The sequence below is a fragment of the Luteolibacter flavescens genome (assembly GCF_025950085.1).
GTDB lineage: Bacteria > Verrucomicrobiota > Verrucomicrobiia > Verrucomicrobiales > Akkermansiaceae > Haloferula > Haloferula flavescens.
Genome location: NZ_JAPDDS010000011.1, coordinates 112,851 through 216,771, shown reverse-complemented (window position 1 = coordinate 216,771; position 103,921 = coordinate 112,851). Strand labels below are relative to the sequence as shown.

Annotated in this window: 76 protein-coding genes and 1 tRNA gene (1 of these 77 running past the window's edge); 33 read left to right on the top strand and 44 right to left on the bottom strand. The window is 61.5% G+C overall.

Features of this window, described 5'->3' with window-relative positions; translation table 11 throughout:
• Positions 1-266: 266 nt before the first annotated feature.
• The 16 genes from OKA04_RS18505 (at position 267) to OKA04_RS18430 (ending at position 23,932) form a co-directional block, all read left to right on the top strand.
• Positions 267-749, top strand: coding sequence for a hypothetical protein (locus OKA04_RS18505; RefSeq protein ID WP_264502690.1), 483 nt, complete (start codon positions 267-269; stop codon positions 747-749).
• Positions 750-1,291: 542 nt separating this feature from the next.
• Positions 1,292-1,687 carry a preQ(1) synthase gene (gene queF, locus OKA04_RS18500; RefSeq protein WP_264502689.1) on the top strand — a complete coding sequence of 132 codons (396 nt, stop codon included), beginning with the start codon at positions 1,292-1,294 and terminating at the stop codon, positions 1,685-1,687.
• A 60-nt stretch (positions 1,688-1,747) separates the two neighbouring features.
• Entirely contained in the window at positions 1,748-2,452 is a 705-nt protein-coding gene (gene queC / locus OKA04_RS18495) for a 7-cyano-7-deazaguanine synthase QueC (protein WP_264502688.1), read from the top strand.
• Between the two features lie 7 nt (positions 2,453-2,459).
• The gene (locus OKA04_RS18490; protein ID WP_264502687.1) at positions 2,460-3,155 is read left to right on the top strand and encodes a 7-carboxy-7-deazaguanine synthase QueE; all 696 of its coding nucleotides are present in this window, start codon (positions 2,460-2,462) and stop codon (positions 3,153-3,155) included.
• Between the two features lie 43 nt (positions 3,156-3,198).
• Positions 3,199-3,654, top strand: coding sequence for a 6-pyruvoyl trahydropterin synthase family protein (locus tag OKA04_RS18485; RefSeq protein WP_264502686.1), 456 nt, complete (start codon positions 3,199-3,201; stop codon positions 3,652-3,654).
• Positions 3,655-3,659: 5 nt separating this feature from the next.
• Complete coding sequence (gene folE2 / locus OKA04_RS18480; protein ID WP_264502685.1) at positions 3,660-4,469, top strand: GTP cyclohydrolase FolE2; 810 nt, start codon at positions 3,660-3,662, stop codon at positions 4,467-4,469.
• A 10-nt stretch (positions 4,470-4,479) separates the two neighbouring features.
• Positions 4,480-10,089: a protein NO VEIN domain-containing protein gene (locus OKA04_RS18475; protein WP_264502684.1), complete on the top strand. Its 5,610-nt coding sequence runs from the start codon at positions 4,480-4,482 to the stop codon at positions 10,087-10,089.
• A 346-nt stretch (positions 10,090-10,435) separates the two neighbouring features.
• A complete protein-coding gene (gene dpdA, locus OKA04_RS18470; protein WP_264502683.1) occupies positions 10,436-12,223 on the top strand; it encodes a tRNA-guanine transglycosylase DpdA in 1,788 nt (595 codons plus the stop codon).
• Positions 12,224-12,225: 2 nt separating this feature from the next.
• On the top strand, positions 12,226-13,431 hold the full coding sequence (locus OKA04_RS18465) for a hypothetical protein (protein ID WP_264502682.1): 1,206 nt from the start codon (positions 12,226-12,228) through the stop codon (positions 13,429-13,431).
• Complete coding sequence (locus OKA04_RS18460; RefSeq protein ID WP_264502681.1) at positions 13,424-15,253, top strand: ATP-binding protein; 1,830 nt, start codon at positions 13,424-13,426, stop codon at positions 15,251-15,253. The genes OKA04_RS18465 and OKA04_RS18460 overlap by 8 nt, the downstream gene beginning before the upstream one ends.
• Positions 15,254-15,256: 3 nt before the next feature.
• The gene (locus tag OKA04_RS18455; protein ID WP_264502680.1) at positions 15,257-17,089 is read left to right on the top strand and encodes a hypothetical protein; all 1,833 of its coding nucleotides are present in this window, start codon (positions 15,257-15,259) and stop codon (positions 17,087-17,089) included.
• 5 nt (positions 17,090-17,094) lie between these two features.
• Positions 17,095-18,804, top strand: a complete 1,710-nt coding sequence (locus tag OKA04_RS18450) for a DUF262 domain-containing protein (RefSeq protein WP_264502679.1) — start codon at positions 17,095-17,097, stop codon at positions 18,802-18,804.
• 18 nt (positions 18,805-18,822) lie between these two features.
• A complete protein-coding gene (locus tag OKA04_RS18445) occupies positions 18,823-21,210 on the top strand; it encodes a DEAD/DEAH box helicase (RefSeq protein WP_264502678.1) in 2,388 nt (795 codons plus the stop codon).
• 3 nt (positions 21,211-21,213) lie between these two features.
• Positions 21,214-21,684, top strand: coding sequence for a hypothetical protein (locus tag OKA04_RS18440; protein ID WP_264502677.1), 471 nt, complete (start codon positions 21,214-21,216; stop codon positions 21,682-21,684).
• Positions 21,685-21,691: 7 nt separating this feature from the next.
• Positions 21,692-22,852, top strand: a complete 1,161-nt coding sequence (locus OKA04_RS18435; protein WP_264502676.1) for a PD-(D/E)XK nuclease family protein — start codon at positions 21,692-21,694, stop codon at positions 22,850-22,852.
• 387 nt (positions 22,853-23,239) lie between these two features.
• On the top strand, positions 23,240-23,932 hold the full coding sequence (locus OKA04_RS18430) for a hypothetical protein (protein ID WP_264502675.1): 693 nt from the start codon (positions 23,240-23,242) through the stop codon (positions 23,930-23,932).
• A gap of 59 nt (positions 23,933-23,991) precedes the next feature.
• On the opposite strand, the gene OKA04_RS18425 is transcribed toward OKA04_RS18430, so the two are convergent.
• The 6 genes from OKA04_RS18425 to OKA04_RS18400 form a co-directional block, all read right to left on the bottom strand.
• Positions 23,992-25,575 (bottom strand): hypothetical protein, encoded by a 1,584-nt coding sequence (locus tag OKA04_RS18425; protein WP_264502674.1) that lies wholly within the window; start codon positions 25,573-25,575, stop codon positions 23,992-23,994.
• 6 nt (positions 25,576-25,581) lie between these two features.
• On the bottom strand, positions 25,582-28,080 hold the full coding sequence (locus OKA04_RS18420; protein WP_264502673.1) for a phospholipase D family protein: 2,499 nt from the start codon (positions 28,078-28,080) through the stop codon (positions 25,582-25,584).
• Between the two features lie 88 nt (positions 28,081-28,168).
• A complete protein-coding gene (locus OKA04_RS18415) occupies positions 28,169-28,744 on the bottom strand; it encodes a hypothetical protein (RefSeq protein WP_264502672.1) in 576 nt (191 codons plus the stop codon).
• 20 nt (positions 28,745-28,764) lie between these two features.
• A complete protein-coding gene (locus OKA04_RS18410) occupies positions 28,765-29,907 on the bottom strand; it encodes an ImmA/IrrE family metallo-endopeptidase (protein WP_264502671.1) in 1,143 nt (380 codons plus the stop codon).
• A gap of 71 nt (positions 29,908-29,978) precedes the next feature.
• Complete coding sequence (locus OKA04_RS18405) at positions 29,979-30,860, bottom strand: tRNA-guanine transglycosylase (protein ID WP_264502670.1); 882 nt, start codon at positions 30,858-30,860, stop codon at positions 29,979-29,981.
• Complete coding sequence (locus tag OKA04_RS18400) at positions 30,857-33,217, bottom strand: DEAD/DEAH box helicase (protein WP_264502669.1); 2,361 nt, start codon at positions 33,215-33,217, stop codon at positions 30,857-30,859. Before OKA04_RS18400 ends, OKA04_RS18405 begins: the two co-directional genes overlap by 4 nt.
• A 136-nt stretch (positions 33,218-33,353) precedes the next feature.
• Between OKA04_RS18400 and OKA04_RS18395 the strand changes: the two genes are divergently transcribed.
• From OKA04_RS18395 to OKA04_RS18385, 3 genes are read left to right on the top strand one after another with little or no spacing between them, the layout of a single operon-like run.
• Entirely contained in the window at positions 33,354-33,887 is a 534-nt protein-coding gene (locus OKA04_RS18395; protein ID WP_264502668.1) for a hypothetical protein, read from the top strand.
• Positions 33,880-36,222 (top strand): DEAD/DEAH box helicase, encoded by a 2,343-nt coding sequence (locus tag OKA04_RS18390; protein WP_264502667.1) that lies wholly within the window; start codon positions 33,880-33,882, stop codon positions 36,220-36,222. Before OKA04_RS18395 ends, OKA04_RS18390 begins: the two co-directional genes overlap by 8 nt.
• 45 nt (positions 36,223-36,267) lie before the next feature.
• Entirely contained in the window at positions 36,268-37,023 is a 756-nt protein-coding gene (locus tag OKA04_RS18385) for a metallophosphoesterase (RefSeq protein WP_264502666.1), read from the top strand.
• A gap of 5 nt (positions 37,024-37,028) precedes the next feature.
• On the opposite strand, the gene OKA04_RS24820 is transcribed toward OKA04_RS18385, so the two are convergent.
• On the bottom strand, positions 37,029-37,265 hold the full coding sequence (locus tag OKA04_RS24820; RefSeq protein ID WP_484522149.1) for a helix-turn-helix domain-containing protein: 237 nt from the start codon (positions 37,263-37,265) through the stop codon (positions 37,029-37,031).
• A 727-nt stretch (positions 37,266-37,992) separates the two neighbouring features.
• Between OKA04_RS24820 and OKA04_RS18380 the strand changes: the two genes are divergently transcribed.
• The 4 genes from OKA04_RS18380 (at position 37,993) to OKA04_RS18365 (ending at position 41,857) form a co-directional block, all read left to right on the top strand.
• Complete coding sequence (locus OKA04_RS18380) at positions 37,993-39,642, top strand: serine/threonine protein kinase (protein ID WP_264502665.1); 1,650 nt, start codon at positions 37,993-37,995, stop codon at positions 39,640-39,642.
• Positions 39,643-40,185: 543 nt separating this feature from the next.
• Complete coding sequence (locus tag OKA04_RS18375) at positions 40,186-40,812, top strand: sigma-70 family RNA polymerase sigma factor (RefSeq protein ID WP_264502664.1); 627 nt, start codon at positions 40,186-40,188, stop codon at positions 40,810-40,812.
• Positions 40,809-41,009 carry a hypothetical protein gene (locus OKA04_RS18370; protein ID WP_264502663.1) on the top strand — a complete coding sequence of 67 codons (201 nt, stop codon included), beginning with the start codon at positions 40,809-40,811 and terminating at the stop codon, positions 41,007-41,009. Before OKA04_RS18375 ends, OKA04_RS18370 begins: the two co-directional genes overlap by 4 nt.
• A gap of 26 nt (positions 41,010-41,035) precedes the next feature.
• Complete coding sequence (locus tag OKA04_RS18365) at positions 41,036-41,857, top strand: DUF5131 family protein (RefSeq protein WP_264502662.1); 822 nt, start codon at positions 41,036-41,038, stop codon at positions 41,855-41,857.
• 88 nt (positions 41,858-41,945) lie between these two features.
• Here OKA04_RS18365 and OKA04_RS24685 read toward each other — a convergent pair whose 3' ends face one another.
• Entirely contained in the window at positions 41,946-42,212 is a 267-nt protein-coding gene (locus tag OKA04_RS24685) for a helix-turn-helix domain-containing protein (RefSeq protein WP_343226904.1), read from the bottom strand.
• A gap of 151 nt (positions 42,213-42,363) precedes the next feature.
• On the opposite strand from OKA04_RS24685, the gene OKA04_RS18360 reads away from it, so the two are divergent.
• The 3 genes from OKA04_RS18360 to OKA04_RS18350 all read left to right on the top strand — a co-directional run bounded on the left by OKA04_RS18360 (position 42,364) and on the right by OKA04_RS18350 (position 45,166).
• Positions 42,364-43,011, top strand: coding sequence for a hypothetical protein (locus tag OKA04_RS18360; protein ID WP_264502661.1), 648 nt, complete (start codon positions 42,364-42,366; stop codon positions 43,009-43,011).
• 113 nt (positions 43,012-43,124) lie between these two features.
• Positions 43,125-43,958, top strand: a complete 834-nt coding sequence (locus OKA04_RS18355) for a hypothetical protein (protein WP_264502660.1) — start codon at positions 43,125-43,127, stop codon at positions 43,956-43,958.
• Positions 43,955-45,166, top strand: a complete 1,212-nt coding sequence (locus OKA04_RS18350; protein WP_264502659.1) for a PrsW family glutamic-type intramembrane protease — start codon at positions 43,955-43,957, stop codon at positions 45,164-45,166. Before OKA04_RS18355 ends, OKA04_RS18350 begins: the two co-directional genes overlap by 4 nt.
• Positions 45,167-45,553: 387 nt before the next feature.
• Here OKA04_RS18350 and OKA04_RS18345 read toward each other — a convergent pair whose 3' ends face one another.
• The gene (locus OKA04_RS18345) at positions 45,554-46,612 is read right to left on the bottom strand and encodes a WGR domain-containing protein (RefSeq protein ID WP_264502658.1); all 1,059 of its coding nucleotides are present in this window, start codon (positions 46,610-46,612) and stop codon (positions 45,554-45,556) included.
• A gap of 131 nt (positions 46,613-46,743) precedes the next feature.
• On the opposite strand from OKA04_RS18345, the gene OKA04_RS18340 reads away from it, so the two are divergent.
• Positions 46,744-47,037: a hypothetical protein gene (locus tag OKA04_RS18340; protein WP_264502657.1), complete on the top strand. Its 294-nt coding sequence runs from the start codon at positions 46,744-46,746 to the stop codon at positions 47,035-47,037.
• A gap of 11 nt (positions 47,038-47,048) precedes the next feature.
• On the opposite strand, the gene OKA04_RS18335 is transcribed toward OKA04_RS18340, so the two are convergent.
• On the bottom strand, positions 47,049-47,996 hold the full coding sequence (locus OKA04_RS18335; protein WP_264502656.1) for a Fic family protein: 948 nt from the start codon (positions 47,994-47,996) through the stop codon (positions 47,049-47,051).
• Positions 47,997-48,355: 359 nt separating this feature from the next.
• Here OKA04_RS18335 and OKA04_RS18330 point away from each other — a divergent pair, with 359 nt between their 5' ends.
• Together OKA04_RS18330 and OKA04_RS18325 are read left to right on the top strand one after the other, a co-directional pair.
• Entirely contained in the window at positions 48,356-48,946 is a 591-nt protein-coding gene (locus OKA04_RS18330; RefSeq protein ID WP_264502655.1) for a type IV toxin-antitoxin system AbiEi family antitoxin domain-containing protein, read from the top strand.
• Positions 48,943-49,788 (top strand): nucleotidyl transferase AbiEii/AbiGii toxin family protein, encoded by an 846-nt coding sequence (locus OKA04_RS18325; protein ID WP_264502654.1) that lies wholly within the window; start codon positions 48,943-48,945, stop codon positions 49,786-49,788. Before OKA04_RS18330 ends, OKA04_RS18325 begins: the two co-directional genes overlap by 4 nt.
• A 1,384-nt stretch (positions 49,789-51,172) precedes the next feature.
• Here the strand turns inward: OKA04_RS18325 and OKA04_RS18320 are convergent.
• The 25 genes from OKA04_RS18320 to OKA04_RS18200 all read right to left on the bottom strand — a co-directional run bounded on the left by OKA04_RS18320 (position 51,173) and on the right by OKA04_RS18200 (position 84,481).
• A complete protein-coding gene (locus OKA04_RS18320) occupies positions 51,173-52,696 on the bottom strand; it encodes an AAA family ATPase (protein WP_264502653.1) in 1,524 nt (507 codons plus the stop codon).
• Between the two features lie 79 nt (positions 52,697-52,775).
• Positions 52,776-53,411, bottom strand: coding sequence for a hypothetical protein (locus tag OKA04_RS18315; RefSeq protein ID WP_264502652.1), 636 nt, complete (start codon positions 53,409-53,411; stop codon positions 52,776-52,778).
• The gene (locus OKA04_RS18310) at positions 53,408-53,584 is read right to left on the bottom strand and encodes a DUF2997 domain-containing protein (RefSeq protein ID WP_264502651.1); all 177 of its coding nucleotides are present in this window, start codon (positions 53,582-53,584) and stop codon (positions 53,408-53,410) included. Before OKA04_RS18310 ends, OKA04_RS18315 begins: the two co-directional genes overlap by 4 nt.
• A 20-nt stretch (positions 53,585-53,604) precedes the next feature.
• Positions 53,605-53,991: a DUF1257 domain-containing protein gene (locus tag OKA04_RS18305; RefSeq protein WP_264502650.1), complete on the bottom strand. Its 387-nt coding sequence runs from the start codon at positions 53,989-53,991 to the stop codon at positions 53,605-53,607.
• 286 nt (positions 53,992-54,277) lie between these two features.
• Positions 54,278-54,850: a hypothetical protein gene (locus OKA04_RS18300; RefSeq protein WP_264502649.1), complete on the bottom strand. Its 573-nt coding sequence runs from the start codon at positions 54,848-54,850 to the stop codon at positions 54,278-54,280.
• A gap of 15 nt (positions 54,851-54,865) precedes the next feature.
• Positions 54,866-55,420 carry a hypothetical protein gene (locus tag OKA04_RS18295; RefSeq protein WP_264502648.1) on the bottom strand — a complete coding sequence of 185 codons (555 nt, stop codon included), beginning with the start codon at positions 55,418-55,420 and terminating at the stop codon, positions 54,866-54,868.
• Between the two features lie 70 nt (positions 55,421-55,490).
• Positions 55,491-56,510 carry a DUF3150 domain-containing protein gene (locus tag OKA04_RS18290; protein ID WP_264502647.1) on the bottom strand — a complete coding sequence of 340 codons (1,020 nt, stop codon included), beginning with the start codon at positions 56,508-56,510 and terminating at the stop codon, positions 55,491-55,493.
• 93 nt (positions 56,511-56,603) lie between these two features.
• Positions 56,604-56,741 carry a hypothetical protein gene (locus OKA04_RS18285; protein WP_264502646.1) on the bottom strand — a complete coding sequence of 46 codons (138 nt, stop codon included), beginning with the start codon at positions 56,739-56,741 and terminating at the stop codon, positions 56,604-56,606.
• A gap of 12 nt (positions 56,742-56,753) precedes the next feature.
• A complete protein-coding gene (locus OKA04_RS18280; protein ID WP_264502645.1) occupies positions 56,754-56,945 on the bottom strand; it encodes a hypothetical protein in 192 nt (63 codons plus the stop codon).
• On the bottom strand, positions 56,942-57,766 hold the full coding sequence (locus OKA04_RS18275) for a RecB family exonuclease (protein WP_264502644.1): 825 nt from the start codon (positions 57,764-57,766) through the stop codon (positions 56,942-56,944). The genes OKA04_RS18280 and OKA04_RS18275 overlap by 4 nt, the downstream gene beginning before the upstream one ends.
• Positions 57,763-58,290 carry a hypothetical protein gene (locus OKA04_RS18270; RefSeq protein ID WP_264502643.1) on the bottom strand — a complete coding sequence of 176 codons (528 nt, stop codon included), beginning with the start codon at positions 58,288-58,290 and terminating at the stop codon, positions 57,763-57,765. The genes OKA04_RS18275 and OKA04_RS18270 overlap by 4 nt, the downstream gene beginning before the upstream one ends.
• A gap of 112 nt (positions 58,291-58,402) precedes the next feature.
• Entirely contained in the window at positions 58,403-58,600 is a 198-nt protein-coding gene (locus tag OKA04_RS18265; RefSeq protein ID WP_264502642.1) for a hypothetical protein, read from the bottom strand.
• Between the two features lie 368 nt (positions 58,601-58,968).
• Complete coding sequence (locus tag OKA04_RS18260) at positions 58,969-59,547, bottom strand: hypothetical protein (protein WP_264502641.1); 579 nt, start codon at positions 59,545-59,547, stop codon at positions 58,969-58,971.
• 16 nt (positions 59,548-59,563) lie between these two features.
• On the bottom strand, positions 59,564-60,379 hold the full coding sequence (locus tag OKA04_RS18255) for a hypothetical protein (protein ID WP_264502640.1): 816 nt from the start codon (positions 60,377-60,379) through the stop codon (positions 59,564-59,566).
• 40 nt (positions 60,380-60,419) lie between these two features.
• Positions 60,420-61,856, bottom strand: a complete 1,437-nt coding sequence (locus tag OKA04_RS18250; protein ID WP_264502639.1) for a hypothetical protein — start codon at positions 61,854-61,856, stop codon at positions 60,420-60,422.
• 116 nt (positions 61,857-61,972) lie between these two features.
• A complete protein-coding gene (locus tag OKA04_RS18245; RefSeq protein ID WP_264502638.1) occupies positions 61,973-63,127 on the bottom strand; it encodes a hypothetical protein in 1,155 nt (384 codons plus the stop codon).
• Between the two features lie 342 nt (positions 63,128-63,469).
• Entirely contained in the window at positions 63,470-64,873 is a 1,404-nt protein-coding gene (locus OKA04_RS18240; protein WP_264502637.1) for a hypothetical protein, read from the bottom strand.
• 447 nt (positions 64,874-65,320) lie between these two features.
• Positions 65,321-70,942, bottom strand: coding sequence for a family 20 glycosylhydrolase (locus OKA04_RS18235; RefSeq protein ID WP_264502636.1), 5,622 nt, complete (start codon positions 70,940-70,942; stop codon positions 65,321-65,323).
• A gap of 129 nt (positions 70,943-71,071) precedes the next feature.
• Positions 71,072-72,217: a substrate-binding domain-containing protein gene (locus tag OKA04_RS18230; RefSeq protein ID WP_264502635.1), complete on the bottom strand. Its 1,146-nt coding sequence runs from the start codon at positions 72,215-72,217 to the stop codon at positions 71,072-71,074.
• A gap of 35 nt (positions 72,218-72,252) precedes the next feature.
• On the bottom strand, positions 72,253-73,488 hold the full coding sequence (locus OKA04_RS18225; RefSeq protein ID WP_264502634.1) for an amylo-alpha-1,6-glucosidase: 1,236 nt from the start codon (positions 73,486-73,488) through the stop codon (positions 72,253-72,255).
• Between the two features lie 37 nt (positions 73,489-73,525).
• The gene (locus tag OKA04_RS18220; RefSeq protein ID WP_264502633.1) at positions 73,526-76,783 is read right to left on the bottom strand and encodes a pilus assembly PilX N-terminal domain-containing protein; all 3,258 of its coding nucleotides are present in this window, start codon (positions 76,781-76,783) and stop codon (positions 73,526-73,528) included.
• Positions 76,784-76,828: 45 nt separating this feature from the next.
• Positions 76,829-77,998, bottom strand: a complete 1,170-nt coding sequence (locus OKA04_RS18215) for a M60 family metallopeptidase (RefSeq protein ID WP_264502632.1) — start codon at positions 77,996-77,998, stop codon at positions 76,829-76,831.
• A 24-nt stretch (positions 77,999-78,022) separates the two neighbouring features.
• Complete coding sequence (locus OKA04_RS18210) at positions 78,023-79,840, bottom strand: family 20 glycosylhydrolase (RefSeq protein WP_264502631.1); 1,818 nt, start codon at positions 79,838-79,840, stop codon at positions 78,023-78,025.
• A gap of 105 nt (positions 79,841-79,945) precedes the next feature.
• Entirely contained in the window at positions 79,946-83,758 is a 3,813-nt protein-coding gene (locus OKA04_RS18205; protein WP_264502630.1) for a hypothetical protein, read from the bottom strand.
• A 54-nt stretch (positions 83,759-83,812) separates the two neighbouring features.
• Positions 83,813-84,481, bottom strand: coding sequence for a hypothetical protein (locus OKA04_RS18200; RefSeq protein ID WP_264502629.1), 669 nt, complete (start codon positions 84,479-84,481; stop codon positions 83,813-83,815).
• A gap of 539 nt (positions 84,482-85,020) precedes the next feature.
• On the opposite strand from OKA04_RS18200, the gene OKA04_RS18195 reads away from it, so the two are divergent.
• The 3 genes from OKA04_RS18195 to OKA04_RS24785 all read left to right on the top strand — a co-directional run bounded on the left by OKA04_RS18195 (position 85,021) and on the right by OKA04_RS24785 (position 92,106).
• The gene (locus tag OKA04_RS18195) at positions 85,021-90,525 is read left to right on the top strand and encodes a beta strand repeat-containing protein (RefSeq protein ID WP_264502628.1); all 5,505 of its coding nucleotides are present in this window, start codon (positions 85,021-85,023) and stop codon (positions 90,523-90,525) included.
• A 445-nt stretch (positions 90,526-90,970) separates the two neighbouring features.
• Positions 90,971-91,900, top strand: coding sequence for a hypothetical protein (locus tag OKA04_RS18190; RefSeq protein WP_264502627.1), 930 nt, complete (start codon positions 90,971-90,973; stop codon positions 91,898-91,900).
• Entirely contained in the window at positions 91,897-92,106 is a 210-nt protein-coding gene (locus OKA04_RS24785) for a hypothetical protein (protein WP_425503696.1), read from the top strand. The genes OKA04_RS18190 and OKA04_RS24785 overlap by 4 nt, the downstream gene beginning before the upstream one ends.
• Here OKA04_RS24785 and OKA04_RS18185 read toward each other — a convergent pair.
• From OKA04_RS18185 to OKA04_RS18145, 9 genes are all read right to left on the bottom strand, one after another.
• Positions 92,103-92,249, bottom strand: a complete 147-nt coding sequence (locus tag OKA04_RS18185) for a hypothetical protein (protein ID WP_264502626.1) — start codon at positions 92,247-92,249, stop codon at positions 92,103-92,105. The genes OKA04_RS24785 and OKA04_RS18185 overlap by 4 nt on opposite strands.
• A gap of 70 nt (positions 92,250-92,319) precedes the next feature.
• Complete coding sequence (locus OKA04_RS18180; RefSeq protein WP_264502625.1) at positions 92,320-92,955, bottom strand: hypothetical protein; 636 nt, start codon at positions 92,953-92,955, stop codon at positions 92,320-92,322.
• A 212-nt stretch (positions 92,956-93,167) separates the two neighbouring features.
• Entirely contained in the window at positions 93,168-94,148 is a 981-nt protein-coding gene (locus OKA04_RS18175) for an IS630 family transposase (RefSeq protein WP_264502624.1), read from the bottom strand.
• A gap of 191 nt (positions 94,149-94,339) precedes the next feature.
• A complete protein-coding gene (locus OKA04_RS18170) occupies positions 94,340-95,338 on the bottom strand; it encodes an IS1595 family transposase (RefSeq protein ID WP_264502623.1) in 999 nt (332 codons plus the stop codon).
• 588 nt (positions 95,339-95,926) lie between these two features.
• Positions 95,927-100,597 carry a GDSL-type esterase/lipase family protein gene (locus tag OKA04_RS18165; RefSeq protein WP_264502622.1) on the bottom strand — a complete coding sequence of 1,557 codons (4,671 nt, stop codon included), beginning with the start codon at positions 100,595-100,597 and terminating at the stop codon, positions 95,927-95,929.
• Positions 100,598-100,626: 29 nt separating this feature from the next.
• The gene (locus OKA04_RS18160) at positions 100,627-101,700 is read right to left on the bottom strand and encodes a glycoside hydrolase family 130 protein (RefSeq protein ID WP_264502621.1); all 1,074 of its coding nucleotides are present in this window, start codon (positions 101,698-101,700) and stop codon (positions 100,627-100,629) included.
• Positions 101,701-102,030: 330 nt separating this feature from the next.
• Positions 102,031-102,636, bottom strand: a complete 606-nt coding sequence (locus OKA04_RS18155; protein ID WP_264502620.1) for a hypothetical protein — start codon at positions 102,634-102,636, stop codon at positions 102,031-102,033.
• Between the two features lie 166 nt (positions 102,637-102,802).
• Positions 102,803-102,877, bottom strand: a tRNA-Val gene (locus OKA04_RS18150).
• A gap of 111 nt (positions 102,878-102,988) precedes the next feature.
• On the bottom strand, positions 102,989-103,609 hold the full coding sequence (locus tag OKA04_RS18145; RefSeq protein ID WP_264502619.1) for a hypothetical protein: 621 nt from the start codon (positions 103,607-103,609) through the stop codon (positions 102,989-102,991).
• A gap of 287 nt (positions 103,610-103,896) precedes the next feature.
• Between OKA04_RS18145 and OKA04_RS18140 the strand changes: the two genes are divergently transcribed.
• Positions 103,897-103,921 carry the 5' portion of a WYL domain-containing protein gene (locus OKA04_RS18140; protein ID WP_264502618.1) on the top strand. The gene runs 311 nt beyond the window's last position, so 25 of the gene's 336 nt are visible here — the first part of the coding sequence; it begins with the start codon at positions 103,897-103,899; the stop codon falls past the right edge of the window.

Sequence of the window (103,921 nt, the reverse complement as noted above, 5' to 3'; positions counted from 1 at the left end):
AAGATCCCGGCTCACGCAAGAGCAGCTAACGTATCCTGATTGTTAATTCAACCGAATCTTGTGACGACGCAGTCTAGGGGCTTTTTTGTTGCCCGGATGTTTCGGTAAAGTCCGCCTAGGTCCGCCGAAATCCGGCACTTTGGCCGGAAACGGTGCAAAATTGGCAACCGCTTTGGCAACCGTCTAAGATTTCTTAACTATCCCCAATGGGAAGCTTCCGGAGCAATAATCGTGATCTCTGTCTGTGGATGGCAGATGTTTGCGTCGTGGCCGCCAAGTCTTCCGTTCCTGCCTTGCCTCCCGGCACTCCCGAGTTTGCCGTGGACCGGGATACGCTCATCGGGTTCTTCCATCCGCCCATCGGCAAGAGCACTTTCCACGATCTGGTAGGGAAGGGGCTCATCCTGCCGGTGAAAGGGCTCCGCGGGTTTTACCGGCTGAACGAATCCCTCGTCCGCCTAGGGCTGCGGCCCGTGGCCAGCATGCCCAAGGACACCGCCCGTTCCGGCGAGGATCTCATGCGGTGGGCGTTCACGATGGTCGACCCGATCCTGTTTCCGTCGCCCTCCTGGATGCTGAGGGATCAGCCCACCGATTTGGAGCGCCAAACGGCGCAGCTCATCGCCTCAGTGCATCGCTTGCACGTCGAGGCTTTTGAATCCGTGGAGGAGAAGCTCGCTTACGCTGCTGGGGCGCTCGATGCTCAGAATCTTTTGGATCGTCAGTCCAACGAGGCCGGGTCCCGTTGAAGTCCCAAGCTCTCGCTGTACGGGTTTCCCTTTCGACAGAGCGGTGTGCGACTCGTGGCTGCAGAGGTGCGTTCCCAAGATGACGGTGCAGTGAAGCATGTCCACGCTTCCGCGCTGGCCATACAGAGGTCGAGCATTGGACTGACCGCGCAGGCTTGAGCGACATCGGACGCGGTGACGAGCGGATGAGTGCCCGGCTCCATGGCTGGCTATGGTTGAGAACACGGTACGCGGATGAGCCTGAATTCTTCCGGCCGATTATTCCGGTACCGGGAGATCTGGAACCATTGGCGTGTGCAATCGTATGCAGATTCGGACACGAAGTGTCCGTATTTGCGTTCGTCAGCACACGGGCGAGCTGGGTCGTAAACCCCAGATTGCCAGGATCCCCGATTGATGTCGCGGTGACCTTTGATGGTTGAGGGGGCCGCGATAGGGAATCCAGTTTCGCAGAGAGTGTCGCCGGAGGGGAGGGTGAGCAGCGCCCAGCGGGCTGCCGATCAGGCTCGCCAGCCCAAGATCGCGGCGGGTAGCCTCTAGCCATGAGCCAGATGGACGAGTCCAAGCCCACCCTGTTTGTCCTGCCGACCTCCCCGGAGATCTCGCGGCTTCGGACCTACCCGGCTTGTGAATCGGATCTCTCCGATGAAGTCAGACTTCGTTTCGAGGGTATCGGCTCCCTGTGTCCGATTACCGGCCAGCCTGACACCGCGACGGTTTCGGTAGCCTATGTTCCCGACAATCTGAGCCTCGATGAGGATTCGGTTTGGGCCTACCTCTGCACCTTCCGGAACTTCCCCGCGTTCAATGAGGAGATCGTGAACCGGATTCTCGATGACCTGGTCGAGGTCACAAAGCCCAGGGAAATGACGGTCATTGGGAGCTTTGCCACAAGGGGAGGGATCAGTCTTACAGCCGAGGCGTCTTTCCCGGGCTGAATCGGTGGATTGGCCGGCTTCCCGGCTGGACCGGTTGGTTCCGTTTTCGTCTAGTTCGGCATGCCTGAAAAGATGAAGGTCGTGGTCCTGCTGAGTGGCGGAATGGACTCGGTGACGGTTCTGTATGACGTCGCTGAAAAGCATCAGGTTGTGGGTACGCTGGGGTTTGAATACGGCTCCAAGCACAACCCGCGCGAGCTTCCGATGGCTGCCTGGCATGCCGCGCGTCTCGGGGTGCCTCACCAAGTGATCCCGCTCGGCTTCGTGAACGAGCTATTCGCGTCGGACCTCCTCCAATCGGGCGGCCAGATCCCGGAAGGCCACTACGAGGAATCCAACATGAAAGCCACCGTGGTGCCCTTCCGGAACGGCATCATGCTCTCGATCGCCGCCGGCTATGCCGAAAGCCGGGGTGCCGATGCCTTGGTCATCGCAGCGCACTCCGGGGATCACGCGGTTTACCCGGACTGCCGTGAGGATTTCATGCAGTCCATGGGCGACGCCATCCGCCTCGGGACCTACGCCGGGATTCAGGTGTTGCGACCCTTCATCGCAATGAGGAAGGAGGATATCGCCAGTCGAGGGGCGGAACTCGGGATCGACTACTCCAAGACTTGGTCCTGCTACAAAGGCGGCGAAATCCACTGCGGGAAGTGCGGCACCTGTGTCGAGCGTCGGGAAGCGTTTCTGATCTCCGGGGTTCCTGACCCGACCGAGTATCTCGAAACCGGTCCGCTTCCCGCGAAGCCGGTAGCCACCCGCTGAGCTTGCCATGCGGATTTCCGAGATATTCTACTCCGTGCAAGGGGAGGGGACTCTGACCGGAGTGCCTTCGGTGTTCATCCGGACCTCGGGCTGCAATCTTCGCTGCTCTTGGTGCGACACTCCCTACGCGTCATGGAATCCCGAAGGTCGTGACTGGACCACGGAGGAGATCCTCAGGGAGGTCGCGAAGCACCCGGCAGGGCACGTTGTTCTCACCGGTGGAGAGCCGATGGTCGCCGGCGGAATTCACGACCTGGCCGGCACCCTGAGGGCCACAGGGAAGCACATCACCATCGAAACCGCCGGCACGGTCGCCCCCGCCGGCATCGCCTGCGACTTGGCATCACTCAGCCCCAAGCTCCGGAACTCGACCCCGACCGAAGAGAAGGCGGGCAAGGCGTGGGCAGGGCGGCACGAAAAGACGAGGTTCCAGCCCGAGGTGCTCGCGTCCTGGGTCCGCGATTACGACTGCCAGATGAAATTCGTGGTGTCCGATCCCTCAGACGTGGTCGAGATCGATCAGGTCATCCAGCAGGTCGGCAACGGGATCCCGCCGTGGAAGATCCAGTTGATGCCGGAGGGAATCGACCCCGGGACCCTGAACTCCCGTCGCGACTGGATCCTTGGCCTTTGCCTCAAGCGGGGATTCCGCTTTTGTCAGCGCCTCCATATCGAACTTTTCGGCAATACCCGCGGCACCTGACCCCGCGCTTGTCCCAGCCCACCGCCCTCAATTTCCCCAAGCAATGCCCTACCGAATCTGCAAGACCCTCGACATCGAGAATGGCCACATGCTCTCGAAGCACCCGGACAAGTGCCAATTCCCTCACGGGCACACCCGAAAGGTCGAGTTCGTGATCGAAGCGGATGACCTCGATGCGAACGACATGGTTTGCGACTTCAAGATCATCAAGACGGCCCTCGGCGAGTGGTTGGATTCCTTCGACCACGCGATGTGCATGAACACCGCGGATCCAGCCTACGCCGAGTTCAAGGCACGCTACGGCGACCGGGTGATCGGCTTCGAGAACCAGGACCCGACTACCGAAGTGCTGGCCAAGACCATCTTCGATCATGCCCGGTCGGCACTGGCGGGTTACGCGGCTCAACCCGACGCCCGCTACCCGCTCCGCGCCGGCGTCCGCCTGGTTTCCATACGCGTCTGGGAAACGGCGACATCCTGGGCTGAATACTCTCTCTGACTGCCATGAAATCCTCTTCCCTCCCCGACATTCAGGCGACTCCCGACGAGCGTGGCATCGCCATCGATCAGGTCGGCATCACCGATCTCCGCTACCCGATCCAGATCCTCGACCGGGACGGAAAGCCCTTCCCGACCGTGGCGAACATCACGATGTCCGTCCACCTCCCGCACCACTTCAAGGGAACCCACATGAGCCGGTTCCTCGAAGTGCTCGCCCGCCATGAAGGCGAGGTCACCATGCGGACCCTCCCGGACATTCTTCACGACCTGAAGAAGCGTCTCGATGCTGAGGAGGCCCACATCGAGGTCGGCTTCACCTATTTCGTGACGAAGGTGGCCCCTGTCAGCGAGCTCCCGGCCAAGGTTGGCTGTGACTGCACGTTCCTCGGCACCTCGAATGGCACCCACGACGATTTCGCGCTCCGGGTCGTCGTGCCGGTAACCACTCTCTGCCCTTGCAGCAAGGAGATCAGCGAATACGGCGCCCACAACCAACGTGGCTACGTCACCTTGGAAATCCGCCCGCGCCAGCAGGAGGACGGCGGCTGGGATCTCATCTGGATCGAGGAGTTGATCGCTATCGCGGAGAAGTCGGGTTCGGCTCCGCTGTATGCCCTGCTCAAGCGTTCCGACGAGCGCTTCGTGACCATGCAGGCGTACGAGAACCCGGTCTTCGTGGAGGACGTGGTTCGGAATGTTGCCGCGCAGCTCAAGGCGGATGCGAGGGTGGCATCGTTCACGGTAAAAGCGGTGAACCACGAGAGCATTCACGACCACAATGCCTTCGCAGTGGTGGTTTCCGGAACGAACTGAAGAAGCCGCCATGGAAAGCTTCGACTTCGGGCAAAAACAGCCCATCCACATTGCGATTCGTCAGCTGATTCACGACTATCCTCAGGACGAAGGGATCCTCAAGGAGCTGATTCAAAACGCCGACGATGGCGGCGCTTCCGAGATCCGATTCATTCTGGATCGTCGGGCGTCACTCAACCTTGAAGGCCCGCTTCCGGATTGGTCCAACTTCGCAGGGGCGGCCTTGATCGTCACGAATGATCGTCCGTTCGACGACGACGACCTCGAGAACATCCAGCACATCAGCGATAGCGACAAGATCAGCCGCCCTGGTCAGACCGGTCGCTACGGGCGCGGCTTCAATGCCGTCTACAACCTCACCGATACACCGCTCCTTCTTACCGGCTCGAAGCTCCTGCTCTTCGATCCCTGTGGTTTCCATGTCTCGAAGGGTGAATCGGGGAAAGGATGGCAGCTCTCGGACCAGGCATGGTTCACCTCTTTCCCGGATGCGCTCACGATTTTCGAAGGCGGCGGGTACCGTACGGGGAGCAAGTTCCACGAAGGGAGCATCTTCCGCTTCCCACTCCGCCAGCAACTGAAGGGATCGAACAAGAAGGATCGCATCACCGATCAGAAGTTTGCTCCGGAGACGTTCTCGAAGCTGGTCGATGGGCTGGAGAAATTGGCCGACCAGATCCTGCTCTACCTGAGAAACATCAAGTTCATCGGGTGCTACGAGATCGGCCCCGATGGGAAGAATCTGTCGACCCTGCTCGAAATCGCCACCACCAACCCCGATGAAGTGGAGGCTGGCCGCGCTCCGATCAATTCGTTTGTGGCCGAATCCGGCGGCGTGGACGAGCTTTTGGAGGCGATCGCTGAATTGGATGACGGATGTCATGAAACGGTTTTCCGGCATGAGGTGGCAGTTCGGCGGAAGAATCAGGAGGATCGCCTGGCATGGTGCGTTTGCTCCGGAGTTTACGCCGGGGACTCGGGCGAGCTGGTGGATTGCGCCAGACGCCTCAATGAATCGGGTAACAAAGCCGTCCCCTTTTCAGGTGCGGCAATCTGCCTGGAGAAAAACGGCAGCCGTCTGCCCCTTGTCGAAGGCCGCGTGAGCTGCTTCCTGCCATTGTCCGGGGTGCTGGGCGGCACCGGCATCCGATTCAGCATCAATGGAGCCTTTGATTTGGACGGGTCACGCACCGGAATCACCAAAGAGCGGGAGGGATCTTTCGGCGCAACTACGAGCAGGGCGGAATGGAACGAGCTGCTCGTTACCCATGCGATCGCGCCCGCCTTGGCCATGGCCATGGCGTCGGTCGAAACTCCCGATGTCGGGAGCATGAACTCGCTTTACCGGCTATTTCCTCTGGCTGACGCGACTTTCTTGAAGCCGTTCGAGGGCTTGGCTGCCAGCTTCCTGCGTTTGATCGCGGACCAATCGGTTTTCAGGATTGCCGATGGAAGCTGCGTGCCGTTGGAGGAGGTCCGTCTCATTGACGACGATCCTCAGCTTCACGAGGCGCTTTGCCTCGAAGGCCTACCCATCCCTGAACCCCGGTTGCCGGACGAACTCGTCAGGAGTTTTGAAGCGACGGGAGTCGAGCTGAATGAGCTGGAGGACATCGACGTTTACACGGCGTTCATTTGCTCGGAGCCGGTGGAAAGCCTGCCGGAGGAATTCGAGAAGGAATCACTTCGTGCTCCAGAGCGTGTCGCTGCGGTTGCCCGCTTTTTGGTGCGGAAGGAGTGGTCGGATTTGAGGATGCTTCCATTGGCGCTTTGCCTGGACGGCTACCTTCGCACCTTTCCGTCGGAGGAGAACACGGACATCTTCATTGGGACGGATCGGCATCATCGGATCTTCGATTGGTTCCCGGAGTGGTTTCTCGATCCAGACTTTGCTGATGCTTCCGACATCCGGCACCTGGATGCTGACGGGTGCAAGGTCATGGATGTGACGGATGTCCTGGCTGGAATTCCTCGGGTTCTCTTCGACAAGGAGACCGGGACTTCCTGTTGGGATCCGGACGGCACCGAATCTCCCAACAGCGACTGGCTCATCGATGTGATGGAAGAGCTGTTCGACGATACGGCTTACGCAAAGTCGGAAGGGGGGAGGCGCTTGCTTGAAAAGACCCCACTGATTCCTGCCGATGACGGTGAACTTCATCCGCCGGGATTTCCTTCCACGCCTCTCTTGGTCGCGAACACCGAGGCCTCTCTCGCGGACCTGTTGGGTGCCTTGGGGGTTCGGCATTTCGTCCTCCGGCCACAGAGTCCTCTTACTCGACCGCTCTGTCGCTTTCGGGACGAAGTCGGGCTGGTTTGGCCCCTGAGCCCGTGCGACCTCATCGATAGCCTCGGCGACCGGCTCGATGACATGCCTGCCGACGCGAGCACTTGGAAAAGCGAGAGGACGGTTTCTCGCCTGATCGAGTTTCTTTCGAAAGCCGAGCTTGAAGCGGATGAGAGTCGCCGGAAGCTCCGGGAGGACGTGCTCCGGTCCTTGCCGATTTGGAAAGACGCTTCGGGCACCATGGGTCCCCTTGATGCTCGGTGCTACCTGCAGGGTCGATTCACGGCACCATCGCTGAAAAGCTCGGTCAGAATCATGGTCGGCGGAGAGCAGCTCGTGCTGCTCCGCAAACTCGGAGTCGCTCACATCAGTCGTTGGAGTCTTCTCTCGAATCACTACCTCCCTGAGATCGGCACCTTCTCTCCCGGCGACCTGTTCGTGATCGCGAACTGGATGCGTCACGAGTGGGCGTACCTCGCGGAAGAGCACCCGGGGCAGGAGCAAGGATTGCTTTCAGCTCTCCGCGATCTGCAGATCCTCCTCGATGAGCAGGATCGGCCGGCCCGGCCGCAGGATCTCTACCTGCCGGAGGCCGCCAATCTGGCGAAGGAGGTGCTGGGGACGAATGTTCGCCGTCCTTCGCCCGAGCGCTACAAGGACAACCCGGAGCTTTGGGCCGAGTTCTTTTCAAGGCTCGGGGTGCTTTCTTCCCCTTCTTCGCAGCACCTGGTGGATTTCATCGAGCAAGTCTCCGGTGCCGGTGAGGGGCAACTGCCCGATCCCGCGAACCAGCAGAGTCTCACCAGGATTCTACGGCACGTCCGGGACCACTGGGACGAGCTGCACGACGATGAAGTGGACACTCAGGAGTTTGGGGAATGTCCCTTTCATGAGTTTCTCGCGGAAACGCATTGGGTGCCGGCATACCGGGAAGAGGATGCGGCGGATCGGTTCGGAGCTTGGCAGGAGCCCGAAGCTCGATTGTTTCAGCCTCGCGAACTCGTGCCGTTCGCTCTCGCCGCGCGTGCCGCATCGGTTCGCCCGATCGCGCCAAGGAATGTGGCCGAGTTTTCTGCGGAAGCTCAAGAACTGCTGGGTATAGTTCGCTTGCCCCAGGCAAACGAGGTCTGCGTCCACCTCCGCAATGTCGCTGCCCGCTTCGGCACCGGGCCATTGGCTCCGGATAGTTTCGAGCGGCTCTCGAAAGTTCTTCAGGAAGTCTTCCGTGGCCTCGGAGCGCTGGAGATAGAAGCCGAGAGCGAGCCGGACGGCGCGCGGATGCGCATCCTCGTGGAGAGTTGCGGCGAGCTTTGTGACGTCGCCTGCCTTCCGGATCAGAAGCTTCAATGCTTGAGGATTCCGAGGGATGTTTATCAAGGCGATGCGAAGGGGATGTCTCCCGTCAAAGCCACCCTTGTCGGAAAGACCGACGAGATCGAGCGCGGCATGAAGCTCTTGGGCCGCTTGGATCGGCCCGGCATCGATGACCTCGCGGATGCAATGGTCCGACTCCGCGATCGGGCTACTCCATTGTCGGAAGTGGAGTTGAAGGCCGTTCTGGCATGCCTCCGGCGCTTGGCTACCCTCGTCGCGGAGAACCCACCGACGGAGCCGGTGATTGTGGCCTTACCGAATTCCGAAGGTCTCATGCTCGATCCGGAGGATCTCCTCTGGGTAAACGATCCGGTACTGGGCGACCAGCTCAGCATCGCCGGAGACGTCCGGCTTCACCCGGATGTTCCCGATAGCCTGCTTGCCTGCATTCCTGTCCCCTCCTTGAACCAAGCCGAGGCTGTCGTTCACGGGGAGCTGGTCGCCTCCTCCGATCCACTCCTGGTCAAGCGCTGCGGCGAGATCGGCACTCTCCTTCGGTCTCCGCAGTTTCTCGATGGGCTCGACCGGGTGTTGAAGACCGAGCAAAGGCTGCTCTCTAAGGTCAACTTGGCGTGGCTTGAAGAAGTCCAAGTGGATGCCTGCCAATGGGTCGAGTGTGCCTACAAGGTGAGAATGCCTTCCGGCAGGCAGCTCCATATCGGGACCGCGAAAACGGAAGTCGCTTATGTTCCGATGGGGGCCGGTGGGCGATTCTTCGTTTCGGAATCCGCCCTGCATGCCGAACTGCTCGAAGTTCATTTTGCCCAGGAACTCAAGCGGCAACTGGACTCGGAAGCTCCGAGAAGCGACAAGGGCATCTCGGCAATTCAACCGATGCTGGGTCAGTCTCCCGAGTCGCTCGCCCTGGTCCTCGACAAGCTTCGCTTCTTGCGGCTGGGGGATGCCGAGCCGGAGCCCGAGGAAGAGGAGACCGATGAGTCCAGCCACTACTTCGGGGATGAGGAACATGATCCCGATGGCGGCATGTTCACCAGGGGGGAATCGGACGAGGATTCCGAGTGGGAAGACGAGATTGAAGAGGACGACGAAGGCGAAGTTCCCCGTGACGAAACAATTCCCGGGGAGGAATTTGCGGCCGGATCAACCCGGGGTTCCGGGCAAAACCGGAGGCGGAGTCAGAGCAGCCGATCAGGTTCCGGCAGGACTCAGACCACCTCCAACGGACGACGTCCTGGTGGTGAAGGGGGCGACACTGGCGAAACCAAAGTCCGCGAGCACACCCGGATGATTGCGGGTAGCTCGGACACCACAACCAATGCATTCGCCGGAAACGGGAATCGCCGGCAGCAGGACGGATTCTTGATCTCTCGCCCGAAGACGGAGCAGCAGGAAGAAGAGGAGCGCAGGCGTGGCGACGACCACGACGACGAGCACGGACATAACGTGTCCCTCGGAAAGCTGGCCGTGGGATGGGTCCTGCAGTTCGAGCTGAGCCAAGGTCGCAAGCCCATGAGCATGGCCCATGCGAACCCGGGCTACGACGTGGAATCCCGGCGCGGACGAAACCCTGACCCGGAGCGCTACATCGAGGTCAAAGGGATCAACGGCGATTGGGGTCAGAACGGGGTTCCGCTTTCCTCGATCCAGTTCGACCGCGCCCGGAAGGAAGGTGACAAATTCTGGCTCTACGTCGTGGAGAACGCGGGGGATCCGGAAAAGGTGCGCATCCACATGATTCAGAATCCCGCCGGCAAGGCGACTCAGTTCCGTTTCGATCACGGGTGGCGGCAAGCGGGCCAGACGGCCGCGGGCTTCAAGGCTCGCGTTCCGAAAAAGGCCCAGAGACTTCGTACCATCCTGGACGAGACGGGCTACGAGGAGGGGGAGATCCAGCGCGTGGACCAGTCGGGGAATACCTGGATGCTCGCGGTGAAATACGACTCGGGACCGGCGAAGACCGTGGTCTACGATCCCACTCGCCATGTCGTGGTCGAGTAATTAGGAATCCCCAAGCATTTCTTAAGCCCTTCCCTTGAAGTTCCTCATCCTCACCTCGTGCACCGGCGAAAAGGCCGTCCATCACCCGGAACAGCTCACCCTGGAGGATTTCCAGAAAGGCTCGGGCCACCTCGGGAGGCGCGAGCTGGGCTTGCAGTCCCTGCTCCGGACGGCGGGGGAGATCTACACTGGAGAGCAGCACCTCCGGCTGATGAGGGGTGTCGGGGCGTTTCGAGAAGCGACTGGCGGCAATGGCGGAGAGCTTGAGCTTCACGTCCTCTCGGCCGGCTATGGTGTCATCCCGGAAGGCCGAAAGGTCGCTCCCTACGAAGTCACCTTCGCCACCATGAAGTCGAAGGAACTTCGGGGATGGGCGGATGCCTTGAGCGTGCCAGCGGACTTCCGGAGGACCGTCGCCGGGAAGTATGACCTCGGCCTGATCCTGTTGGGGGACAATTACCTTCAGGCCTGCGCGCTTGACGATTCGGTCGATTTTAGAGGACCGACGGTCCTTTTCTGCGGGACCGGAATGGCGAAGAAGCTGCCGGCCGTGAAGCGTGTCAGGGTCGTGCCGATCTCGAACCCGGAGGCGAAGCGGTTTTCCTGCGGTTTGGTCGGGCTGAAAGGCGAACTGGCAGCCCGTCTCCTGCGCGGAATCACCGCTGATCCGGAGGTCCTGAAACGAATTCTCGATCCCAAGTTCGACCTGCTCGACTGGCTGGAAAAGCAGCCCGGGGCCGGCAAGGATTCGGAGAAGGGTTCCTCCAAGCCGGCAAAGGCAAAGACTCCCGTGTCGAAAGACGCGGGTTCTCAAGAAAAGAAGCCCCCTATGCGGGCGAACCCTGCGGTCGACAAGGTCATTCAGATTCCGACGTCATGGTGGGACAAACCGCACCGGCAAAGACTCCGCTACTTCATCCCCGAGTGGGATGATCTGGTAGACCCCGACTACGATTTCCTTTCCGACACGCACTCGGGACCGAACTGCGGTTGGGAACACGCTACCTATGCGCATCAGATGTTCCCGGAGCCGAACTACGATGGGCTGCTCATGTCCCGAGCCGTGGCGGAGAAGAGCAAAGCGAAGAAAGAGCGGATCAACGCCATGGGGGTGCACCGCATGCTGCGGGTTCCTCGCAATTTCCCGGTCATGGGCGACTGCGGAGCCTTCGACTACATCATGGAGGAAGTGCCGCCCTACACGACCGACGATGTCCTCGACTACTATACCCGCTTGGATTTCGACTTCGGGGTCTCGGTCGATCATCTCATTGTTTCAGCCACCGAAAAGCAGAAGCGGTTCCGCTACGACCTCACGATTGAGAACGCTGCGGACTTCTTCCGGGAGCACAAGAAGGCAGGCCTGAAGTGGCAGCCTATCGGCGCCGTGCAAGGTTGGGATCCGGTCAGCTACGCCAAGGCCGCCGAGAAATACGTCAAGATGGGCTATCGCTATTTGGGGCTCGGGGGACTGGTGCGCAGCACCACCACGGACATTCTTAATATCGTCCTCAAGGTCCGGGAGCGGATACCCAAGGACGTCTCGATCCACCTCTTCGGCATCGCTCGACTCGATTGGATGGACACGTTTGCAAAGGCTGGCGTGCAGTCCGTGGATAGCGCCAGCTACCTTCGTCAAGCGTGGATGCGTCTTCACCAGAGCTACGCTTCCATGGATGGTCCATACGCTGCGCTCCGCATCCCCGAGGCGGGCAAGAGCTTTCGCGCGAAGCATATGCGAGATCACCCCGAGCTGAGTGACGACAAAATCCTCGCCATGGAGCAACGGGCGCTCAAAGCGGTAAGGGAATACGGGCAACACAAGTTGCCCCTTCGGGATGCGCTCGGTGCCCTGTTGGACTACGACCAGTTCGTCACGAAGGAGCGCGTAAGCATGGAGCCGGCCTATCGTCGCACCTTGGAGGACCGTCCGTGGGAGCGCTGCGAGTGCGACATTTGCCGGCGTGACGGAATCGAAGTCGCCATTTTTCGGGGCAACAACCGGAACCGCCGGCGGGGCTTCCACAACACGTGGGTCTTCTACCGGGCTCTCCAGAAAGTTCTCGCCGGAGAGAACGTCCCTTTCCTCAAGGACGTCTCGAATACTTCACAAATGGAGATGACTCTTACCTGATCATGTCGACCTCCCTCCAGCACCGACACGAGTTCAAGGCCAAGCTGACCAAGCTGGTGGCGGACATGAGTGCGTGGGAGGGAAAAGCGCGCATCGACGAGGACGAAGCGGCGAAAATCGCCTCCAGCATCACGGCATTCAGCCACACCACCGCGATCGAGGAACCATTCCTGATAGGCGGAGTGGATGGCAGCGGAGACTATCCCAGCCTTTCCTACAGCGACTCCTTTGTCTCCATTGCGAATGCCAGTGGCACGGTCTACCGCACGGATTCGATACACGGACTCTGCGAAGTCGCCTCCGTTGCCGATCCAAATTTGGAACTCGTCTGGTTGCCAGAGGACCGGGACGCCGCGAAGCCGTTCTGGTTCGAAGCCTTCGCTAACCTTACAGGGATTTCCGTCGATGCCGTCATCGCCCAGTCCGACTACCAGGACCTGAAGAATTCCAGCTCCAGTCACAGCCATGGGATCGCTGAGTTGGAAGAAAACCTCATTCTGCCTACGGCTTCCGACACCTCGAATGTAGCCATCCAGCTTCGCTCAGTCGCGGAACTCGGTGCGGCTTATCGGTTGATCTGCCACTCGGCTAGCTGTCGCTACGTGCTGATGGACACCACGCTCAGCCTACCCATGGTCACCCGGAAGCAGCTCAGTCTCTTCTACGAACACCTGAAGCGTCTCTGCTGTGTCGAGGCTCGCGACCGGGGCACGGTTTTCATGACCATCAGCAAGTCCCATGGTCTTCCCTGCATCGACATCATTGAGCAGCTCGCAGCCAACGCCTCCGGCACCGGCGACAAGATTGCCGAGCACTGGTTCCTGCGCTTGCCCGTTCCTGGACACGACGACTGGCAGATTTCCCTCGTCGAAAATCGGACCATTCCACCCGTTGGCGCAGTTAGCTACCTCGTCCGCTTCCACCGCAACACGCCTGTCGTTCGCATGGATATCGACCGGCGCTACTGGGAGACGAACCTCAGGGACGACGCTGCCGCCGAGCTGCGGCTCTTCGGTGAACTTGACTACGCAAGCCATGACCAGCGGGCCTTCGGCTACCCCTATCCCATCAAGGCATGCCACGACCGGGTCCGGCTTTCGATGAACGAGCGGTCCGCCCTCAAGAAGCAGATCATTGAGGCTGCCGTCGCCCAAGGCATGAAGCGCTCCCTCTTCCGTGATGTCTCATCTGCCACCGGCCATGTCTGAAACCTCCCCCCATCCGCCGTCGCTCGAAACACTCAAGACTGCCCTGGGTGAGCGCTTCGGCGTGCTCGCCGAAAGCAACACCCACCAGCTCACGGTGATCGCCCGGAACACCGACGTGGCGGTCGGCGACCTCTTCCTGCTTCCATGCAAACGCGGCCCCGAACGCTTCTACGTCTTCCGTACTACCCAATACGCCAACGTCATGAACCGGACGCTGGACATGAACGACGTGGCGAGGAACAAGCTCACTATGCTAGGGTCTTATCTCTCGCAGGATCTGGCCGAGGAGAACCTCATCGAGCTAAAAGGCATCGTCCTCGGTTTCGCGCAGAGAGACGACGATGTCTGGACCTTCCATCGCCCCCGTCGACTCCCTGAGCACCTCACCGAAGTCTATCGTGTTGACGCCGGAGATCCCGCGGTCGCCGATGTAGTGCGAACCCTGATGGAAAGCCAGCTCGGGTCCGATGGTCTCTACATCGGTGATGTCCTTGCCGGGGAAACTCCACTTGCCGGAGTGAGGGTCCAACTCCCGGCCTACGCCCTCAGCCACCATCTGGGGATCTTCGGTCGCACCGGCTGCGGCAAGAGCAACACCATGATGGTATTTCTTTCCTCCATCATGGATCACAATCGCCTCGTTGCGACGGGAGAGCGTCAGGACCGGCGTTGTTCCATCCTGGCCATCGACCCTCACGACGAATTTCAGACCTGGCACCACCGCATCGGCGGGAGGGATGGCATCCGCGGCATCGTGCATGGCTACACTACCGGGCAGCGGGAAAACTTGGTCGATCCCTTCTACTACCTGACTGGCCGCCAGCCCGCGACGCCAGGTCTTGAGCGGCCGTTGGAGCTCTCTTGGGCGGACATCACTCCGCAGGACCTCGCCAGCGTCATCGAAATGACCGACCAGCAGTTGTCGTTCTCCAACCGCTTCTTCAGCCAGCCCGATGCATCGGGGCAGGCAAGCGGAGACCGCTGGATCCGCGACCTTTTTGACCTGACCAAGGAGGCCGCCGAAAACGATTCTCGCAGTTCCGACGTCCACCCCGGAACCATCGATGGGGTCAAGCGGCGCCTCGGCTTCCTCCAGGCCGGGAACAACCGCATCTTCACCGAATACTCGCCCCACGACGGCAAGCCCTATGACTCCATCCTACCCGACGTCATCGTCGCCATGGAACGGGGTCGGGTAGTCATCGTGGACACAACGCTCGTCTCGGAGGTGGAGCAGTTCATGTTCAGCACTGTGGTCGCACGGGTGCTCTTCCTGCTGCGCAAAGCTCTGCGTAGCTCGGACGATCCCGCTCGCCTCGAAACCGAGATTCGCAGCGCTCTCGGCAACGACGACGATTCCGGCAACACGGGGATGCAGGCTCTCGCGGACGAGCTGTGGAGTCGGGTCGAGGCCGGTGCCTTGCCGTATCTGGTCGGGGATCGAGTCGTTTCCACCGACGACCTGCCTTACGTCAACGTGGTGATCGAAGAGGCCCCCAGTGTGCTCAATCCCGAGCGCATTCGCTTTGGCAGCGTATTCCGCGACATCAGTCGCCAGGGGCGGAAGTTTGGCATCGGCCTGACCGTGATTAGCCAGCAGGTTACGGCAATCGATCAAGGAATCCTCACCCAGATTAACACCGAGCTGACCATGGCGCTTGGCAACGAGGAGGAACGCCGCGCCGCCGTCCGCAATGCCTCGGCGGATCTGACCGGATTCGAGCGTGAACTGCAAGTGATGGGCAAAGGGCAGGCTCTTGCCACGGCTTCCTATCGCGATATCCCTTTGCCTACTCAAGCGCCCAATTTCGACACCCTCTGAACCATGGCCGGCGAACAAAAAGGCAAAGCCTACGAAGCACTCGCGAAACTGGCGCTGGAAGACCTCAAGACGGCGGAAAAACTCAAAGGACGGATATTCTGGGATGAGAGACCGGAAACGATGACGATCACGCCTGATCTGACGATCGGTCGCAGCGCCAACGCGCCCGAAATCTGCATCCTCATTACCCACAGCGGATCAGCCAAGGAATCGGAAAAGAAGCTCTGGCGAAATATGGGGGAGCTGGTGGAAGCAAAAGTCTTCCTGCCATCCCCGGCCAAAGTCTTCAACCTAGCCTTCGACTCCGTCATCAAAGAGAACCTCAAGAAGGTTCAGGAGGCGAGTTTCGATGGGCAGCTTCTCGTGGGTGATCGGGCTTACGGTGACGACCTCCAGGCGTGGATCGATGCGAACTTGAAAGGTTTTCCCAAGGACAAGGAGGAGAAAGTCGAGCACCTGCGGGAGCTGACGAAGACGGACAAGGAGCTGAAGCGGCTTGTCGGATTATTCGCGAAGGACCTGGAAGCGCTTCTCAAAAAGAAATCGCCCAAAGAGCTGGATGAAATTTGGGAGATGGAGCGAAAGCGGACGAGGGGAAAAGCACCCGTGGCTCGCGACACGTTTCTTCGGCGAGGAATGTCGAAGCTGATGGTCGTTCCGGATCTTGGCTTCATTGATCCTAAGAAGCTGTCGCTCTCGAGGAATGCTCCGGCGGGCCTGGCTGAACTTCTGAACGAGCTGAAGATCGTTTCCGCAACTGTCGCGGGAGTTCGGATTTCGGATCCTGAGGCTGCCTGGCCGTTGCAGCATCTGTCATTTGAGGATTTACGAGCTCTGCACGAGGTGCGCCAGCACGAGAAGATCGCTGATTGGATTGACGTCTTGGAAACTCTGCCAAGCTTGGAAATACAGCTCGACTACGTGATCAAAAACTGGAGCCGGATGATTTCGGCCAAGTCGTTGTACTCTGAGTTAAAGGCGTGCAAAGCCAATCCATCTGAAATTTCGCCAGCCCTTGTGACCAAGGGGAGCAAACGGGTTTGGCTTTTCCATTTGCTCGTCGAGCTGATCAAAAATTTTGGAGCATCTCGAACCTCTTACGGTCTTGCGAAGATCATGGATGATCTCGATCGTTGGAAGAGTGATCCAACTCATCGAGCAAGCGTCGAGACCGTGAGAGGTGGGAGGATTCGGTGGGTGTCGCGCGAGACTATTGGTTTGGGGATCCGGGATTGGCACAGCCGTCCCTCGAAGCAAAACTTCGCCTTTTCGGATGACGATCTCGCTCGCCTGGCCTCGGTACTTTCAACTCGGCTTGGCAAGATTCAGTGTCCCGACCCGAAGACTTTTGGCCGGGAGCTTCGAGAGTCCATCGTTCAGACATTGTTTCAGGCAAAGCTCCTGACTTACCGTGGTTTCGCACCCCACGAGTTCCTGATCGAGAAGCAACTTGGGAGCGCAGGAGTTAAGGTCCGGCGAATCGTCGCGGCTAGGTCATGCTTCGCACATCGGGCCGAGGCCGAGGGCGTTCGACTCGATCCCAGGTCTGGTGGGACAACCGTGCTGATCGCCAATTCTACTCTCATTAACTGGCAATCCTGCTCCGACGCTGGTCGGGAACACAAAAAAAAGGAGCTCTGCGGCCGTGCCGTCGCTCTGCGCTACAGTTGGGACTCGAAATCGAAGAAGTTCATCCCCCGTCCGGGCGTGAAAAAGCTGATCCTCGTAGTCGACGGGACGTGGCGACAATCCGATTTGGACGCGCTAGTTCGCTCGGGGTGGGACGAGATTTTCTACCCGGACGAAATGGGGAAACTGGCGAAGGCCATTGTTTGAGAGTCATGAGCATAATTGGAACCCTTAATCAGATTAAAAGCGGCGAGGTGGTACTGCCTGCGATCCAGCGTGAGTTCGTGTGGACCGAAGACCAGATCAAGGGACTGCTCGATTCTATCCTCCGGGGATATCCCGTTGGCATTGCTTTGCTTTGGGAAACCTACGAGGCCTCGCCATACCGCGAGTTCATCCGCGACTACCAAGGCGGCATGCGGCCGGTATTCAAGGACAGTGCGCCGGGTCAGCGGCTCCAACTGGTGCTGGACGGTCAGCAGCGTCTTCAATCGCTGTACGTGGCCATCTTCGGCAGCCTGGATGGCAGGCAGCTTTGTTTCGATGTCCTGAGTGGACGCGATAGTGACGATACTTCCGAGCACAAGTTCGTCTTCGACTTCGCAAAAGGCGACGAATTGAAGGAATGGAACGGGCATTCGAAGTCCGAGATGGAGGAGCCGGCGGATCAACGGGAGGAGGGCTTCGTCCCCTACCATGGCGTGAAGGTTTCAGAGCTGTTTGCGATGGGACCTAAGTCGCGCGAGGCGTTTATTGGTAAGCTTTGTGGAGACTTGACTCTGTCGACAGAAGACCAGATGCGAGTTCGGGTGAATCTCGCCACCTTCGATCAAATGCTGACGAAGGATACCAGTGTGATGAAGCTCTCGATCATCGACGAGAACCTTCCCCACGACAGCGAGGAACGGAAGACCTACATGGACGTGTTGGAGATCTTCGTTCGCGTGAACACTGGGGGAACCCGTCTCAATCGATCCGATTTAATTTTCAGCATGCTAAAGCTGAACTGGAAGGAGTCGGCGGAGGAGCTTCCCGAATTCGTCGATCGCATCAACGCCGGAAATTCGCTTGGCATCACCACGGACTTCGTCATCAGGTGTCTATTCGCGGTCTCAGATCTCGGAGCCAGGTTCGAGTTGGATTTGCTTCGTAAGAAGTCCAACGTCGAGAAGCTGCGGGAGAACTTTGAGAGCTGTTGCCAGGCGATCGAAGCGATGGTGGATTTTGTCACCGCTCATTGTTGGGTTCAGTCGAGCCGCCTCATGGGTGGTTCCTGGCCGCTGGTGCCTTTGGCTTACTACTTCTTCCGTTTGGATAGGCACCGAATTCCGAACAGTGAAATAGCAAAGGTTCGCCGGTCGTTCTTCCAGCTAGCCTTCTCCGGGGTGCTCTCACGCTGGGCAGAGAGTCGGATTAGCACCCTAATTCGGCAGGACCTGAAGCCGCTTGCCGATCAAGGTGCGAACTCGTTTCCCGAAGACCGAATCTCGGCGAGAGTTCATCAGTGGCATGGTCACAGCGAGATCGACCAGCATCTAGTTTGGTCCAACGTCGCTCTGGCGCTTCACTTGGTCCAAGGCTTGAACGGCGGAGCAGTGAAGCATGACGACAATCTTCCGGAAGTGGATCACATTTTCCCCCGGGCGACTCTTCGAGACGAAGGCGTTGAGGAGGAGATGGTAAACCACTTCGCGAACTTCTGGATCCTCGCCCGTGGCAAGAACCGAAACAAAAGTGACAAGAACCCTTCAGATTATTTCGCCGATGTACCAGACAGCGAGATGGGTCGCGCCCTGATTCCAAGGGAGCTGTTGGATTTCGCGAAGTACGGCGATTTCATTGAACGGCGATCGAACGCACTCGTCGACGCGATCCGAACGAAACTGGCCTGTCCACCCTTGGCGAACGGACGCGCCAACTGATCGATAACGATAGAGAACATGCTGTCTTTTTCGGGATTTCTGAAGGCGCTGAACGAGGTCGGTCGAAAACCGAACCCAAACCAGCAACTTGCCGTGGAAGCGGCGAAAGACGCTCCGCTTTTTGTCGTAGCAGGCCCGGGAACCGGCAAGACGGCGACACTGACGATGCGGATGCTGAAGCTGGTGTTCGTGGACCAGGTGGAACCGAAGGGCATTCTGGCGACGACCTTCACCAAGAAGGCGGCGGCCGAACTAAGGTCGCGGGTGCTCGGCTGGGGCTATGGCGTGCAGGAGTGGTTGCTAGAGCATGGCGGCCTGAGCCGGATGGACCGAATGTGGGTAGAGAGGGTCGATATCAACCAGATCCGAACCGGAACGATCGACAGCATCTGCGAGGAGCTTCTGCGGGACTTCCGCGACCCGGGGACCGACCCGCCGATTCTTGCCGACGAGTTCGTCGCCGAAACCCTGATGCTGAGGCACGGGATGTTCGGTGCCAGCGGCCAACGGAGGTATCAGGACCCGGACCTCGATGAGTTTCTCTGCTCCGCCCGCGGCACCGGCCGATACGGATGGCACGTCGGGAGCAAGACCGAGCTGGTCCGAACCATGTGGGACCGTCGCCACCACGACCAACTGGATTGGATGGCTTGGGTGAAGTCCGGCTCCACGAAGGAAGAAGTGGCCGCGAGAAAGGTGCTGGACGAAGCGCTCGACGATTACGCGGTAGAGCTTTCCAAGAGACTGATGGTGGACTTTTCCCAGTTGGAGCAGACGGTGCTCGATCGCTTGAGAGCCGGAGGCTTCAAGGAGTTCACCGACGAACTCCAGGTAGTGCTGGTCGACGAGTATCAGGACACGAACCTGCTTCAAGAGAGCCTCTATTTCGAGCTAGCCAAGCGCTGCGATGGAGCGCTGACCGTGGTGGGTGACGACGACCAGAGTCTTTATCGGTTCCGCGGCGCGACCGTGGACCTGTTCAGCAACTTTGCGAGCCGCTACCAGTCGGTCGGCGGCTTCGCCAAAGTCCCGACCCCGGTGTTCCTCAACGCCAACTACCGGTCCACCAGCACGATCATCGGCTTCGTCAATGACTACGCGAGGCTTGACCGTGAGTATCAGGCGGTCCGGGTGGCCGGAAAGCCGAAGTTGAAGAATCCGAAAGCGGGTGAGGAGGAGGACTTCCCCATTCTCGGGATGTTCCGCCGAACCCTTGATGAGCTTGCGGAGGATCTGGCATCATTCATCCATAAGGTAACGCGAGGTGGGGGCTATAAGCTGCCGGATGGGAAGGTCATCCAGGTGGACCGGAAGAACGGCGGAGACGTCGGGGATCTCGCGCTGCTGTGCAGTTCTCCTCGCGAAGTGAATGCCGCCGGCGATTCGCGCCTTCCCATGGTGCTGAAGGACGAGCTCCTCGCGCAGAAGGAACCGATTCCGACATTCAACCCTCGCGGGCAGGACTTCGCGTCCATTGGGATCGTGCAACTGCTCGGAGGACTGCTGCTCTGTTGCCTGGATCGGGATGGGGATGCGGAGGATGCGGCCGGGAAAGGCTTGGGACGCGAGACCCGCTCGACGTTTGGACAATGGGCGACGCTCGCCGAAGACTGGCTCAAGGGCACGGCAGTTGTCCCAAGGGTCGCAACGAAGGCGGATACCAGGCTGAACCACTACGTCAGCCATTGGGCCGACCGGAAGCCGGACAAGTCCGGGGCGAAGTGGCCGACCTACGTCTCGTGCATTGAGCTTCTCTACGACCTGGTTCACTGGCTCCCCGAGCTTCATGACGACCCGGAGGGGCAGGTGTATCTCGAGGTCTTCGCCCGGCAGCTTGGTGCGGCGGAGCAGGTGAGCGGCTTCAAAGCCCAGGTGATCACCAATCCGGCGGACGCCAAGCTCTCGAAGACTTCGGTGGGCCACCTCCTCCTGTATTTCCTCGCACCTATCGCCGAAGGTTCGGCCAAGGTTGACGAAGAGCTGATGGACGCGTTCCCCCGGGACCGGCTGAGCATTCTCTCCATCCATCAAAGCAAGGGGCTTGAGTTCCCGCTGGTGATTGTCGATGTCGGCTCGGATTTCAAAGCTTCATCCAAGTTCCCGAAGGGGCACTTCGCTAATGCCTTCAAACGGTTTCCCCGGCAGCCGGGAACTCCGCACAATCTGGAGGACCTGATGAGGCCCCACAGCCCGCTGAAGACATTGAAGCGGGATCCGATCGATCGGGCCTTCGACGATCTTTTCCGGCAGTTCTTCGTCGCCTTCAGCAGGCCGGAGGAAGTGTTGCTGCTTGTGGGACTCGATGGTTCCCACCCGGATCGTGGAACCATCCGAAACGTGGCCACCGGCTGGGACCGCGATGAGCAAAACCACTGGGCCGGAAAGGTGCCGTTCTTCGATATTTGACAGATGAAAACCGTATACGGAATGGCGAAATCCTATTTGGATCTCACGGGCTCGAAGCCGAGGGGTCTGGAGCTCGATTTCCTTAGGTTGATGCTCGCGCTACAGCTCGACTCCAACGCGTTGGGGGCATATTTGTGTGCTCCGCTACCGCAGGCTTTGCTCCAAAAGAAGGCGGGGGAGTGGGGGGCGAAGTATGGTGGCGCGGCCACCCGCGTCGTGTTGATTGAAGCTGTGCTGAGTCCTCCAGAGCTAAGAGCGTTGCTTGAGGAGAAAGATCGCAACAGGCGTGGGAATCAGAGTAAGGGGATCGATCGCGGGGTTGCGGCTTCGGGAGCCTACGGCGAAAAACTGATCGAGCGGAAGCTCAGTGAACACGTGAGCCAGCGGCATGGGGATGAGGTCAAGCAAAGGCCTTCCTTTGAAGCGCCGGTTCTGAATGCGATCCGGTGGGATTATTTCGGAACCGCTTGCTGATGTTGCCATGCCTCTCTCCGTCCGCCCTCCCATTCAAGCGTTGCCGTCCTACAGTCTGACGAGCGACCTGCTCGGTTTCCTGCGATGCGGCTTGCAGTACCGATACACACGGATCGGAAACCTGCCGTCCTCCCACCCGGTTCAGCTCTGGTTCGGTCAGTTCATTCATGCCGTGCTGGAGGAGAGCTACCGGCAGATGAAGGAGGGCAAGAAGCCGGTTCCGCCGTGGCCGCAGGCGGATCTGGTTGAGATCATGGACCGGATTGATCGGAGGCTGGCTGCTCGGAACATCCGCTGTTGGAACAAGGACTCGGAGGTCTTGGGCCGGGCACGTGCCACAGCCGCGGTGAACGAGCTGGGACCGGTTCTGTTTCCCCTGATCAACCAAGCTGAGGTCAGGGTGCGCGGTGCGCGGCCGCTCCCGGATGCCGTGAAGAAGCTGATCAGCCGGGACATCGAACGCTACGAGATGCTCGGCGTGATCGACGTGGTTACCGAGATTGAGCTTTTCAAGAATCCCAAGCTGAGGGGAAACAAGCTTCTTGAGCTGGTGGTGGAGGATCTGCCGAAAGCACCTCCGCCGGAGTTCGAGGTGATCGTGGACTACAAGGGCATGAAACGCCCCGACCTCGATCCGAAGGGGACCTCATTCAAGGAGATCTACGATTGGCAGGTTCACACCTACGCCCACCTCCGAGGATTGCTCACGACCAAGGACGTGATTGCCGGCGTGCTGGTTTACCTGAACGAGCTTGTGCCCACCAAGACCGACTTCTTTGCGCTCCGCAAGGCCTGCAAGGCGAGGAGCCGGGACGTGCTGCTCCCGAAGCCTGGATCTGCCGACGAGGACACGCTGCTAAACTGGAAGGCGAAGCATGACGGTGATGAACCTCCGTTGCTGTCGTTCGACTTTCGACTGTCCCGGGCAATCCGGGTGGTGCCGATCAACGAGGACTCGATCCAGAAGTCGCTTGCCGCCTTCGACAAGACTGTCGGCGAAATCGAAGTGTGCATTGCCAACGAAGCGAAGGCGACCACCAAGAAGCTCATGTCGAGCTGGCCGCGAAACTCTTCCCATGAGCCAACGTGTGAGGCCTGCGACTCCAAGACCTACTGCCCGGACTATGGAGCAATCACCTGCCCTCGGGTCCCGGGAGTGAAGCCCTGAGAAGCCAAGTCAACTTTTTGTAGGAAACTAACACCGAGCCAAACCCAACGATGTTCACAGACCCCAATTTGATTTCCGCTCCTGGCTATGTAAAACGCCGGGGTTCGAGCTCCGAACGAAGCGACATGGTCGTTGAAGTGCAAGGACAGTCCGGTCCCAACCCGTTCGACAAGATGGTTTCGGGTATCTGGGTTAGAGTTGGAGTCGCTCCGCTGGTCGGAGATCGCCCACTGGACGATCGGGCGGAAAGCGCCGCCCGTCTGACCATCGCACAAGCCAAGCTGCTCGCTGGAAGAATCCTAGATGAAGTCGCCACCATAGAGCGAATTGAAAGGGACCTGAAACGGGTCGTCCCGGAATAGGCACGTCGGCAAACATGCTCGTGCAATGAAGATCTTCGACGAAAGCCACGTCCTCATTCCGCTGTTCCATCAAACGAGCAGTGTGTTTTTGCCGTCGATCTGCGAATTAGGGCTGGGGGCGGTGAATCCTCACGAGCGACTCGGAACCTACAGCTTCTTGAGGGAGCTGATCGAGCTTGCAGGGCGGATGAAGGAGCTTCCGATTTCGGAGCTTGATCTGGATATTCTCAGGAGGATGGCACAACAAGAGATCACCCGCGGAGGGTTCAACTTCCGGCACGGCGGAGTCTACCTGACTCCGTCGCAGCGAAAAGCGGCTTCATACGCGCGTGGAAACGCCTATGGGTCCGAGCTCCTTTCGGAGAGCCTCCGGCTCTATAGTGCCCTGAAGTCGCTTGGGATTGCGGTGGAAGCGATTGGAACCCGCTATCCAGCTGTGGTTGAATTGGCGGAGTCAAAGGTGATGCCAATCATGGCGGTCGTGAAGGGAGTCCCCGTGGAGCACTTGAGGACGGAGCGCGGGGAGGATCCCATTCCTCGATTGGAGCGGATGCAAGCTGCGATGGATGAATTGGGGCCAGATCAGGGAAGGGTTCTCTGGGAAATGAACGATTTTGAGCTTTGTAAACCAATCCCAGTTGGTGGGTTTGGGGTGTACCATATTACTTGGAAGGATCCATCAGGCCGCGGCATTTCACATCGCCTTGAGGATGTCTAGCGCGGGGCTGACTTTGACGCTGTATCGAGCGGTGAAAATTCCTTGCGTCACTTCGTCAATCAAACCAACCGAAAGGCCCCGTGGTCGTCCTGGACCACAATTCGGCAGCCTTCAAGAAGCGACATGAGAGCGGCGAGCCGGTCCGGGGTAAGACCTGGTTGCCAAGGGCGTGTGACGAGTGATTCAAGCCCGTCTTCTTCGAGGATCATCCTGAGACGGATCTTCTCGCCATCGAAGCGTTGTGTGCCGACGGCCAAGTGCTGGCTCACGATCAGATTCTTGATGGTCCAGTCGATGAGTTCTCTCAGTGGCCGCTCTTTGAAGCGGTCCACGATTCGGAACCAATGGGCGAGGCTCTGACGGGATGCTCCACCTTGTTCAAGGTGTCGCTCCAGCAAGTCGTCATTCTCCAGAAAGGGTCGGCACTGGTTCAGGAGCAGCAGACAGTAGAACGCGCTGCTCAGGCGGCGGTCGTCTTCCTCCCAAACGGCTTCGGCTAGTTCATCCGACAACGTCCATGGCGAGAACCAATCGGGATCCTTTTCGACCATCTTGCCAAATTCTGGAACCGACGTGAATGGACGTCTTACAATTCCCAAGGACTCAGCCACGGAGGAGCCTGTGTCGATCTCCAGGTCGTCGCCGATGGTTTCTTCGGCCAACTTCACGAGGTCGTCCGGCAACTGGTGACCACCATCGATCAAACACGATTCCAACCACGACATCAGGGACTCCATCGCGAACCGCTGGAGCTGGCGCAGTTGAAGGGCGAACCATGATCTGCTTTGACGCTGCATCGCGTCCGACAGAGGGTCTGTCCTCCACAGCTCCGGGAGCGCGAGGCTCTTGCGGATTTTGTCCAGATCCAGCGGTTTGTCAGAGGTGGCGAGCAGGTCGAGGATCAGTTCGATCATCGCAGCCCGACGTCCGCGGTCGGACTCTTCGCCGGCGTGAGCCGGATCCCAAAGGATCGAGCGAAAGGCGCGAGACTCGCCAGGGGTCGTGTGATCGATCCTCCAGAAGGGCAGGAGGTTGTTCGCCTGCTCTTCGGTTCCCTGGAGGTTGGAGAGGTCGGTCAGGAAATCGTAGTCCGAACAATTCCTCAGGTGCTCGTCGAATGCCATGGCAAGCTTCCGGCCCCGGCGGGTGCATGCGTAGATGCCGGGGCTGACCTTGCGAATCAGGCCCAGGCCACCCAGATCCAGCAAGGAGGGGCCGTACTGAACAGCGGCTTCAAGGCTGGTGTTAGCACGGGAACGCTTCCATGCAGAGAACCGCAGGTCGACTTGTCCACGGATTGGCGCAGGGACCTTCGAGGAGATGCCGGGAACTCCCGAAAGGCCTGCCAGCTTGTGCCCCCACACGAAGAGCGACTCCACTTTCTCCCGGAAATGGATCAGCTCGTCGCTCCTGGCCTCTTCGCGGCCCAACTTCTCAAGGATCTTCGGGTAGACCCAGTAGACCCAGGTGATGAGGCTATAGGCCCTGACCTGCCGGGTCGCATTGTTCGTTCCCGGGATGCACTCGCCCATCAGGTCGAGATTGACCTGGCGGAGGTTCAGGAAATCGACGCCTGCCAATGCCGACTTGAAGGCAGGAACCAAGTGAGGGGAGGAAGGAAGCTGATCAAGATCAAGGACCATGGGGAATCAGAGGCTGGCGAGGAGATACTTGTGGCAGGAGCGGCAGATGCCGAGACGGTCCCGGCGGATCTCGTGAAGCGCTGCAGAGGGGATTTTCAAGTAACAATGAGGGCAGTTCTCCCTTCCCGGCGCGAGATCCTTGATTTCCGGATGCCGTCCCGAAGCACACTGGTTTCTCAGCTGCTGTCCGGCGGGAAGACTGAGAATGGGGAGTTCCGCCACTTTCAGAACATCGGAGGAGGATGCTTCGCGGATCGCCCGAAGCTGCTGGCGCGGTGTGGGGGTGCCAAGAACGGCGGCAAGTGCCTCGGACAGGGCGGGTGCTCCCGGGAGCGACTTCAGGAGCCCAGCGGTCAGCGGAGCTTCCTCAGGAAGCAAGATCCCGAGTAGCTCACAAAGTTCCCCGGGCGGAGCGTCTTCGCAGAACGATTCCATCTGCTCGTGCAGCCGGCCGAGGGCTCTGCCAGCGGAAGGTGAGCCGTCCTCCCGTTCGATCACGGTGGCGGCGACGACAAGCAGGGAGGACAGGATGTGGCCGGAGAGGACATCGGTGCTGTTTGAATGTCGCTGGCCTGAGATTGCCAGGGAGAGCCATCGCCTCAGGAACGACTCAGCCTCGTCGGGCTCGTCGAGACGCTTGAGCAGCAGCGGGAAGGCAACTTCGAGCCACATGCATAGTGCGGCAGATCGCTCGTCACCAGAAGGTAGTTCCGTGACAAGCTGCTGAAGCTTGTCCTGAAAGTCACGGAGGGAGACGACGAGGTGCTTACGGGTTCGCTCGCGCTCCTTTTGTTGCCGTTCGGCTGCCTTGTCGTCGGCGATCTCGTCCAGCTCCTGCACGTCCTCTTCGTTCAGCCTCGGCCGAAGGAGGTTGGCGCGGATGCGGTGCATGAAGATGTTCAGCATCGTCTCCTCGGCGCGGTCCTTGGCGTCCGGTGAGTCTGGACTCTCGGACGATTCCCCGAGGAGGAGCGTTCCGATGGGTACTTCCGATCTCGTTACTCCCTGGTCGACATCGGTTTTTCTCCCTCCGCGTTCCGACCGGCGTTGGATGGGTGACGCAAATGCGGGAAGGTGACGATGGGCAGAGTTCGCGAGATACCGAAGCAATTCGGCCTCGTCGCTTTCGTCGGGATCCGTGCCGAGCAACTTCATGAGTGTGGCCGGACTCAGGAAGCCCCGTCGCGCGGCTAGAAGAAGTCCCTCCACGCTTACCCAGCCCGATCCGCTCCTCTGGTCCTTGGACACGTGAAGCTGGAGTCCGGCGGCATCCTGAAACAGTTCAAGCTGTTCCACCGAATCCGAGAACTCGCCTTCAGAATCCACCGTGATCGAAAGATTGGTGAAAGTGCCATCAATCCGCTGCAAGGTTGCATCCCAAGTTCCCTGTGGATCGGAGGTCGAGAGCAGTCGGCCTTTGAGGAGGCCTTCCGGGGTCAAGCGCCCGGAGACGATCACCCGGGTGCCAAGTCCGGCTTTGGTGAACTTGGAGGTCTTGAATGCAGCCGGGATTTCCGCTGGAGCCCAACCGAAAGGCGAGTCGTCCGCGGCAGTGGCGTGGCGTAGAAGGGCGGTTTCGATGTTGTCGGCGGTGAGCAGCGACTTCCTGGTGGCGTTGACGCTTCCGGTCAGGAGAAGCGAAGTGCCATCCGCCAAGTGAATCTCGATGACCTTGGCATGAAGGATCCGTCCATCTTCCGGTGCGGGGAAGCGTGCTGCTTGAATCTCGACGGACGTTGGCCGGTTTCGAGTGAACGGAAACGTGGAACTCTCGTCCCGCCCCGGCAACAGCCCGATCGAGAGCTTTGGTGCACCGATCAACTCGGCGAAGGTGATGATCCCGTCGCCGTCGGGGTCGTAGAAGGGAGAGAGCGACCGGACCTCGGTGACTTGCCCCCGATCCGCCAAGTATTTGGCGAGTTGCACCCCGATGGGTTCGTCCGTCGAGTGGAGAAGTTTGGGAAACGTCGGCTCAGACGCCTGCGATCCTGCGGAAATCCGGGTTGCCCTATCGATCCAGAAATCGAGCCAGTTCTGCTCGGAGAACCGCAGGTCCGCGCGAGCCGACCAAGCCTTCAGGAGCCCTCGCATCTCGCCGAACGTTGCCTGGTGTCGATCCGATCGGAACTGGTCGAGGCATTCAACGTTCCTGCCGAATCCGCCGAATGTAAGGTTGCCGCTACCGAGAAGGACCAGGTCGATTTGCTTCCCTGCCAGCCAGATGAACTTGGGGTGAAAAACCCCGTTCGGCAGAGCGGCCGGGGTGAGCCGGTACTCGTTCCCGACACGGTGGGATTGCCTTTCGCTCAGACTAAGCTGGTAGCCGTCCGCATCCGCAACAATCCGGATGTCCCGGCAACCGTTGCGAGCAAGGCCAAGCTTGTGAAGCTGGGTCTCGTAGAAGCTGAGGCTCAGGGAATAGGTGGTGAACAGCGCATGGTCCCAACTTCCCTTGGTGATGAGATCGAGAGGACTGTAGGAAGGAGTTTCTTTGCTGGGTGGCACCGAACGATGGATGGAGGGTTGGCGTCAACGCGACGATCTGAAACAGTCAAGAGATTGATGGCGGCCGCGGCGGAAATGAGCGCTCAGTTCACGCAAAACCTGTCGGAGGATCTTCGCCGAAAAAATCCCGGTACGGCGTGCGGAGTTCTCGCGCAGGCAGATCTTCGTCGTAGATCCACTGCGCAACCAGCATGCGGACCTTCTCGATCGAGAGATGATCCGCATCGAACATCTGCTTCATGAGTTCCAAAGTGGTCCAGGTGGGGACGCCATACTCCTTCGCCAGATCGATCATGCCGCGATCATCGGTTACGACGTGGATTTCAAGCTCAAGCGCCGTGGCGAGGATACGGGTGTCGACCGGTGATGGGCTGAGTCCTTCCGCGGCCACGTGGCCCCACATGAAATCGAAGTTCTCGGCGATGGCCTTTTTCTGCGCATTGCTCAGTTGGAGCGGGCGCTTCCGGTTCTCCTCGAACTTCGGCAGGCGCACCCAGTCGAACTTGTTCCGTAGCCTGGGCTCCCGATCACATTCCGCCCGGAGGTCCGGGTGAACGTACAGCGTGTAGGCCTCATCCCCAAACGGCACGAAAAGGAGGGGATGGAGATTGAACGCGAGGCGCAGGTAGCTGTTGGTGTCCAGGAGTACCTTGGTCTGCGCCATGACGATCAGGGGTGGCGGCTTCAGGCCAGGGCTTGCTTCAGCTCACGGGCATCCCACAGGGGAACATCGAGCATGCGGCTGAGCACCGAGGGGGATACCTCGGTTGCCTTCACGTAGTCGCCAAGCGCCTTGAAAACCGGAGTGCTAAAGGTCTCGTTGCTGATCCTCATGTAGTGATCGGCCGATGGCACATCACCGTCGAAGAGCATCTCCCGGATCGTCTGGTAGCGCTTGTTAAACTGGCTGATTGCAGCGTGGAGCGACGGCTGTTTCACCGTGGCGAAGGGCAGCTCGTGGTGCTCGCAATAGCGCTGGATCTCCCGATAGACGGAGAACGGTGAAATCAGGTAATCCTTCGCAATGCGAAGGATCGCCTGAATCCTGGTGGCGTCCGTCTTTTTACGGGAATACTCGTCGAGCGATTCGGCGGCGGCTCTTTCGGGGAACAGGAGTGCTCCCGCAAAAGCGTCCGCAAAATCTTCGGCCCGCTCGATCTCGTTTCCTTCGAGCAGGCTGACGCTCAAGACGTGGCCGAGTTCGTGAGCCATCCAGAACTTGAAATCGTGTAGCTCACTATCGAGGTTGAGAAACACCCAGGTCGTCCTCGAATCCGGCAGGTAAATGTGGAGCGCGTTTTCGTGGCGGGATTTCTTACCCCACATCACGGGTACCAGGACCGCCTGCAGCTCGTTGAACTTGCCGATCAGGTTCTCGAAATCGATTGGCTTCACCGGGTCCAGGTCGAGTTCCAACCTGACTTTGGTCACCAGCTGCTGGATGTAGTCGTAGTCCAGCTGAGGGTCTTTTAGACGGACAGGAGCCACGAAGTTGTCGAACGGCAAATGGGTGACCACCGGGGCCAGAAGTCGCCCCATGTCCTGAGCACGCGAAGTGTGTTCGTCCTTGGTAACCGTTCCGGCCCGCTTTCGGAAGGCAACCAGCGGTTCGGCGGCAGCCGGGCCGCTCTGGACCAGATCCTTGAATCCAAGTCCCAAAAGTTTGCCGAGCTTGAGAAGCTCTTGCGGACGAGGGAAGGACTTACCCTTGAACCACTTGGATACCGCCGCCTTGCTGAGGCCAAGTGCCTCCGATAGGGCGGTCTGGCTCAGCCCCTTCTCGGCCAAGGTGGCCTGAAGGAGTGGAAGGTTGAGGATTTTCGCCATGCGGGGGTCGGCGAGAGGAAAGTCGCGGTGTCAACTTTTGTCAACCGGATTGCTCGATTTCCCCAAAGCGCCTAGCACCTCGTTGGGAAGAGCTTTCCCACGGATAGTGGCAGAGTGGAACCTGTCGCCAGAGCCAGATTGGATAGGGCTAGAGCGAGTCGGTCCGACACGCTCGGGTCTGGAACTTTTGAACCTGTTGCCCAGGAAACTCCGTCGGCAGCCGCTTTGACGTAGGAGCTTGAGTCGACCGAGTCGACGCCGAGTTCGAAGAGCTTGGCGGCGAGTTCCGGCTTTCCGAGGCCGAAGATGTGGAGGGGGCGCGAGCCAACTTCGTTCCTCACGCTGAGGACGATGGACGAAAGGAGCTCCCAGTCCCAAGCACGAGGCACGAGCCCTCCGATCGCGAAGCCATCAAAGGGACGCTCCGCGAGTTGACGGGCGCAGTCGCGCGCGCTTTCCGAATCCCACGCCTGGATGCAGGCGAAGAGCCTCATCTCGCGTCGCCGGCGATTCTCAAGCGCCCAGCAGGCGTTTGCGATAGTGAGCTTCTGGCGACGTCTGGCGTCGCGAATCGGCAGGTTCGGAGGGATGGGGAAGTCGAGGGTGAAGGCGATGTCGGCATGTTGTTCCTGAAACTCCAGGACATCCCATGGGGTGAGTAGCTCGGGTTCTTCGCCCAGATGGATTTCGAGAATTCCCAGACCCTTCCGGGCAAGGACCTTGCTGCCTTCGAACAGGGCTGCGAAGCCGCCGGAGTCGATCATGACGGGCAGGCGGGGTTTCTCCCGCATCTGTCGGGCATAGTGGTGGCTAACCATCAATGCTGGGGCGAGTCGGGGAAGGTAGGGTTGGATCAGCCCATCGAGGGGATACTTGCCACCAAAGGTGGTGACAGGCACGTAGGCAGGAAACCGGATCGGACCGGAAGGGGTGTCGAGGATTTTGGCATTCATCGTTGGAACCAGAGTAGGAAGAGGTCGAGGTAGGGATGGGAGGGCATCTGGCCGAAGCGGAAGGAGGCAACCAGGCGGCAGAGCTCGGGATCTTTCCGGTGCAACCGCACGGCGATGAGGTGCTTGCAGTCCCGGCCCTTGGCATGGTCGGGGCAGTTGCACGAGAAGACTCCGCCTTCAAGTTGGACGAGGCGTGGCTCCGATCCGCCCGCGACCGACCAACGGTTCCTGCCATAACCGGCGACCTTGAGGTCGAGGGCTCGGCGCAGGCGGTAGGGGTCGACGGGCATGTCCTCGTCGGGAGGGAAGGTCGGGACCCGGGGGGCATCGACGGGCGGAGGTACCTGGAGGTCGGCGGAGGATGCTTCTGAAATCCACTTGGTGGCCCGCTTGGCGGACAGTCCTGGAAGCGCTGTGAGTGTTTCCACGGAGGACCGAGCCAGGGCGGCAAGGTCGGGGATACCTCCTGCGGAGAGTTTGCGAGCCCAAGCTGAGCCGATGCCATCGATCAAGGTCAGGGATGCTGCGGGTCCATCAATGCCGTTCAGCACCTTCTGGCGCAGGAGTTCGATGCGGAGCAGACTTGCCGACTTCGGCTGCTTATCCATGACGGGCGGCTCGACGCCTTCGGGGAGGCGAGGGGTGTCGATGAGCTTCTGGATCGAAGCGGATGCCAAGAGCAACCGGTCCATCGACTCAATGAGGCGGGAGATCTCAAAGGGGTAGATCCCGTCTTCCTCGGCCACCATTTCCTCGTCGCCAAGCACCGTCCAACGCCAGAGTACGATGCAGGTCTTGAGGGCGGCGAGGAGTCGTTTGTCTCCGATGGAAAGATGGTTGTGTCCCGGGTCTGCGAGAAGGCGTGATGTCTGGCGGGTCAGCTCTTCAGCGAGGTTCTCCAAATCCTCGAAGTCCATGGGAAGGACAAGTTCGCAGTCGGGAGCGCTGGCACAGGCGAGAAGCAGGTCGAAGTCCGTCAGGGCGGCCTTTCCCTCCAGCAGGCGGCGGAGGTGGAGGACAGTGGCAGGGCGGAGCTGATGGCGGCACGCGATGCGCCCGAGGGGAGTGGCGTGGAGGATGACGCGTGTTTCGCGCTCTTCCTCGCGGAGCATCCCGGCATCCAGCATCTCGGTGACCATCCGGCGGATCTTGAGGGTCTTGCCTTGAAACGCGGCGAGTGAGCTGTGGAAGACCCGTTCCAACTGGTCAGTGGTGCGGGCGAGACCGGAGTGGACCTCCGCGAGGATCTGCTCGGCCATGGCCTGGGGTTCGGTCAATCCGGAGATTATCGGTTCGAATCGCCCGAGCGCATAGCGGTCGGCGGACTTCTCCCAAGAGGGGGCAAAGAGCACTGCTTCTCCCACCGGGTCGAGACCGGGACGTCCCGCCCTGCCGGCCCGCTGCCAGACGGTGTTGACCGCCAAGGGAGTGAATCCCTGTCCATCGAAGCCCTGAAGGTCGTAAAGGATCACTTGCCGGGCGGGCAGATTGATTCCCATTTCAAGGGTTCCGGTGGCGACGAGAACCTGTGTTGCACTTTCCCTGAAGCCCCATTCCACCTTGCGACGCGAATCGTGGGTGAGGCCGGCGTGGTGATGGTCGGCTTGGAGTCCCTGATCCCGAAGCCATTTGGCGAGGTGTTCGCAGCGGCGGCGGCTTTGGACGAAGACAAGACTCTGACCGCCTGCATCCCGGATGCGGGTTACTTCCGTGGCGAGGAGGCCGGGTTTCTCGTCCGGCTTCCGATAGCGCACCACTTTCCATTCGAGCGGGACTTGCCGCCAATCGCTCCCAAGCTCGACCCCGTCGAGCCAGTCGGCCAGTTGCCCGCGGTTGCCGAGGGTTGCTGAAAGGCCGAGGACCCGGCAGAAGGGATTAAGGCGGCGGAAGCGGGAGATGGTTCCTTCGAGGCGGGCTCCCCGCTGGCCGTCGCCGAGCAGGTGCAGCTCGTCCACGACAAGCCAGTCGACCTCCGGGATCCAGGCCCAGTGAGATCGCCAGGCTCGTGTGCACGCATCGAGCCGCTCGGGGGTCATGATCATCACCCGGGCATCGAAGTAGGAGACCGGCAGGGCCTTGCCGGGCTTGCCGTAGTCGCCGGTGAAGACTCCGACCGGAGAGTCTGGAAACACGGAGGTCCAGGACGTAGAAAGCTCATCTGCCAAAGCACGGAGCGGGCTGAGGTAGACGGCACGGAATCCCCGGCTCAGCGAGGACCGGATGGCTTCCCGGGCGAGCCAGGTTTTGCCCGAGCCAGTGGGCATTTGCAGGACGGTGCTAAAGCCGGAGTCCAGAACGCCATGGTCGATCATCCGCTGTTGGGCGGGGTTCAAATGAGGTGCTGGCGCGGTGTTCATTTGACGAGTTCAAGCGAACACTTCATTTCAATGGAAGCAAGAATTAAGTTTGATTCTTGCGCTTTTGGCAGTCTAAAAGCAAGCCGTGCGAGGACTCACCGATCTCAACCAGTGCTGCTTGAACCTCCGGTGGCTGATGCGCCAGCGGCACCCGGACCCGTCCCTGTGGTCGGTGGAGCTGAACAAACTCACGCGGACCTACCTTGGATTCAGCAGGTCGCATGGCCTGCTGGCCGGGGTGGAGGCGAAGCCTGACGAGGTTCGGGTCTTGGGCGAGGTCTTCAAGGTAGAGGCGGAGGAGCTGGTGTCCGTGCCCTTCTACACGCGGGACAGCTCGATCTTCCGGGAGAACCTTCGCTACCTCGTGGACTCGATTCCGCACGGACAGAAGGAGACCATCGCCAAGGCCATCGGCATCACCCCGCCCCAGTTTTCCCGATGGGCGAGCGGCGAGATCAAACCAAGGAAGAAGAACCTCAAGCTGCTGCTGAAGCTCCACGGAATCGATCAGGACCTCGACCTGACGATCGTGCCTTTGTTCCTCGCGATGGAGCCCCTGAGTGGATTTGCCCAACGGCAGTGGGTGGCGAGCCGGGTGCAGGATCTGCCCGCCGCCGAGATGTCGAAGATCTACCCGGCGCTCCGGAAAATCCTCCGCTACGATGATTGAGATCCCGCTGGAGTCCGTGGGAGATGCCACCGAGACCGGTGGTCCGGTGATCCGGTGGGCGGATCTCTCATTGGGTGAGCCATGGGACCGGATGGTCGGGCACCTGGTTCCGGATAGCTTGCCGTCGGACATCCAGGTCAAGGCGATCCGGGATGGCCAACTGCTGACCTCTCGGCGGAACTTGCTGATCGCGGGACCAACGAATTCAGGCAAGTCGCTGCTCGCCTACCTGGCGCTGCTCCGGGGCGCGTTGTCGGGAGGGCGGGTGCTGCTGCTCGAACCGCTCCGGGCGATCGCGCAGGAGAAATTCGACGAACTGAAGTCACTGACCGCAGAGCTGCAGGAGGTGCTGGGGCGAAAAATCGGAGTGAGCATCTCCACCGGCGACTATCGCCTCAACGAGGAGACCATGCAGAGCCCGCCGCCAGAGGAGGGGGAGATCGTGATCGCCACGCCGGAGCGGATCGAAGCGATCCTGAGGAATCCCGATTTCGACGACTGGATCTCGTCGTTCCGAGTCGTTTGTGTGGATGAAGCGCACTTGCTGGCGGATGCCGTCCGGGGTGCATCGCTGGAATACGTGGTGACGTCCTTCCGCACCCTGCGCGTGCTGCCGCGCCTCGTGCTGCTGTCGGCGACGCTGGGGAAGGTGGCCCCGCTGGTGCGATGGTTGGATCCCTGTGATGCGGTGCAATCCGAGGTCCGCAGGCCGGCGCTGCGGAGGTCGATCTGCCAGATCGAGCCCCAAGAGGATATCCAGTCGGTCGTGGTCCAGAAGGTCCGGACGATTCTGGAAGATCCCACCCATTCAGTGCTGATTTTCGTCTACCAGACCGCGTGGGCAGGAGCGCTGGCGAGGGTCTTGCAGTCCGAGCTGGGTGAGCTTTGCGGGCCGAAAGGAGCGGCCTGCTATCATTCCCGGATGAGCAGCGCGACCAAAGCCGGCGTGAGGCGTCAGGTTCAGGAGGGAAGCACTCGCTGCGTGGTGAGCACGGCGGCCTTGGCGATGGGGGTGAACTTGCCGGCCACCCATGTCATCGTCCGGGACCTCAGCTTTGGACCCGGCGAGCCACTTCCGGTCGGCGCATTGCAGCAGATGACCGGGCGGGCGGGGCGTGGTAGCCGGCCCGGGCAGGCCTATTTGATTCTGAAACCGGGGGAGGCGAGGGGCGTGGAAGAGCTTCGCGGCCAGATTGAGAGAAATCAGGTGCCGACTTTGCGGTCGGTGTTCCTTCAAGCCGCCAAAAGCAGTCCGGGCAGTGGCGGTGAGCCCCCCCTCGCCAAAGCGGTGCTGTCGTTCCTCGCCAGGCGGCCCGAAGCGAAGTTCAAAACCGCCGAGGTGGAGAAGTTCATCTCCAGCACGATGAACGGTGCTGAAGTCGTCGGAGACTGTGCTCCGACATTGAGGTGGCTGGGATCGTGCTCCAACCTGCTGGCATTCGAGGACGAGGATGAGTGGGTTTCGACCCGCCTTGGCCAAGCCGCGGTGCGTGGTAGTCTTCCCCTCAAGACGGCCGCAGGGGTGGCGCAGCTGACCCGGGACCTTTTGAGTATCGATGAGCAGGACGGGATGCTGCTCGGCTTTGGCATGCTGGACCTCCTGCTCCTCACCGAGTTGATGACCAACCGACCGGTGCTGCGGAAGCCTTTCAGCGATGCGATGGCGGCTCAGGTGGATGACTGGACGAGCCGCGATGAGACGAAGTCGGTGTTGTTTCAGAGCTGGATCCGGGGGCAGAAGGGTTTTTCCAAGGCATCCGAGATCTTTGGCTCACTGAGAATCGACCATGGTTGGAAGGTCACTGCCAAAGATGAGGCATCGCGGAAGGCGGGCTACCAAGCTATGCTGCGCACCATCGTTCTGTGGCAGCGGGCACATGGTGCCTTGCCTGCGGATCTGGAGAGGCGATGGAAGATCAGTGACCTGGATGAGATCCAGGAGCCGTGGAGGGATGACCGGTTGTTCCTCCTCGGCGCGATGCGAAACCTGTGGGACATCCGCTGCTTCTTTTTCCACCTCAAACAGGAGTGCACCGCGGGCGACGAGCGGATTCTACTGGTCAAGCGGGCTTTCCAGCGGATGCAGGGAATGTCGCTTCGACTGATGAATCTGGTATCCTGGTGTAGTCCCTTAGGGCCGGTCTTCTTGCGCCTCAGGACTAGCCATCTGGGTAGCGGCAAGCCATCGCCGGCTCAAGGGACGATACGCCGGCTTGAAGAGGCCGGGATCTCGAGCGTGGAACTGCTGCGGGAATGCTCCAAGGAGAGGCTGGTCGAGGCTGGTGTGCGGAAGGACATGGCCCTTCAAATTGTGGGCTTTCTTCGACGACGTTGAAACCGGGGGGGGCGGCGCGAGACCGAATCATCCCCAACATTCACCATGATCCTCCGCATCCTCAGCGACCTGCACCTCGAATTCGGCCCGGTCTCGTTGCCCGAGGTCGATGCCGATCTCGTGGTGCTTGCGGGCGACGTCCACATCAAGCGCAACGGCCTCGCCTGGATCTGGGAGGAGTTCCCGGACCAGACGGTGATCTATATCGCGGGGAACCATGAGTTCTACGGCGAGAAAATCCCGGGGCTGTTGGCGAAGCTCAAGGCGGATGCCGCGGACACGAAGATCCACGTGATCGAGAACGAGGTGGTCGAGTTGAACGGATGGCGTTTTTTCGGCTGCACGCTGTGGACCGACCTCGCGCTTTTCGGTGATGCGCGGATCGGTGCGATCGAGGCCATGGTGATGAACGACTACCGGCGAATCCGGCACTCGGTGACCTACCGGCGGATCAAGCCTAGCGATACGCGGGCTTGGCACCTCGAGTCCGTCAGGAGAATCAGGGAGTTCCTGGCAACGGGGGATCCCCGGCGTTCCGTGGTCGTCACGCATCATGCTCCCTCGGCGCGTTCTTTGCCCGGTGATCGCGGTTCCGATCCGGTGAGCTGTGCCTATGCGTCGCGCTTGGACGAGTGGATCGAGTCCGATGGACCTCGATTGTGGATCCACGGGCACATCCACCACTCGCAGGACTACCGGATCGGAAGTACGAGGGTCATTGCGAATCCGCACGGCTACTTGGATCACCGGAATCCGGATTTCGTGCCGGACCTGGTGGTTGACTTGGCGCGCTCTGAGTAAGGGGTTCAGCGAATTCCCTCAAAAGGTCGGCTGATCCATTGTTCGATCCAAGCATCCAAGCTTCGCAGATCGACCAGCCGCCTCCCACGACGGTTGCCGGGCTTCACCCTGACCGAGGCCATCCGGATTCCGCCGTTTTTGACGACTTCCTCCAAGGTCCGGCGAGAAAGTCCGCTGTAGACCGCGGCCCCTTCAAGGGTCGCCCATCGATGTTCGAGGGTCTTGGATCTGGGCCCGATCAAAACCCAAGGGCGATCGGAATCGGCGACCGCTAGGGAACCGCAGTGAGGACAGGCTTGTTCTTCTACAATAGGTGGCCGAGCCGACCAGAGGATCCGGGCAACTCAATGCAAAAGAGGGGCTTCGATCCCACCCCGTTGAGTCGGCGCGGGCTTGGGATGCTGCTTGTGATTCTTCCTGAAAGCCGACTCGGAGATCTGGCAAACTACCTCGGCTTCCCTTTGAATCTCGTAACAATGCCCGACGACCGAGAATCCTTGATCCGACGAGTCGGTTCACTCGATCCCCATCTGGTCAGCGAGTTCGGTGATGATGTTCGCCGCAGCAATGAGTTGAGAGATTCGGACTGCTTGCCGCTGGGTTGCTTGGTAGTTTCTGCTTCGAGCCCGGTGTGGCTCCGGGTTTGCAGCGTAGGCCAGTCGATCCCTCGCGCGTTTGGCGGCTTTTCGCTCTTCGTCGTTCGCGTATTTTTTCGTGGGCATTGTTGTGAGTAAACTGAGGTCGGGCATTTAACGGGTTCCGGGTGGCTTCGGTGGGGGACGACCAAGACCAACGCCTTCTCTTTCAGATTCGGAAGCAGACGAAGAATCTCCCCAGGAAATGGGTGTTTTTTTTGGCCGCGCGTTCTGGTGTGTCGGCACAGCGAGCTTGACGACCTGGCCGGCGAAACACTCGATCTGAGGGCACAGGTGGCCTCCTGTTCCGTGGTAGGGTCGCCTAGAATCTCGCATGTCACTGCTGCAAAAGGACCAACTGCTCGACGGCTATCGCCTGATCCGCGTCATCGGACAGGGGGGCTTCGGTGAGGTCTGGCTTTGCCGGTCGGAGGCGATGGGCGACTACCGGGCGCTGAAGTTCATACCGGCGCGAGACACCGACCTGCTTGAGAAGGAGCATCATGCTCTGGGCGAATACCGGAAAGCAGCGGCCCAACTGCGCTCGCCGCACTTGATGCCCATCGAGCACGTGAATCGACACGAGCATGGGCTGTTCAGTGTGATGCCGCTGGCCGATGGGAATTCGGGCCTAGACCCCGCTGACGAAAGTTGGCGGCCCTGGACGCTTGGCTCCCTGTTGCGAGCAAGGGCGGCGGAACCTGCCTGGCTTTCCTCAGGAGAAATCGTCTTGCTGATAATTCCACTCCTTGAGGCGCTGCAAACCCTGTCGGCCGCGGGGTTGGTGCACCGCGATGTGAAGCCCGAGAACATTCTCTTCTTCGACGGGCGATCGTGCCTGAGCGACATCAGCCTCCTTGGGGCAGACAGCATGGAGAACACCCGCCGCGGCACTCCGGGCTATGCGGCTCCGTCTTGGTATGCCGGAGGGCATGTGGACATGTACGGCGCGGCGGCGACAATGTACACACTCTTGACCGGGAACTCACCCGACCGAATGGGGCGTTCGGCATTCAACTGGCCGCCGCAGGGCGAGGCGTCGATGCCGGAGTCGGAACGTGCGGAATGGAAACGACTCCACGCGGTGATCCGAAGGGCGGTGGAGGAGCGACCCGACGAGCGCTACTTGGATTTCAAGTCCATGGCATCGGCAATTCAGGGGCAGCCTGCCGCCCCCCCTGAGAAGTTCAACAGACGCCTCAAGCCCTTGGGGATCTTAATCTGTATCGCGGCAGCCACAGTGATCTTGCTGTTCCCTTGGTTACATCGGAAGAAGGCTAGCCAGGCCGAGAACCCCGCATTTGACGGATCAGGAGTGGCAGTTGCTGCCCGTATTCCTATCCCCAATGAGCGTGGCGATGAGGAGAGGAAGAATTTGATTCACCTATTGGTTACCGGACCACTGGGAAATTATCAGACCCTTCCGGTCTTCGACGCCGCCAGCGACAAGCAGCGGGAGGCCTTCCATGCGATGTGGTCCGGCTTGGACCATTCGCTCGGGGAGGGCAACTACCAGATCGCTCTCAAGGAGTTCGCACTTCTCTCCGAGATCTTCCCTCAGCTAGCGCTGCTGCCGACCGCTCGCCTTGCTAAGCTGCTCTTGGAACAATCCTCGGGCAACCAAAGCGCGGTGGACAAAGGAATCGTTGACCCTGCACTGACAGCCTTTCATTCCGATGACATCGATCCCGGGTGGCGGGTTAGACTGTTCGGCGCGTTGGGGTATCCGCGGAAGGGGGAAGAGTATCTGACTAACTTGTTGGAAACGGCTAGTCCGGAGGCGAGGCCTGAATACTATCGGCTCCGTGGAGAAATGCGCGTGCAACAGGGCGATCTATCTGGATGTCAGGAAGACAGGGATTCAGCCTTCCAGAGCATGCCGGAGGACTTCTCTGAACGGACTTTAGAGGAGATTAAGTGGGAAAAGCTCGAGCAGGAGTTTCCCGCATTCGGGGAATATCGGCGCATCCTGCCCGAAAAATAATCCCATTTTTCTGGGGAGATTCGCCCACGACCACCGAATCAGCAGGTGGATGCAGTCGTCTGCCAACCTCAGTGCCCGTCCGGTCCACCCTGTGGAATGTCCCGAGCGGGAGGTATCGCTGGGATTCCGAAGCCAATGCGTCCGGTCCGGATCTCCGGGCTGCCCATGACCAGACAACCGAAAATCAGTCCCACTCAGATGAAAAAGTACATCGTGATCGCCGTCGTGGCCGCTTCCGCCTTGGGAGCGGTCGCCTATGCTGCAGGAGTGAAATGCCAAAGCTGCAAGGGGACCGGATGGTCCGGCGGCAATGGCCAGTGGAAGTGTGCCGTATGCGGCGGTGACGGGGTGTTCGGAAACTGAGCGAATCTGTTGAGGCACGGTGCTCCAGCCATCCTGTGGCGCCGTGCCACATCGGGTGACGAACCTGGTGCACTCCGACTAGCCCCAGGTCGCCGGCAGATGATCCTTTGAGAATTTCCCGCTACCGAATCTAATCCCAGGCACCAGCAACGCCCATTCCATTCAAAGCATCTACCTCCGATGAGCGGCCTTTTCCCGACTACCCCACTGCATTTGATAACGCAGCTCAAAGACCCTGATGGCGGGGCGAGTTGGCAGGTGTCGTGGAAGCGCTTTCTCGAACTCTACCATGAGCCGATTGCCGCCATCGCACGTGCCTCCTACCGACGGCACACCGGCGGCCAGCAGCCGACCCGCGAATTTGTCGAGGATGCGGTCGCGATGGTTGTCGCCAATTTCTTTTCCAAGAGCCAATACGGCTACGATGCAACTAAGGGGCGCCTGCGCACCTTCCTGCGCAAGCTGACCAACGCCCGTGTCGTGGACAAATTGAGGAAGGAGCGGCCCCTGGATCAGCGCTTTATGCACGAGGGGGTGGAGGCTGAGCTGCCTGATGAGTCGGAATCCGAGTCAGACGCGTTCCAGCAGTCGCTCCTCGCGACGTTGATTGAGGACTTGAGAAACCAGATCCCGCTCCGGCAGTTCGAGATCTTCGAGCGGGTGAAACTCAAGCATGAGCCGCCGGTGGCGGTGGCGACCGATCTCGGCATCCAGCGCGCGATGGTCGACCGAACGATCCACAAGGCCATGAACAAGCTCCGGGAGATTGCCGCCCGGAGCGAATACCAGGAGGAATTCTACCGATGAACCTGATCCATTTGATTGCCAGATCCGCCAGCCCCGACTTCACCGCCGAAGAAGCGGTGGATCTCGATAAGGAACTCCAAGCCGCCTATCACGCGGACGAACTAGCTGCGACGAGTCCGGAGATTGGTCGCATTGCAGAGATGGTCCGCTGCCGGTTGGAAGGTGCGCCCGGTGACCCTCCGCAGGTCGAGGGCTGACGATTCACAAAACCCCCAATGATTTCATGAGCGATCAATCAAAGATCGAGTGGACGAATGCAACCTGGAACCCGGTTCGGGGTTGCACCAAGATCAGCCCCGGCTGCAAGAATTGCTACGCCAAGACCTTCGCCGAGCGATGGCGGGGAATTCCGGGCCATCCGTTCGAGTTCGGGTTCGACCTGCGGCTTGTCCCCGACAAGCTGGATGCACCCTTGCGATGGCCTTCGCCAAAGAAGATCTTCGTCAACTCGATGAGCGATCTCTTTCACGAGGGCGTTCCGGACGACTACATCGGCCTGGTTGGCCAGGTCATGGAGGCCGCGGATTGGCACGTCTATCAGGTGCTCACCAAGCGGCCTCAGCGCCTTCTGGAGTCGCTTGACGGCCCACTGAAGAATCTGGCCCGGATGAAGCACATCTGGTGGGGCGTGAGCGTGGAAGACCGGAAGCATGGCCTGCCCAGGTTGGAGATGCTCCGTGCTGCCAATGTTGGCGTGAAGTTCCTCTCGGTGGAGCCACTGCTGGAGGACCTGAGGGACTTTGATTTGAGCGGCATCGATTGGGTCATCGTTGGCGGCGAGAGTGGGCCCGGTGCGCGGCCGATCCAGAAGAGCTGGGTTTCGCGGATCCGGGACCTCTGTTTGGACGCGGGGGTGCCATTCTTCTTCAAACAGTGGGGAGGTGCGCGAAAACATCTCACCGGTCGCGATCTGGATGGAGTGACACATGACGGGTTTCCCGATGTCGTCCACGGCCCGGTACCTTCGTTGACCGAGCGGCGCATCAGAATTGGGACGTTTTCCCAAGCGCTGGAACTGAAGTCCTACTCCGCTCCATTGGTCTGAGGCGTCTGGATGCACTCCCGTGCAACGACCGATCCTTCCTGTGGTCCAAAGAGGTCGAGAATTCCTCAGATGACGTCCCGGTCTGAGACTACCGGAGGTGCTTTTTTCTCCCCGTCTCTGCTTGCCGCAAGGGTTCTCCACCAGGTCGCAGCAGTTCCCAGGGTTCCAATCCGTGTGCCTTCGCCAAGCGCTCCAAGGTGGAGAGCCGAAGGTCCTGCTTCCGGCCGGCCTCTACTGCCTGATAGTATTTGTAGGAAATCCCAGCGGACTCGGCGAACCGCTCTTGGGTCAAGCCCCGCTGGACGCGCAACGCCTTCAAGCGCTTCAGCAGGTTTTGGACCGTGGAACTCCCCATTTGAGCCGGGAAGCATAGAGGTCCAATGCTGGGCTTTACACCTCACCATCGGTAGTGTGAAAAGGGAGCGGTTCGCAGGCTTTGTGTCGATCGTGGTTACCGGTGCTGGAGCACCGCAACGATGCCCACACTTGTCCCTCCCTCCGAGAAAATGAACTGGTACTACTGCAGCGACGGTACAACCGTAGTGGGTCCGCTCCCCCAAGAGGCGATTGATGCCCTGCGCCGCTGCGGCACGATCGACGACGTAACTCCCATCGTGGCTGAGGGTTCAACGGACTGGAGCACCTTCGGGGAAACTTTCAAAATCGGATCATCTCAAGCCCGCAAGGAAGCGTTGGGTCTCGATCAAACGGACCCTGACCGGCGAAGGGAAACCAGCCCGTCTACGATGGCGAGAGTGGCGGGTAACGTTGATGTCGATGCCGTTCTGAAATGGGTTGGTTCACGCAAGAAGGCAGTGGGAATCGCCATTGTGAGCCTGCTTTTAGTGCCAGCGCTCGGCAGCAAAATCCGATCGAAGATCGAGCGGGAGCGGGCCGGCCGAGAGTTCCGCGAGCGGGCGCTTGCACAACGTGCGATTGAAAGTTCCCGTTCAACCTACAGCTCCAAGCAGAAGGCAAATCGAGCAGCCTACGAACTTTACATGCAGGGATACCGGGATCCGGTCCATGGCGAGGTGGCGAGGATCCTTGCTGAGCGTGCCTCCGGTGATGAACTGAAGGCGTATGCGCTTATGGTCCAAGGGATGGAAGACCGGCAGAAGGGGTTGCCGGTCCGCTACGAAGTCGATGAGTGATGGGAATCACGCGTGTTTCCTTTGTAGTGGCGCCCTTCCGCGGCCGTCTTTGTCTGTAGCTTGCCGGACTCTCAGCTCTTGCCTTCAATTCGGCTGATCACTCTCCAAGTATCATGATCAAGTTTGTGTGTCCCCAATGCCACGCTTCCGTATCGGCTGACGATGAAGCGGCTGGAGTCATCGCGAGTTGCCCTTCCTGCAACGTCGAGATTCTCGTTCCGCCTGCCGGAAGTGCCGTCACCAATTCCTGGTCGGATCTTGGAGCACCAGAGGCCGGGTTGGGCCGCCCAGCAGTGCCGCCAGGATCGAACCGGCTGCGGATTGGATTGCTGTGCGCGCTCGTCGTCATAGCGACGTGCGTGGCGATCTGGAAATACGGTGGCGGCTTGGGTTTGAGGAATGCCAATCCACCGGCGACGGGGAGCGGCGGAGGATGGCTTGGAGTTCCGGCACGCATCTGGGTCTTCACCATCGGGGCCAGGAAAGACGAGTGCGCAACGATCATGAAGGATCTCAAATCCCGTGGGATCTTCAGTGAACTCAGTTCCGGAAGGAACCTACAGGGTGTGATGCCCGGATCTGAGGTGCTTTCCGGGGAGGGGGCGAAAGGGGGACGACTTGATCTGGACGGCATACTTTCCCGGCCTTGCGAGGGGATTCACCTTTCGTTTAAGGATGATCGCCTTGCGTGTGTGGAGCTCGATTACGGCTTCAAAAGCGATTACCCTACGGCTCTGGTTGAGATCTTGGCAGAGGACATGGGTCGGTTTCTTGGAACGGAGATCAAAACCGAGACAACCGAGGATGAAGTCGGCAATAGAACCAGACGATACAAGGCGTCGAAGGGCTCCTTGACGATATCGATAAACGATAGGTTGGACGGCGGCTTCAGCGCGTTCGCGCCGAGTGTCTTTGTTTACGACAGCAACATGGTCTCCACAAAATGAACTGGTACTACTCGAACGGGGAAACTGCCGTCGGGCCACTCGGGGAAACGTCGATGGCGGAACTCCATCGGTGCGGTGTGATCTTGTCCGATACCCAAGTAATCCGCGAAGGAAGCGACGAGTGGATGCCCTTCCATGTCGCGTTCACGAACTTCAAAACACCACCACCGACCCCTGGTACATCAGGAACCAGTCTCGTCGGTTTGACGCTTAGCAGGGTCGCCGGTGGGATCAGCAGTGCCGCCGGTCTCGAAGTGCTCGACGGTGGGCGGGCCAAGGGCGTGTTCGGATCCATCTTCCGAAAGCGTACCGCCGAGGAAATGGAAGAGTGCTTTGCTGTCGGCACCAGCCGGACGACACCTCCGCTGTCCGAGGTGGGACAAGGTTGGCCGGCACCTTGGGTGTTTGTCCGGTTGCTTGCCTTCTCCGTCCTCGTGACCCTCGCCTTTACTTGGGCAATCATCCGCTTTCAGAATCCGAACCTTTATCCAGGGTGGGTATTCATGGGGGCCTTTTCGATTCCCTTCTCGGTAATGGTTTTCTTTCTGGAGACCAACACTCCCGGGAACATCTCTTTCTACCGGGTGCTGAAGCTGTTCTTCCTTGGTGGGCTGTTGTCACTCGTGTTCAGCTTGTTCCTTTTCGATGCCACTGGCGTGGGCCTATGGCTTGGTCCTGTTGCTGCGGGTCCGATCGAGGAAACCGGGAAGCTCTTGGCCGTTGTCGCGGTGGCCAGAAAGTGGTCTGGCATACAGTGGACATTGAACGGGCTGCTACTTGGCTCGGCCGTCGGGGCGGGTTTTGCCGCGTTTGAGACGGCGGGTTATATCGCGAATGCAGACGCCTTTGGTGGAACCGATTTCGGAACCATGATCATGCGCGGACTGCTGGCACCCTTCACCCACGTCATCTGGACGGCTGCGGCGGCGGGAGCCCTGTGGCGCCACATGGGGGGCAGGAGGTTCGCACTTGGGATGTTGTTTGAGTGGCCAGTCCTGCGGATTCTGGCCATCTCCATCGGACTCCACATGCTCTGGAACAGCAGCTTGACCTTTCCGATCCTGGGAGACGTTGCGAAGTTCGTCGCACTTGGAGCGGTCGGCTGGATCCTCGTGCTGCTTTTGATCCAAGACGGCATTGCCCAAGTCACCAAGGCAGTTGCCGTCCAACAGGAAGCATCGGAAAAGGAAGTCCCGGAAGTGATGTAAAAAAGAGCGCTCTGCTGTCCTCCATAGGGCGCCTTCGAGCGCGGGGCGAACGAGTGGTTCTCCCTTGGAAAAGGCCAAGTACTTGGCCTGCCACGCTTTCAACATGTCGAGGCCGGCGAGGTGTTGGAACGGGTCGTTCATGGCAGTTTCGGGAAGCTGGCACGCGATGGGCAGCAGGTCGCCGGGACGGCGGTGTGAGCTGCGTTCTGCGGCCTTGAATAGCCAGGCCAGACGGCTTGGCGGTTCTTGGCTGAGCGGGGTTGGATTCATGTGGCTGTTCGGTGGTTGGGGATGGATGCGGAAAGGCCCCGCCGCAGACGTGCTGCGAACGGGGCCTTTTCCGCGGGTGCTAAGGCTGTGCCTTTACAAGTGCGGTGGGTTGTGGATTCAGGCGGCGATGCTCTGGTCCTTGTAATTGAGCTGCCGGACGTGGCAGTCGGCGGGGTCGATGTCATCGCGCCTTCCGCGATAGACCGGCTGGTAGATGCAGCCGCTTTCGGGGAAGGCGTAGAGGAACCTCACCTCCACGGTGTCGCCCGGTGCCGGGATGTCGTGATCAGGTGGGATGGTGACGTTGCCGGCGGGCACGCGTTCGTCTCCGTCGAGGAGGACGAGCGCGACGCTGCGACGGTTGTTGATCGCTCCGACGATGAAGGACGCGGTGGTGACGAACTTGAACTTCAAATGCGGCCCTCCCGAGTTCGGGCGGCCGGGCTTGAAGTGGCTGTGCATGTCTTTGAAGACGACGCCCTCGGCCCCGGTCGTGCGGAGGGTGTCGAACATCGCCTGTTTGTCCTTCGGCTCGACGACGGTGCTGACCGGTCGGATCGCGCTGTTGGCGTCGAGCTGGCGGAGCAGACCGGCAAAGCGGTCGAGGTACGAGCGATCCCTTACATCGTTGCCTTTGACCTGGAGAAGGTCGAAGGCGTGGAGGACATCTCCCACGGCCTCGCCGTCGATGAGGAGATCGACGGGGATGCCCAAGGCGGCTTCGGCAATCGGCTGCGGCAGCGCGACAATGAGCCCGCGGCGGTTGATGCCGTGGACGTCCTTGCCGAGCTTGCGGACGAGCATCCGCTTGCCGTCGTGCTTTTCCTGGAGGACCTGGCGGGTGTCGCCGAGCAGCCGGGGCAGCTCGCATTCTTCGACCGGGTTGAGGAGTTGCGGGCGGACTCCGCTGTCACGGCCTTCGTTGCTGGTGGCGTGGTAGGGCGTGCCGTCCTCCGCAGGCGTGTAACCTTTGGCGAGCTTGGAAGCGATGAGCTTCGCGGCGATCGATTCGGCTTCAGCCCGGCTGACGGGTTTCGGGGTCTTGGTGCCGGTCTGGAGCGTGGCTCCGCGCCGGCCGTAGGCGAAGGTGACCTGGAAGCCATCACCGGCCGGTTCGATGTCGGCCTGATAGACTTTGTCGGAGCCGCCTTCGCGGTAATACAGGGTTGTAGGCATGGTTGTTGGTTGGTTTGCGGTTTGGCCCGCCGATGAGGCGGGAGATTGGACGAGATGCTGAGGTGTGCCGGCATGGAGGGGCCACGGGCTCGAACTTGATCGCATTGGGTCGACGGGGCAGCTTTCAGGGCATGCCAGTCCGCAAGCCCCCGGGAGAATCCTCCATCACCATCCTGATCAACCGGTGGGAGCGAGAGCTCATCCTGCGCTACTGCTACCCGTTCGATGACATCGAGCGGCAGCTCAACGAGTCGGGGGACTCCGACCTGGCACGCGTGACCGACGCACCATACTGGTGGGAACAGGTCATCGGGAACCTCCACACGTCGGAGAAGGAAAACTTCGACCGATGGAACAGAGCTTCCCCAGCCGGCGAAGTCCGGGCGCTAATCGAGCGGATCGCCGGGGAACTCGGCCTGCTTTGACGACGGAATCCTCAGCTTCCGCGCCCCGGCCGATAGTGGGCACCGCGCCCCTTGCCGTGGAGGGTGGCAGCACCTGCTTCCACCAGTTCACGGAACTTCTCTTTGAGGGTATTCCGGTTTGCTCCGGTCGTGCTTTCAGCTTCGGCCACCGTCAAGGTGCCCCGCTCGTTGAGGAGCGTCAGGAGCTTCTCCGCCAAGGGCGAAAGATGGCTGGCGGGAGTCGATCCGTCGGGCAGCTTCCCGAGTCGTTCCCGCAAGCGCTGCACTTGGGAATTCATCGACCGCAGGAAAAACAGGATCCAGGGCTCCCAGTCGGGACTTCCGCTGGTCAAGGTGGTCTGGGTCCGGCGCAGGGCCAGGTAGTAGGCCTCCTTGTTGTGCTCGATGACGCTTTCGAGCGAACTGTAGGCGGCATGCCCGTAGCCGGCGCGTAGCAACAGAAGATTGGTGAGGATCCGCGACAGGCGGCCGTTGCCGTCCTGAAACGGATGGATGGCGAGGAAGACGGCGACGAACACGGCGATTCGCAGCAGCGGGTGGAGATCCAATTCCTGCTCTTCCTTGAGGTGCCAACTCAGCAGCTCCTCCATCGCCCGGGGCGTGTCGAAGGGACTGGTGGTTTGGAAAACGATCCCGATTTCCCGCCCGTCGGCATCGAAAGCCGCGACGTGGTTGGGAAGGGTTTTCCAGCTTCCCCGATGCCGCTCGTCCTTCCCGCTGTAGCGGAGCAAATCGCGGTGCAGTTGAAGGAGGATCCCCTCGGTCAGGCGAAGGTCCTGCCGAGCCGCCTGGACGGTCTCGGCCACGTAGGCGTAGCCGGCGACCTCTTCTTCGTCCCGGGACTGGAAGGATTCGGCTCCGATCCCCCGAAGCAAGACTTCCACTTCCCGATCGCTCAGTCGGGCGCCCTCGATCCGGGTGGACGAACCGGCACTTTCAATGGTGGCGATCCGGCGCAACGACTGGAGTCTCTCCGGTCCAAGCCCGCTGATCACGCGCCACTCTCCCTTGAATTCGTCGATGGGCGAAATCAGGCGGAGGACTTCCTGAGTGACGGAAATTCGGGGTGGGAGCATGGACGCGGGGGTAAGCTAACCCCCATTTCCACCCAATTCCATCCATTTATCACCCGTTCTCATCCATTTCGATCATGGCCGATCTGGCTCGCGCCAACGCACGGATGTTCAAGATTTCTGCACATACGTGTTGCCTCCAGTGGGTTGCCTGCGGAGGGCTTAGCGAAGTGAATTTGACAAAACGCAATCAATAGTGAACTTTTGTGTGCATTTTGAAAATGACTGCAAATCGCCGGTCCGAAATGGATCCGCTGGCTCGGGCCTTCGGAGGGGCCACCGTGCTGCGCTCCAGGGATCTGGAGTCTCGGGGGATTTCTCGTGAATCGCTGCGTCGGGCAGCGCGGGAAGGAGGAGTAGTGCATATCGGGCGCGGACTTTACGCGCTGCCCGATGTGCCCGCGACCGAGAACCACACGCTGGTGATGGTGGTCACCCGCATTCCGTCGGCGAGGATCAGCCACCTGAGTGCGCTGGCTTTCCACGGGCTGACCACTCAGAACCCGCGAGAGGTGTGGATCACCCTACCTCGCACGGTCCGTGTACCGGAGGAAGCGGCACTGCCCCTGAGGGTGGTACGTTGTCAGGTGGACGCGCTGGACGAGGGACTGCAATGGCACGGGATCGAGGGAGCCAAGGTGCCGGTCTATTCGGTCGCCCGCACCGTCGTGGATCTCTTCCGCCAGCGGAACAAGATCGGCATCGACGTGGCCATCGAGGCGCTTCGCGAGGCGTGGAGGGGACGGAGATTCCAGCTCAAGGAACTCAACCGGCTGGCGGAGAGATTCCGCATGACGCGCGTGATGAAGCCCTACCTGGAGAGCCTGCTTTCATGAAATCCGAGGGACTTGTCGAATCGATCCGCCAGCGCCTGATCAACCTCAGCCGGGAACGCGGAGTCGTCTTCGATACCTTGCTGGTCCAGTACGGCTTGGAGCGCCTGCTGTTTCGCTTGCAAGCTTCGGGAGAGGCGGCCGCTTTCGTGCTTAAGGGCGCGATGCTCTACCATGTCTGGGGTGGCGATACCCGCCGGCCGACACGAGATCTCGATCTACTCGGGCGCGGAACTCCGGAACCCGAGCGTGTGGCTGGAGTTTTCCGGCGCATTGTTGCCGCCGAGGTTCCCGACGACGGCCTGAAGTTCAGCGATCCGGTGGCCGAGCCGATCCGCGAGGACGCGTCGTATGGAGGAGTCCGGGTGAAAATGACCGCGCGCTTGGGCAACATCCGCATCCCCATCCAGGTGGACGTCGGCTTTGGCGATGCCGTAGATCCGCCACCGCAGGAGCGCGAGTTCCCGGTGCTGCTCGGCACCCTGCCGGCTCCGGTGATCCGGGTCTATCCGCCGGAGACGGTGGTGGCGGAGAAACTGGATGCGCTGGTGGTGCTCGACCTCCAGAATAGCCGGCTGAAGGACTTCTTCGACCTGCACTTCCTGCTGACCGGCGATCAGCTTGATCGGAGCCAGTTGGCGGCAAGCATCCACGGCACCTTCCAGCGCCGCGGCACGGCTTTTCCCGAGGAATGTCCCACGGGGTTGAGCGACGAATTCGGTCGGCTGAAGCAGGCGATGTGGAAAGCGTTCCTGAACCGCAACATCCTGACCGGTGCGCCAGCGGACTTCGTGGAGGTGGTGCGGGTGATCCGGGCGGCGTTGCCATTCGGCTGGCAGGATTGATGCCGGGACTGCAAGGCCTGCAGCGGGGGCTAATCACGCAGGCCGAACTGAAGCGGACGAAGTCCCGGGATGGGCTCCCGGCTGGGCTGACGACGATGCTGGAGAGATGATCAATCGATGGCTCGGAGTTTTTCCCCAAAGCCCTTATCGGTGCCGGCCACGCTCACGTGACGGATGCTGCGAACTTTCGGGACAGCTCGTTAGACCAAGGGTTCAGGGATCGCAGGAGAGACTCCCATCTGGCGTCGTCGACGCCAGATGAAGAAGACAAGCCACGTCGGCATCGTGGCTAATAGGATAAGCCAATGGGGAACGAACATCACCCAATCGCGTCTTGGCCGATGTTTGTAGGTCGCCACCAGATACTCGCGGAAGGAGCGGGTTACCTCCTGCCCATTGATCGAATAGCTCAATATGGAATTGGTCAGGGGTGGCGTGTTCTGGCCTATCACAAGCATCGGTGCGGGCAGATAGCTAAAAGCGCATACGTATTCTTTGTTCCTCAAATGGCGGCCATACTCCACCCCGCTCCCGTACCACACAAAGCTGGTGCGAGAGATCGAGAATCCCGAATTCGAACTTTCAAGCACCCAATCACCGATCCTCACGTGAGATGTCCGGGTGGCCGAGTCCAACCAAGCCAACGTGACGCAGCACACGACAAGCGGTCCGGACCAAACGTGAATGGTGCGGCGGACAAAGTTCGCAGGAGCCGAGTGGCGACTGGTCCAAACAAGGAGCCCAGCCCACGGTACTGCGACTGCGAGGAAGATTTGCCAGTATGGAATGAAGCGCGTCCAGTCTTGGGTCGACCGGTGTAAAAACTCCTCTTTACGATCCCAGCAGTAACTACGACCATCGATGAGAGATCCATAAGAGGTCGAGGGATGAGGAACTCCGGAGCCCCTCAGTAGATGAGAGGGTGGCACAGAGTAATACCTTGAGCGAGACGAGAACCTGCCGAACCGGCTGCTTCCAAATTCCAACGACCGCGGTCTGGTGGTGAACGTCACGGAGATCCCGGAGCAGTGGCTGCGCAGCTCCCACCCATCCTTTCGCGCGAAGGAAATTCGGTGATTTGAATCCCACCATGCCCAGGCAAGGAAGGTTAGGAGGTACAGACCAGCCAAGAAGCCGATGGATCGATGGAGGGGGAACTTCACGATTGATGAACGCTGGCTTCTGGGATTTTCGAAGGCGAACGGCTTGTCGACAAGAACGGAGATCTGGTCCCGGATCGGACTTCCACGCGGAACCTTTGGTGATGAGGGAAAACAAGTGGCCGCCTTCACAAGACGGCCACTTGGGGTTCGCGACAACACGTTCCGTCACAGACCAGGCGGGCACCGTGGCAGCTCGATCAGCCTCCCTATCGAATAAATACTCAGTTCAGGGACTGCACCCGGCGCGTCGGGCGTTGTGACATTGGTGCCGGCTTGCCGACAACTCCCGCTTCACGGGCTCGGCCCTTCGACCACTTCCGCAATGCTTCGATGCGCTCCTCCATCAACTTCGACACCGGGGTGGTGGCTGCAATGGCGGAGCGGATGTCCGAGGGGGGCGGTTCACGTCCTTCGGCGAACGCCTCATGCAATGCCTCCCGGTAGGCACCTTCAATTTCCGCACCGGTGAACCCGTCGGTCGCCTTGGCGAGGTCGGCGATGCTCTGTGACTTCGGATCACGCCGATGCCGGGCGATGACGATCTTCCAGATGGCCTCGCGCTCCTTCGCGTCAGGCAGATCGACGAAGAACATCTCGTCGAACCGGCCCTTGCGCAGGAACTCCGGCGGGAGTTGGCTCACATCATTGGCCGTGGCTACCACGAACACCGGCTTCTCTTTTTCCTGCATCCAGGACAGGAAGGAGCCGAAGACCCGCGACGAGGTGCCACCGTCGGAACTTCCGCTGCCAGTGCTCCCCGCAAAACCCTTCTCAATTTCATCTAACCACAGGACACAAGGGGCAATGGCCTCGGCTGTCCGGATGACCGAACGGAGGTTGGCCTCGCTCTGGCCGACAATGCCGCCGAACACCCGGCCCATGTCGAGACGCAGCAGGGGGAGCTGCAGCACGCTGGCGGTGGCTTTTGCCGTGAGGCTCTTGCCGGTGCCGGGGATGCCGACGATGAGCAACCCCTTCGGCACCGGCAGCCCGTAGTCTCGAGCGGCGGCTCCGAATGCGGGGCGACGCTGGGACAGCCAGCGCTTGAGCGAGTCGAGCCCACCGATGTCGTCGAGGTTCGGTTTTGCCTCGATCACTTCGACGAGACCACCGCGCTTCAAGGTGCGGGCCTTTTCCCGGGCGACTAGGATCGGATCCACGCGACCGCATTCGACCATGGACAGCGCGAAGGCATTCTCCGCCTCCACGGTGGTGAGGCCGAGGGCCGCATGAAGGACACTTTCACGGACTTCGTCGTGGAGGGGCTGCTGGTCGGCGGAGCGGAGAATGCCGTCGAGGACCTCGCCGAGTTTGCCAAGGTCGGGCAGGTCGAGGTCGATGACGGCGACTTCGTGTTCGAGTTCCGGCGGCAGCTTGAAGCGGCAACCGGTGGGAACCAGCGCGTGCCCGGCACCCTTGGCGAGGCGAAGGAGATCCTTCAGCCGGCGGACGAGCATCGGGTCGTTCTGTTCAAGGTGGAGTTGGAGGTCGCGCAGCATTACGACGTGGCGTTCCCCCTCCTGGCGGAAGAGGGCTTCGACGTGCATGAGGGCTTCCAGCGGATCCGGGCACGGGGTGGCGCGGCCGGATTGGACATCGACCAGGCCGTCGGTGGACGACCAGGCGTGGAGGTGGCGTTGGAGTTCGGCACAGGCGGCGGCCAGTTCGGCTTCGGCGCGTGCTTCTTCAGGTGTGACGAGAACAAGGCCGGGATACCCAGCGCGTAAATACGTGATCAAATTCATGGATTCGGGTGGATTTCACTGGTTTGGAAAACAGAGCCCCCGGTCCTCGCGAGGACCGGGGGCAGGGCGTTGACGCCTTTCAGTCGAGCTGCGACACGATTTCCTCGCGACGTTTGGCGAGGTGCTCGTGGCGCTGCTTGAGCTGGTCCAGCGAGATACTGGATGCGTCGTATTGGATGGCTGACTCGACCGCGGTGCCGACGCCGTCGCCCGCAAGCTGGTAGTCGCCTGACACGGCACCGTATCCGGCGGCGAAGGAGCCGATGAACGCGTCGAACTCCGCCGCGCTCATACGAGCCCGGTATTGTTCGGCGACGGCGTGGATCTGCGCCAGCTCCGCGTCGATGGATTGGAGTTCGGCGCGGAGCTTGGCTTTGTCGGGACCACAGGCGGCGAGCACCGCGGCGAGGACGAGGATGACGATGATGGACTTCTTCATGATGGAGCGGGATCTGGAGTTGGTGTTTGGGGGCACGGGTGTTCCGGCGGGTTGCAGATTTGCGTATTCCCACGCGAGACAGGCCGCGCGGGAGGGATCGGCATGGAGGAGCTTGCCGAAGGCCGCATCGCGGACCTCCCAGCGCTGTTCCTCCGGGTCGAAGGCGATCTCGGTCGCCCGGACGACATGGAGCCGTCCGAGCGCGCGGAGATCGACCGCCTCGGTGTAGAGGCAATCGATGCCTCCTTGTTGGTCGAAGCGGAGTGTCGAGCTCATGACCCGCCGAGGGTTTGCTGTTGCTGGACGGAAATGCCGCCGTGCCGGTGCTCGGGCTTGATCGTGCGGGAGGTGCGGTTACCGAGGGCTTGCTCGATCTCGCGGGTGGATGCCTCGCAGCCCTTGCCTTGGAAGCCCTCCGCTTCCACCTGGATGTCTCCGGTCGGCGACACCCGGACAAGGATGCGGCGGCTCACAGCGCACCTCCTTCCAAGGTGAGCAGGACGCAGCCGTCCGGCTCGATCTGACGGCTGAAGCGAAGGCCCCGGGTCCGGGCTTCCCGGATCGTCTTCTGAACGCCGTAGCTTTGCAGTAGACGGCCGAAGCCGGCACCCACCTCGCGCTCGACGTGCCCGCCCCACCAGTCGGTGGTCAGCGCATAGCGTCCTCCGTCTTCGGACGGATCGACGGCGATATCGTAAGGGCCTTTCAGCCGGACCACATGGTGGGCGGCTCGGTTGATCCCCGCATAGCCGCGGCACATGATCCCGGACTCGAGCACGAGGTCGAGTTCGGTGCAGGCGTCGCGGAGGGCTTCGAGGTCGCGGACCTCGGTCTGGATGGTCGTGAAATGGGACATGTGAGTTGGTTGGTTTTCAGTGTTCAGGGGGGACGCACGAAGGGCGGCTCCGTAAGTGGAGCCGCCCTTCGTGCGGTGGTTCGGGAATGGATGCTTGGCGTTTTGGGTAGTGGCTTTGGATTCGGTGGTTGTGGGAGTGGTCGTAGTTGGAAAAGCTGGCGGGTCAGGGAGGCGGCAGTCAGGTCGGGTGATTCAGGGCAGTCGGTTGATGGAAAGGTCAGTAGACGAAAATGCCCGCCGGCCTGGAAGGCGAGCGGGCGTTGAGGATGGGTGGGCGGCGGGCTTGTCAGAAGCCGCATTTACCGGCCGCCAAGCGTACAGCCATGCGATGGACGAACTCCCACTTCTTGAGGATCGGCTTCTTGACCGCCAGCCGCTGCGGCAGTCGTCCCTGATGGCGCAGGTAGAGGTGGAAGATTTCCGCGAAGTCCTCGCACGGGCGCACCGAGGCGTAACGGGTGACGTGATGCCGTGGATCGTATTCAAGGACGGGGTCATCATCGTCGTGCCCGCCGCCGAAGCAGCGGACGAACCGGGACGAGTCGACGAAGTCCGGGTGGATGTCGGCGACCGCGTGGGCCAACTCGTGGCGAAGGATATCGGTCAAGCGGGTGTGGAAGCCGTGCCACAAGTCGAACAGCTGAGCCCCTGACACCCGCGGAATGTGGATGTGCCCCTGATTCCAGCCGTAGCAATCAAGCGACAGCGGCACCAGGCGAACCTCCACCTCGTGAAGCTCATCGGTCCAGACGCGAAGGGCTGCCATCTCGTTGGTCACTTTCCAGTTCGCTTCGTCGAGGTCGCGGATCCCGACGAAGTGCCGGCGCGGTTGTCGGGTGGCTTTGCGGGAGTAGGGCATGGGGAGTGGGGTTGTTCAGATCATCCGGCAAAGGCCGTGGTCCCAACAGACCTCCCAGAGGTCGGCGAGGTCGGCTGGCGGTTCCTCGGCAAAGTCTTCATTCGCGTAAAGCAGGCCCAGCAATTCACAAAACCGTTCCTCTCCTCCGGCACGGGCTCCGTACCACGAAGGTTCGCCGTGCGGACGATGGATGCCCGGCAGCCAAGATAACCGGTGCGTCGCGGCGGTCTTCCAGGATTCGCTCCTGTAGAGTTCATCGTAATTGTCGGGAGCTGGAGTTCCAAAGGCTTCGCGAAATCTCTTCCAGCGGAGGGGACGGTGCTCGTTCCAGAGGACGTGGCCGAGCTCATGCATTGCCAGCCAGTCGCGGAGGAAGTCTGATGGATATCGCCCCATGTTCATCCGGGAGATCCGGCCGTCGAAGGCAACTTCCGCGCCGCCGACGGAGCGGCTCCAGCTCGTCGTGAGCACGAACCGGGGCACCCGGATTCCGCACTGGCGGAGGTAGCTCACTGCGCGGCGAACGGCGTCACGGGCCTTCTGCTGCTCGCTGTTGAGGGAGGATGGCATATGGGGTGATTCTGGTTAGACGATGCCCGGCGGGAGGCAAGCTCCCGCAGGGCATGTCGGTTGTGTTCATTCAGCTCGCCACGGCCAGCCGGCGACCGCCGAACTGGCCGAAGCGGCTGATCACGTCGCGGCCGTCGGTTCGGGCCATGGCGAGCGCGGCGTCATGGAGACGGTTGAGGCCGTCCCGCAGGTTGGTCATCGCGCCGCTGTCGTTGCGGTAGTCCTCGGCGCTCCGGGTGAGCAGTTGCTCGCGGAAGCGTTCGAGGGTGCCTTCGAGCTGGGCGTCACCGGCGAAGTTCAAGGTGCGGAAGCTGTCGATGAACGTCGTCAGACGGTTGAGCGTGCGTTGGTGCACGCCCCCGTCGCTGCCCTCGATGGTCGCGAGGACGTCGGACGCAAGCCGGGCGGTTTCCTCCCGGAGCGTGGTGACGCTTTCCCGGATGAATCCGTCGAGGTCCGATTGGAGACGGCGCTGAGCATCCTCCGCGACGCGGCGGCGCTGGTCGGCGATCTCCATCTGCTCGATGGACTCCGACACCTCCAGGCGGAGGCTCTCCGGAGCCGCCACTTGGAAGAACTTCGACTCGAAGCCGAAGCGCTTGGCGATGTCGCCGTGGGGCGGAAACGCCTGTTCGATGGTGATGAGCAGGCTCTCCGCGTTGCCGTTGAGGTGCTGTGCGGCGTCCCGCCACTCCGCCAAGGCACGATCCCGGAGCGGGCCGTAGCCGGCGACGAAGTCGAGCACCGCCTGGCGGAACTCTTCCTTTAATCGGTCGAGCCCTTCGTTGAGGGCCGCGAGCCGGGGATTGGGGACGAAGCGGGCAATCCCGCCGAGGAACGGGAACGATGATCCTTCCACGAGGGCGTGGGCGCGGGACTCGATTAGCGCGAATGCTGCCAAGGCCTCACGTGGCACGAGCCGCTTGTGGCCGAGCTGGATGAGACGGTCGGAAACGTTGGCAGGGTCAAGGCCGAGGTCTTCGGCGTTGAGTCGCTTGCAACCGCGCCAGTAGCGGACGCTGGTGGCACAAAGGACGCCCCGGCGGCACACGGCTTCGAGGAGCGGGATGTTGAATTGGTTGTTGGACATGTTGGCTGGTTGTTGGGGTTGATGGTGGGGACGAAAACGAAGCGCCCACCGGGTCAGGGTGACCGGGCGGGCGCTTCGTCGTTTGTGGTGGGACTATCGGGTCCAGCGGGCGATCAGGACCGTGGCGATCGCGCCCAGAAGCATCGGCAACCAGAAGTCGCCGATGATCTGGAGCGTGAGCGCCGTGATCGAGATGCCCGCGAAGACCGCGATGTAGGGACGCGGGTTCATTTCGGGGACGGGTTAGCGGAGCAGACGGCCGAGCGTGAGCACGACCGAGGCTCCCAAGAATGCGTAGGCGAGCGTTTTGAGGCCTTCGCCCACCGGTTCAGTATCCGTGACGGCCACTGGAATGACTTCGGCCGGCGGCGAGGAAGTGCAACCGACTGCGGACAGGAGCGCCGCGATGCTGCAGGACAGGAGGAGCGGTTTCATGCGGCCGCCCTCCTTTCATCCATGATGCCCGGCCACCGCTTGCACTCGTTGCGGAACTGGCAACTCATGCAGGTCATGCCGGGCTGGGGATGAAAGCGCCCCTCCGACATGCCGGTGACGGCGGTGTCGATCAGGCGGACCACCCGGTCCTTGCGCTTGCCATCCGCCGGTGGCGACGATACCCGGATGACTTTCGGGACTTTCGTCTTCACGAGGTAGACCAGGTCTAGAGCCGGCGGCTTCTCACCGATGGCGGCCTCCAGCAGGAGCTGGTAGGCCACTAGCTGGAGTTCGTGATCGAAGGCCGCGTGCTGCGGGTCAGGCTTCGCCGCCGCCGACTTGAAGTCGATGGGGGCGAAGTTCTCCAACACGAGGTCGATGACGCCGGTGAGCGGCACCGACAGCCCGGGGATGGTCTCGGTCAACGGCACCTCGACTGCCCGCGGTTTCCCACGGAGTACTTCACTGGAGTCCAAGTAGGCGGCGATGACGCGCAGGCCGGCGAGCCGGCAGCTTTCCCGCTCGCCTTCCTTCCACCGCACCGGCCCTTCCTCACGCTCCAGCTTGAGGAACGAGTCCTCAAAGGCGGAGGCGATCACCTCGGGCGAGTCGTCCGTTCCCCGCCAGCGTGCCAGGTGGAAGGCCTGTAGCGCGGCGTGGACGGCCTTGCCGAGGTGCAGTGCCGGTGTGGTCGGCTTTTTGATCTCCGCCACGCGCTCGAAGTAAAAACGAAGCGAGCACGCGAGATAGGACTTCGCCGCCGACGGACTGATGTAATCCGGGAGGGTCGTGGACTCCGGTGGGCTGGCGAACGCGATCATCGCTTACCTCCCGTGTTGCCATTGATCCCGGCGTAGGCCGAGCGGCGGCCGTTGGGGGCCGGGCGCTGCTGGCCGCTGTGGGACTCCAGCAACTCGTTCAGCAACCCCGAGGCTTCCACCTTGTTGAGTTCCCTTACGCCTTTGCCGAAGCGCTGGCGGGCGAGATGATCGACTTCATTTTTATCAAGTTGATGCTCTGTGACGAGGTTCTCAATCAGCTCGCGCTGCTTGTCGGTGCACTTCCAAGCGGCCGATGCCGCGGGACGCTGGGAACCATTGGTACGGCCGATGTTAGCCGGGGATGCCGGCGTTTCCTCCATGCCGTAGTCGGTGGGAGGCACGAAGCCGGTCTGGCGGATCTGCTCGTCGACGTTGGTCTGGAGCAGCTCGTAGATGCGGGCCGACTCGGCGGCGACATCGTCGGTCGTGACCAGTTCGGTCTCGATTTCGATGCTGAACTGGTGGGACGAGTAGCCCGGGAGGCCCAGGCGCTTGCTGTAGTTTGCGATCAGTTTGATGGCCATGGCTGGTTGGTTTTGGGGTTGATGTGGGTTGGGAATGTGAATCCCCGAAACGACGAAGCCCCGGACCTCGCGTGGAGGACCGAGGCTTTCGCCGGGTGGGGTGGGGGATGTTTCAGGCGACGTTGAGGTCACGCACCGGTTCCTCTTCGCAGAGGCGGAGCACTGGGCGGTCGCTGTCGGTGGCGGCGAGTGCCTGACGAAGCAGGTCGTCGGCGACCCGCGTCATGGGCAGGCGGCGACGTTGTCCTTCCCGGTAGAGGGCGCGCACTACGTCGTTTGACAATCTCGGACTGTAGAGGGTTCGGGGCATGGGAAATGTCGGGGGATTTCAAATCCTAATGACACTCCGGGGCTGAGAATTGCGTGTGAAGGGTTGCTTGGAACACTTCTCACGGTGAAGCGCGGCGGTAAGAATCATTCACGCAGCAAGCCATGCAGTGCGGATGCAGTGGGTGCAGTGCCATTTTTGGGCTCCGGGTGCGTGGCTTGCCGTGGGGTGGGGCACTTCTCTTGACAGTCGCGACAATTATCGAGGTTGAAGCGGGTTGTAATGGGATTGTTTCCCGGGACCGCTGTCGCATCAGTCGCGGCGTCAAGGGTGGGTAGAAAGCTTCGCGATGGGGAGTCCCCCGCGGACGCGAGCTTCGCTCGCCCGCGGGGATCCCCGGGATCGTGCCATCACTTTGAGGCATCCGCCTGCGAGGCCTTGGCGGCTTCTATGGCTGCCATGTAAGCGGGAGTCGTGGCGAGGGAGGGGGAGGGGAATCTTGACCTGCCCGGAATCCCGATGAGGAAGTCTCCGAGCGGCACCGCTTCGACATCCTTTCCCGTGGAGGAAATCAACGATGCCGCCACCAGCCGGGCCAGTAGGCGGTCGCGTTCCTTTTTGTCCAGCTTGTAGAGCTTGCGCTGGAGGTCGCGCCGACTGCAAGGCCCTGCGGTCCTCAGGTGGGTCAGGATCTGCGTGGCTGCCGGCCGGTCATCGCCAAGGCTGACCCCAATGCCGTGGAAGCCAAGCGCCGCCATCCCGTAAGCGATTCCACGGAGAGCGGTGACATAGAGGTCGCGACCCAGGTAATGAAGGGCCTCCACCTGGCTGGTGTTTGGTTGCTGTTCGGTGGGCAGCCACAAGCAGAGCCGCGGGATCACAAGTTGAAGCTCGCGGAGAAGCAGTTGGATGCCGAAGCGGCGGTCGCCCGGTAGGCCGGCTGACAACTTCAGGATCAGGTCGGCGTAGATCTCGGGTTCCCCGTCCATCCGCATGAGGTGAAGGTCAGCCCTCGCGGGCGGACAGTGGTTGCGCTGATGCCGGGTGAAGTAGGTCACCATGGAATTCAGGATGCCGGCATCCGGGTGCGGCCCGGCCACGGGCGGTGCTGACAGGTGGGGGAGGAATACGACGGGCAAAGGGGCCGCCAAGCAACCCGTCCACCAAGAAAGTGTCCCAGCTCTCGCCTGTGATCCTTCCGATCAGCGCGAGCTTCTTGTTCCCGCGGCTGAGGTCGTCGCAGACACCTTGGGGAATGTGGAGCTTCGACTGCTTGTCCTGCAGGTCGCGACGGAGTTCGGCTTCGCTCTTCGGCCCGTGAATCAGGAGGGAGATGTGATCGTCGGCTTGGGTGACCCATCCGAAATCCGGGTCGTGGGCCTTGTTGTAGTGGTTGATCTCAAGGGCCGGGAAGACCTCCGGCTTGCACTGGTGCCAATCTGCCAGCCACTTCTTCAACTGAATGTCGATCACGTGGGGTGGGAGGCGCTGCTTCACCAGCTTCGCGCGCGTGGCAATCGCAGCCAGCATCGTCCTCCGGCTCATTACGGGATTCCCTCGGAAGATGTTGTTGGGATTAAATGGTTCCGGCTCGTTTGGTGTCGCTTTGATCGGAGCCAGTTGGGAACGGAGAATCCCGGTCAGTGCCTGCCAGACGGCGTCCTTCTCCTCGTTCGCGTTGACGAGCACGAAGGATGGTGGCGAGGGGGAAAAAGTCTCCCCTCCGAGCTGCCATATCGTGAGGAGGAGTGAAGCGACCAACTGGCAGCGCGACATGTCGTGCTCCGGGAAGCGGTGGAGCAGCCCGGTTAGTGCGCGCATCGGATCCTTGCTCTCAGCCGCCATGTTCCAAGCGATCAGATTAACCGACATCGATCACCGGGGGGCGGGAGTAGGGAAGTCGGGGGCTGTCGGCGAGCTGCCACAGATTGCCTTCGAGGGTAACGGCTCCGGCGGCACGAAGGTCCTCAAGCACCTCGCGGCAGACGTCCGCCCGGAGCCTGTTGTGGCTACGGCAGAGCGCGGTCACCGTTAGGGGCCCTCTTTGCAGCCGCTGGCAGATGGATGCTGCGAGCTTCTGTTTGTGTGCCAGGAACTCGGCATGCCGCATCCGCTTGAACGAGTGGACCATGCGGTCGGCGAGGAAAATTGCCAACGAGGCAATCGAATCAAGGTACCACGAGAAGCCTTTCGGAGCTTGGGCGCTGTCGACGATGTGCTTCATTCCGAAGAACAGCGTAGGGAAGAGGTTCCTTAGCGCGCCTGCGACGCCGGGGAGATCCCGTTCAAGCTGCACGAGGTGCTTCACGACGCGCTTCTGCCCGAGGAAGATGTCTCCCGCAACCGTGGGAGCCGGACCTTCGCCGAGCCGGTTGGTAAGGAGCGACTCCAACGCAGATGCGTAGCGCTCCTGCATGCGGTCCAGGCGGACCTGATTGGCGACTTGCGAGGCGAGTGGCCCAAGGGGCTCTTCGACGAGCCACAGAGTCCGGTAGGGCCAGCTGGCGTTGTCCCGTGACTCGACGAAGCGACTCAGCACTTCGACCGACGTGCGGGCGATCACGCAGCCTTTGATGTGCATCGGCGTTTTGATGGGCAGGGAGCAGCCGTCCATGATGCCAAGGCAGGTTCCTTCCAGCCGGGACAGCTGAGTGAGGTCGCTGATGGGAACGTGAACCAGCGGGTGCTGCATGTGGCAGTGCACGAGCTGGCTGGAGAGCAGCTCCGCGTTAAGGCCCTCGAAGTAGAAGCCTGGGCGATACAGCACCTCGGCACCTCCGCTAAATGCCTTCCGGCGGAGTAGGCTTGCCGCCCCTCCTCGGAAGCCATCTCCATCGAAGTCCGAAGGCTTAAGGGAGTCGAGGAGCATCGAGTCCTTGGCCGTCGCCAGATGGTCCGGGGAGATCGGGGACTTCGCCGGCCCCACCGTCGCATTCAACTTCTTGGTCAGGTAGTGGTTCGACTTCGCCGCCGCGTCCATGGCGTTTCCCGAAAGGGAGTTCTGGAGCATGCGGAGAGGTCCTAGGACCTGCGACCCGACCTGTTCCACCGCCAGTGACCCGGCGGTGAGGAAGTTGGTCCCCACCGGGAAGTTGCCATCCATGTCGGAAGTGATCGCCGCCCCGGGGCCGGCAACTGCGGCCAGCGTGCAGCACATCGATACAAGAGCGATCATCCCGGCGGTGGCGTTGCCATCACCGAGGGTGCCGTAGTTGAAGCTGCGGAGGAGGCGGAGGGCGTCAGGCGGGATCGGAGGGGGATTGCTGAAGAGGTTGTCGGGCAAATCGCTGGGGTTCATGTAAAGTGGACCTTGAGTTTGGGAATCTTGCGCCCCGAGATCGGTAGCCGCGGTTCCTGCGGATGAGCCAAAGAGGGCTTCACGCCTGCCGGGGAACTGCGGCTACCGGCTCTGGCTCAGCGGCGGGGGCCGTAGGTCTTCTCGATGTCTGCAAGCACGTCGGGGCTGACCCTCTGCGAATAGGGCGGCTCTTCGAGCTTAGGGACCACAAGGCAGGGCTGGTTCTCGTAGTTGGCAGGGGAGAAGAGATCAGGGGCCGCACCCGGATGGCGCGAGATTTCATCCAGCGCGGATCTCTTCATCCTGCAGAGCGTTTCAGCCCCCGGCTTGAAGCGGTGGTCATAGCTGTCAAGCAGGGCTGCGATGGATTCCCCGTAGCGGAGGGAGAGCATGCCGATGAAGTGCGCGACCTTGTTGTCCCCGGGGAGGCTCTCGTCGGCGGTGACGGGCGAGAGCCCCTCGAGCTGATCCATGATGGTCTTGTGCGCTTGGAGGAGCCCCGCTCCCCGGAACCCGACAAGCCGGAGCTGGCCCGCAATGCGGCGGGTATTCCCCGCGCTCCCCAGGTAATCCAAGAGCTTCCCCTTCTTGAGAGTGACCTCGATCCGCACCACCTTGGGAAAGTTGGCGACCGCAAAACGGCGCAATTCATCCATCTGGAGATCCTTGCGATAAGCGCTGATCATGAGTTCACCGCGACGGGTGCCGAGGGTGATGGATTCTCCCTCGAAGGTTGAAGCCTTCTTGCGGATGGAGGGGTGGCGGATGTTCCGCAGCGCCGCGAGGACGACCTCGTCCGGGTCATCGAGGTGCATCACGATCTCGATTTCCTTCCAGAATGACGGGCTGTCCGAGCGGCATCCCGGGATGAGAAGGGACGCGTCGGAGGGCTTGGCGAGAAGGGGCCCTACCACTTCGCGCAGGATGCCGAACGATTCAATAGCCTCACGGCTTTCGAGGATCCGGCCATTGTGGTGGTGGAACAGCTTCCCAGGATTGAAACGGACGCCCCGGAGCGCGTACTTGCCAGGGTCGTCCTGGACGATCTTCAGCTTGATCGTCCCCTTGCGGAGCAGATCGAGGTAAAGGGTTACGGGGCGGTGCCGGAGGGCGGGCTTCAAGTCAATGTCGTTGAAATCCAAACCAGCGTTCTGAAGGAAGGCGGCAGGGTTTTCGACCAGCTTCGGCGAGACCGGGAGATCGGTTGCGAAGGCGAGGTGGTCGACCGGCATCAGGTCGACGTGCAGGGGATTGAAGGAATCGGAATACATAAAAATGTGGGTCTGATGTGTGGGTCATCGTGCGTACGTGCACGCGCACGTACGCGGTTTGACCAAGGCCTGGCGGAGCAACGGTCCGGGCCTGATCCGGCTCAAAGGGGCGAGGACTGAACCCTGTCCCGTCGGACCAGATCGTCCCGAAGACGAAGCTATGGATTCGCAACACGCGAGCGTGTCACTGGCACCGGAACCGGTGCGAAACTCATTGAGCGAAGAAAATTGGCGGAAGCGGCGGAGTGTGCCTAAGTGCCCGATTCGCTCAGAGCTATATGTGGATGGGAGTCATTCGCCAAGCGAAGCTCCGCCCGAGGAGTCGCAGATCAGAATTCTGAATCAAGAACAATTTTCCTTGGAACGGCTGATCCATTGGCCGCGCTTCGGCAGCTGGACGCCTAGGCGGACACACCGCTTCTTGAGCGCGACATCCGATACCCCGATTTCTTTTGCCGCGTGCATCATGGGCTTGCTCCAGACCAATCTGGAAAGCTCGGCCTTGGAGGGCCAGGTGGCCCGCTCTTGAACTGGGAGTGTCACTCTCAGTTTCTTGTCCGCTTGGATCACGTCGGGTGAAAGCTTCCAGAACTGGTCGATGAGCTTCAGGTCGTCCACCGTGTTGCGGTAATGGCGGTCAATCATAGCCTTGGAGGTGCCGCAGTTGAAGGCGGTCAGCCCTTCGTCCTTGTCACGCTCAGCTTGGAACGTGATCGACGTGTGGCGGATGATGTCGGGAACCCAGCGCTTTGCGCCGGTGGCGGCCTTCAGCACCTTCAGCTTGTAGTTCCAGCCGGCCGGCAATCCCTTGAACGGGTAAAGCTTCAGCCACGCAGCGAGAACCGGGGGGATGGGAACCGAGCGTTTCAGCGTGCGACGGAGCTTGCCGCCAGTCACCCGGATGCGTTCGGCGGTGATGTCCTCCTCCTTGAGGTCGGCCACCTCGCTGGGGCGTAAGCCGCCGAACAAGGAAATCGCCACGGCCGCGGCAGTGGCTCCGTCCTGATAACGAAGTGCGGCAGACAGGAGGCGCTTCACCTCGTCGAAGGACAGTATTGCGATCTTGCTTGTGTCCTTCGGCAACTTGTCGAGCCGCTTGCAGGGATCCTCCATGCAGTAGTGGTGGCGGACGCACCAGTTGAAGAAAATCGAGAAGATCCGCCGGTGGCTGCGCCGAGAGCTGATGTTGGTGAAGCGGGAGAGGATCTTCTCGAGGTCGGACACCCGGACCGCATGCACGTGCTTGTTGGGGTCGGGCTTCAGCAACAGCTTCAGGCTGCCCTCGTAATTCTGTCGGGTGCTCTCCTCGATCCCGATGCGGCTGGCGAGAAACTCGGTCCGGGCATTGAGGATGCTGATCGCCTTGGTCTCCGAACGGAAGCGGGCCTCGAAAAACGCGAAGGCATCGTCGAGGCTCGCGCCTTTCGCTAGCGCTCGTCGTTCCAGCGCCTTGTAGTGTGCCACCACCTTCGAAATGCCGTCGCCGCCCCAATGCTGGATCGCGGCCTCAGCGTCGGCGAGTTGCTCGACCGTGAGCGAAGTCCGGAGGGCTCGTCGATGTTCCGGTCTCCCGGCCGCATCCGCTTCCAAGTCCGCCATCGCTTGGACCGCCTCGGACTTGTCCGAGTAGTTTTGACGTACCCGAGTACCGTCAGGCTTGGTGCCGGTCACCCGCCACGACTTTGTACCGCCCCGGTTTTTGAACGAGGACAGCTTGAAGACAATTACCTTCTTGGGACGTGCCACGGTGCGTTTTTGGCAACCGCGGTGGCAACCGGCAAGCGTTTCTGAGGTGATGGTGTCCTAGATAATTGAAAATGAGTGATATAAAGTTAGGCGTTCTAGCATTCGCAATGAAGAGGTCAGGAGTTCGAATCTCCTATGCTCCAGTGATTTATGTGTTGGTGGTGGCGGTTCTCCGGGGCGAAGTGCAGGATCGAGGGGAAATTCGGGGTGATGTGAGGATGGTGGGATGGACATCCTTCTCTACTATTTTCCCTTCTGGGTCGCCTTCGGGGTGATTGGAAAAGTCATCGGCAGGTCGAAGGGATCTGCTTGAGCGTGGGGTCGGTCTGATGGCTGCTGATGGCCAGGCAGGAAGAGAGGGTGGAGCCATGAAAAATCCAGGAAGCCCACGGGAGGAGTCACGAAGCCAAGCATGCCCGGAGATTCACGGCGTGAAACCGGGCCGCATCACTGCAGGGTGAACCGCAGGCGGAAGAACGCGGTGAGGCTGGAGGCGAGGCCGGGGACATCTGCGGTGCCCCGTAGGTCGGGGTAGGTGACAGATTGCATGCCGTCCTGCGAGGAGACCACGGGGGCAATGTCCGAGATGAGGTGCCAGAGCTGGCCGGTGGTGCTGCCTTGAAGCTCGTACAGGATGTCGCCGCGGTCCAGTGGCCTGAGGTAGCTGAGGGAGACGGTGCCGGAGGTGGTGGAGAGCGCGGGCAGGCCCACGGGAGCCACGCCGGTGGCCGGGTCGCCGCCTAGGGCATACTCGACCAAGTCCGGCCACGCGTCACCATCGGTGTTCGATTCCGGGCCGGATCCCGCTCCGGGAGTGTTTGCCAGCCATGCGGTGAATCCTTCCAGCGGTGGAAAGCTTTCCACGATCTGGATGGCGCAGATGCCATTGTTGTTCGCCCCGCTGAGAGCGATGCGGAGTTGCGGTGCTGAGACGCCGGTAAAGACGGTGTAGTTCGTGGGGCCGGAATTCGCCCCCGTTTCCTCGACATAGCCGACACCACGATGGGACGATGTGGAGGTGTTGCCCGTGGTGATCGTCCGGGAGATGGTCGCATTGTCCTGTGCTGTCAGGCTTAGGGTCGAAGTACTAGGACCCTCGTTGTTCCCGTAGTAAACGACCACGTTGTAGGTCTCGTAGGGGATGCCGGAGAAGGTGATGGCGGGCTCGCGGTCGTTGAAGTCATTGAGCAGGGTCTCATCCGGCGTGTCGGTCTGGCCATGGTGCCAACTGTTGTCCTGCGATTGCGTCCATGCCGTGATGCTGGCCGTGGTGGCGGCACCGGTGCCATCCACCAGCGGGAAGGGGACGGAGCCGGGACCCTGGCCGAAGCCTGCGTGATTGTTCCACTGGCTCTGCTCATGGCCGGGTGCTCCCGCGGATGCGGATGCAGGAAGCGGGACCCCGCTCCACCCGACGTATTTCCAGCCGATGGTGGCCGGGAGTGCGGCACGGGTGGTGAATGTCCAGACCGGGCCGGTCAAGGAATAGCCCTCCGTGTGTGCGACCACTTGCCAATGAAACGCGGTGCCCACCGGCAGCAATCCCGGCGAGAATGTTGCGGTCGCTCCGGTGTGGGTGGGAGCGGCGGGTTTGCTTTCTCCCTCGGTCCAGAAATAGACGTCGTAGCTGGTGGCACCGATCACGGGGTTCCATGAGAGATCCGGATTCAGAGGAACCCGGGCAGCACCGTCAGCGGGCGAGGGTTGCGCGGGTGGTGCTGCCACCGCGGAGAAAAGTTGTGCGATTCCCCGCGCGACCAATTCGCTGCTGAGGGCCTTGCCACGGGCATTCGGGTGGACGACATCGGAATTGAGGATGCCTGTCGTCGCCGGATAGGTCACGGTCCCGGCCGCATCGGTAGCGATGGCCACGTTCTCGTTTCGGTAGAGGTTCAGGTAGGCCTCTCGTTGGTTCACGACGGGAATGCCGCGCGCGGTGGCAATCTCTTCCAGGGCCTCGACGTATTGGTTCAGCAGTTGGTTGCCCGCGTCATCGTAGCGCCCGTCATTCGTGATGTCGGCGATGGGCGACTCCCCGATCACCGTGGGCGAGACGAGCACGACGTGATGACCTTTTCCGAGCACATGGGCGGTCATTGCATCGAGGCGCGCCTTGTAGGTGGCCTTTGAAGTGTTGTCGCCTTGATAGACGTCATTGATGCCGATCTGGATGACGGCGACGTATTTCGCTCCATCCGGGAGAGCGGCGAGATCTGCATCGACTTGGGCGGCGAAAGGTCTCGGGGGATTCGGCCCGCTGCCTCCGGAGAACTGGTCGCCGTCGGGGAGATTCAGCAGGTCGTCGGAGGTGGCGCCATTGATGCCCCGGTTCAGGATGGTCACCTCCGGGAAATCGGGGTCTGCATCCGAGGCCTGCTGGAGTGCATCCGCGATGCCGTCGAAGTAGGTGAAGACATCCGTGATCGAGTCTCCGAAGAAAGCGAGGCGTGTCCCGTCCGGAATCCGGCGTGACTCGTCGTCCGGGCTGACCAGTGCGGCGATGCCCTTCATCGCCTCGACCCCGGCGGTGCGAGGCTCGCGTGCCGCCGGTGACACGTCAAAGGGCGGTTCCCCGGCGAGCGTGCCGGTCGTGAAGGTGAATTCGCCGCTCGTCAGCGTGCCTCCCGATTGCAGCCGGGTGACGATCTGCCAGCGATAGGCCCGGCTTGCCTCCAGATAGGTGTGGGGGTGAAAGCGGATCGCATCGGTGCTGCCCGTGGGCGACCCCGGCTTGTTTTCGCCGTCTTTCCACAGATAGACATCGTAGCCGGTCTCGCCCGCTCCACCGGCATTCCACGCCAGCGGTTGCCATGGCTTCATCCCGGAGGATCCGTTAGCAGGATGGGATGGGGTGGCCGGGGTGGTGCTTTCGGGCACGGGCTCGCCTTCGATGATCTGGATGGCTGAGATGCCGTTGTTGTTCGCTCCGGAAAGGGAGACGACAAGGGTCTGGCCGCTGAGACCTTCGAAGACGGAGTAGTTCGAAGGCGTCGCCGCGCTCGCATCGGTGCCCTCCACGTAGCCGACATGGGCGTGGAAGGACTGCGCAGTGTTTCCTGTCCGGATGGTGCGCGAGCGATTCCCCGCATGCAGCGTGGAAGTACTAGGTCCCTCGTTGTTCCCGTAGTAGACGACCACGTCATAGCCGCTGTAGGGGATGCCGGTGAAGGTGATGGCCGCCTCGCGGTTGGCGAAGTCGTTGGTCAGCGCTCGGTCCGGGGTGCTGCCATCGTCGTGCTTCCAACTGTTGTTCGACGATTGCGTCCAGGAGGTCACGCGGGCCGTGGTTGCCTGACCGTCGCTGTCCTTCAGGACCAGGGGCACGGAGCCGGGTGCCTGGCCGGATCCCTGGTGGTTGTTCCAGTAGACTTGCTGGTAGCCGGGTGCCCCGGCGAGATCGGAGGCGGCTAGGCTGATGCCTCCGAGGCCGAGATATTTCCAGCCGATGGATGCGGCTGGGCCTTGGCTGTCCGCGGTGGTGAAGGTGGCCTCGCTGCTTTCGACGGTGCCGTTCGGATTCGTGGCCGTCACCGTCCAGCGATAGGTAGTCGCGGCGCTGAGATTTGCCGGAGCGTATTGGCCTGTAGTCAGGCCGCCGGCCGTCGCGGTGGCGGGCTTCGGGCTGCCCTGCGGCCAGAGATACACGCTGTAGCTGGCGGCACCGGCGGAGGTCCACGAAAGCGGCAGCGAGGACCTGTAGCCGGTGGCTCCATTCAGTGGGTACGTGAGCTGCGGGGTGGCGGGCGGTGCGTTCGCATCGATGGGCAGGGAGAGGTAATCGGTCACATCCTTCGCTCCCGAGGTGCCGGGTCCGTTCAGCTTCAGCCACAGGATGGGGCCGATGGCTCCGGATGCGTGATCGACCCGGAGTTGGTAGTCGCCTTGCTCGAGCTGCACGTTCACGTGGACCGGCGTGTCATTCCCTGGCGAGTCCGCGATGAGCTTTTCGGTGGGCTCCCAGATGCCGTTCCTGTTGCGATCGATGTAAACCGACGAGCGTCCGTCGCTGGTCTGCATCGAGAGGTCATAGCTACCGGTTCCCGGCACGCTCAGGGTGGCGCGGAACATCTGGCCATACACCCGGTCGAGCACGTAGGGGCCGCGCAGCACTGGCAGATCGTAGCTGCGCAGGATCTTGTCCGAGGTGTAGGAGGCGAAGTCCGGCACCACGGCGAGCGGCTTGCGCGGGACCTCGTATTCGGTCACGCGGACGACGTTCTGCCAGTTGTTGTAGTGTTGCCAATCGTGTCCCTCGACCGGCGTGCCGTCCGGGCGATGCAGGCGGGCGCGGATGCCGAAGCCGCCGCTGCGAGTGATCGGGCCACTGTAAGCGGGGCTGGCCGCGGTGGTCTGCGGCACCATGTGGAAGTCCGTGGTGGTCCGGCTGTTGTTGAAGCCGCCAGTTTCATAGCGGATCGTGCCGGGGATCTTCGTGCGGTTGCGCAGGGTGATCGCGACCTGGCTGCCGGCATACGAACGGTAGTCGGCGGAGAGGGGCGAACCGGGGTCCGTATCGGCGGGCAGGATCTCCACCGGCTGGACGATGGTCAGCACGCGCTCGCGCACCGACTCCAGCCGCTCCGCGAATGCAGGGTAGTTTTCGGTACCGACGGGATTCCACAAGCGGTCTGCCATCGCGGGAAGGCGCGGCAGGAGGTCCCTCAGGATTGTCTTTTCATTCTGCTCCCAGCTCAGCATCTGACCGCCGAGCACTTGGGCTTCACGGCCGATCGCCTTTACATCCCACTTCCCGTCCTGCTTGTTGGGGTCGGATGGCCCCGCGTCCTCGAAGACCGGGCGGCCCGGCTCCCAGTGCATGAAGGTGTCCTTGTCCCAGCCGTGGATGATCTCCGGCGACCACATGCGCTGCGTGGTGTGCGGGCCGCGGTTCGTGGCTCCGGAGCCAACGATGTACATCGGCTTCCACGAGGCATTGATGACTTGGTAACCGCTGTTCAGCAGGTCCCACGGCGGATTGTAACTGGATTCCCAGGAGAAGATCACCACTCGATCCGGGCCGGTGGCAGGAAGGTCGACCGTAGGCGAGCCGTGGAAGCCTTCCCAAATCATCAGGCGCTTGCGCTCCGCCTCGGGCTTGCTGCGGAGGTGGAGATTCATGGCACGGAGGAAGGGGATGAGTGCACTGCCCGCGCCGGATTCGTCACCTCCGATGTGGAAGTAAGGCGAGGTGTAGAAGACCTCCAGCATCTCATCGACGATCGCCTGGATCTTCGCGTAGTTGTCAGGGTGCGCCACGTCGGCATCGGTGCCCCCGGGGTTGAGGTAGCCGGATTCCTTCAGGCGGGAGGAGTGGCCGGGAAGATCGAGCTCCGGGATGATCGTGATGCCACGCGCATCGGCATATGCCACCAGTTCCTCCAGTTCCGCGCGCGGATAAAGGATGTTTCCGGAGAGGTGGTCCGTGACCGGCGGGAAGGGGAAGGTGAAGTGCTGGTCGTCGGTGAGGTGCAGGTGCAAGTAGCGCAGCTTGTGCAGGCGCGCCAAGCGGATGACTTCCTTCACCGTGCCGAGGCTGGATGGCTGGCGTGCGAGATCCAGCATCACCGAGCGATAGGCTGCGGCGGGGCTGTCGGCGATGGTCACCTTCGGAACGGTGAAGCTGCCACCGCTTTCCACGAGCGACTGCACCAGCGTGGCCGTGCCGTAGGCGACGCCCTTGTAGTACTGGCTGCGGATGGTCACCGAGTTCGCGACCACCAGCGAGTAGGATTGATCCTCCAGATCCTCGGTGGCGGCGAAGGCCCCGGTGAGAGGGGCGAATTCCAGCGAGATGTCGCCATTGCCGGGTGTGCTTCCGCCACCGAGTGGCAGGATGGCGGGCTTCACCCCGGTCACCGCTTCCAGTTCGCCGGCCAGGACTTCGGCAAGTGGTTGGAGGCTGTTTTCAACAGGGCGTGCGGTGTTTCTCGTCGCGTAGAAGATCCGCGGGCTGGGCGACCAGGTCATGCTCCCGCCATCCATCGTCATCGAGGAGGGGAGCGGCGAGAGTGCCGCGGCGGGTAGCAACCATGACAAGGTCGCGAGGAGGAGGATGAGGGCGTGTTTCATGGTTTCGTCAGGGTCCGTGCAAGGGGCTGCCGGACCGGGGGATATCGGGAGATCATGGTGGGGTGCCGCGGCGAGGATACCTCCGCGAGCACGGCGGAAGATGTACCATCGTGGTACAATTCCGGACTCTCACTTGCCTGCGGGCCGCTTCGCCTTCGGGAGATACCAGTCCGGGGGCGGGCCGCCGGCGGTCTCGCCATCGATGAATTCCGGCATGATCACGCAATGGCGCTGGGAGGTCTTGATCCCCGCCCGGATGGAGCGCTTCAGGAGCTGGGCCATGCCGCGGCCGAGTGCCTCGCCATCCATGCTATACCGCGCCACGGACGGGATCGCTTCCGAGAGCAGCCGCGCATCCATCCGCGAGATCACGGCAGCATGCGTGGGTACCGGAAAGCCTCTCCGCGTCAAGTGGCCCACCGTCGCGGGCGCGTGATTCGGGAAGGCAACGAAGAATGCGGTGGGGACCGGTTGGCCGAGGAGCAGTCCGTCGAGCACGTGGCAGAGCCCGGCCACCGTGTCGTCATAGATCGCGAGCTCGGCCCAGGCACCGGCAGCCGTGGCGGCGGCGATGAATGCCTTCGCGCTCGCACGATCCCCCGCGGTGGCATTCTCCACGGAAAGGAAGACCATGCGCCGGTGCTTCCGCGCGGCGAAGACCCCGGCGGCGTGGCGGCTGACCGCTTCCAGATTGAACTCCGCATGTGAAAGCGCGATGCCGCCGAACATGCCACCGAGCACGACCGCCGGGATGCCCGATGCGGCGAACCAGGTCTGCACCTCGCGGGTCGAGCGATACAGCACCCAGCCCGCGGTGTCCGGTTGCGAAGTGATCTTCCTCAGCGCGGTGTCCGGGTGCTTCAGCCGCCAGAGGCCGGGATGATACTCGAACTCGAGGTGAAGGCCCGACCTGCCCAGCGACTCGGACATCACCTGGAAGATGCTTTGCGTGAGCGTTGTGAGGACGAACCTCGGCTGCGGGCTGAGAATGCGGACGATCTTCCCGGTGGCGGGAATCTTGGAAGAGCGCTTCGGAGGCTTCTGGGCAGCGATGCGATACCTGCCGCCACGTCCGCCGGAGGTGATGGTGCCGTCCTCGACCAGCACGGCGGAGGCGCGGCGCAGTGTGCCGCGGCTGACCCCGAGCTCGCGACAAAGCTCGGCCTCGGATGGCAGGACCTGGTCCCATGCACCGTCGCGGATGCGTTGGCGCAGGCACTCGGTCACCTGGTCGGTGAGCGTGAGACGGATCGGCAGGGGGTCGGAGGATGCCATCAACGCAACAATACCGTTGGACCGCTCGATTGCTGTCAGATGAATAGCGGATGCTCCCGGCCCTCGACCACCTCGATCATGTCTTGGAGAAGCAGATTCCATCCCACGAATCCACCTTCGCGCCCCGTGGCGGACTGATCCGCGGAGGGTGCCAGCGGACGGCCCGTCTCGGCGTCGTAGTTTTCGTGCAGCGACCCGCAGAATTCGATGTCGTCGAGGTAGAGCCGGCACAGGCGATCGACGAGTTCCTCCGCTTCATCGGCGAAGCCGTAGCGGACGAGCGCGGTGAAATAGAAGTAATTCACGATCGGCCAGATAGGTCCCTGCCAGTTCGAGTGCGGGTCGATCATGTTGACATTGTTGTAGTCGGGATCCCTGGCGGAGAGGCTGCGGAGTCCGTGGGGAGAGAGCAGGTGATCGGCATTCCAGAGGTAGCGCCGGATCATCTCTCTCGCATGCACGCGGGGCACCAGACCGGCCCAGAGTGGGACAAAATTCGAGTAGGAGACGCGACGTCGCCAAGTGCCATCGCGCAGGTCCATGGTCCAGAAGCTGACATCGTCCGGACTCCACAGGTGCTTCATCATGGCTGCGGAGAGCTTGGATGCCATGGTCGCGAAGCGGCGCGCGTCTTCCGCATGTCCCAGCCGGTCGGCGAGCCGGGAAAGGGCTTCGTATTCCCGATACTGGAAGGCATTCACGTCGGCGGCGGCCATCTTTCGCCGGGCCTCCGGGTCATTGGTGACCGCCACGTTGTTGTCGGCACCGGAGGACATGGCATCCTCCCAGGCATAGAGGCCGGTAGCCGCATCCCGATGGCTCGCCTCGCGGCGGGTGACGATGCGGACGATCTCATCATAATGAGGTACGAGCCACGAGTCATCGCCGCCGAGCCTGCCGGCCAGCTCCGCGCCTTGGGCGAGGAAGGGCTTCAGCCGCAGCGAGGGGAGGCGGGCGCGGACGCCTTCCGTGGAGATGCAGGCAGCCACGTCGCCATCCGGCAGCACGGAGTTCAGCACGTTCAGCGTCCAGTATTTCAGATACTCGGGGCGTGCCGGGTCGCGCGAGGCGAGGTGGCAGGAGATGAAGAATCCATCCCAGTCCCACTGCTGTTCATAGAAGCCTCCGGGAATGCAGTAGGGGTAGCGGATGAAGCCGCGCGCGGGCATGATGACCTGCGGGCGCAGGCGATCCAGATGACGGACGACCTCCCGGCGTGCGTCGTGGCGTGTGGTGGATGTTTGGCGGGGAGGGGCTTGCTGGAGTTCCATGGACTTGTGGTGACCTCGAAAGAAAAGGGGGAAATGGCTAGGACTCCGCGCCGGTGAGCCAGCGGAAGTGGACGACCCGATAGCGTCGTCCCCAGGTTTCGTTGAGCGGTTGCCGGGGCGGGTAGGCGTCGGGGCTCTCGCTGCCATCCAGATACCCGGGCAGGCGTTGCACCACGGCCTCGCACCAGGCGCGGGCACCCACTTCGCCGGTGGAAGTACGAGATTCACCGTAGCCGCGGATGCGGAAGGTATCGCCGCGGACGACCAGATTCGGCCCGAGGGGATCGAGCAGGTCACCCTGCATCAGCCAGCCGGGGGTGCCCGCCGCGGTGCCCAGCGCGCTGGCCTCGGGGAAGGCCATCGCGGCGCCGCCGGGGCTGGGCGACCCGGGCAGCCCGGCGTCCCTCACCTCGTCATTCAGCCCCGCGTCGTCGATGGCCGTCTGGAGTGCGCCGGACAGCCCCAACTTGGGATCGCGGTCGAGCCTCCGGTTCACGAACTCCGCCATGCTGAGGAATGGCCCGCGCAATCGCACCTGCTCTACGATCTTCACCGCGAGCTCCCGGAGCTGTTCGTCATCCAGATCCCGATAGCCAGTGTAGTGGCTTTGAAGGTCATCCGATCCAGCGTCGGCGGCACCGCCGAGCACCACATCCGTGCGGGAAAAGAGCGCGCCAGCCGACTCCGCCTCGTCGCCATTCGTGCCGCTACCCGGTTTCAGGCGGGTGATGGAGCGGCCGTGGGTGGAGGCGAGCAGCGCATGCCAGGCGTCCACCGAGGTGGAGTTCACGTTGAAGCCTCCTTCCAGCATCAGGTGCGCGGCGATCCGGCGATAAGCGTCGATCCTCGGCTCCGTGGCTCCGCTGGACTCGAAGATCTCGCCGTGGATCTCATCCGCGTCCCGGTCATCCAGCCACGGGGTGAAGCGCGGGTTCAGCAGCGCCTTCTCACCCGCGATGAAACTGCGCCATGCCTGCGCCATGCTTTCGCTGGACTGGAAGCGTCCGGCATTCCGCGGCGCGAGCGAGGAGAAGAAATAGTGGTCCCACAGTGCTTCATTGCCGAGGTAGCGGTGGTCGAGCAGATCCCCGCTAACCGACTTGTCCGCGGGTAGCAGCGGGTGGGCGTAGGAATTCGCTATCGCCTGGTCGGCGTAGGGCGGGGAGGCGACGTTCACGTTGTGATTCCACACCGTGGCGCGGATGGTCGAGGCACTGTCGCCGGTTCCCGCGTGGCGCAATTGTGCGAGGGAAGTGAGCGGAACGGTCGGGATGGACGCCGCGAGCACGTGCGTCTGGCCGTTCCCCGGACCTGTGCCCGAGCCGGTGTAGCCGTGGTTCGCCCCGGCGGGGTGCCCGGCGTGGGTGATCTGCAGCACGTCCGAGTCAAAGCTGGTGACGGGCTCGAGGCGGTAGTCGAAGCGCTCGTTGACGAAGGACGTGTGATCGCCGCGCATCTTGGAAGACAGGCGCATGATGCCGGAGCTGAGGAAGGCGCTGATCGGATTCGTGCTGTCCTCCGCGGTCTTCAGTTCCATGATGAAGGCGGCGAAGGGCTGCTTTTTCCCGATGATCTGGCTGAAGGAACGGGTGGGGATGCTGGCGGGATCCAGCCCCGGCATCCAGGAGATGAACTTCGTGTCGCTGGTGGCCAGGATCTCGCCACGATGTTCATAGTAGGGGACCTCGCGCGAGGTGTCGTAGATCCAGAAGTCGAGGTACTGGGAGAAGTTGTTCCCCGTGCCGGTCTGCGCGACCTCGGTGGGTGAGAGCCCCACGGAGATGCGGTCGCTGGCCCGTCCGCGGACCTTTGCCTTGTTCGGTCCGATCTGGTCGCCCGAGATGCCACCCTCGAATTCGATGCCGGGGTGATACTCCTTCGTGCCCCTGCGGATGGAGAAGGTCAGCGTCTCGCCGGGACCCATGGAAAACTGGCTGCCCGCGGCGTGATTGTAGAAGGGAGACTGGGTGAAATAGCCTGCCGAGATCATGTCCTCAAGCGTGGGCGAGCCGATCGGGCTGCCATTGATGCGCCAGTCGAATTTCAGCGGCAGGCGCTTGTGGAACTTGGCGAAGAAGGTCGTGTTCGCGGGGAAGACGATGCGGGCGTCGAAAGGATTCCACAGCGTCACGTAGATGTCCGCCATCATCTGCAGCGTGTAGGGCTGCTGCGGGTTGTTCTCGCTGCGGGCGGAGTAGGAGAAGAGATACACCACCTTTGCCACGCGCGGGAAACGGAAGCCGCCGCCGGCGTCGCCGTAGTCGGTGCCGGAGTCCGCCTTGTGCCAGTCGATCAGCGGCGAGTGCGGACTGATGCGAGGCTCGTCGCCGCTGAAGTGAGTGTCCTTGTAGAGATTGTAGTAGGTGTGGAGATGATTCCAGCGCGCACCCAGCGCCATGCCGGCCTGCCCATAGAGGTAGGCTTCCTGGCTGCCGGTGCTGGACGAGCCCTCCCACTTGCCGAAGCCGGTGATCTTGTCGGCAGGCAGCTCGAAGAGGGTGTTCAGGTCGTGTTTGATGCCGCCGTTCCGTGCATCCGTCAGAAGCGAGCGGGAGTAGGTGGTGAAGTCGCGGTCATGGGGTTCCGGCCACTTGTTTGCCGCGAGTCCGAGCTGCGCGGGTGTGACGATCGTCGTGATGCTCTCCGCCGCTGGATCGAATCCTTCGACTCCGGGAAGCCTCTCGGGTGAATTCCGCGCGGCACTGTGGCGGGCCACCGTGCGGTCGCCCGGTGTGGTGGCAGGGACGTCCGGCAAGTCGGCGCGGGCCTTCAGCGACTCGTCTTCAGTCCACCATCCGAGGCGGCCGTCCCCGGGCAGGGTGAGCAGTGGCACACGCACTTCCTTTGCTCCGGAGGCCTTTCGCATTGCCACGGATTCGCCGGGGATCTCGCGCAGGGCGTCACCCACTTCGGGCGTGTCGTGGTCATCGGTGACGAGCCATCCGGAGAAGTCCGCATCGCGGTCGCCGGGCGTGGTCCCGCCGTCCGTGCGCCACACGCCGCACCAGCGTTCGTTCGCGACGGCGTCACCGGGATCGAGGATGGCGGCGGGCGCGGTGACCCTGCGATCCGGGCCGGTGTGCTTCTGGAGTTGGGCGATCGCGAGGCCGAGGGCCAGGCGCGCATTCGCCTTTGCCTCCGCCATGGCATCGCCACGCGTCGAGCTTCGCAGCGAGACCGCGGACAGGCTGATGGTGCCGACCGCGATGATGGTGATCAGCATCATCATCACCAGCGTGGTCACGAGGGCAAAGCCGCTCCCGGTCCGGCGATCAATCTCGAGTCGCGATTTCATGGAATGATGAGGCTTGGAATGGCGGGGTGAGGACTGCCCGCGGGATCACGGAATGGTGCGGCGGGTCTTCAGGATGGCATCGCGCTTGCCGGGGACGTGGAGCGAGGCCTCGATGGTCTTGCTCGATGCGACCTTCACGGGCGTGCCGGTGTATCGGGCGGGAGCGGAGCCATCGATGGAGTAGCGCACCTCCGTCTTCGGCAGATCGCTGAAGATGCTGAAGATCGTCACCGACTCCTTCCCGGGCTGCGGACGGATGGCGAGGCTGAGGGGATCGAGGTTGATGCCGCCTTTCGTGAATTCACGGGCAAAGTCCGCATTCACCCGCTTCACCACGGAGGCGAGGCGATGCTTCTTCGTGAGGGTTGCGACGTCCTCGTCCGTCACCGGCATGCGCCAGCGCTGGAATTCCGGCACGAGATTCTCGCCGCAGAAGGCGGAAAGCAGCGCGCAAACCATCTGCATGCGGATCGGATCCTCCGTGGACTCCGGGGCACGTCCATCGGCGTCCTCCTCGATGACCTGGTAGGCGCGGAACCACTTCTTGTAAACATCCCACCCGTAGAGGCGGACGAAGTGGAGGTGGAAGGCATGCAGCGCATCCACGTCCATCGCGGTCCATGGCTGGCTTCCCGCGAGGTATTCCTCCCCTTTGTTCAGGTAGAAGTTGTCGTTGAAGGCACGCCCGGTCTGCATGCCGCCGGGGCCGAACTCGATGCGATACGGTGCCTCATCCGTGAGAAGACACTCCACGGCATAGGAGAGCTTGATGTTCGCGAAGGTCTCGCCGCCGGCGCTGGGGGTGATGTACCATCTGCCGTGGTTGCGGGCGTCGAAGACGTGGCCCATCTCGTGCAGCACGCCGAATTCCACCTTGTCCTTCGTGAAGTCGGTGAGGAGACCCGGCACGAAGTTCCAGTCGATGTTCACGCCGTCGAGTCCCGCCGTGCCCCACGCACCGAGATCGCGATAGCCGCGCAGCGTCATCGGCGGGCGATGGTTCGTGAGCTCGGCCATCGTCAGGTAGGTGGAGTCGAGGAAGGGGATGAAGTCCTTGCGTTCTCCGAGGAGCGCCCAGTCGTCCTTGCGGAAGCTGACCGAGACATGCTTGCCCTTCCTCTCCTCGGTGCGTTCCTTCTCCTGGGCGGCAGAGTGCGATATCGGAAGGGCGGCGAGCGCCATGGCCCAGAGGGCGGATTGTTTGAGCGTGACCATCACGTGGAGGGGATGCAGGTCGATTCAGCGCTTCGCATCGGCTTCGCTGCGGAACCACGCGCCGAGCAGGGGGCCGGTCTGCTTGCCGCGGCGGTCGAAGAGACCGGCCCGGAGGAAGACGGTGCGGTCGATGGCCAAGGGCGCTTCGTAGTCCTTCCACCCGGAATTCGGCAAGGTGTTGTCGAGCGTGTAGCGGATCGTGAAGCCCTCCTTCCGCGAGGTGAGCCGGACGGTGATCGGCTCGCTGAAGGTGTTCTCGTCGCGGGTGAATTTCCCATCCACCTCCATGGCGATGGGGTGGACGATGAGGTCCAGCTTTGCGTCGGTCTTCTCCCAGCGTTGGCGGAAGGACGCGTAGTCGCCTGTCGCGCCGCTCCGGTCCCAGCAACGCTCGGCGACGATCGCGAGCCGCTCGCGCATGCTCTGGATCTCGATGGCTTCCGAATTCTCCCAAGAGGTGAGCTGTGCGCCGATGAGCTTCGAGGTGTCCTCGAGATGCGTGTATTCCTCTGAGTTCTCCCGACCGAAGAGGCTGGGATTCCACGCGTGGAGAAATTCGGGCGACTTCTTGTTGTCGCGGACGATGTAGAGCGGCGTCCACGTGGTATTGACGATTGAGTAGCCGCTGCTCGCGATGTCCACCGGGTTGCGCCCCTGCGACCACACCACTACCACCGCGTCCTTTGGCAAGGGGTAGGGACCTCCGGGATTCCAGCCTTCTTCCCAGACGAGGGTCTTCTTCCCGCGCTTCGTGACGATGGAGTGCAGGTGATTGACGAACTTGCAGTAGAGATCGTGCGGTGTCTTCAGGGTTGGGTCCTTCTTGAGCGCGTCGCGATACTCCGGTGTCTCCTCCAGGCCCGCGAGGCTCACCTCGTCCGCACCGATGTGGACGTAGGGTCCGCTCTGGAAGACGTCCATCACTTCATTCAGCAGCGCCTCGACCGCCTCGCAGGTCTTCGGATTTGCGATGTGGACGGTGGAGCCGTTGCCAGGCATCGCGAAGTCGCGTGGCTCGTTGGCGATCAGCCGGCCCGAGTGGCCGGGCAGGTCGATCTCGGGAATGATGAGCACCCCGTGTTCTCGCGCGAAGCGGTCCAAATCGACGAGTTCCTCCCGGCTGTAGGGCTCGCTCTTTTCCTGGGCGGCGGGCTCGAAGCGCGCGAACTCAGCATTCGTCTTGCCCGCCTTCGAGAAGCGCTTCGATGGGAACATGAAGAGCTGGTCATCCGACAGGTGGAGGTGCAGGTAGCGGATCTTGTAGAAGCGGCAAAGCTGCACAACCTGCTTGATGCCGCCGACGCTGTGGTATTTCCGCCCGAGGTCGATCATCGCGGAGCGGAAGGCGAGGTCCGGCTGGTCGGAGATCTGCACGCGGGGCAGGGACGCCTTGCCCGGTTCCTCGTGGCGCAGGAGTTGCAGCAGCGTCACGGTCGCGGAAGCGAGCGCCTGATAGTTGCCGGCGCGGATCTCGGCCTGCTCGTCGATCTTCACGGTGTAGGCCTCGCCCTTCAGCGCGGGATCGAGATGTAGCGAGATGTCCCCGGCCCGCGATGGCATGGCGGATGCCGCGGGCGTGATGCCGCAAAGCGTGGAGATCTCGCGGGAGAGGATTGCAGCCAGTGGTGAGAGCTCCGGATTGGAGCAGACGATGCGGGTGGCAGGAGAGAGCGCGAACTCGCCTTGCGCGGGGACGAGCGTTTTGACCGGAGGGATGAGATGGATGCCAGCGGCAGCCGGACGAGCTTCCTCGGCGAAGGAGGTGAGCGGCACGATGGCGGCGACGATGGGCAAGAGGGCGGCGCGGAGAGAAACCGACGGGCGATGAGAGGTGGAGATCATGGGTGCTTGGATAGCCGGATGGTGTGAAACGGCGGCTGCGATCGACCGGTCCCGGGAGAGGTCGTGCGGGACCGGTCGATGCCTCGTCTGGATCGCGTTCGAAGCTCAGGGTCCCTCAACGCGCAGCCGGACGAACAGCCTGGGGGCGGAAACTTTCGGAATGGTCACGGTGACGGTATCGGCGTTGGCACCCGGAGTGATGGACGTGGAGGAATTCGAGCCATTCGCGATGGTCCACTCGCTTCCGAGATCATTATTGAACTCCACGATTGGCTCGACTCCCGATGACTCGTGGGTGCGGGTGAAGGTGAAGGTCACCGAGGTGCCGGAGTCGGCGATCACCGGCAGCATCGCCAGCGAGGCCGCGCCGGAGTTGGCGGGATTCGGCTCACCACCGAGGATGAATTCCAGCCCGTTGGCCAGGCCGTCGTCATCGGGGTCAGCGTCGAATGACGCATCGCCACCGGTGAGGCCCTTCGCACCGGCCCACGTTTCGTAGGCGCTGCCGGTCTCGACTTGGCCACGCACGATCTGCACGGCGCAGATGCCGGTATTGTTGAATGGACCGTTCGGATTGGTGATCGCCACGGTGAAGTTCGGATCATTGAGCCCGGTGAAGACCGTCACGTTCGTCGGGCCGTTGAGGGAGCCCGTTTCCATCACATAGCCGATGGATGCCCACGCGCTGGAGGTCTCCGGTGCTCCGGCCCGGATCATGCGCTGGGCGAGATCGTCCACGGATCCGGTGATCGAGACCTGAGCCTGGCTGCTGCCGTTTTGTCCGTAATACACGATCACCGAGTAGCCGCCGCCCTGGTAGTTGGCGGGCACGCCGGAGAAGGTGATGCTGGTTCCTTGCGCCGAGTAGGCGTTCAGCAGTTTGCCATTCGGATCGCTGCCGGAGTATGCGTGGAACCAACTGTTGGCTCCGCCGATATTCGTCCAATTGGTCACGGAGGTTCCGGTGGCCGCTCCGGAATTGTCGGTCAGGCTGAGCGGCACCGCACCTGAGCCTTGGCCACTGCCGGTATGGTTGTTCCAGTTCGATTGCGCGGTGGCGGGAATTCCTGCGATCTCCTCGGGAGCGAGCGAGTCATTGGTCGAACCGCCGAAGCCGTTGTCGTAGTTCCAGCCGATGCTCTCCAGGGTGGTGCCGGCGGACGCCGTTGTGGTGAAACTCCACTGCGGACCCGTCGAGGTGCCGAAGCTGTTCACAGCTTCCACCTTCCAGAGATAGGCTGTTTCGCCTGCCAATTGGATGGCACCGGACCAGTTGCTCGCGGTGACGGTCGCGGTGGGCGACGCGGGCTCGGGGTCGGCGGCCTTCCAGAGGAAGACCCGATAGGAGGTGGCTCCGGTGGAGTTCGCCCAATCAAGCGTGACCACGCGTGAAACATTCGCAGCCAGATTCGCAGGCGACGGTTGGCTGGGCGCGCTAGGGGAGGCTCCGGTCGTGAAGGTCCAGACGGGACCGTCCGTCGTCCCGGTGGTATTCGAAGTGACGACCTGCCACGAGTAGGCGGTGCCAAGTTGCAGCGGGCTGGCCGGCGTGTAGCCGGGTTCGCTGGATGTATGCGTCGGCTGTGCCGGGCGGGTGCCGGAGGCTGGCCACAGGTAGAAGCGATACTGCGAAGCACGTGCTGCCGTGGACCAGGTGAAGGAAGTGCCGGGCGCGATGGCAGTGGCTCCGCTCGCAGGCGATGGCGACCCGGCGGCATCCGGTGCGCCCTGTGCGCCGGTGGTGAAGGACCACACGGGACCCGAGGTCGGGCCCGCGTCATTCAGCGCGACCACCCGCCAGTGATAGGTGCTGCTGAAGTCCAGTGGCGACGCCGGATCATAGCTCGCGACCGAGGAAGTGCCGGTCGGCGTCGTGGGCTCGGTGGTGCCGTCTTTCCACAGGTGGATCTGGTAGCTCGTGGCGCGAAGGGATGACCGCCATGAAAGGTGCGGCGTATTCGCGAGATCAGAAGCTCCGCTGGCAGGTGCGGGCTGGGAAGGTGTGGAGGGCGTCGCTTCTTCCTGGATGATCTGCACAGCATGGAAGCCGTTGTTGCCGGAGGTGCCGATGCTCGTCAGGCGCAGGCTGAAGGCCGCGTCATTGAGCCCGCTGAAGACCGTGTAGTTGCTCGGGCCGCCATGGCTGCCGGTTTCCTGCACGTAGCCTGCGGCCTCCCACGTGGTGCCATTCGCCGAGGAGCCCGCGGTGATGGTGCGCGAGATGGCGTCGTCCGCATTTCCGGTGAGGGCAAGCGTTGCGGAGCGGCTGGTGTCCTGGCCGTAATAGACGACCACTGAGTAGCCGGTGTCCGTGTAGGATGGCGGGATATTCGTGAAGGTCAGCTCGGCATCCCGGCAGGCGTAGGAATTCATCAGCCGGCCATTCGCGTCCGTGCCTGCATAGTCTTGGTGCCAGCTATTGCTCGCGCCATGGTGGATCCAGGTTGAAAGCGTGATGCCGCTGGGATTTCCCTCGTTGTCCATCATGGCGAAGGGCACGTCGCCGGGGCCTTGGCCGGAGCCGCGGTGGTTGTTCCAGTTCCGCTGGCCGTAGCCCGGTGCTCCCGCGCCGTCGTAGTCCTCGAGCACGCCATTCGGGTCGTAGTCGTTGTGGTAGTTCCAACCGACGCTGGGGCGGCCAACCGGAACGAAGTCCGATGTGGTGAAGGACCACACGGGGCCCTCGGTACGGCCGTTCGAATTCACCGTCACCACCTGCCACTGGTAGGTCGTGGATGGCTCCAACATCGCGGGGAACGTGTAGCCGATCTGCGGGCTCACCGCGGTGGGCGTGGCCGGCTTCGTATCTGTCCAGAGGTAGAACTCATAGGTCGAGGTGCGATCCGCGTAGTTCCAGTCAAAGATGGTGTCCGCGGGAACGTTCGTGGAATTCTCCACCGGAAAGGGAAACTCCGCGACCGCCGGTGCCGCCGCGCTGCCGGTGGAAAAACTCCAGTCCGGGCTCTCCGCATTGCCCTCGGAGCCCACCGCCACCACATACCAGAGATAGTAGGTGTTCGCAGCGAGCGGGGTCGTGACCGTATAGGAGGTAGAGGTGACCGTGGCGGTGGGCGTCGTGGGACGTGGTTGGCCATCCAGCCAGAGAAAGACCCGGTAGGAATTCGCGCGCAGGGAGCGATCCCACGTGAGCACCGGGTTCAACGCCGTTTCCGACATGAAGTCGAAGGGGAAGTTCCCCGCAGGCTCGGCAGGTGCGCCGCTCTCCTTTACGATCTGCACGGCCGTGATGCCGTTGTTGTTCGCGCCATTCACGCTCTCCAGCGAGAGCGTGAAATCCGGATCGCTCAGTCCGGAGATGACCGTGTAGTTCGACGGTCCGGTGTGGCTGTCGTCCTGCTCCACGAATCCCATGGAGAAGTAGGAGGTGCCATTGCCCGGGATGCCCGTGGTCACGGATCGCTCCTTGTCGTCGGAGATCGAGCCTTTTACTTTCACCATCGATTCCCGCGAAAGCTCCGTCTGGGCGTAATAGACGACCACCGAGTAGCCGGAGTCCTGATAGGTCGCCGGGACATTGGAAAACTTGATCGAGGGATTCCGGCACGCGAAAGCATTCATCATCCTGCCATTCGCATCTGCGCCCTCGTAGGAGTGGTGCCAGCTATGGCTCTCGCTGTGGGTCCATGCGGTGACGGAGGTGCCCGTGCTGCTTCCGCTGTTGTCCACCAGAGCGAAGGGAACGGTGCCGGGATTCTGATACTCGCCACCCACGTGGTTGTTCCAGTTGAGCTGGGCATAGGGCCCGGCACCGGCCAGATCGGTCGGCACCAGCCCGTCATTTGTCGAGGCCTCGTGGCCGTTGTCGAAGTTCCAGCCTATGGATTCCAGCGCGTGGAGCTGGGTGCAGGAAGCGGCTGCCAGAATGATCAGCCAGGGGATTTTTCGTGATCGGTTCATGGGAAGGGGATGGATGTGGAGATGGGGGAAACGGGAGGGAGGGAATCGTGCGGATCAGTTTCCTGCGGTGGCGGACTCGGGCATGTCCGCGAGACTGCGGACGCGGGGCTTGCCGGTGCGGAGGTCGGGGTAGATGAGGACCACGGTGCGGAGGTCCTTCGCCACCGGCCAGTAGGTGGAGTTGAAGGGCTTCAGCGCGCCTTTCACTTCCTGGAACATCTCGATCTCGATCTTGTCGCCCTCCGCCTTGCCCACGGGGCTCTTGAAGTAGGACGAGCGACCGGGATCGAGGCGGATGCGCTGCTTGTCGAAGCGCACGGCCACCGGTGCCACCGTGGCATTGATCATGAAGCGATCGCCCGCCGCGAAGCGCGACGCATCATCCGCCACGGGCAGGATCTTCCACTGGCCCTTCTTGTCCGAGAGGACGAGCAGCAGGAAGCTGCCGGACTCTCCCGCGGGGAGTTTGAAAGTTTCCTTCGACGCGAAGCTCGCCGAACTGGCCGTATAGGTGCCCGGTGCGAGCTTGGCCAGCGTGCCGAATTGATTCACCTGCACGCCGAGTGTCTGGGTTGCTTCAGCGTCCTCGCGCTTCATGGAAAGCTCCACGGCGGGGACGGGCAGATCGAAGGCCAGCGTGCGCACCGAGACCGTGGACGCGTCCTGAGCAGGGGCGGTGCCCGCAATGGACAGGAGGACGAGGAAGAGATGGCGGAACATCATGTTAGAAGATGTGATCGGGGAAGGGGGGTGATGGATCTGCCGTGATCCACCGACGATCCATAGCGACGGACGTTACCCGAGGAAGAAGCCCGGTTGCCGGTGGAGGTGTACAATTGATGTACAACCAAGACCCTGAACGGGGCGGGTGTCCTTCTCTGAGATTGATCTATCAGTCTTCGGATTCCTCGGTGAGATCCGGGTCTGACTCCCATGGTGAAGAGATATCGAGACACCGGAGAACGGCCGTGACGGAGCTGCTCGCGGCCACAGCGTCCAGGTGGGCAAATGCCGTCCTTGGTTAGGAGGTCAATCCGAGGCGTTAGGAAAAGGGTAGGCCGAAAGTGCGGTGCCAACCTTCTCGCAAGCTCGGGCAAGCAACGTTTCATCAGGCATGCAAGTGCAGGGTGATTCCCAAATCCTGCCAAAATTCGCCATGACAGGAAATGACCTGCCGGAGCGATCTGCGAAACACAAAGTCGTATGACTGCCTGAAAGAATCTCGGGCATTTTGTTAACTAACCCAAACGAACCCAAGACTCGTGAAACTCCCTTCCTCATGCCTCCCGCTGGCCCCGGCGGCGCGTCTTTCGTTGTTAACCACGGCCCTGACCCTGGCCGTCCAATCCGCCCCTCTCACGTGGAATTCCGCGGGCCCCTCCAATGACTGGAGCACCGCCGCGGGCAATGGAAACTGGAACCCCGGTGGCGTCGTCTGGACTCAGAATGCGGACGCGGTCTTCGACGGCAGTTCCGGCACGCCGGAGTCGATCAATGTGACGACGAACAACATCGTCAATGACATCACCTTCGGCGTCTCCGGCTTCAGCATCAGCAGCGCGGGTGCTGGACAGCTCATCCTTTCGAACGATCTCGCGAGCACCTTTACGGTGATGAATGCTGCCGACACCGCCACCATCGGCGAGACGCTGGCGAACAACACGGGCACCGCCAGTTCGCTGACGAAGGCCGGCGCGGGCACCCTGAATCTCAATGGCGCGGCGGGGAGCAGCTACTCCGGCGGCACCACCATCAACGCGGGCACTCTTATCGCCAGCCACGAGGGCTCCCTCGGCGTGGGCCCGGTGGTGAACAACGCGACGCTCAATCTCAACAAGGCCAACGTCACCTTCACCGGCATCAGCACCGCGCTCAGCGGCGCGGGAACCGTGAATGTCACGGCGCTCGGCACCGTCGCGAATTCGGTGATGCTGAATGGCGACCACTCGAACTTCACCGGTACCTGGAACATCGGTGTAGGCGCCACCGCAGGAGCCGGCCGCGTCTGGATGAATGGCCCTGACAACGCAGCCGCCACCATCAACGTGTTGCCACACGCCACCTTCTTCTCCACGGCTGGCATCCACCATGCCGCGATCACCCTGGGCGGCGGAGACACGGGCGAATCTCTCGGGCAGTTCCGTCTGGATACCGCGGGCAATACCTGGACCGGCCCCATCACCCTCGCAGGCGAGATGACGGGAGCGGGCGACGGCATCGTCGGCACGAATGCCGGACCCGTTTACATGACCGGCATCATCTCGGAGAGCGGCGGATCGCGCCCGCTTACGAAGGTCGGTGGCGGCACCTTGGTGCTCTCGGGAAACAACTCCTACTCCGGCGCGACCCGCATCATGGGCGGCAATATCAGCGTCGCCTCGATCAACAACTCCGGCGCATCCGGCCCGCTCGGCACGAATGCCCTCATCTCCCTCGGCACCGGTGGCACCGCAGGCACCCTGCTCTACACTGGCACGGGTGAGACGACCAACCGCACCTTCGACCTCGGCGGCACCAGCGGCACCGGTGGCATCAACCACTCCGGCACCGGCCTGCTGAAGATCACCGGCAATGTCACCGCGAGCGGACTCGGCAGCAGGGCGCTCTCCCTGAACGGCTCCACCGCTGGCACGGGTGAAATTTCCGGCCAAATCCAGGACAATACCACCACGGGCTCCACCACCCTTGGCGCGAATTTCGCTGCGGCCGCCACCACCATCACGCTGGCCTCGGTCGATGGCATCACGGTCGGCGCTGCCATCTCCGGCACGGGCATCGCCTCCGGCACCACCGTGACCGCGATCAATACCGGCACGCGTGTCGTCACCGTGACCCCGGCCACCTCGGGAGCCGGCACTGCCGGCGCCATCATCACCGTGGCGGGAGTGGTCAACCGCACCTCGGTGGTCAAAAACAACGGCACCGGCCTCTGGACGCTCTCCGGCAACAACACCTTCACCGGCAACGTGACGGTGAATACCGGCGACCTGGTCATCACGAGCGCGGCCGCACTCGGCGTGGGACCGAAGTCCGTGACGGTGGTCCCCACGGCGAATCCCGCCAGCCTCAGCTCGCTGGTGCTGGATGGCACCGGCGGCGATATCTCGTTGTCCCCGGATTTCTCCTTCTTCACCAGCTACGATGGCAATGCCGTCATCGTCGGCACGCCCCTCCCGGGCGAAGGTGCCATCATCAACAAGGCGGGCAACAACACCATCGCTGGCAGCATCGTCGCGACCACCGGCGGCGGCGGCACCACTTTCCTCTCAAGTGCAGGTCACCTCAGCCTGACCGGCACCCTCTCCTCGAATGTGGCCAACCGGGGCTTCAATTTCCGCGGGGCATCGACCGGCTCCGTCTCCGGTCCCATCACCGACGGCACGAACCCGGTGAACGTCTTCAAGGACGGCGGTCTCGGCATCTGGACCCTTTCCGGCAGCAATACGAACACCGGCAGCACCACCGTCACTGAAGGCACGCTCCGTCTCGACTACTCCGTCCACAATGACTCGAAGCTCTCCGACGGTGCGCTGAACATGAATGGCGGCACGATCGATCTCTCCGGCGGCAGCCACGACGAGATCGTCTCTTCCACCAACCTCGCCCCGGGCAAGACCAGCTACATCACGCGTAGCAGCGGAAACTCCACCATCCAGCTCCGCAACGTGACGGCCAATGCAGGTTCCTCGCTGGTCCTCGGCGCGAGCGGCATCGCCAAGACGGACAACTACAACATCAACGGCATCCTTCCATGGGCGCGCGTGATGGTCGCCGGCAAGCCGGTGCTCGCCACAAATGCCACGGATGACTTCGACGGCCCCATCGTTCCCTACGCCGGTGGCTACTCCGACATCACCCGTCTGGGGCCGAGCTCCATCCCGGACAATGCCGGCGCCATCGTCCGCATCGTGAATGGCGGCACCACGGGCAATATCACGCTAGCCAATTCCCCGCTGACGCACATTGGCTTCCTGCAGATGGATGCTTCCGCGGGTTCCGCGACCATCTCGCCCGCGAATGCCTCCGACGTGCTCATGGTGGGCGAAGGCACCGGCGGATACATCTGGCAGGCACCCGCGGCTGGCAGCCTCGTGCTCGGTAGCGCTGTGAACCAAGGACAGGTCACCACGCTCTACAACACGCTGAACCTGACCAATGACAGCGCGGCAAACCCGCTGGTGGTGAATTCCATCATCGCCGACAACGGCACCGACTCGATCAGTCTCACAACCGGCGGTGGCAACTCGATCGTCCTGAACGGCGACAATACCTTCACCGGCTCCCTGAACGCCGGTGCCGGGCTGCTGACGCTGACCGGGGCCAATACCTTCGACGGAACGCTGACCGTGAACAACGGCGCGACCGTGGTGCTCTCCGGCAACAACACCGGCCGCCCCGCTGCCTCCGCCAGCCGCACCGTCATCAACTCCGGCGGCGTGCTGCAACTGCAGGCCAACGCGGGCAACACCGTCTCCGGCATCTCCTCGGCTCTCTCCGTGGAGCGCACCGCCCTGCAACCGCTGATCCTGAACTCCGGTGGCATTCTCCAGCTCCGCTCGGAGGCCCCCGTCACCTTCGCCGGCGGCAATGCCATCGGCGGCATGGGTAGCGCGAACGTCACCTTCGACGTGAACAACCTCGGCACCGGCACGGGCAATGTCCTGACCATCGCTCCCACCGGCTACGACGTGAACACCACCACGGTGAACGTGACCGGCGGCAACGGCTACTCGCTGGCCACCGGCCCGATCAACAACGTCTCCGGCGGCGGTACTCTGACCCTAAACCCGACCTCGGCGAACTATCTGGTCGGCGGCTACACGGCCAATGCCACCTTCTCCACCAACGTCGTGCTCTCCGGCACGGCGGCGGGAAACCAGGTGACCGGCCCGATCAACAATCCGGGCACCTCCGGTGCGACCACCCTCATCAAGAACGGCACCAGCACCTGGCTGCTCTCTGGTGGTAGCAACTACACTGGCAACACGACGATCTCCGAGGGCACGCTGAAGGCAGGCAATGCGGCGGCATTCGGCGTCAGCCCGCTGCTGACCGTGAACGGCACCGGCGTGCTCGACTTGAATGGTTTCAACGCCTCCTTCAACAACGTGGCCGGCGGAGCGATCACGGCATCCATCACGGACACCAGCGCGGGCGCAGGCACCACCACCCTCTCTGCACCGGGTCTGGGCAATACCATCGTCACCCGCATCCTCAATGGCCCGTCGAAAGCGGTGCGAGTCCTGATCCGGAATGCGAACAGCGGCGTCACGCCCTTCGGGCTCGACGTTCCGAACACCTTCGCCGGTGGACTCGTGCTGGCGAATGGCACATCCTCCGGCACGCGTCTCCGCATCACGGGCACCCCCGTGACGAATGGACCAGCCGGAGCGATCGTCAGCAGCCCCTGGGGCACCGGCCCCATCATCATCGGTGAGACCGCCACGGACAAGGCAGGCATCCTGCTGGACACGATGAACGGCTACACGGTGGCGAATGCCATCACCTTCAATACTGCGCTGGGGACCGATCAGCCGGGCATCCGATTGGATACCTCGGGCCACACTTTCTCCGGCACCATCACGGCGAGTCTTTCCCGCGCGCTCTTCACCAATACCGGCTCGGCTCGCCTGACCGGCAAGGTGACGGGACCGCTCGGCTTTGAGCTGAATCCCTCCACCGTGGCCATCACGCTGGCGAACCAGACCGCGAGCGCGAATGACTACGCGGGCGACACCACCATCGGCGCAGGCACCACCCTGGTCATCGGCGCGCCGAACCAGATTCCGAACGGTGCATCGAAGGGCAGCGTCACGAACAACGGCACGCTAAACCTCGCCGGACACAGCGACACCATCAACGGGCTGAATGGAAGCGGCCTCGTCACCGCCAGCAGCGCCGCCACCCTGACCATCGGCGACAACAACACCTCGGCCACCTTCACCGGCTCGACCGGCGGTGCGCTCGGCATCACGAAGACCGGCAGCGGCTTCCAGACCATCACCGGAGCCATCGGCCACCAGGGCGACACCACCGTCTCCCAAGGCACGCTGGCCATCAACGTCGCCTCGACCTTTGCCGATGGCGCGGACGTTCGTCTCCAGACCGGTGGCATGCTGATCCTCACGGCGGCGGGCACGGACGTGGTCGACCAATTGTTCATCAATGGAGCACCGCAGGCCGTAGGCAAGTGGGGCCGCCCCGGATCGGTCGCCTCGCTCGGAGCCGACTTCGAGACCCCGCTGATCAGCGGCGAGGGCCTGCTCAGCGTGACGAGTGCGAATGCTGCATCCCCGTATGCCACGTGGATCGACTCCTTCTTCCCCGGAGTCACCGACCCGGCCATCATCGGCCAGACCGCGGACCCGGACAAGGACGGCGTGGACAACCTCACCGAGTTCGCCTTCGGGGGCCACCCGAACAACGGCAGCATCCGGGTGAAGATCTACTCCTTCGCCGTCGATAGCGATTTCGACGGAGATACCAACAAGGAGCTGATCCTCACCGCCGCCATCCGCACCGGAGCCGGATCCTTTGGCACCGGCTCTCCATCCACGGCCGCCTCCGTGGCCGACGGGATCACCTACTCCATCCAGGGCAGCACCAATCTGAATGGCTTCCCCGCCACGGTGAATCCAGTGCCGACCGCCATCACCACCGACCTGCCACCCGCAGGCAGCGGCTACAGCTATCGCAGCTTCAGCCTCGGCGGCTCGAATGGTCTGCCCGGCAAGGGCTTCCTCCGCGCCACGGTCACAGCCCCGTGATACCATGGCGAGATAGATCCATCTAACAGCCCAAAGGCGGCCATCCCCGGTATTCACCATGCTCCGGGGGTGGTCGCTTTCTTTGGGCAGAGAGGTTGATATAAGATCAGAGGGCGTGCTCCCCGAAAATTGAATCGTCTGCAATGAGAGTCCCCGGCGCCTGCCGGGTTCGACTCTCATCATGAAAAGAAAACGACACACCCGGAACAGATCGAGGGCTTCAACTCCTGCTCCCGAGACGAGTTCCTCAACCTCGAAGTCCTCGGCTGCCTAGAGCATTTCACTTTGAATTGTAGCCACCGCACGGGCATCGGACAAAGAAAGATCGAACCGCGAAATCCCGCGAAATTTTCTGAATCGGGATTTTCTTCCTGCCTTTAGATTTGGCGCTTTTTTGGGCGATAATATACTTGCCTCAGTAAATGGATGAGGGCATATTGCATGGGTGGATGCCGCTGATTTCTGTTCTGTCGAAAAATACCAAAGGGCTACTCCCGCAATTGGACCAAGCTTTGGTCCAATTCGCGAAGCGTTTAACGCTTTCATCGGCAACATGGCGAGAGTTCACACGCTAGCGTATATGCCGCCTCTAATAGCTGGCTCAACCATTGCTTGGGAGAGGTGCGATTGCCTCGCTCTGGCCGAGCTACACAAGTCCGAAGATTATCCCCTCATATCCGGATTTAATGATCTGCGACTCAGGCCAGAAGCTCCTGAGTTCAACCAGGCGGTTTACGATCATAAGGAACAACTCCGAGTAATTTACATGAATGACATGTCCAAGAGGTTGCTGGCTGGAGATCCAAGTCCCGCAACCTTGAATCAAGTGGCTCTTGGGGTTCTTATGGATACTGGGGACCAGAGAATGATCGATGGACTGCAAGCGGTATTGCAGGCAGTTGTGGTCGAAACTTGGACCTCCTTTGAAATGCTTGTTGAGATGGTTTGGGATGGCGCGTGTCAGCTAAAGCCGGGGTTTGAAGCTGGCATCATGATGAACAAACACCGAAAAGATCCGGTTCTTGGTGTGGATCGCAAAACGGGATTCAGGACGCTTGATGGAATGCGGTTCACATACGAACTAGGATTCTCGAAAAGCCCCAAGATCATGGGGATAATGGATGATTTGCGACTGTTGGCTCTTCAATCGGTCCGGAACATTTTTGTTCATAAGCGGGGATTTGTGGACGATGAGTTTATAAAACGTCAGTCTATTTTAGCAAATGAAGCTTGCTTCGCACCATTCGTTTCGCTGCTCGAAAAGGAGCCAATAAAATTGACCGGTTCTTCCGTTAGAGAACATAAAAATCCTGCCATAGACCTCGCAATTGACCTTGTGTGCGAGGTGGATTTATGGCTTACTGACAACCCATGAACGCTTTGGAAAAGCTACCCGAACTGGAAGAGGTTTGCCCCTCTTGCATGGGGCGCTGTGGCACCTACGATTCAGAGCGTGACTCATGCACCGATTGCGAGACTTGCCACGGTTCTGGGTTCGTTCCCACTGAGACAGGAAAGAAGATCCTCGCTCTAGTGCGGCACAATCACCGCGTGAAGGTGAGTGCCGAAATTCTCGGTTAAGCCTTCCGCTTGGCGTCTTTCTTCGCACGCCATTCCTTGTCGCGCTTGTCCACTTCGCTCTTTGGCGTGCTGACTACCTGCGCCGCCAGCGCTCGCATCTTCTCGAATGCGGACGGCTCTTTCTCTGTTGGTTGGTCTGGCATGATCGTAGGCTAGCGCCGTTTTGGCAGAACGACAATAATTCGGTATTTATGCATTTTGGGGGAAGACCCATCAGGGCCACTGTACCAAATCTTCCTCTTCTGGATAGCTCAGCGGCAATTCGGCCCGTGGGTCTGCTGGGTATTTCGAGTAACTGAACACCTTTTCGTCAATCCAAGGGATCTCCGTTTTGAATCCCGCCTCTCCAACGTGGAAGCATGTCCAAGTGTGAAAGTCGGACAAATCGAGTGAGCGAGGTTCAGTCCTCCGCATCACGAGCAGCTTGCCCTTGCTCCGGTCGAAAACGATCCGGTGATGCTGTCGCGCTTTGGGTCCCGTGTCCCGGATCGTGAGAGCTAGAACGGTGGCCTTGGGATTAGCCGTCATGAACTTCATAAGCTCTTCGTGAATGGCTTTCTCGGAGGCGCTTGTCTTGAATGAGACCTCAGCTTGAGCATACGGGGATTCTTTCTTCTCTGGCTCAGGCTTAGGCGGCCAGATCTCGCGCCTCATGGCCTCCGAAAGTAGATCCGCTTTGATCGTGGTTGCTCCGGATTCGTGAGTGATTCCGATCTCTGCGGGAGAAACCCGCGTGATTGTGACTGCTCTGTATTCCTTGCCGGAAGGAAGACGGAGGGAATCCATCTTGGCTCCCTGCATGCCAAAAGCTGGGGAGATCAGTGAGAGCGCGAGAAGAAAACGGTTCATGAACTTGGAGCGGGTGTTGAACCGCTCCAAGTCGCCGGGGAGTTGAGAAGCCGCTTAGACACGACTGCCCCGGCCTTTGGCCCCGATTGAGAGCCTATTGCATAGCCGTGGCCTCCCCGACGTTGTCGGGGCTGTCTAAGTCGGGTTCTCACACCCGGACCGCTGGTCGGCGGACAGAACGCTTCTAGACCCATTGCCAAAATAAATTGCCGTTAATCCGAGTGCGTCCGGCAGACCGAACGCAGCAGATCCGGTTGATCCAGCAGGGCGCGGATCGAGTCGTAGATCTTGTCTCCCAGCTCCTTGCCGCTCTTCGTCAGGTATCCTGCCAGGTAGTGGCCCTTGAGGTGCTGCCACAGCCTCTCGATCGGATTGAAGTCAGGGCTGTAGGGTGGCAGGTAGACAGGCTCGATGTGATGCCATTCCAAGCCCTTGGCCCGGTGCCAGCTGGCATTGTCGAGCACCAGGACCACCCGCCTGCCTTTCTTCCGGGGGACCTCTGCAGCCATCGTGTCCAGGAATGCCTGGAACACCTGCGTGTCGCAGTGCGGCACGATGAGGCTGACCAACTGGCCGCTCTGTGGGTTGACCGCCCCGACGACGTTCTGCCGGACATGACCGCCGAAGTATCCCTGCGTGGGGCGGGTTCCCCGCTTCACCCATTTGGCACGCGGACGGGGATCTCCCTCGAATCCCGCTTCGTCGCCGAAGAAGACATCGGCCTTCCTGTCGTCCAGCAGGTCGAGGAGTTCCCCGGCAAAGGTTTCACGCTGGATTTCCCATGCTTCGCGGTCGGGCGGCTCCGGCATCTTGCGCGGGATGCGGCGGGCGTAATTGTGCTCATGGAGATAGCGCACCAGCGTGCGGTAGGAGAGCTCGATGCTTTTTTCCTCCCGCAGCCAGCCGCAGAGCTTGGTGAGCGTCCAGTGGCTCTGTTGGGCGAGCGAGGGATCGTCGACGACGGTCAGGATGTCGCTCACGACTTGCGCCGGTTGCATCTTGCGGGGCCTGCCGGTGTGAGGCCGGTAGGTCAGGCCGTCGATGCCCATCGAATTGAAGCGGGAGATCCACAGGCGGAGCGTGCGCTCCTTCACGCGGCTGTTGCGCAGGACCAGTTCGAAGGAACCGCCGACGAGGAGCAGGTGGATGGCGTTGAGCCTGCGGAATGCCTTTCCGTCCGGTCCACAATCCATGGCCGTCTCCAGCTCCTCGATGGGGCAGGTGTCAGGATTGGGAAGCTGGTGGGGCCTAGAGATTGCGGAGCATGGAATGGCTCAAACGTTCGTACAAGTCAATACCTGCGATAACTGCAATTTATTTTGGCAATGGGTCTAGATCAAGACCGCGCAGGGTTCAAGTCTTCCGTTTCATTCCCCGGATGGGCTTATGCAAGTGCTGGAAGGCAGTTGCCGTCGTTGTCGGAGGACGCGGCGGCAGTAAGAACCTTGTAGGTCAGGCGCTTTCCAAGGCCCCCCTTGGCGAGCAGGAGAAAACGCCCGTGATTGTCTTCCTTGCGCTCGTTGAAGCGGAAAGTCTGCTCGTCCAGATAGCGGAACAAGTGAAAGGGCTCACAGCTAACGTAGGTGCCTTTCAGAGTGCGCTTGAGCAGCGACCAGAAGTTTTCCAAGCCGTTCGTGTGAACCTCGCCTTCAACGTATGTCACGGCGTGATCCACCACTTTGTGGGTGTATTCGTCTTTCAGGCCGTCGTAGCTGCGGAGAGCGTCCGTGGACACCTGCGAGCCCTTCACCACGTAGTTGCGAACCTTGCCTTGGATGTCCTTTTTCTTCCGACTCTTGAGGACTTCGGCCTTCACGCGTGAGACCTTCACGCCGTCACGGGTGCCACGCTCAAGCAGGCCTTGCACGGGAGTCATGTGCATGCCGCCGGTGCCCTTCACGGTAGCCTTGCGCTTCGCGGGGTGCATGTTGCGAGCCTTGCCGCCGATAAAGGTTTCGTCGGCTTCAACGTGGCCATCCATCTTTTCAAAGGTGCCGTTGTGCATCGCCATGCGGATGCGATGAAGCATGAACCAGCCGGTTTTTTGAGTGACGCCAAGTTCACGGGAAATCTCGTAGCTGCTGACTCCGTTCTTGCAGTTGGCTAGCATCCACATCGCGCAAAACCACTTGTCGAGTTTGATGGGGGAATCTTCAAAGATCGTTCCGACCTTCACGGAGAACTGACGCTTGGCGTGCTTCACCTTGCACTCCCACAAGCGACGAGTGCTGATGTAACGAACGTCCTGAGAGCCGCAGCAAGGGCAAGTAGGCTTACCATCGGGCCAGCGGAGGTTCACCATGAACTGGTGCGAGTTCTCCACATCACCGAAGTAGCTGATGGCTTCCATCAGGGTCTCAGGCAGGCCGGTATCGTTGTTCATGGCGCGACCCTACCGGATCGGCTTACTGAGTCAAGTATATTGGCACCCTTTTTTGGGTCCTTTCGCGGTGAACTGAAGGCCTCAATCCATTGAAAGAGCCGACCCCAACCATCCCGCACAAGCGGCTACGACTTTGTGTGAAATGCTCTAGTGGAGGCGAAAATGCCGGGCGAGAAACACCGCTACAAATACAACTAATCGCGACCGCACTCGTTCCTGGTCGACCTGACCCCGGTTGAGTTCGTATCGCGCTGTCTTTCCTCACTGTGGCCTCTGACGTGCGCTCCGAAGGAGAGGGTGAAACAACAACACCACCAACTCTCATAGGAGCTGGTTACAAGAGCTGTGACACGCGAGCAACGAAGGGGTCAGGGATTCGAATTCCCTATGCTCCACTCCTTTTCAGGGTCAATCGGGCCAAGGGTGAGGCCGCGCTATGTTTCACCGTGCACAACGGGCTTTGCGCGCGCGTCAGCTTGGATCGGACGAAATGGCTGATTTCCGAGGCACCTGGCCGGGAGCACTCCAAACGGGTTGTCACGCCATTTGGAATGCTCCGGCTCAAGGAAGGCGGGCAGGCGGTCCGCGTCAGTTCACAGGCACTGCGCGGTAGAATGCCTTTGGCTCGGGGGCGTCCTCGTCGAGGACGGGCATCTCGCCATTCGCGGCGGCGGTGGCTTCATCGAGGGGCTCCCAGGTGACGAGGTCCGTGCTACGATGAATCTCGTAGGTGCGGCCCGGGTCTCCGTAGAAGGTGAGGTTGGCCGTGCCAGCGCCCGTGAGCTGGATCTCCGTGGGCTGCAGGACGGTACCGGTGACGATGAGCGTGCCAGCCGGGCTGACGGTCTGGATGCCCCCGGGTCCGGTGACGACCACGTCGTAGGTGCCCGAGTTCGCTCCCGTCGCATCGGTCACGTCGAGCCACGGCATCGTCGCACCCTCGATCCCGGTGCCATTGTGGCGCCACTGATAGGTGTAGGGGCCAGGGCCGGCGACGCGGATGGTGAAGGTGGCATCACTTCCGGCTGCCACGGACTTCGTGCCGGGCTCGGCTTGGAAGGACGCAGAGGCGGTTTCATCACGGCGGACGAGGACGTGGAGACGTCTCGTCGTGTAGCTGTTGGCGTTCCCCGAGAGCGTCCAGTCGAGTGCTCCCTGGGGCGAGGCCGTGTGATTGCCGATGCCCATCTCGGAATTTCCGGTGGTGTTCGATCCCCAGTTGTTGAAGGCCATGACGGTTTGTGCCGCGCCGAAATTGTGGATCTGCAGGCAGCCGTGGCCACCGGAGGTCATCTGGTCGCCGAAGTCGAAGGCCGTGCTACTGGCACCCGGGACGCCCGCCTGATTCACGGCCGTGTAGTTCCCAGCCCAGAACTCGATGTTGCCTGTGGCGATGTCGTTGCCCGTGGCGATGCTGGCGACATTCGACGCGACATTCATACGGGTGACGATCTGCTGGATGGGCGCGGGATTCGTCTGCACGATGGGGACGCCGATCTGGCTGAGCTGCGAGGTGTGCTTGTCGAAGGAAGCGTAGGCCCAGTTGCCATCCAGCTCCATGAGATAGGCCACCCGGTCAAAGGGCAGGTCGCCGAATTTCCGCTCGTCCACCTGGTAGTTCACGCCGTTCACGTTGTACACGGGCACGGCTCCGGGGAGATTCAGGCTGAGCATGTGACGATAGCCGTCGGTCTCCGGGATATTCGAGAAGACGGCCGGTCTCGTGTAGCCGGTGAAGGCCGCGGAGAGCGGTGCGCCATTCGCGGCAGGACTGCGGTCCGTGACGCCGGTGATCGACGCGGTGTAGGCGGTCCCCGGCGTTTGCGGGCTGGTTCGCACCAGCAGGACATTGTCTCCCTGCTGGGTCACACCATGAACGGTGAGGCCCGGAATGGTAACGACCGCGGTGCCCTCGGCGATGGCTTCGCTGAAGACGATGCGGACGGAGTCTCCGTTCACGGACGGCTTGATCTCGGTGATGGCGGGTGGGGTGACGTCGGAGTTGCCGGGCAGGATGTACACCTGCAGCAGGCGCTTCACGCCCCAGGAGGCGGAGTTGTCCGCGAATGTCCAGTCGGTGCTCGGGGCGGGACCATTTCCGATGCCGAGGCACAACGGGCCATTGTGGCTGCTCGAGCCCCAGCGGTTAAAGGCGAAGATGGTCTGGGCCGCGCCGTAATTGTGCACCTGCATCGAGCCGTAGCCCTGGGTGGTGTTCGAGTTGCCATCGCCGAAGTCGAAGGCACCGCCATTCGCGCCGGGCACGTTCGAGGTGTTCTGCTCGTTGTAGTTGCTCGGCCAGAACTCGATGTTGCCTGTGGCGATGTTCGTGTTGTTCACGACTCCCGCGACATTCGAGACCACGTTCAGGTTTGAGACCGGTTGCTGGAATTTCCATCCGGTCGGCACTGCGATGCGGGCCGGGTCCTTCGTGAAAGCATCCATGGAAGTCCACACGTAGCTCGGGGCGGGATCGCCTGCCTTTTGCAGCTCCATGAAGTAGCCGATGCGGGTGAAGTCGCCGATCTGCCCGGCGCGGTTCACCTCGTAATTGAATGCTCCAGCTCCTCCCTGCATGTTGCCGGTGGCGGGGATGTCCACGGAGTAGGCGAGCTGGTAGCCCGCGGCCTCCGGTGCCTTTGTCACCACGTCCGCGGCGGTGGTGGTGCCTGGCAGCACCAGCACGTGCAGCGTGCGCTTCGTGTAGTTCCCGGCATTCGCCGCGAAGGTCCAGTCCGCGCCGCCCTCGATCGGTGACGGGCAATTCCCGATGCCGATGTCGAGGATGTTGCCATCTTCGGCGAAGCGGTTCAGCGCGAGCACCGTTTGATTCGCGCCCGTGTCATGATTGTGGATCTGCATCGATCCATACAGGCCGGTGGTGCGGGTGTCGCCGGTATCGAAGGTGGAGCCGCTGGCATTCGGGACGTTGAGGGCATTCGCCCGTTCGTAGGTGTGGGGCCAGAATTCGATGTTGCCTCCGGTGGCGGTGGTGCCATTGACCACTCCCGGTTGATTCGAGATCACTTGGAGATTGGTCACGTTCTGCTGGTAGATCGCGCCGCTCGCCGAAGTGGGCACGCCGACGTGCTTGCGACCTGAGGTGAAGGCATCCATGGCCGCCCACACGTAGCGCGTTGGCTGGCCTGCTTGCTCGAGTTGCAGGTAGTAAGCGACCTTGGTGAAGGTGCCGGGGGCACCGCGGTCGTCATACTTGTAGGGGGAGCCTGCGACGAAATTCCCTGTGACGGGGAGGTCGGAGGAAAGCACGAGCTGGTAGCCATTCGCGGCAGCGCCGATGTTCGCGGCGATCTCCGGTGGCAGGGTGTTCGTGCTGACGGGGAAGGTGGTGCCGGGTGCGATGGCATTTGCATTCGCCGAGCTGTCACGCACGCCACCCACCGTCAGCGTCAGCGGCGTTGCCGAGGGCTGCACCGTGGTCTGGAGCGTCACGGCACGACGGTCTTCGGAAAGCTTTGCCGAGAGCACTTTCACGCCATTGCTCAGCGTGAAGCCCTGCGCGGTCACCGACTCCGCAGCGAGAGGCTCCGAGAAATTCACCACGACCTGGGAACGTCCCGCGGCGGCGATGGCGGACGCCACGGTGGGTGCGACATGATCGCCGGAAGTCCGGACGAGCACCTGCAGCGTGCGGACGGTGTAGGCGCTGCCGTTGTTGCTGAAGGTCCAGTCGATGCCTCCGTTCACGGGAGACGGATTGTTCCCGATGCCGATGTCCACGGTGCGGCTCTCGGTGGTGGGGCCGCCCCAGTTGTTGAAGGCGAAGACCGTCTTCAACATTCCGGTGTGATGCACCTGCATGGAGCCGTAATCGCCCGCTATCGGCTGGTCGCCGAAGTCGTAAAGCGTGCCGCTGGCACCACCCACGTTCGCTGAGTTCGCCCGCTCGTAGCTGTTAGGCCAGAATTCGATGTTGCCCGCCACGCCATTGGCCGGAGCGACGCCGGGGACATTCGAGGCGACGTTGAGATTCGTGACTCCCTGCTGGAAGAAACCGCCGCTGGCGTAGGTGGGCACCGCGATCTTCCCGGCGTCCTGCGTGAAGGCGTCCATCGAGGTCCAGACGTAATGGAGATCGCCGCTTTCGCCCAGCAGCTCCATGTAATAGGCGACCCGGTCGAAGGGCCCGGTCGCCGCACGATTGTCCACCTGATAGACCGGCTGGCGCTGGCGGTAGGCGGCATTCGCGGGGATATCGAGCGAGTAAACCAGCGAGTATTGATCGCTCTCGCTGACGTGGTTTTGATAGCCGCGCGGGAGGGGCGACATGAAGGTCGCGGTGGTCCCGGGCGCGATCGGCTGCGCCGGAGTCTGTAGGTCCGTCACGTTGTTCACCGTGACGGTGTAGCTAGCGCCCTCGGTCTGCGGGGAAGTCACCAGCGTCACCTTTCTCTTCGAGGCATCCAGCGTCGCGGAGGTGATCGTCAGGCCGTTGTCGATGGAGAAGTTTGCGAGGTCCGCGGCGGAGTCCGCCACCGGCTTGCTGAAGGTGACGGCCACCTCCGTGCGGCTCACGCTGCCGCGCACCCGTGCGATTTTTGGCGCGATGAAGTCTCCCTCAGGGGTGGAGAGCGAGTCGATGGTCTCGAACCACGCGTTCGCCATTTTCCCGAGGCCCGTGGCATTCGGGTGGAGCTGGTCCGGCATGTCGCTGAGCGGCACCTGCGAGCGCATGTCGAGGAAATGAACCTTCCTGCCTGCCGCCACGTGGTTCGCGACGATGCCTTGGACCAGCGGGTTGAACTGGGCGACGATCCACCCGTTCTCCGGCTCGCCGCGCTCCATCAGGTTGGTCACGATGATGTTCGCGTGCGGGCGCCGGGTGGCGATCTTGAGGACCAGGGCATCGAGCCGCTGGATGGCATTTGCCATGTCGTCGCGGCGGCCGAAGTCATTCGTGCCGATGTGGAGGAGGACGAAATCCGGGTCCTCGATGGCGGCGAGCCAAGTCTCCACCTTGGCGTCGATCTCGCGGATGGTCCAGCCGCTGTGACCCTCGTGCTCTCGGTCTGTTAGAGGGCCCGGATTCGCCGTGTAGGTGCCCACGTAGTCCACCTCGTATCCCGCATTCGTGAGGAGTGTGCGGAGCGGGGCTCGGTAGTTCAGTCCGCCGCTGCCCTCGGTGATGGAGTCACCCATTGGCAGGATGCGCATGGGTGGAGCCGCGGCGAGGATGGAGCAGGAGAGGATGGCGACAGGCGCGAGGAGCTGTCGCCACGAGATGGCATATGGTTTCATCAAGGGGTGGGTTTTTTCTTGGGTAGGGATCACTCGGCGCTGGCTACACCGACATAGGTATCTGCGCAGCCGTAGTAGAGGAACCAGCGCCCCTCATGGAGGACGAGGCCCTCCGCAAAGGTGGTACCCTCCTTGTACTGGCCGCTCTTCTCCCATGGAAGCTCCGGCTTGAAAAAAGGTTGGTCGAGGCGGGTCAGATATTTCGATGGGTCCTTCGCGTCAAAAAGCGCCTGCCCGCAGGTATAGACACCCTTTGCGAGGTCGGGATCGCCACCTTTCCCGGGCGTGGCGTTCTTGCCATTGTAGATTAGCACGATGCCGTGATCGGTGAGCACTGCTGGAGGGCCAACTTCCGTGAGGACACTGTCGAAGTATCCATCGCGTGTCTTCATGATGTGGCGGAGTCCGCCTCCCTCGTCCGTGAGCGGCTTCCAGTGAATGAGGTCGGTGGAGGTGGCGGCGTGGACGGATTCCTCTCCGAAATACATCCAGTATTGGCCGCCGATCTTTGCGGCGACGAGGCGGCCGTTCTCTTCTTTGTGGAGGATGCTTGCGGACTTGATCCGTGCCTTGTCGAAGGGCGTGCCCTCGAAGGGGCTGCCATGCTTCGTCCACGTTTTCAGGTCCGGCGAGGTCGCGAGGCCGATGCGCCAGTTCCGGCCATTCGTGCCATTGAACTGCGTGTAGGTGATGATGAAGGTGCCATCGGGCGCGGTGGCCAGGCGGGGATCTTCGCAGCCGCCGGTCCATTCGAATTCCTTCTGCGAGTCTTCCGCGGGATAGAAGACGGGCTTCGGCTCGCGGGTGAAATTCACGCCGTCATCGCTGATCGCAAAGCCCGCGCGCGAGGTGTAGCCGCCGATGCCGCCGGGGCCGCGATCATCCTCCGCGCGATACAGCACGCAGATGCGTCCGTCGAGGATGGTGGCTGCGGGATTGAAGGTATGGCGCGCCTCCCACGGGATGGACTCCTTTCGGATGGGGCAGTCGAAGCGGGTGGTGGGATCCGGCTTGATAACCGGCTGCGCCTTTTCGGGGTGCTTGAACGGGCCGAGGGCCCAATCGGCATTTGTCTCCGTGACGGGCTCCCGGGCGTGCAGCATGGAAGTTGCCGGGAGGATGCTGGTCAGGACGAATCGTGCGGCACGGTTGGCGAACCGCTTGGGAGAAATAGGCATCATGAGAGGTCTTGCTGGCTGATGGCGTCCGTGAGGACGCCGCGGGATTTTTCCCGCATGATGAGACGGGACAGCCGGGCAAGACTTTGCAGATCTAGCCGTTTATTTCTTCTCCGTGATTTTCATGCGCAGGTAGCTGCTCCGCTCGCTAAGTCCGATTGTTCGTCCGCAAAAAACAGCTCCGCGTAAATGTCGCGGCGCATGGGACGGAGAAGAAGCTCCGGCTCTAGCAGATCAAACGTCGGTTTCATCCCACTATATCATCGAATTCATCTGCCTCGTTCCTATGTTTGCTCCTTCGTAAGGTGCAAAACTTGCATCATCAGATGGTTGCGCTTCCGGGAGGAGATTTGTATGGTGCACTAGGACCAACACTTTCCCATAGAATACCATGAGCCAAAGCCCCGATGCCTGCGATTCTGTTAAAGTATGGCGATATTGAAAGATCCCTTCACCGACAGCATCGTAGCGCATGACGTCTCTGAGGGGTTCGAGAGCTTCCAGCCTTTCATCCCAACTATTAAGGATCGAAACGTGGAAGTTGGAGCCTGAATAGTCGTAATCGGGGTAATGGGTCCGCAGCAGTCCCTTTGCCATTCTTTCGAAATATGCAAGAAGTCGGCTTGGGTCTGGATCAAAGGTGCTGACTTCTTCTCGTGCACCATCGATCACGATTTCGGAATCCCGCATCGAATCAGTAATTTCTTCTATTATTCCGGGGTTACATCGAACGAAGTTGGGAAGCTTTTCCTCAAATAATTTTTCTGCTACGTTTGAAGTGCCGTGAAGGCTTGCGAGGACGAACCAGACATAAGAGTCCTCCGACGAATTCCCGTGGTTACATTCTGCGCAACACGGCACGGTAATTAGATTTTCAGGGGGAGGCGTCGAGAAAAACAGTCGAGGGGGGACGTGGTCCCGGGTGGTTCCTGGTGCCTTCAAACATGCGTAGCAGAGTCTGGGCATTAGGGCTTCTTTTAGAGGTCAGGGAAACCGAGAGTGGTTTGCAACCTATTGATGACCAGTATGGTGCGCGCTGCAGGGTTCGAACCTGCGACCCCATCCGTGTGAAGGATGTGCTCTACCACTGAGCTAAGCGCGCTTTGTTGTGTTGCCTGCCTTGCGGCGGGGCCGAGGTTTTGGGGAAATCCGCGGTGCTTGGCAAGCATTTCCGTCGCTTGGTTTTGCAATCTTGCGGGACCCGACAGCGGGTTCACTCCTTTTCGACCTCGGTGCCGGCTTGGCGGGCGCCGCGGAGGAGGGTTTCGCCGTGCTGGAGCGTGAGTTTGCCACGGATGGTGGCCATTTGTTCGCGGCGGATATTGAGGAGGGATTCGCGCTCGCCGGCGGCAAATTCACAGCGCACGGACTCGATGCCGGTCTGGAGGCGGGGCCCGCCTTCGGTGGCGATGGCGTAGGGGATGTAAAAGCTGCCCACGATGTGGTCTCCTTCCAGTCGCAGATCGCCGGCGCGCAGGTTCCATGAGACATCGGCTCCCTCGGCCTTTTCGCGGAAGGTATCCTGAACCAGCGAGGTTGCGGTGGAGTCCGTGCGCCAGGCGATGAACATCTCGCGGGTCAGCGGCTGGCCGACCTGGTAGGTGGAGTAGTCAGGGAGCTTGCCGCGGATGAGTTCCACGGGCTGCAGCGCGGCTGCCTCGGCCACGACACGATCGGATTCCACCCGCATCTTCTCAAACTCCGCAGCGATCACCTTCTTCCCGGCGACCGCTCCACGGAACAGGAACACCGCGATCAATGCCGCCACGGCGACCATCACCGCAGCTCCGACGATCGCGGCCACAACGCATCCCGAGGTCTTTTTATCCGACATGGGGACAGCTTATCTCACCGTTTGGTTCGTCGGACCATTCCAATTCCACGCGATGCTTCCATCCTGCGGCCTGAGTCCCTCCGGAAGCCATCCGATACGTCAGTAGGGGGAGGGGAGGATTGACGGCAAGGAGAGCATTGCACGGTGGGGATTGCAGATTGCGGGAAGAGCGTGGGGCGTTTGCCGGGAAATCTGCGATAGGGCGGGGATTTTTCGGGAATAAGGCGAGGGCATGGCATCTGCGAGAGCGGGTGATCACCCGGACCTGCCTCCCGGGACCACCTACCATGGACATACCCCAATACTCGACGC

What these genes read in the sequence shown, in the direction of transcription:
- queF (WP_264502689.1), top strand. Translation starts at nt 1,292, where the DNA reads ATGAGCCAGATGGACGAGTCCAAGCCCACCCTGTTTGTCCTGCCGACC.
- queC (WP_264502688.1), top strand. Translation starts at nt 1,748, where the DNA reads ATGCCTGAAAAGATGAAGGTCGTGGTCCTGCTGAGTGGCGGAATGGAC.
- OKA04_RS18490 (WP_264502687.1), top strand. Translation starts at nt 2,460, where the DNA reads ATGCGGATTTCCGAGATATTCTACTCCGTGCAAGGGGAGGGGACTCTG.
- OKA04_RS18485 (WP_264502686.1), top strand. Translation starts at nt 3,199, where the DNA reads ATGCCCTACCGAATCTGCAAGACCCTCGACATCGAGAATGGCCACATG.
- folE2 (WP_264502685.1), top strand. Translation starts at nt 3,660, where the DNA reads ATGAAATCCTCTTCCCTCCCCGACATTCAGGCGACTCCCGACGAGCGT.
- OKA04_RS18475 (WP_264502684.1), top strand. Translation starts at nt 4,480, where the DNA reads ATGGAAAGCTTCGACTTCGGGCAAAAACAGCCCATCCACATTGCGATT.
- dpdA (WP_264502683.1), top strand. Translation starts at nt 10,436, where the DNA reads ATGAAGTCGAAGGAACTTCGGGGATGGGCGGATGCCTTGAGCGTGCCA.
- OKA04_RS18465 (WP_264502682.1), top strand. Translation starts at nt 12,226, where the DNA reads ATGTCGACCTCCCTCCAGCACCGACACGAGTTCAAGGCCAAGCTGACC.
- OKA04_RS18460 (WP_264502681.1), top strand. Translation starts at nt 13,424, where the DNA reads ATGTCTGAAACCTCCCCCCATCCGCCGTCGCTCGAAACACTCAAGACT.
- OKA04_RS18455 (WP_264502680.1), top strand. Translation starts at nt 15,257, where the DNA reads ATGGCCGGCGAACAAAAAGGCAAAGCCTACGAAGCACTCGCGAAACTG.
- OKA04_RS18450 (WP_264502679.1), top strand. Translation starts at nt 17,095, where the DNA reads ATGAGCATAATTGGAACCCTTAATCAGATTAAAAGCGGCGAGGTGGTA.
- OKA04_RS18445 (WP_264502678.1), top strand. Translation starts at nt 18,823, where the DNA reads ATGCTGTCTTTTTCGGGATTTCTGAAGGCGCTGAACGAGGTCGGTCGA.
- OKA04_RS18440 (WP_264502677.1), top strand. Translation starts at nt 21,214, where the DNA reads ATGAAAACCGTATACGGAATGGCGAAATCCTATTTGGATCTCACGGGC.
- OKA04_RS18435 (WP_264502676.1), top strand. Translation starts at nt 21,692, where the DNA reads ATGCCTCTCTCCGTCCGCCCTCCCATTCAAGCGTTGCCGTCCTACAGT.
- OKA04_RS18430 (WP_264502675.1), top strand. Translation starts at nt 23,240, where the DNA reads ATGAAGATCTTCGACGAAAGCCACGTCCTCATTCCGCTGTTCCATCAA.
- OKA04_RS18425 (WP_264502674.1), bottom strand. Translation starts at nt 25,575, where the DNA reads ATGGTCCTTGATCTTGATCAGCTTCCTTCCTCCCCTCACTTGGTTCCT.
- OKA04_RS18415 (WP_264502672.1), bottom strand. Translation starts at nt 28,744, where the DNA reads ATGGCGCAGACCAAGGTACTCCTGGACACCAACAGCTACCTGCGCCTC.
- OKA04_RS18410 (WP_264502671.1), bottom strand. Translation starts at nt 29,907, where the DNA reads ATGGCGAAAATCCTCAACCTTCCACTCCTTCAGGCCACCTTGGCCGAG.
- OKA04_RS18405 (WP_264502670.1), bottom strand. Translation starts at nt 30,860, where the DNA reads ATGAATGCCAAAATCCTCGACACCCCTTCCGGTCCGATCCGGTTTCCT.
- OKA04_RS18400 (WP_264502669.1), bottom strand. Translation starts at nt 33,217, where the DNA reads ATGAACACCGCGCCAGCACCTCATTTGAACCCCGCCCAACAGCGGATG.
- OKA04_RS18395 (WP_264502668.1), top strand. Translation starts at nt 33,354, where the DNA reads ATGCGCCAGCGGCACCCGGACCCGTCCCTGTGGTCGGTGGAGCTGAAC.
- OKA04_RS18390 (WP_264502667.1), top strand. Translation starts at nt 33,880, where the DNA reads ATGATTGAGATCCCGCTGGAGTCCGTGGGAGATGCCACCGAGACCGGT.
- OKA04_RS18385 (WP_264502666.1), top strand. Translation starts at nt 36,268, where the DNA reads ATGATCCTCCGCATCCTCAGCGACCTGCACCTCGAATTCGGCCCGGTC.
- OKA04_RS18380 (WP_264502665.1), top strand. Translation starts at nt 37,993, where the DNA reads ATGTCACTGCTGCAAAAGGACCAACTGCTCGACGGCTATCGCCTGATC.
- OKA04_RS18375 (WP_264502664.1), top strand. Translation starts at nt 40,186, where the DNA reads ATGAGCGGCCTTTTCCCGACTACCCCACTGCATTTGATAACGCAGCTC.
- OKA04_RS18370 (WP_264502663.1), top strand. Translation starts at nt 40,809, where the DNA reads ATGAACCTGATCCATTTGATTGCCAGATCCGCCAGCCCCGACTTCACC.
- OKA04_RS18365 (WP_264502662.1), top strand. Translation starts at nt 41,036, where the DNA reads ATGAGCGATCAATCAAAGATCGAGTGGACGAATGCAACCTGGAACCCG.
- OKA04_RS24685 (WP_343226904.1), bottom strand. Translation starts at nt 42,212, where the DNA reads ATGGGGAGTTCCACGGTCCAAAACCTGCTGAAGCGCTTGAAGGCGTTG.
- OKA04_RS18360 (WP_264502661.1), top strand. Translation starts at nt 42,364, where the DNA reads ATGAACTGGTACTACTGCAGCGACGGTACAACCGTAGTGGGTCCGCTC.
- OKA04_RS18355 (WP_264502660.1), top strand. Translation starts at nt 43,125, where the DNA reads ATGATCAAGTTTGTGTGTCCCCAATGCCACGCTTCCGTATCGGCTGAC.
- OKA04_RS18350 (WP_264502659.1), top strand. Translation starts at nt 43,955, where the DNA reads ATGAACTGGTACTACTCGAACGGGGAAACTGCCGTCGGGCCACTCGGG.
- OKA04_RS18345 (WP_264502658.1), bottom strand. Translation starts at nt 46,612, where the DNA reads ATGCCTACAACCCTGTATTACCGCGAAGGCGGCTCCGACAAAGTCTAT.
- OKA04_RS18340 (WP_264502657.1), top strand. Translation starts at nt 46,744, where the DNA reads ATGCCAGTCCGCAAGCCCCCGGGAGAATCCTCCATCACCATCCTGATC.
- OKA04_RS18330 (WP_264502655.1), top strand. Translation starts at nt 48,356, where the DNA reads ATGGATCCGCTGGCTCGGGCCTTCGGAGGGGCCACCGTGCTGCGCTCC.
- OKA04_RS18325 (WP_264502654.1), top strand. Translation starts at nt 48,943, where the DNA reads ATGAAATCCGAGGGACTTGTCGAATCGATCCGCCAGCGCCTGATCAAC.
- OKA04_RS18320 (WP_264502653.1), bottom strand. Translation starts at nt 52,696, where the DNA reads ATGAATTTGATCACGTATTTACGCGCTGGGTATCCCGGCCTTGTTCTC.
- OKA04_RS18315 (WP_264502652.1), bottom strand. Translation starts at nt 53,411, where the DNA reads ATGAGCTCGACACTCCGCTTCGACCAACAAGGAGGCATCGATTGCCTC.
- OKA04_RS18305 (WP_264502650.1), bottom strand. Translation starts at nt 53,991, where the DNA reads ATGTCCCATTTCACGACCATCCAGACCGAGGTCCGCGACCTCGAAGCC.
- OKA04_RS18300 (WP_264502649.1), bottom strand. Translation starts at nt 54,850, where the DNA reads ATGCCCTACTCCCGCAAAGCCACCCGACAACCGCGCCGGCACTTCGTC.
- OKA04_RS18295 (WP_264502648.1), bottom strand. Translation starts at nt 55,420, where the DNA reads ATGCCATCCTCCCTCAACAGCGAGCAGCAGAAGGCCCGTGACGCCGTT.
- OKA04_RS18290 (WP_264502647.1), bottom strand. Translation starts at nt 56,510, where the DNA reads ATGTCCAACAACCAATTCAACATCCCGCTCCTCGAAGCCGTGTGCCGC.
- OKA04_RS18285 (WP_264502646.1), bottom strand. Translation starts at nt 56,741, where the DNA reads ATGAACCCGCGTCCCTACATCGCGGTCTTCGCGGGCATCTCGATCACG.
- OKA04_RS18280 (WP_264502645.1), bottom strand. Translation starts at nt 56,945, where the DNA reads ATGAAACCGCTCCTCCTGTCCTGCAGCATCGCGGCGCTCCTGTCCGCA.
- OKA04_RS18275 (WP_264502644.1), bottom strand. Translation starts at nt 57,766, where the DNA reads ATGATCGCGTTCGCCAGCCCACCGGAGTCCACGACCCTCCCGGATTAC.
- OKA04_RS18270 (WP_264502643.1), bottom strand. Translation starts at nt 58,290, where the DNA reads ATGGCCATCAAACTGATCGCAAACTACAGCAAGCGCCTGGGCCTCCCG.
- OKA04_RS18265 (WP_264502642.1), bottom strand. Translation starts at nt 58,600, where the DNA reads ATGCCCCGAACCCTCTACAGTCCGAGATTGTCAAACGACGTAGTGCGC.
- OKA04_RS18260 (WP_264502641.1), bottom strand. Translation starts at nt 59,547, where the DNA reads ATGGACGGGGAACCCGAGATCTACGCCGACCTGATCCTGAAGTTGTCA.
- OKA04_RS18255 (WP_264502640.1), bottom strand. Translation starts at nt 60,379, where the DNA reads ATGCGCGCACTAACCGGGCTGCTCCACCGCTTCCCGGAGCACGACATG.
- OKA04_RS18250 (WP_264502639.1), bottom strand. Translation starts at nt 61,856, where the DNA reads ATGAACCCCAGCGATTTGCCCGACAACCTCTTCAGCAATCCCCCTCCG.
- OKA04_RS18245 (WP_264502638.1), bottom strand. Translation starts at nt 63,127, where the DNA reads ATGTATTCCGATTCCTTCAATCCCCTGCACGTCGACCTGATGCCGGTC.
- OKA04_RS18235 (WP_264502636.1), bottom strand. Translation starts at nt 70,942, where the DNA reads ATGAAACACGCCCTCATCCTCCTCCTCGCGACCTTGTCATGGTTGCTA.
- OKA04_RS18230 (WP_264502635.1), bottom strand. Translation starts at nt 72,217, where the DNA reads ATGGCATCCTCCGACCCCCTGCCGATCCGTCTCACGCTCACCGACCAG.
- OKA04_RS18225 (WP_264502634.1), bottom strand. Translation starts at nt 73,488, where the DNA reads ATGGAACTCCAGCAAGCCCCTCCCCGCCAAACATCCACCACACGCCAC.
- OKA04_RS18220 (WP_264502633.1), bottom strand. Translation starts at nt 76,783, where the DNA reads ATGAAATCGCGACTCGAGATTGATCGCCGGACCGGGAGCGGCTTTGCC.
- OKA04_RS18215 (WP_264502632.1), bottom strand. Translation starts at nt 77,998, where the DNA reads ATGGTCACGCTCAAACAATCCGCCCTCTGGGCCATGGCGCTCGCCGCC.
- OKA04_RS18210 (WP_264502631.1), bottom strand. Translation starts at nt 79,840, where the DNA reads ATGATCTCCACCTCTCATCGCCCGTCGGTTTCTCTCCGCGCCGCCCTC.
- OKA04_RS18205 (WP_264502630.1), bottom strand. Translation starts at nt 83,758, where the DNA reads ATGAACCGATCACGAAAAATCCCCTGGCTGATCATTCTGGCAGCCGCT.
- OKA04_RS18200 (WP_264502629.1), bottom strand. Translation starts at nt 84,481, where the DNA reads ATGATGTTCCGCCATCTCTTCCTCGTCCTCCTGTCCATTGCGGGCACC.
- OKA04_RS24785 (WP_425503696.1), top strand. Translation starts at nt 91,897, where the DNA reads ATGAACGCTTTGGAAAAGCTACCCGAACTGGAAGAGGTTTGCCCCTCT.
- OKA04_RS18185 (WP_264502626.1), bottom strand. Translation starts at nt 92,249, where the DNA reads ATGCCAGACCAACCAACAGAGAAAGAGCCGTCCGCATTCGAGAAGATG.
- OKA04_RS18180 (WP_264502625.1), bottom strand. Translation starts at nt 92,955, where the DNA reads ATGAACCGTTTTCTTCTCGCGCTCTCACTGATCTCCCCAGCTTTTGGC.
- OKA04_RS18175 (WP_264502624.1), bottom strand. Translation starts at nt 94,148, where the DNA reads ATGGATTGTGGACCGGACGGAAAGGCATTCCGCAGGCTCAACGCCATC.
- OKA04_RS18170 (WP_264502623.1), bottom strand. Translation starts at nt 95,338, where the DNA reads ATGAACAACGATACCGGCCTGCCTGAGACCCTGATGGAAGCCATCAGC.
- OKA04_RS18165 (WP_264502622.1), bottom strand. Translation starts at nt 100,597, where the DNA reads ATGAAACCATATGCCATCTCGTGGCGACAGCTCCTCGCGCCTGTCGCC.
- OKA04_RS18160 (WP_264502621.1), bottom strand. Translation starts at nt 101,700, where the DNA reads ATGCTGCACGCCCGGGAGCCCGTCACGGAGACAAATGCCGATTGGGCC.
- OKA04_RS18145 (WP_264502619.1), bottom strand. Translation starts at nt 103,609, where the DNA reads ATGTCGGATAAAAAGACCTCGGGATGCGTTGTGGCCGCGATCGTCGGA.